The organism is Massilia eburnea, assembly GCF_050709955.1.
GTDB classification, from domain to species: domain Bacteria; phylum Pseudomonadota; class Gammaproteobacteria; order Burkholderiales; family Burkholderiaceae_D; genus Rugamonas; species Rugamonas eburnea_A.
This window is the reverse complement of the sequence record NZ_JBNZFX010000029.1, coordinates 1-110,264: the sequence shown is the minus strand read 5'-3', so window position 1 is coordinate 110,264 and position 110,264 is coordinate 1. Positions and strand designations below refer to the sequence as shown.

Sequence of the window (110,264 nt, the reverse complement as noted above, 5' to 3'; positions counted from 1 at the left end):
GAAGCCGGCGGCGTAGAGGAAGGATTGATCTACATTGCGGCAGCCGACAACGCCGCATGGCTGGGCGATGCACCGGTTGCAGAAATCGCCCGCCACATCGCTTCCGCCTCGGGGCCAAGCGGCCCCAACATCGAATACCTGCTGAACCTGGCCGCCGCCTTGCGCGAGATGGGCCATCATGATGAGCACGTTCACGCGATCGAAAGCCACCTGGCGCTACTCTGCTCCGCGCCCCCTCGGTGACTACTACTGAAAGCTACTGAAATTTTCCCCATTGGAGCGCTACCAGAGCCTAAAAGGCCGATTTTCAGTAGTTTTCAGTAGTTGTTTCAGTAGCTTTCAGTAGTAGTCCGCGACAGCGTCGCACCGGTCACCCGCTGCGCGCGCTGAAAGGCGGGCTGGTCTTAAAACAGATCCAGCTGCCCGGCTTGGGCAGCGGCGCGGGCGCGGGCGCCCGAGGGTGGAATGTAGTCCGGGCGCTTGAACTGGCTGCAGTCGAGGGAGCGGAATTTGCTGTGGCGGCCATGAAAGCCGAAGCGGGTGATGCCTTTTTCGATGCGCTGCTGGATCAGGTCAGCCCATACGCCTTCGCCGCGCATGCGTGAGCCGAACTCAGCTTCATAGTCTTTGCCGCCGCGCATGTCGCGGACCCGGTTCATCACGCGCTCGGCGCGATCGGGGAAATGCGCTTCCAGCCATTCCTTGAACAGCGGGCTGACTTCCCACGGCAGGCGCAGCACGACGTAAGTCGCCATCACGGCGCCGGCGTCGCGCGCGGCGCACATGATCTTTTCGATATCGGGCTCGGTGACGAAGGGAATAATCGGTGCGATGCTGACGCCAACCGGAATGCCGGCCTTGGCCAGCGTTTCAATCGTGCGCAGCCGGCGAGCAGGTGCGGCAGCGCGCGGCTCCAGCGTGCGCGCGATCTTGCTGTCCAGCGTGGTGATGGTAATCGATGCGGCGGCCAGGTTGCGCGCAGCCATTGGCGCAAGGATGTCGATGTCGCGCTCGATCAGTGAGGACTTGGTGATCAGGCCCACCGGGTGGTTGCACTCGGCCAGCACCTGCAGCACGCGCCGCGTCAGCTGGTATTCGCGTTCGCAGGGCTGGTAGGCGTCGGTATTCACGCCCAGCGCGAGCGACTCCACTGCATAACCCGGCTTGGACAATTCCGCGCGCAGCAATTCCGGCGCATTCACCTTGGCGAACAGCCTGGTTTCGAAATCCAGGCCTGGCGACAAGCCGAGATAGCTGTGCGATGGGCGGGCAAAACAATAGATGCAGCCATGCTCGCAGCCGCGATATGGATTCAGCGAGACATTGAACGGGATATCGGGCGACTGGTTGCGCGTGAGGATGGTCTTGGCGGTTTCCGCAGTGACGATGGTGCGCGGCGGAAGCAGTTCGGCCTCGGCATCGTCCGGTTCTGGCGCCCAGCCATCATCGAACGCCTCGCGCGCCTGCAATTCGTACCTTCCTTGCATATTTGATACCGCACCGCGCCCTTTTTTGGCTTTGAGCGATTGCGGCGGCAGCATCACCTGCCCTTCGAATTCATGGTCGTGCATGGCGCACCTCGATACACTACTGTATGTTTGTACAGTATTCTAAACCGCCCGCGCCGCGCCCGCAAGCCAAGCTGGTATCATGCGCACTTCTCCGGGATACCCCCACATTCAAAGAGCAATAACATGAGCAAATCGAACAATCTGCCCTCCTTTGGCAGCCGGATTTCCCTCGCCATTGGCGCCTTTTTCAAAACCCTCGGCGATGCCGAATTTGCCGCGCGCTGTGCGCGACGACGGCGTCGGCCCCCGCGGCGGCTGCGGCCCCGGCACCAGTTTCAACCCCTGCCCCGGCTCCAGCCGCCGCGCCCCTGCGCGAAGCCACGCCTGACGCCGCACTGCAACTGCTGTCGCTGTTCCAGCGCGAAGCACGCCTGATCGACTTCACGCAGGAAAACCTGTCCGGCTATTCCGACGCCGACATTGGCGCTGCCGCCCGCGTGGTGCATGAAGGCTGCTCCAAGGTGCTGCGCGAACACTTCACCATCGACGCCGTCCGCAGCGAAGCGGAAGGCAGCCGGGTGACCCTGCCGGAAGGCTTCGATGCCGCCGCCGTGCGGCTGACCGGCAATGTGGTCGGCAAGGCGCCGTTCACCGGCACCCTGAGCCATCGCGGCTGGCGTGCCTCCAGCGTGCGCCTGCCGAAACTGGCGGAAGCGCATGACGCCAAGGTGTTGGCACCGGCCGAGGTGGAACTGTGAGCGACCCGCGTTTTGCCATCGGCATCGACCTTGGCACCACCCACAGCGCGCTGTCGTATGTTGAACTGGCCGGCAGCGAGGGCGAACAGACCAGGCACGGCGTGCTGGGCGTGCCCCCAGCTCACCGCACCGGGCACGGTGGAAGAACTGCCGCTGCTGCCAAGTTTTCTCTACCTGCCGCATCCGGACGAACTGGCCGCCGGCGAGCTGGCCCTGCCCTGGGCTGATGCCGCGTCACAGCCGGCAGTGACCGGCGAGATGGCCCGCAGCCGCGGCGCCACCACGCCGATCCGCCTGGTATCGAGCGCCAAGAGCTGGCTGTGCCACCCTGGCGTGGATCGCCGTGCCGCCATCCTGCCGCATGACGCGCCGGAAGAAGTGTCGCGCGTGTCGCCGCTGGAAGCCTCGACGCGCTACCTGAAACACCTGCGCGCCGCCTGGGATCACGCCCATCCCGACGCGCCTTTCACGCAGCAGGCGGTCACGGTCACCATCCCCGCCTCGTTCGACCCGGCCGCGCGCGAACTCACCGCCGAAGCGGCGCGTGCTGCCGGTTACGAGAACGTCACCTTGCTGGAAGAGCCGCAAGCGGCACTGTACAGCTGGATCCAGAACAGCGACGGCCGCTGGCGCAAGGAAGTCAAGCCGGGCGACATCATCCTGGTAGTGGACGTGGGCGGCGGCACCAGCGACTTTTCGCTGATTGCCATCCTCGAGCGCGATGGCAAGCTGGAACCGCACCGTGTGGCCGTGGGCGACCATATCCTGCTGGGCGGCGACAATATGGGACCTGGCGCTGGCCCACCTGGTGGCGCGCAAACTGGCGGCAAACGGCAGCCAGCTCGACGCCTGGCAGATGCGCGCGCTGACCTACGGCTGCCGCGCTGCCAAGGAGAACCTGCTGGCCAATGCGCAAGCGGAAACCTGGCCGATCGTGGTGCCAAGCCGCGGCTCGAAACTGATCGGCGGCTCGATCCGCACCGAATTGACGCGCGCCGAAGTCACGACCTTCATCACCGACGGCTTCTTCCCGAAAGTGGAAGCGGCCGCGCGCCCGGCCGTGCGTGCCCGCGCCGGCCTGACCCAGCTTGGCCTGCCTTACGCGCAGGACGCCGCGATCACCCGGCACCTGGCAGCCTTCCTGGCGCGCCAGGCTGGCGCTACGGCGGAACTGGAAGGCTTCGGCGCTCAACCCGGCGCATAGCTTCCTGCATCCAAGCGCGGTGCTGTTCAACGGCGGCGTATTCAAGTCCGAACTGCTGGCCAATCGCGTGATGGAAACCATCAACGACTGGCTGTATATGGAAGGCGCCCGAAGCGGCTCGCATGCTGGGCGGCGCTGACCTGGACCTGGCTGTCGCGCGCGGCGCGGCTTACTACAGCTACGTGCGGCGCGGCGCCGGCGTGCGGATTCGCGGCGGCACCGCGCGTTCCTATTACGTTGCGGTGGAATCGTCGATGCCGGCCATTCCCGGCATCGAGCCGCCGATCCAGGCGCTGTGCGTGGCACCGTTCGGCATGGAAGAAGGCAGCGAGCTGGAATTGCCTGGGCAGGAATTCGGCCTGGTGGTCGGCGAGCCGGTGCACTTCCGCTTCTTCGGCTCCTCGGTGCGCCGCCACGACCAGATTGGCAGCGTGCTCGATTTCTGGGGGACCGGACGAACTGCTTGAGCTGAACGAAATCCAGGCCACCTTGTCGCCGGAAGGCCGCTCGGTTGGCGAGGTGGTGCAGGTGCGCCTGCATGCTTACGCCAGCGAGTCCGGCACGCTGGAACTGCTGGCCGTGGCGCAGGATGGCCAGCGTTGGAAAGTCGAATTCGACGTGCGCGGCAGCGGCGAAGGCCAATGACGCAATACCTGGTCAGCATCGACCTGGGCACCACCAACTCGGTACTGGCTTATGCCGCGCCGGGCGGCGACGTGCAGTTGTTCGACATTGAGCAGCTCACCGCGCCGGGCGAAGTTGGCAGCGCAGTGCTGCTGCCCTCTTCCCGCTATCATCCTGCTGCCGGCGAATTTGCCGCGGGGCGAGCTGCAGTTGCCGTGGCCGGAACCGGCCGTGGCGGATGCAGCGCCTGGCGCTGTGCTCGGCCGCCTGGCGCGCAAGCTCGGTGGCCAGGTGCCGGGGGCGACTGGTGGCCAGCGCCAAGAGCTGGCTGTCGCATACCGGCGTCGACCGCATGGCGCCGATCCTGCCGTGGGGCGCATCGGACGATGTGGCGCGCGTGTCGCCGCTTGCGGCCAGCGCGAGCTATCTTGCGCATTTGCGGGCAGCCTGGGATACGCGCTTCCCCTCCGCGCCCCTGCAGCAACAGCAAGTCGTGCTGACTGTTCCCGCATCCTTCGACGAAGGCGCGCGTGCGCTCACGCTGCAAGCTGCGCGCATGGCCGGCCTGCCTGCTTTGCGGCTGCTGGAGGAGCCGCAAGCGGCTTTGTATGACTGGCTGTATCGCCATCGTGCTTCGCTGGCGCAGGAACTGGCCGAGGCGCGGCTGGTGCTGGTGGCCGACGTCGGCGGCGGCACTACCGACTTCACACTGGTCAAGGGTGGAGATGGCCGGCGGCGAGCCGCAACTGACGCGCATCGGCGTCGGCAACCACCTGATCCTCGGCGGCGACAATATGGACCTGGCGCTGGCGCACCTGGCCGAGCAGCGCCTGGCCGCCGACACCGGCCACGCCGGCGACGCCATGGGCGCGGCCGCGCCGCAGCGCTTGTCCGCAGCCCGCCTCGCGCAATTGACGGAGCGCTGCCGGGCCGCCAAGGAGACCTTGCTGGCAGCCGACGCGCCCGCGCAGGTCGGCGTAACCTTGCTCGGCTCAGGCTCGAAACTGATTGGCGGCAGCCGTTCCATCACACTGCAGCGCGAAGACGTCGAACGCATTGTGCTGGACGGCTTCTTCCCCCTCAACGAAGCGCAGCAACCGGCGCAGGCCAAACGTGGCGGTATCGTGGAATTCGGCCTGCCCTATGCCAGCGATCCGGCCGTTACGCGCCACCTGGCCAGCTTCCTGCGCCAGCACGCGGCTGCTCTTCGCGCCAGGCGTTGGGACTGCCGGACGACGGCAAGCTGCCAATCCCCGACACGCTGCTGCTGAACGGCGGCGTGTTCCGTGCAGCCAAGCTGGCCGAGCGTTTGACCAGCACCCTGAGGGCATGGCGCGGCCAGCCGGTGCGCGTGCTGCATAACGACGATCCAGATGTCGCGGTCGCAAGGGGCGGCGTGGCTTATGCGCTTAGCCGGCAAGGCCTGGCGCCCGCGATTGCAGGCGGTTCCCCCGCGCAGTTACTGGCTGCTGCTCGATAACGTGCGCGCACCTGGCGTCACGCGGCGCGCTGTTTGCCTGCTGCCGCGCGGCACGGCAAGCGGCCCTCGAAGTGCGCCTGGACGAACGCAGCTTGTGCCTTGCGGCTCGGGCGCCCGGTGCGCTTCCACATCGCCACCACGCTGGCCGATGCGGTGGCGCCGCAAAGCGGGCGACGTCGCCGACCTCGCGCCCGACGAATTGACCGCGCTGCCTGCCATCGCCACCGTCCTGCGCGACAGCAAGGATGCCAACGCGCGCAAGGAAATCACCGTGCAGTTGGCCGCCTCGCTGACCGAAGTCGGGCACCCTGGAAGTGCATTGCGAAGGCCATGGCCAACGCTGGCAGCTCGAATTCCAGCTGCGCGAACATGCTGCGGACGATGCGAGCGATGCCGACGGCGGGAGTGCCGGCTCCGATGCGGCAACCGAGCCCGCCCTGCCGGCGCGCCTGCCTGATGCGCTGGAAAAAATCGACCGCATCTTCGGCAGCCGCGCCCTGCAAGTGGACGCCAAGGAAGTACGCCAGCTACGCGGCCAGCTCGAGCACCTGCTCGGAAGCCGCGAGCGCTGGGCCACGCCGGTATTGCGCCGCCTGTTCGACGCCTTGATGGAGCGCGCCAAGGGCCGCCGCCGCTCGGCGGAACATGAGCGAACCTGGATGAATCTGGCCGGCTACTGCCTGCGCCCGGGTTTCGGCCACACCCTGGACGAATGGCGCATCGAACAGCTCTGGGCGATTTTCGAAACCGGCGTGCAGCACCACAAGGACAATCAGGTTTGCGCCGAATGGTGGACGCTGTGGCGACGCGTATCGGGGCGACCTGCCGCCAACTGCACAACTGCGCCTCCTGGACGATTTCGCCTTCAACCTGCAGGCCGACGCCCGGCGAACGCGGACGCCGTCCCGTCACCCTGGTCAACGGCAGCGAAGAGGGACATGCTGCGCCTGGGCGCCTCGCTGGAACGAATTCCTTCGGCCTACAAGGCCGAAATCGGCAACTGGATGGTGGGCGAGATGCCGAAGGCGAAAAGCCTGGCCGTCCAGACCCGCTACCTGTGGGCGCTGGGCAGGGTCGGCTGCGCGCAGGCCATTCCACGGCAGCGCGCATGACGTGGCGCCGGTCGAAACGGTGGAGCACTGGCTGCAGGCAGTGATGCTGCTGGACTGGCGCAAGGGTCGAACCGGCAGGCTTCGCCGCCGCGCACCTGGCGCGCATGACCGGCGACCGCTCACGCGATATCAATGATGCCTTGCGCGCCGAAGTAGTGCAACGGCTACAGGCCGCCGGCGCACCGCCAAGCTGGCCCGAGATGGTGCGCGACGTCGTCCAGCTCGACCAGGCCAGCGAGCAGCGCATGCTGGGCGAAGCGCTGCCGCCGGGCCTGAAGCTTCTCAGCTAGCAGCGCTGCCGCGCGCGGCCTGCGCTTGCTGCTGCGCGACGAAACCGTCGAAAGCCGCGATGACGCGGTCGTAGCGATGCTCGTCACGCTCCAGCTGCGCCAGCGCGTAGCAGGCCGCTTCCAGCGTCGAAAAGCTGGTCGGGGTGCGTGGGCCTTGCGGATCAGGTAATGCGATGGCGGCGTATCGCGCAGCGGCAGTCGCGGCAAGGCTTGCAGGGCCGGATTCAGGTACAGCATCTTGCGGCTCTTGCGCCAGGTGGCGTCCAGCACCACCAGTTGAAAATGCTCGGGCGCCAGCGTGGCGCTGAATGGCGGCGGCGCGGCGATGCCGAGTGAGCGGTCGCCGGGCGTGTCGGGGTATAGCAGGACCGGATGGCGGCCACCTGCGCCCAGCATGGCGCGCAACGCCGCTTCATCAAACTGCTCGCCGACTTCGATGCGGCTGCCGGGCAGGCAAAGGTGCAGCAAGCGCGCGCTGCCCTTGGCGTTTTCCACTTCCATCGGGTGCTGCAGGAGCAGGACTTCGACCGCGCTCGCCACCGGCGCCGCCCAGTGGCAGATGCAGGTGGCGACCGGGCGCAGGCAGGTGGCGCACTTGGGTCGCCGCGGCAGGGTATTCATGCCGCGGATCATACACTAGGCTTGCGGGGGCAGCCCCAAGCAACTCGTCCAGTTGCGCGATCTGCGCTGGGTCCTTGATTACGGCACGCAGCCACTCGTGCAGCGCCAGTTCGCCCCAATCGGCGGCCTTGTCGGCCAGGTAGGCATCGGTCAGCGCCTTTTTGCACCTGCTCGGGGCTGCCCTCCAGCGTCAGGTCGGTACGCTCCGCCGTTTTCAGCACCCAGTCGCTCGATTGGCAGCGCATTGTGGGCTGCCTCGCGGATCGCGGCGCGGACATATCCTTCCCACGCTTCGCGCGTGAAAGCGCCGGATACGGCATGGCTGCCCTGCACCAGCTCGCGATCCTGTTCGCCGACAACGCGCGCCACCGAGATGGCTGGATAGCGCGTGCTGGCGCGCGCCTTGATGTCGGCATAGATGCGCTCGCGCGCTGTCATGCCGCGCACTACTTGCCGCAACTGGTCGCGCGCCGCATCGACCATCGCAAGCTTGGGTTCAAGGCGTTGGCCAGGCCGAATCATTCAGCTGCGAAAGGTAGAACGCCAGCAGGCCTTCCGCGCTGCGCAGCAGCTGCTCGCGCGGCATGGCGCCGCGATTGGTCTCCAGCCAACTGCGCCAGTGGCGCGTGAGCTGGTCGCCCAGGTGGCCGGTCTCGGCATGCGACTTATCGGCCAGCATCAGGTAGGTTTTCAGCGCGTTATAGGAGTCCTCGACATTGCCGCCTTCGCGCTGGCCAAGAGCGAACAATTGCGTTTCCAGACTGGCCGCAACAGGCTTGAGCAGGATTTCGCCCATGCCCTTGAAGTATTCGCTGCGCAGCTTGCGGCCCAGCGCATCGCCCTGGTACAGGCCCATGCCCAGCAACCAGGGCGACTCGCGATCCAGCTTATCCAGTTGTTCAATGCGCTCTTGCAGCAGCTGCAGCGCCTCAAGGCGTGATTGCAGGTCGGGGCGTTGCGCCTGCAGCTTGAGCGCCTTGTCCAAGTCCCCCGCCGCGTTGGCAAGCAGTTGCGCATTGCCCGAATACGACCAGGTCCAGGCACCCAATGCCGCACCCAGAAGCAGGATCGCGCACGCGAAGCCGCCGTTGCGCAGCAACAGTTGCTTGCGTGTCGCGTATTGGGAGACCAGGTCCTTGTCGGCGAAGATCACTTCACGAAATAGCCGAGGCAGGAAATACCCCGTTTGCCGAACCGTACGTGGGCGGGGCATCGGCTGGCCGCGTCAGCCCGAAGCGCTGGGCGACCCGCAGCGACTGCGCGCACAGTGGCTGCCCCTCCTGCAGCGCACTGGTGAAGTAGTAGCCCCGGAACAATGGACGAAACTGGAAGGGATTGTCTTCGAACAGCGTGGCGAGGAAGGCCTTCAACGGTGCCCTCAAAGCTGCGAACTCCAGGGGGGAAGGTATGCACGCCGGCAGGCACCAGTTCGCGGCGGCGCTGCGACATGGTAGCGATGCCCATCTCACGCAGTCCTTCGCACAATTCGTCGAAGCTCTGCTCGAAGAATGACAGCATGTCGCGGCAGCCAGCCTTCAGCTTGAACGGCATGGTCGCGCCCCAAGGCCGCTCGCGCTCCGTCGTCTCCGCATCCATGAAGAAGTCGGCAAAGCCGGCTACCAGGTCGACCTTGGTGAACATGACGTACACCGGCGCGAAGACTTCCAATTTTTCGATCAGGTCCTGCACGCGCTGGCGCAGGCTGCGTGCGAGCTGCATCACCGACTCCGTGTCGTCGCCGCGCAACTCGGCGATGCTGACCGCAATGACGATGCCATTGATAGGCGCGCGTGGCCGGTGCTTCTTCAGCAGTCCAAGGAAACCGTGCCATTCCTCACGGTCCACCGCCTGCACCGCATAGCGGCCGGCGGTATCGAGCAGGATGCCTTCCGCCGTAAAGAACCAGTCGCACTGGCGCGTTCCGCCGACGCCCTGGATCGCCTTCGGGTCGGCGAACGGGAACTGCAGTCCGGACTGCGTGATCGCGCTGCTTTTCCCTGCAGCCGGATTGCCGATCACCATATACCACGGCAGTTCATACAAGGCGCGCGCTCCGCTTGCCCGTCCAAGGCGCGAGTTCCTGATCGTGCCGACCGCCTCCAGCATCGCGCCGCGCACCGCATCCAGATCGGCTTCGGCGCGTGTGTCGGCCGGCGCTTCCGGCCCGGCTTCACGCCGATGCGCAAGGTAGCGGCGTCTGCCCCATACCGCCAGCGCCAGCACGGCGGCGGCCGCGATGCCGGCGACCGCCCACACCAGCGCAATTTGCAGGAATTCGGCGCCGAGCAAGAACAGCCCGGCCAGCAATGCACAGGCTAGTAGGTTCAGGGTGCGCCTGTCGGTGAGCAGGGTACCAGGTTCGTTGCAGCATGATGTGCTGGAAAAGGGAGGCAGGTTGGCCGATGTTGCCACCAAGCCGCAGTGAACCTCTTGAGCCGCCTCAAGCCCGTGTTGCCGTGTGTGCGCAATTCAGCGTGGCCAAAGTCCATCATGGTCCAGCGCCCTCCCCACACCATGCCCACCGCTTCCGCAGCCTCGCCATACAACTGGTAGCCGCGCATCGCCCATGGATCGCGTTCGCTGATCACCAGCCTGCCTTCTCGAACAAAGGCACAATCCGCGGCCAGCCCGAATTGGTGGAAGCTCTGGAAGGCGCGTGCGTTGCTGACATGACTTCCGGTCGCGGCCAGCCTGTCCTGGCGTTCCGGGCTGCGGTAGCCCTCCAGCAAAGCCATCTCGTAGCCGTGCCGCTCGCGCATCACATTGAACACCGCCAGCAAGGCGGCGCGCGAAGTCCTGGTCCAGCCGCTGCCAATCGCGATCGGCCTGCGACAGCATGGGCCGCAGCAGCTCCACTTCCGCAGTGGAAAACGCCAATGGCGGCAATGGCGGTGGCGGCACCAGTTGTTCGCCTTGCAGCAAAGCCGCAATTTGCTGGTCGACCGGGCGGCTGCTGTCATCAAATGCCGGCAACATCTGCTGCGGGCGCAGCAAGCGTACCAGCAACGGCGGCATGCCGGCCAGCAGCGCAGTGCCCGCGCCGATCAGCAGCATGCGCCGCTGGCGTCGGCTGGGCCGTCGCTTGGGTGGAAATAACAACAGCCAGCCCGCGGCACTGGCCACCACGAAGACGCCCGCAACGATAAATGGCAACATGGTGCGATCCATCAATACGAAAGCGCATACGGCACGCGACACTTGAATCCTATGCCGGCCCGCAATCGGACGGGTCGAGCGAAATCAAGCTTTGGGAGGACTTATGCGGCCGGATTTGTTTGCTGGCCCCGCGCTGCGGGATGACCGCCATCGCATCCTGGCGCGGTTGGCGAATGGCGGCAGCGTACCGGCCCCGGCGCCCCAATGGACCTGGTGGGATCCGCCACAGCGTGCACGCCTTGCGGCAGTGGCCACGCTGCTGGCTACCGCCGCCGCAGCATGGGTGTGGCTGCAAAATGGTGGGCACGCCCCTTCGCCTGGACAGCTCCCAGGAGCGCCAACGCACCCCGCGCTTGCGACGATGCCGGCATCAATCAGCGCAAGCCGGGAGGACGCGCAATCCCAGGCAGCAACGATTGTCACTGTGGCGCCCACGCCGGCACCGGCTGCCGTAACGACCGCAGCTGCGCCAAGCCAGGTGGCTGCCAAACCCTCGGATTCAAAGCCGGCACACCCACGACACGCCAAAGTGGCGGGCGCACCACGCAGGCAGCAGGCCGCTGCAGACGTACCGGAGAGCGACGAAGACGTGACCCTGCTCGCCGCAATGCTCAAGCATGGCAAGCCGCAGGGCCCTTCGCCTACCCCGCCAAAGGATTGATGAACGCCGCCATGGCCTGCAACGTTGCGTCGGGCTGTTCAATATGGGGACTATGGCCGCAACCGGGCAGCAGCAACTGGCGGGCGCCGGGCGTGCCACCTTCGATGGCATCCAGCTGTGCGCCGGAGCCGTAATGGTCGTCGCTACCCTGCAGCGCCAGCAAAGGACATGCGATCGCCGGCAGCAGGTATTCGATATTCCACTGCCTGAACCACGGCGCCAGCCAGGTATCGGCCCAGGAGGAAAACACCTGCTCCGCCTTGCTGCCGTGATAGCGCGCCAGCGCGCGCATCTTGCCTGCGCTATGCGCCGCCAGCACAGTGTGGATGCCTTCGATCGTCATGTCTTCCACAAATACGTGTGCGGCGGCAGTGATTATGCCGCGCAAGCCCTGCGGCCTTGCCGCCGCATAGATCAACGCAATACTGCCGCCATCCGAGTGGCCCACAACGATATGCTCGCGGCCCGGCGCCAGCCGCCCCATCACTTCCGGCAATTCAAGCAGCGCAAACTGATGCAGGTAATGGATGCTGCGCGGCGCAGGCTGCGGCGAAGACCGGCCGTAACCCTGGCGGTCATAGACCAGTCCCGCACAACCGGTGCCAGCGCACAGCCGCTCAGGAAATTCCTTCCACATGCCGATGCAACCCAGGCCTTCATGAAGAAACACCAGCAAGGGTTTGCGTGGATCGCCTTCTATCAGCTCATAGTGCAGTTGCGCGCTACCCAATTCCAGCATCGGCATGCATGGCTCCTAGTGCAAGGCGAATTCGGCGCGTCCCGCAGCACCGGCTTTAGGTGCAACCAGGAAGATGCGCTCCGGCGGCACCTGTCCGTGCGCCACCAGCCAATCCTTGGCCACTTGCGCGCGGCGATTGCCCAGGGTGATGAAATCGTCCTGGTCAAGCGTGATATTCGCCAGCATCAGCTTTTCCATTTCTTGCGCTGGTAGAGCTTTGGCGAAGCCCAGGGCATTGCGCGGTTTGACGAACTTTTCGTCCTTGTATGCGCGCTCAAGCAGCGCCGCGTATTCTTCCTTCGCCACCACGACACCACCTGCCGGCAGTTCGCTGCTGCGCGACTGCAGGTCACGCGTTTTGATCTGGCGCAGCTTGCGCTCCAGTGCCACGTGCTTGAGCGCATCCGCTTCCGCCGCATCGTCGAAGCGGCCGGTGATGTCCAGTTTCAAGCCAGGACGTTCGGTCAACGCCTTGGCCAGCGATTTCAGTTTGCCTTCCGATGCCGGCAGCAACGCCGAACGACCCTGGTCGAACTCCAGCATCGACAGCTCCTCGCCTCCGCCGAACAGGGAACCAATCAGGGCGAATGGCGAAGTGACGGTCTTCATGATGGCGTTGCCAATCACCTTCAGGATGATGCCGCCCAGCGAGAACTGCGGGTCGTCCAGCGATCCGCCAATCGGTACATTGATGTCGATCACGCCATTGCGGTCGCTAAGCAAGGCCACGGCCAGGTTAACCGGCAGCTTGGTGGCATCCGGATTGGTGCTCTCCTTGCCGAAGGTGAGCTGATCGAGCACCAGGCGATTCTCTGCCTTCAACTGGCGATTTTCCAGCGCATAGGCTACCTCGAACGTCATCTTGCCTTTCTCAATGCCGTAGCCGACATATTTGTCCGCATAGGCTGAGAGCTGCGACAGTTCCATGCCGCGCACCTCGGCACGCAAGTCAAGCGAAAGCTCCTGCTTCAGCGGATGTACGCGGCCGGCAATCAGCAGTGGCGCGCCGCTGACGTTGCCGCGCAGGTCCACGTTTGCGTTATGTGCAGGGTCGGACGACAGGCCGGTTATGGTACCGCCCAGCTCTTTCAGGTTGGCCGTGTAGTTTGGCTTGATGAAGTTGTCGGTAAAGCGCACCCCGCCCGCCCGACAACAGAACCTTACCGATGCGAATCGGCGGCAGCGCTTCGGCAGGTTTTGCCGGAGCCGCCTTCGGCGCCGCTGAGGTGGCCGCCGACGTGGCCGCTGGCGATGGCGCCACCTGCGCCACATCCTTGGCTTTGGCATCCTTGACGGCCTGCGCACGCGCCCCGGCTTCGGTCAGGCTCTTGCCCTCTTCGCCCTCCTTGCGCGTCACGTCCTGCACGTTCAGGCGGCCATTCGGGTCGATGATGACGCGGGCAAAGAAGTCGTCCAGCGCAACGCGGTCAACATTCAGGGAGAACGGCTTGAAGTTCACATCCATTCCGCCGAAGGCCAGCGACTTCCAGCTCAGGAAGTCGTTCGAGCTCGATTTGTCGACGGTCGAAAGCCGGTTCACGCTGACGTCGCCCTTGAAACCGCCACCCACGGCGCCGTCCTTGCCGGTTTCCAGGCGCAGCTGCGCCTTGCTGGAAACGGCTGCCTGCAGCAGGCGCAGGTTGACGTAATCGGTGACATAGGGCTGCAAGGGCAGCAGGTCGAAATTCTTCAGGTCCAGGGCCAGGTCGGCCTTCAGCGGCGATGGCGCCAGCTGGCCCTTGACTTCCAGTTCGCCTTTATTGACGGCGGTTTTCAGCGCCACCTCGGCAGACGCCCCGGGCGCGTTGGAATAGCCTTCAACGGTCAGCGCCAGCGGCGACAACTTGAAGATGGTCGGCTGGGCACGGAAGTCTTCCCGCAGCTTCGCCTCGCAGTCGCTGATCTCCAGCTTGCCGACCTTGATTTGCATCGGCTCTTCGCCGTCTGGCTTGGCGGCTGGCTTGGCGCTGACAGGCTTGTCCGCCAACTTGCCCTGATGGACATCGATTTCCGCACTATCGGATGTGACGGAAGCAATATCCAGCGTACGCTTGCCGCCATCGAAAGCGATGTCCTGCACAAGCACCCCGAATTTCGCCAGGTCGGCACGCAGGTTGCCCTGCGGCGTTTCATCGGCATAGCGCAGGGCTGCGCCGTTGATGGCCAGTTCCTTCAACAGCACGACCGGGCCGACGCCTGCAGGCTTGGCTGCAGGCGTCGCTGCCGCCGCAGGCGAAGGCGCAGCGTCAGGAACCAACTGGTCCAGGTTCAATACCCCGTCCTTGCTGCGTTTGACATCCAGCTCCAGCCCATCGATGCCGACTTTCGCAATCTCGAACCGCTGCGCCAGCAGATCCAGCTTGCCCAGCTTGACCTTCAAGGCATCCAGCTTGGCAATCTGTGTGCCATCCAGCTGCTGCAACTGCGCGCCGGACAAGGTCGCCTCCCCGCCCAGCACCAGCGATGCCGGTTTCTCCTTAGGCTGCACCACAGTCAGGTTGAGCCGCGCTTCCAGATGGGCCGACGGCAGCTTGAAGCCCGGCTTGAACGGCAGGTAGCCGAGGTAATTGGTCAGGTCGACTTTATCCAGCTTGAGGTCCAGCGCATAATCCTTCGGGTCCGCAAACGGACGTGCCTTGCCCTTCAAGAGCAGCGGCGCGCCATTGATATCGGCGCTGAACAGCGGCTCAACGAAGATCGTCACGTCCGCCGGCAGCGAGGATACAAACGGCAGGCCCAGTTTCAGGTCCTTCACCTTATGCGTCACGCCGGCAGGTTTGTCCTCAAAGGACAGGCTGCCGTCTTCAAGCTGGATATTGTTGACCGAGAAGCGCGCCGGTTCAGGCGATGGCGGCTGGCTGGCGATCAGTTTCAGGATGTCGTCGATGTTGTAACGGTTGTCGGCATTGCGCGCCAGGTGCACATAAGGCTTGGTCAGGCGAACTTCCTGCACCACGGGCGCCATGCGCGTCACCGACTGCCACGACAAGTCCGCGCCCAGCCGGTCAAAGCTGGCGAACACGGTGCTGCCATCCTGCTCCATCATCTTCAGGCCGCGCACCGAGGCGGCCAGCGTGAATGGGTTGAACGAGACTTCCTCAATGCTGAGCTGACGATGCAGTTTTTCCGAGGCTTGTTTGGCCGCCTGCGACTTGACGATGGCCGGTACGGCAAGAAAGCCGATGCCGGTGTAGGCCAGCAGCAGCCCGGCCAGGGTGCCGGGAACAAGATATTTCAATGGTGGGATCTTCATAACCCGCTATTGTAATCGCACACGCCTTGCGGGAAAATCCGCGACAACCATGCTTTTTGTGCATCATTGAAGCTCACCGCAGGCCCGTAAGTCCCGTCAGTATAGGCCTTCTCGAGGGGCTTCAGCTTGCATTTGAAGGTGTCGCCACGGATCGATTCGCCCGCCACCATGCGCGGGCTGCTGTGGATCGGAAACGCCCGCGTGCATGCGCCAGGCTTGCCGCCATCCAGGATGCCGGCCCAGGCGTCTGAGCCCGACGCGAGCACGTTGCCGGCGCTGTCCACGCAGCGGTCGGAAAAGTCCGTCGGCGCGCTGCCGGTGGCCAGATATTCGTCCAGCACCGACAACGCCTTCATCACTTGCACCGACAAGTCGGCATCCGCTTTTGCAAACCAGACAACCTGCCGCTTTGCCTCGCCTGGATTGGCCTGCAGCAGCCTCGCGCGAACCGAGAAGGCCTGCCGCGCATTATGCATGTCCAGCTCCGCCTCACGATAGGGGCGCAGGTCGATCATCGGAATGCCAAGCTGCTTGCCGGTGAAAACATGCCCGGAGTCGAAAGCCGCGCGAATCGCCTTCTGATCGCCCTCGCGCCGCGGCGCCGGAGTGCCGGCCGGCTCGCGGCAAGTCGCGCTGCGATGCATATTCACCGAATCGAAAGGATCGCTATCGAGTTTGTACTGCACGAAGTCGCGTTGCTCCTTCCAGCTTCCGACGCAGGCATTCAGCCGCAGGAATTCATTTGCATCGAGCTTGCCCGACGCCAGCGCCGCAAGCCCGTACTGCACGCCCACGTTGTCGAGCGGGATCGGCGCGAAGCCTTCGGCATCCGTGCCATAAATTTCTTCCAGGTCGTTCCAGTGCGTCCACTTTACCTTGGTGAAAGCCGCCGGCGCATAGCCGTAGTAGGTGATGGCCTTGTCGAATTTACTGTCGCGAAAAAGCGGGTTCAGCACCGACGGCATCGCAAAGCGCCAGCCGTTGATGCATTCGGTCGTACCGGCCCTGCCAGTGAACGGATTTTTCGCGGTATCGCTGGCATTCATGCCCTGCACCAGCGACTGGCGGCTCCAAGTCGCCCACGGCGATTTCGGATCGCGCGCCACCTCGTCACGGAAGTACTGCCCAAGCAAGGGACAGTCGGAGATCGGGATCGACTGCGTCACCATGTCAGGAAACGACTGCACCGGAATTCCCGCATCGAGCAGCCCCGGATGGTTTTGCGCGAACATATACTGCTGTACCGCCCCGCCCGAGCCCCCGATGCCGATCGTATAAAGCGGTTTGCCATACTTCCCGGTGAAATAAGCCTTGGTCTGTTCCGCCGTCTCCTCGGCCAGCCGCATATTGTAGTGAACCCCGCTCTCATTGCCGGACGAGCTGGCAACCGCATAGCCCTCCGCCAGCAGCTTGGGCATCAGCTGTTTCTCCGAGCTATTCAGTTTGTCGTTGAACCACAGGGCAGTACCCTGTTGGTGGCCGATGCCGACACCACCGCGCATCCAGTAGACCAGCTTGCGGTTCCACGGTGCCCGCTCCAGCATCGCAATCGTGTAGATGAAACGGTTGATGGTTCCAGCCTCCACACGCACCACGAACGGTATCGTCGCTCCATTGACGACGAGCGTCTTCATGTCGGCCGGCGGCGTCTTATAGCCATGCTCGATATCGAACTGCTTGAAACCCGCACCGGTGAAGTAGAAATGCTGGATGCGCGCCTTGATGGCGCATTGGCTGCTATAGCCGACCACTTTGCCGTTGTCATCGCGCACCGGATGCCCGATGCCTTGATGGTTATCGACCAAAGGCTGGCCGAGACCCGATTCCATGGTCCGGCAGACAAAGGGCTGCTGCTGGTGCTGTAGTTGATGGTCGCGCGGGTGCAGGGTCAGGTCCTGCTGCGGTTGCACCTGCTGTTGCGGGGTGCTGCATCCTGCCAGGGTGATAGCCGCTAGAACGGCCAGTATCCAAGCTCTCATGGCGCCTCCTCCTTGGCAAGCAGTGTAACGCGACTGCCTCGGTCGTGCCTATCGCTTGCCCGCCAACTCCTGCGGCCGATACCACAGTTCACTGCGCGCCAACGGTGTTTGCGGCGGCAGGTCGGGGTTGGGAATGCGGAACAGGCGGCGGCGCGCCAGGCCGGAACGCTTGATCAGGGCCCCTTTGTAAGTCATGAATAGCGCCTGCAACGAACCATCCTGCACCATGGCCTCCAGGCCCGCCTCCAGCCGCTTCGCCAACACCTCCCCTGCCGCGTCGCGGCGCGTAAAGAAGTAGCGCGCCAGCGGGTAATAGAGTGCGATCCCCGGCTCCACCTCAAAACCGAAGCTCTGGTGCCGTTCATCGTATTCGCTGTAGGCTTCATCGACGGAGCGCGACAGGGCATCGAAGCGCTTTACCTCCAGCATGGAGAACAAGCCGTCGTAATTATTACCCTCCACCACCTTGAAACCGCCGGCCTGCAGGATGTCGACATCGACCCAGCCCTTGCCCTGCCCAATGCTAAAGCCGCGCAACTGGTCGAGCGATTTGACTTTGGCAAACTTGGGTAAGTCTTCATGGCGCACCAGCAGCAACCGATAGCCGATCAGGCCACGGTCCACCGGGATTCGCACTGGACGGAATTGCTGCTCAAGTTGCGCCGACGTGGCGCGTACAAAGACGTTGATGTCGCCCGCCCCCGCTGCTTCGGCAGTCACCCGCGCCGGCGACATATATTGCCTGGCCTGGCGCAACTCATAGGGACCGAAACTGGCACGCGTCTTCTCGAGCGCCGTGCGCAACACCTCCCAGTCATACAGGTAGCGGCTGTCATGCTCGGACTCGGGGCGAGGGTATACAACCTCCCGCGGCGCCTTTGCAGGATTTGCAGCCACCGCCTGCATCATCAACAGGCCCAGGAACAGCAGGCTGAAAAACATGGTGCAACCCTTAACGTGGCGCACTTAAGGTGCGCGCAATCCAGGTGGCGGGAACCACCTCTTTACCATCGCCGCGGCCCTGGTTCATGATAAGCGGGTTGACTGCGCGATTATGCGTATCGACACCCGGTTCAAAAGAATTGAACAGCGCAGCTCCCGAGGACATGCGCAGCAGGTCTTCGACCGTGTCATCGGCAAATGCACTGTCCTTGAAATCAGGAAAAACTGCCGAAATGCGTTCGTCCAGCGCCAGCTTGCCCTCCTTGATGGCGACGCCCACCAGCAAGGCCAGTATTGTTTTCGACATCGAGGCAGACAGCAGGCCATCGCCTGGCTTGCGTCCCTGCAGATAGCGCTCGAAGACTATCTGGTCGTCTTTGAGGACTGGAAAACCTGTGGTGCAAAACTTCGTCAAATACTGTTCGAGCGAATAAGTGTTCGGATCGTCGCGCAGCTTGTAACTAACCTCGCCTAGCGCCACGCCATGCCTCAGCGGAAATGGCGCCGGGGCTGCATTAGCCGTGTTGTGAGGATTACGGTTCTGCGGATTGAGGAAACCCTCGGAACAATCATCCCTTGCCCACGCCTGGGAACTGCAGGCGAAGCCGATCATCATGGCCAGCATGCCAAGGACGTGGTTTCTAGTCTCTTTCATGTCGCTGAGCTTAACCCGAAACAAAGAAACTTGACTAGAATAGCATTCTAGAACAGTATTCTAGTCATGACACAAGTCGACCGAAAATCCGCCATCCTGTCCGCCGCCCTCGCCGTATTCTGCGAAAAAGGGATCGAGGCGACCTCGATCGAAGACATCCGCCAGCGTAGCCAGGCGTCGGTGGGAAGCATCTATCACCATTTCGGTAATAAGGAAGGCATCGCCGCCGCCCTGTTCGCGCAGGGGCTGGACAGCTACTGGCAGCAGATCAAGGAAAACGTGGCCCAAGCCGGCAACGCCGAATTCGCCATCCACGCGATTGTCAGCACCCACCTGAATTGGGTCGTGGAGCAGCCCGACATGGCGCGCTTCCTGTTCGCGCGCCGCCAGGCCGTCAGCGCCGAGCATGACGACGCCATCCGCCAGCGCACTGCGGCGCATTTCAAGGAAGTCTTCGAAAAACTGAAGCCCTGGTTCAAGCAAGGCATATTGCGCCGGCTGCCGCTCGAACTTTATGGCCCCCCTGCTGCTCGGCCCCTCGCAGGAACTGGCGCGCAACTGGCTGGGTGGACGCATCGCTTTCAACCCGCTTAGCGCCATCGATGAATTGAGCAGCGCCGCCTGGCGCACACTCGCCACCAATCCGGCCCACACCGGCATCTCATACGGAGGGTCAAAACCATGAGCGCCACCCGCTTCACACTGCAAATCCAGGACAGCCAGCAACTTGTAGCCTATCGCCACGAGCCTTCGCACCCGCCACGAGCCCAGGTAGTGATAGCGCCCGGGATGGCAATTCCCCAAGGCTTCTACGCTACTTTCGCCGCATTCCTGGCAAGCCTGGGCTACCGCGTGTGGACTTTCGATTATCGCGGCATGGGCGAATCGCGCGAGGGTCCGCTGCGCCGCTGCAAAGCCGACATCACCACCTGGATTGCCGTCGATCTCGAATCAATGGTGCAGCACGCCACGCTGCAGGATGCCGCGCTGCCGCTGTTCTTGCTCGGCCACAGCCTGGGCGGCCAAACCGCGCCGCTGCTGCCATCCATTCACAAGGTGGCGGGCTTGATCATTATTGCCGTTGGCAGCGGCGCCACACGCCACAACCATCCGCGCGTCCAGCGTACCGCACCGCTGTTGTGGTACGTTCTGACGCCTCTGCTATGCAGGCTGCTCGGCTACTTCCCCGGCAAGCGTCTTGGCATCCTTGGCGACATTCCACGCGGCGCAATGATGCAGTGGCGCCGCTGGTGCCTCACGCCGGACTACCTGCTCACCGGAGAACCGGGTGCGCGCGAAGCGTATGCCAGCGCCAGCTTCCCGGTGCTCGGCCTCACCTTCAGCGACGACGAACTGCTGCGCGAATCAGGCTCGCGCATGCTGCATCAGGCCTACACCAACGCCAAGGTCGACTACCGGGTCCTCAACCCCGGCACCTTCAACCAGGAACGCATCGGCCACTTCGGCTTCTTCCGCTCGCACCAGGAAAGAGTACTGTGGCCGCTGGTCGGCGAGTGGCTCGACCAGCATTGCTGATTACCGCGCCAGCACGCCCGCCAAGATCGCTTCCATGGCGCATTCAAGCGCCGTGCGGACATGCTTGATCTTGTCCGCACCAGTCATCTTGTTGAAGGTGTCCATGCCCGAAGAATCGGCCGATGGGTGCGCAATGACAAAGGACTGCTTTGCGGTCCCTTCGCCAACCACTTTCAAGGATTCCGCCTCCACCAGGCGTACTCGCACATAAGCGAACGGCGCAACCATGCCACGCGACCGGGTGTCGTCGCGGCGATTGAGGGTCTCGATCATGTCGTCGACATAGAAGCCGAGCCCCTCAAGCGCGCCGCTTCCTACCGTCGCGTCGACCAGCTTGATCGCAGCGACGCCACGGAATTTGCTGATGACGATGGCATGGCTCACGCCCTGCTCTTTCAACAGGGTCTTCAGGTACTCGCGGTCGTCCACATGCTGCTCGGGATGTTCGAACAAGTCGTTCTGGGCGCTGTACAGGCCCTTGTCCTGCGTCGTCATCAGGTTCAGCTTCGCATCCGGCAGCAGTTTAAGCAGCGACGAGCGCGCCGCAATGATCGCCACCTGATCAAACACAGGGTCGTCAATCGGACGCACTTCGACCGGTGCACTGTCGGTCCGGCTTCCAACCTGATGCCGCTGCACATGCAGCGCTAAGCTGTTGCCGGCCAAGGAAAGTACGGCAACGCTGCGAATTGAGGTATCTGCCTGCGCGTTCAGGCTCGCAAACACTAACAGGACAGAGAGGACAGCTTTGGCAACGGACATTCCTGGAACCCCATCTTAATTTCTAATATTGCAACATTATATTCGCTACCATGAAGCATCAGGTTGCAATGAACCCACAACATAAAGACGCCAGCGTCCGCACTCTTACTGCGGACTGATGCGAGTTGCCAATTTGGTAAAATCCGACGCATGAATCCCTCTCCCATCAGCTACTCTGTTGAAGCAGTCGTCGGCGTCGACGAATTCCGCCATCTTTTGATGGCATCTGGATTGGGGCGCCGCCGCCCGGTGGACGACACCGCGCGCCTGGGTGCGATGCTGGCCAACGCTAACCTGATCCTGACAGCGCGCATGAATGGGAAACTGGTCGGTATCGCGCGTGCCATGACGGACTTTTCGTTTGCCTGCTACCTGTCCGACCTTGCGGTCAGCGACGAGGTGCAAGGACAAGGTATCGGTATGCGCCTGATCGAAGAAATGCGCGCGCACCTCGGTCCGACCGTCAGTCTCATACTCAGTTCAGTGCCTGAAGCGGTGCCCTTCTACCAGCGCATCGGCATGGCAGCACTGCCCGACTGTTTTTGGTATCGGCGCGAGTTCTAGGCAAGTGAGGACTCGATCAGCAAACAAAAGGAAAATCACATGATTGAGAAAAAATTCGCCGCCGACGGCGTCTCATCCCCACCTGCCGACGGCCTCACCACGGCCCACTATGCGCAAATAAGCTGCCCCTGAAACGCAAAAGGCCCAACCGGTTAGGGCTGGACTTTTCTATAATCTGGCTCCCCGACTTGGATTCGAACCAGGGACCTGCGGATTTACAGTTCGGCGTTCCAAGCGGGCATTCGGCGAGGCCACCATGGCACTCTAAATTGGTCCCTTTGGGGACATCGCAGCAGCAGAGGCAGGCGGACTATAGTCGCGTGAGATTCCTTGTATTTTCCAACTTAGCAAGAACGATATCCTCTTGGCCACAGGCTGACGTCGCCAAAAGCGTCCGTTTTCTTATCGCACGATGACATGCTATATTGCCAAAATTCGTCGTGTAGAGTCCATCGTGGTCACAGCTGCCTCATCGTTTCTCGCCGAAATCATAGTCCCGCTGGTTTCGTTCGCTTTGGAGATGTGCATATACATTCTTCTTGCGAGCGCTCGACCCTGGCGATATCTTTTTTCATCAACCTTTCGCGCCAAAGTAAATGCGGAGCATGCCAGCAAAATTCCCGTAATCAAATGGTGGCATTTGCTATGGGGTAGTGCTCTGCTCATTGCTAGCGCCTCACTGATCGTCGGCTTTGTTTTGCTCTGGTCCCATACAAGATCAGATTCAAAACCACCATCTACTCTCCGCCAGCAAGCCATTGAAAAAGCCGAGCAGGCCGCGCTTAAGAAAATTAAAGAACGTTATGACAAGTCCAATTAGTCTCTTGCTTGGCAATGACCCTGCACGGCCAGTTGCAGCCATTCGTTAAATAGATGTGCACATTTTCTTGAGGACGTTAAATGTTTGAATCTTCTGATAATGCAGGCTGGACACTTGCCGAGGGGCATACTGGAGAGTATCCGTTCTTCGTTCGGCGCAGACAGTTCCCTCAGCCCACCGCCCGCAATGAGTACCCGACGCGGCTCAATGTTTTCTGGTCCTTGAGCTCGCCGGACGACAATGGCTTTCCAAGTTCGGATGAAGCCGCCTGTCTTGAAACATTCGAGAATCGACTTGTTGCGGCCGTAGAAAAAGACGAATCCGCCTGGCTTGTTGCAGTTATTACCGGAAGATCCGAGCGAGAGTTCGTTTTCTATCTTCAGCAGCCAAAGCTGTTTTTGCAGCGGTTGACAGATATGCCGCAGGAGCAGGAGCGCTATCCATTGGAGATTCACTCCCAGGACGATCCTGATTGGTCATACTACGATGACTTGGCTCCCGCTGAGCATTAATCTTAGCAGGGGAGGCGGTCGGAATCGGCTGCCAAGAGCGGCCGCTTTTCAAAATCATCTGTTAGCCTTGCAATGAACGACATTCTCGCTGCACATAAAAATAGCTCGCGGCATCGCGCTGAAATAATCGGTAGTAGCCGATGCGGGTGCTTTCATTGCCTCGCGAACTTTAGTCCGAGTGAAATTCGAGACTGGGTTGATTGGCCGGAAGGCACGCCGCCTGAGCTGGATCTTGATGCCGGGACGACAGCATTGTGCCCAAACTGCGGGATCGACTCGGTGATTGGGTCCAGTTCTGGATTTCCTGTGACGACCGAGTTCCTTAGTCAAATGCGAAAACATTGGTTTGAAGATTGATCAGGCTCTGGTCAAATTGGGCCACTAGCGGACGCCTATCAGGATAGACGTTGATCCGTGCGAGATCCATGGAGAGGCCGAACATATGGCGCTATTGGAGTTTATTGCAGGGGCATCGAATGCTGTTGGTGTCAGCGCGACCACTACCCCAGAAGGCTCCCAAGGCTCGCCATTTTTGACGTTTGACATACAGGAGCAGATCTGGAAAAACACAGGTTAGTGCCGGCCTTTAGCACCGACCCATACGAATCGATATAAGTTTCTTTGAAGTCCCCCACCATGAAAATATTGTCGCGTGTCTCCGACGCGCAAGCTCAAGCCATTCATCGGCAATTTCCGCTCTTGGAAAAAGTATTGGGAAGAGATTCCGATGGCGGAATGAAAAAGGTCGCAATTTCCATCTTTGATCATTGGCTCCGTGATGAATCAGAGTGGCATTTGATGGATTGCTTTAATGGCCCGGAGCGAGTCAATCGCGACCGAAAGTTGGAGAATCATTGGGCAGCAGTTTTTGATACTACTCCGGCTTTCACGGTTCGGTATCGAGGACGCTGGCCAAACAAAGCTAAATTGGTTCTGAAGCGCTACACGTCTCGAGATGGCTTGATCAAACATTCAAAGTTCAATGCGAGAAAGTCTCCCTCGCAGTTCCTGATTCTACCGGAACTTGGTTGTATATACGCTGCAGGTTGGGATGACACAAACATCTTGTATTTCATAACCAGGGAAGGTGCCCAGCCCGTCTTTGATGCGGCGACTAGATCTGGGCTGTTTTTACTGAATTACGAATCTTAGAAATCTTCGAGCTTCAGCAAAGGGGCGGATGCGTCGGCGAGGTGAGCGCGTACAATCGGCCAGACGCTACCGATCCAAAGGAAGTCAACGATGCGTTACATCGACGTAATGTGGTTGCACCACGACCCGAAATACCCGATCCGCCTTGTATCAGAAATTGATTCTGATGACTATGAGATACGGAAGCTGGAGTTTTTCCAAGATGGCAGTGTAGGCTTTGCGTGTGCGACCGCATCTCAACTTGGCGTCGAGCTAGGCATTGTTCCTGTTCCGTCGATTAGTGAAATAGTCGGTTTGGAAGACTTCGAGGGCAAGGAAATATCTCAGGCCGACTTCGATGCACTATGGACTGCCATTGTTGAGTAGTCACTCTATAGCGCGCCGTTACCGGCCATTAGCAGCCGCCCTGTTATATTGCCAACTTGCGATATATAACACGTTAGATTCTCATGTCACTGTCTGTTGATGCATTCTACGTTGACGTCACGGGCAACGAACATAGCTTGGAACTGGAATCGAATCTCGCTGGCTTTGAATCGGCGCGTCGTGATTTTTACGGAGCGACGCGAAATGAATTTGGTCTAGAGTTGTTACCTCAATTGGATGGTTGCGCCATGCTGGATGTGCGCGGATCCGACCTCTGCATGTTGTTGATTGAGATCGAGAAGTTGTTGTCGACTCTTTCTAGCAATGAATTTGGCGAGTTCTGGCGCTTCAGGCTGAACAACATCAGGACAGCCGTTTTACTTGCGCAGTCCTTTGGCGATGCCGGCGGTGTATGTATTGGCTAAAACAAATCTTCCGCTCCAGCGGACGCGCTACGGCCGCCGATGCCCCGTTCCTCACGCCGCTGAGCAATAACAGCCTCTTGCTAAAAACCACTCCAAGAGTCCGATAGTCCCGATGTCTGGCTCAAGGGCTGAATCTGCAAAGCTGTCCCGCTGCGCCCACGAGGCCCCGCCCCATGGCTTCCCCATTCCCCACCACCAAGCCACCTCGTTATACACAAGTCCAACCTCACTGGCCAGTCGTCAAAAAATCCCGTTTACATTCAATAAGTTAGCGCAGCCCTTGTAAACGGCGCAGATATCGCGTTTACTCTCGTCTTTTGCATGGCGCACTCGGCAAGCAGATCGACCGCATGGACGGAAACGGAATTCAAGCAACTTGATCTGGGCGATGCGCGCCGGAATAAGCGAGCGAGGATATTAATGGAGCGATTGGCGGCTGAGCCGACAGCAAGTGTACCGAAAGCCTGCAACGGCTGGGGTGAAACGGTGGCGGCATACCGTTTTTTCGACAATGAGGGCGTAGACTGGCGCGCGATCCTCGCGCCACATTGGCAGCAAACCCAGGAGCGCATGGGCCAGCAGCAAACCGTGCTGTGCTTGCAAGATACGACGGAGCTCGATTTCAACGGACAACAGGCAAGCGGCCTGGGGCCGCTCTCCTACGAAGCCCAGCGCGGCATGTATCTGCATCCGACTTATGCCGTGACTCCCCAGCGCGAACCACTGGGCATACTCGATTGCTGGATGTGGGCCCGCGAGAAAAAAGATGCATCGGGGTTGCGCGGCGGCCCCAAGGAAAGCCTGCGCTGGATCGAAGGCTATGACCGGCTGGCCGAACTGGCGCCGCAACTGCCGAACACACGCTTGGTGTATGTGGCCGACCGTGAAGCGGACATGCTGCCGCTGATGATGCGCGCCCAGGCACTGCACACCCCTGTCGATTGGCTGGTGCGTGCAGCCCACAATCGCTGCCTGCCTGATGGGGATAAATTGTGGCAGCAAACCTGTACTGGCGAACCGATCGGGCAAATCGAGTTTGCCATGCCCGCCCGGCATGGCGTGAAGGCGCGCACGGTGCGGCAGCACTTATGGGTACGGCATATCGAACTGCCAGCAGGCAAAGGAAACCAGGTCAGCGCCACATGCCTCATCGCCCGCGAATACGACGCACCGAGCGGCGCCAAGCCAATCGAATGGCGGCTGCTGACTAACCGCAACGCCGAAACGGCCGCGGCCGTGGTCGAACTGATTGATTGGTACCGTGCACGTTGGGAGATTGAGATCCTGTTCAATGTGCTGAAGAATGCCTGCCGGGTCGAGGCGCTGCAATTGGGTGCCATCGAGCGCATCGAACGCGCCCTGGCGCTGTATCTGGTGGTGGCCTGGCGGATCGCGCATTTGATGCGCCTGGGGCGCACTTGTCCTGATCTCGATGCCACCCTGTTCTTTGATCCGGACGAAATCGAGGCCGCCTATTTGCTACGCGAGAAAACGCCACCGCCTGCGCCTCGCCTGAACGAGGTCTTGCGCCAGATTGCTTGCCTCGGCGGCTTCCTGGCGCGCAAAGGCGATGGGGAGCCGGGTGTTAAAACCATCTGGCTGGGACTGCAGGATGTTTATGTCGCCGTCAAAACAATACGCCTACTGCGCCGACGTGAGCAGGCGAGTTGTGTATAACGAGGTGCCACCAAGCGCCTCACCACGGCCCACTATGCGTAAATAAACAGGCCCTGAAAAGCAAAAACCCAACCGGGTTAGGGCTGGGTTCTTGGCATGCTGCTGAATTCTGGCTCCCCGACCTGGACTCGAACCAGGGACCTGCGGATTAACAGTCCGTCGCTCTACCGACTGAGCTATCAGGGAAAAGAGGCCGAATTATATCGGCTCATTTTCCATTTGCCTAGTCCCGGCCATCATTTTTCTCCATGCGTCGGTCGCAGACCTCGACTTTCCACGAATCGGCCCACAGCGAATCCAGAATCTGATCGCCCAATTCGCGCCGCAGCTTGTGGTAAGTGTCCCGGTCATTGGCACGGCAAGCGAATGAAGCGAACTTGTTGCGGTTATGGACCTGGTCCGGATAGCGCCGCAGCATATCCTCAAAACCTGCCTTCATCAGCTTCCAATCCGGATCACCAGGCCGCCCGAAGCCAACTGCATCCTCGCAATTGCAGTCCCTGATCCAGAACAGGCGAGCATACAAGGCGCTGCCCTCGTCCCGCTGCGACAGGCTGACCGCCCGGCGCGAAAAGCGTTCGTATTCACCCGGCTCCCCTCCCCATTTGGGCTCTTTGGAGCGAGACATCGCAAAGTGAACTTGCTGTGAGGCCGGGAAGGCTTTGACCGCCTCCTCATAAGCGCCATTCAGCCGGGCTCGTGGCGCACTTGAATCGATCATGACCTCGATATTCAAGCTATGCCATAAAGGGCAATTGCCTGCGACCGCCTTGATTTCCGCCAATCGCGCCGAAGCCTTGGCCAGGCGTTCACGGAACAGGTCCCAGGCTTCCGGCGGCACGCTCTGGGCATACCCGCCGCCACGGCCGTGCCATGCGTAGGCATGCCAGTACATGGTTTCAATCAGGGCCTGCGCTGGCGAGTCAGGCGCTTTGGAGCGCCACTCGCGCAGCAAAGCGCCCAGGCCATTCCAGTCCTTCAAAGTGCCAATCAGGGTCACAAAGGTCCGTGAGAACACCATCAACTCAGGCTGCCCGTCCGGCAAGCGAGTGTCCTCCGCGCATAAGGCCAGAAGGACCTGGTCGAGTCGCTGGTAATCGCGCTGATGCCACATCGCCTTCAGCGGCATGCCCCGTAGCCAGATGATGGTATCCATCTCGCAGTTTTTGGCAACCACGTCGTCCCTGCATGGCGCGTTCATTGGGATGCCCGGCAAATCCGGTTTCGGCAATAGTGATTTTTGTTGTGCGGGGGCGGCGCTACAGGCCAGGTTGACGGCACACAGTGCTGCAATCGAAAAAAGGCTGGCGAACAGATTCATCTGGCGGCTCCTTGCGATGGCGTTCGGCCAGATTAAACTATCTCATCCTTTTCGAAAACAAAAAAAGCGGCCCGCAGGCCGCTTTCAAGGCGAGAGCCGCACGCTTGCGCGGCGCCCTCACCCCAGGATCAGAACGAACCTTTGAACTGCACGCCAAACTGACGTGGCTCGTTGACGAAGCCGGTCAGGTTGTTGAAGTCGATGGCGCCGGTGATGCGGCGCTGGTCGGTGATGTTGCGTGCGAAGGCTGCGACTTCGTACTTGCCGCCGGCCCAGTTGTAGCCTACGCGCAGGCCGCCTTCGGTCAGCGGAGCGCCGGTGAATTCAACTGCTTCGTACAGGAAGAAGTTCACCTTCGAACGGTAGGACCAGTCGGTCACGACGAACAGGTTGCCTTCTGCCAGCGGGTAGTTGTAGCGGGCGTTCAGGTTGATGATCCACTTCGGAGCCTGTGGCAGCGCGTTGCCGTCGATGACCACGCGGCCGGACGAGTTGACCGGGTCCAGGATGGTGCACTGCGCGCACTTGTTCACGGACAGCGATGGGTCGCGGATCTCGGTGAAGTTGTACGAAGCGCTGGCGGACATCTTGAAGTCGTTGGTGATGAAGCCTTCGATCTCGCCTTCGATGCCGCGGCCCTTGGTCTTGGCAGCGTTAATCAGCTTGGTGACGTTGGTGTTACCGCCCACCACGGTCAGCTGCTGGTTCTTCACGTCGTAGTCGTACACGCTCAGGGAAGCGCGTGCGCGGCGGTTCCACAGGTCGGCCTTCACGCCGGCTTCGATCGAAGTGATGGTTTCGGCGTCAGCCACGGTGATCGGCACCGAGGTCGAAGCAGCAGCGATCGATGGCGCGCGGAAGCCGGTGGCGTAGCGGGCGTACACGCTGACGTCGTTGTTCAGCTTATAGGTGCCGCTCAGGTCCCAGTTGAACTTGTCCTTGGACTCGGAAACCGACTTGGGACCAACCAGCACGGTGCCGCTGGTTTCCAGGGTGTCGAAGTCCTTCTTGTCTTCGGTGTAGCGCAGGCCGCCGCGTACGGTGAACGCGTCGGTCACGGCGTAGTTCACGGAACCGAACATCGCCCAGGCTTCGTTCTTCTGCTGCGACTTCACGCGCGAGGTGCGGTCGCCGGCAACGTTGAAGTTATCCTGGCCTGCCACTGCCTTCTCGTCGAAGTAGTACACGCCTGCCTGCCAGTTCATCGGGCCGGTGTACTTGGACTCTACGCGGAACTCTTGCGAGTACTGCTTGATGTCCGGTACGAAGGCGCCGGTCGCAACCTGGAACGGCACGGCTGGTGCGTTGGTCGGGTTGCCGCCGTCGATGTCGCCGCGCGAGTTGTAGCGGGCCACGGTCTCGTAACCGGTGATCGAGTACAGCTTGTGCGCGCCCAGGTCCCAGCTCATGCGCACATTGGCGCCCTGGGTCTTCAGTTCCTGGTCTTCACGGCCGTTGATGGCGATCTTTTCCGGATCGAAGCCGTCGGCGAAGGTGTTGGAACCCTTCTTGATGATGTTGGCGCGGAACAGGCGCGAGCTGCCGGTGGTCTGGCGCTGGTGCACGTTGAACAGGGCGTTGAACACGCTGTTCGGCTGGTACAGCACCTGCACGCGTTCTGCGTGTTCGTTGTAGCCTTCCAGCGCGTCTTTCTCGCCGGTGAAGGTGTTGTCGACGAAGTCGTCGCGGTGCTGGCGCAGGGTCGATACGCGCAGGGCCCACTCTTTCGACAGCGGCACGTTGGCGGCTGCTTCCACGTTGACGGTGGCGTCGCTTGCGTAGGAAACGTTGTAGAAGCCGTCCACGCCGCGCAGGTTTGGCTTGGCCGATTCGAACTTGACCACGCCGGCCGGGGTGTTACGGCCGAACAGGGTGCCTTGTGGGCCACGCAGCACTTCCACGTTGGCCAGGTCGAACATCGGGAAACCCTTCAGGATCGGGTTTTCCTGCACCACGTCGTCATAAATCAGCGAAACCGGCTGCGAGGCGAACACGGCGAAGTCGGCGTTACCGTAGCCGCGGATGTAGAAGCGCGGGAATACACGGCCGGTCGACGATTCAACGTTCAGCGATGGAGTCTTGCCTGCCAGGACGCGGATATCCTGGCCACTGGACAACAGGATGTCCAGCTTCTCGGCCTTGAACGCGGACACGGACACCGGCACGTCGCGGATATTCTCGGCGCGGCGCTGCGCGGTAACGGTCACTACTTCCATTTGGCCGGATGGGGCCTGGGTTGCTTCCTGGGCCATGGCGGCCATCTGCACGGTAGCGAGGCTTACCAGCACGTGCATCTTGGACAACTTCATCATGTTCTTTCCTTGTGGGCGGTTTGATGGATGTCCCCTATTCTCCCCACAGGTTGCGGTCTGCTGCCGCAAAATAGCGCGCATTATATACCCACTATAAGATTCAAGCACTATTCCTTGATCGTCAGTGTGCTACCAGTGACGCCCGCATAAAACACCACCAGCCTGACCGGCCCATTGCCCACGTTGCGGCCGTTATGCAGGGTATTCACGACTTCGGCTAGCGCCTGCCCGGCCACCACACGCTTGACAGTACCGTCTTTCAGGCTCACTTCCAGCTCGCCCTCCAGGACGTAACCGAACGACGGCAGCGGATGCAGGTGCCATCCGGTTTCGCCGCCAGGTGCAATTTCGACCAGCAACGCTGTGACCTCCGCCTGCCCGTTCGGGTAGGCCAGCGCAGCGCCATTCCAGCTGGACGGCGACTGCAACAGCTTGGTGACTTTGACGGAAGCGGACTGCTCCAGCGCAAAGGCAGGCTGGGCAGCGAAGATGGCGAGCACGGCAACGACGGCTGCGAAGTTTTTCATGGCTGTCTCCGGTTGGTATATGCCACATGATAGATGCAGGTCAAAGCCCGATCAAATGGGCCTCCTAGACTGGCTTGATCCCCGCAACAAAAGGGGCTTTCCGAAATTGCCAGGAGACTTCATGATGAAGAACTTTCCGCAAGAAATGAGCCATGCTTCGGGCGCTTCGCTGGCGCTCGATACCACCCGTCTTCTCATCGCGCTCAAACAGCCGAAAGAACGCAGCGCGGTCGAACAATTCCTGCACAGCGTGGACCTGTTCCTGGAAGATGAGGCGGACGAAGGCATGGTGCCGGGTGAACGCGTCAACCACACCAAGACCCGCTACTTCGTGCAAGCGCGCCGGCCGCTCGATGACGGCCGCCTCGCCAAGATCGAAGAAGCCGGCGCCCAGTTGGGGATCGACTGGATCGGCCCCGTCTACCGCCAGGCCGGCCAGCGCGGCCGGCGCGCCCTGATGTCGCCCCTGCCCCATGTGGCCCTGGTCAAGCTGCGCCAGCGCGATACCGGCTTCAAGCTGCCCGAAGGCCCGGGCGCCAAGGGCGCAGCCGAACCGGCGATCCAGGAAATCACGGAGAAAACGCGTTACCTGAACGGCCACCATTACCTCCAGATCAGCAACGTCAAAGAGATCAACGCCTACCAGTTGCGCGAGCGCCTGCGGCAGATCCCCAACGCGCCCATCTCCGACTTCCAGTTCGAGACCATGCCGCTGCTGACACCGACCTCGATCGCTCCCAACGACACCCTGTTCCCGCAGCAGTGGGACATGACGCGCATCGAAGCGGGCGGCCCCGGCACCACCGGCTGGGACATCACCACCGGCGCAGCCACCACCGTGGTCTGCGTGCTCGATGAAGGCTGCGACCTGACCCACCCCGACCTGCGCTTCGCCGCACCCGGCATCAACCTCGGCACCATGAGCGGCGACGGTTCGCCCACCGGCAACCACGGCACTGCCTGCGCCGGCATCGTGGCCGCCACCTATAACAACGGCACCGGCGTCACGGGCGTGGCGGGCGATGCGCGCATCCTGCCGGTCGCATTTGACGCCTGGACCGACGTCGAAGTAGCGGCCGGCATCAATTACGCCTCCGCCAACGGCGCCAGCATCATCAGGATGAGCTTCGGCTGGAACGGCTGGAGCCCGGCCATCATCGACCCCGCCATCCAGAGCGCTTTCAACAACGACCTGGTGATGTGCGTCGCCACCCACAACTACAACGGCCCGATCACCTACCCCGCCACCAACCCGCTGGTGATTGCCGTCGGCGCCTCGGATGAAGTCGACAACCGCAAGACGCCGGCCAGCCCGGACGGCGAGCCATGGGGCTCCAACTTCGGCCCGCAGATCTCGGTGGTATCGCCCGGCGTCCACATCCCCACCACCGACCGCCAGGGCGCGCCAGGCTACAACGCCACCGACTATGACCTGGTGTTCAACGGCACCTCCTCCGCCACGCCGCACGTGGCCGGCTTGGCAGCCCTGATCCGCAGCGTCTACCCGATGCTGGACAACGCACAGGTACGCGCCCATATCGAACGCACCGCGCAGAAAGTGGGCGCGGTGGCCTATGCCGACACGGCCGGCAAGTCGAACGGCAGCTGGAACCAGGAAATGGGCTATGGCCGCATCAACGTCTTCCGCGCCCTCGACGAAGCCGACGTGATGATCAAGGACGCCCCGGCCGACACAGCGGCAGTGAGCCTTTCACCGGCGGGAACTTCTGGGACTTTTCAGACATTGTGGTGCGCATCAACGACGACAATGTCTTCGTGCCCAGCGACCCGCTGCAGTCAAAGAATGTCGAGCGTGGACAGGCCAACTACATCTATGTACGCGTTACCAACAACGGCGCACGCGATGCGCGCAACGTCTCTGTCAGCACCCGCATCACGCCCTTTGTCGGGCTGCAATTCGTTTACCCGCCCGACTGGACCCAGGTCGACGGCATGCACGTCAGTCCCACCGGCATCACCACCAGCTTTGCCAGCGTGCCGGCCGGCAGCACCGTCATGGCCAAGTTCCGCATCGAAGCGGCGCAAACGGAAGACCTGTACGGCTGGCAGGAAAACCACCCATGGCATCCTTGCCTGCTGGCCGTCGTCAACTCCGACAACGACTACGCCTTCGCCACGGCGCCACTGACCGGCGACCCGATCAGCGCCCGCCGCAACAACCTCGCGCAGCGCAACCTGTCGGTGATCGACGTGCTGGCCGGCGCCCGCGCCGCCTTCCCCTTCGTGGCCGGCAGCCGCTACAACCGCGAAGCGCGCATGACTCTCGTGATCGACCGCAGCCACCTGCCGGAAACCATGCCGCTGACCTTGTCGCTGGATGAAGATGGTTCAGCCTTCCCCGCCATCGATTTCGACAACCAGGTCGATCCGGTTCCCGGCCAGACCCCTTGCGATGAAGGCATGCAGAAGGATTGCGGCCTGGTCTTCCTGCAGGACACCCGCGTCAAGACCCGCTTCGCCTGCTGCTGCGGCATCCTGACGCTGGCGAAAGGCTCGCATTTCGATTGCCTGCTGCATCGCACGCTCGGCAATGTGACGGTGGAAGGTGGGGATGTGGTGCTGCGCAACGGCAAACGCTACGTCGAAATCCGGCAGCCGGTGGTCAAGGTCACCATGGACAAAGACCCGGCCATGATGTATCCGCTGGCGCTGCAGACCAGCATTCCTTCAGCGTCCGCCGAAGGAAGCCAGTACCAGGTCAATGTGGCCCAACTGAATGAACAGGGCACGCCGGTGGGCGGCGCATCCATGGTCTACCACGTGGGCTAGGCAGCCCGGCGGCAGGGGAAGCGTGGAATCAGGCCAGCGCTTCCTTTGCCGCTTCTTCAGGCGTCATGCCGTCATAGAACAGGTCCGTGAACCATTCGACCTGCTCTTCGATATGGTCCTGGGCCTGCTCTACCGTCGCACCGCCCTTGACCAGGAAACCTTCTACCTCGATGCACCAATGGATCAGTTCCAGGGTTTCCGGATCGAGTTCTTCTTTCTTTTTTGCCATGTCATTCTCCCGCGCAAAGCAAAAAAGCCCAACCGAATGGCTGGGCTTTTCAGTACGCAATATTCTACTGCTTTTCCGCCTCGCCGTTGTAACTCGGCCAGCGGACGCCTACTGCCCGACGCAGATGATCTTGGTCGCGTACTCGTTGGCTCCCGACTTTTTCTTGGCAGCCCATGCCATCGCCTCCTGCGCCTGGGCCAGGGTCAAAACCGAAGCCTTTTCCTTGTTCTTGATGAAGGAGACGCCTTCAAAGACGCCCTCTTTGCTGCGCATGACACGCGCGAAGACCGGCGGCTTGCCCGGTTCACTGATTTTATTTTGTTGAACCAGATATCGTTGATCGTTGTTTTCCATTGCGCACCTCGCAAAGCAAAAAGCCCAACCGGTTAAGGCTGGGCTTTTCAGTCATTCTGGCTCCCCGACCTGGACTCGAACCAGGGACCTGCGGATTAACAGTCCGTCGCTCTACCGACTGAGCTATCAGGGAAAAGAGGCAATATTATAACTGCCGTTTCGGCTTTTGCAAAGCCTATTTTAGATCACATGCCAAGTGACTTCAAAAGTTCGTCGGCATCGTCCGAGGAGATTGCCGGAGCCGGTGCCGTAGCGGCCTTATGGGCGGCCTGCTCGCGCTCCAGCAGCGCATCCGGGTCTTCGACTTCGGTCTTCTCGAAATCATGCAATTTAATAAACTCGGTGCGGTCGATCGCCAGCTCGAGGTAGAAGATGTTGTTACGCTCGGTGAAGAAGGACACGCGGCGCATCTCCGGACGGTCGAGCGGGGTGTCCACGCTCAGCGTTACCTGCTTGTTCAGCACCAGCATTTTCGGCTGGTTCTGGGTGATATTGGTATGCAGCTCGCCGCGCACCTTACCGGTGAAATCGCCGACGATCTGGTTCATCAGTTCGCCCATGATGTTCGCCACCTCGTCGGAGGTGAAGGAGCTGGCCAGCTCGGACTTCGGCATGCCCATGCTGAGCATGTAGCGCTCGTAGATCTCCATCGCCGCCTCGGCCGAGAAGTTCAGCACGACCAGGCCGGTAAAGCCGCCATCGAACAGCACGAAGCAGCCGATATCAGGTTTCAGGCCAACCTTGGTAATACGCTGCACCATGGCCGAGTAGGTAATCCGGCTTTGCGACGCCACGTTCAGCACGCGGGTGACCGACGAGCACAGCGTGGTCAGCAGGTCTTCGGTGCCATACACCACCCGCTCTTCTTTTGTAATCATTCTTCAAATGCTCCGGATTAAATCTGATGGATAACTTGAAGAATAACTGATTCCACCCCAAAAGCAAAAAAGGTTATATGCAGCATGTCAACATTTGGACTCATCTTTGCAATAAACGCCGCCGCGATGCGCGGCGGCGCCCCGATTACTGGGCCAGGTTGGTACGCGCGCCCGCCGTGGCGATCGCCTTGGCCTTTGCATTGGCGCCCGCAATTGGCGTGTAGGAATAGCCGGTCGGGCCGTAAGACTGGGTACTGCCCACCTCGTTATACACAAGTCCAACCTCACTGGCCAGTCGTCAAAAAATCCCGTTTACATTCAATAAGTTAGCGCAGCCCTTGTAAACGGCGCAGATATCGCGTTTACTCTCGTCTTTTGCATGGCGCACTCGGCAAGCAGATCGACCGCATGGACGGAAACGGAATTCAAGCAACTTGATCTGGGCGATGCGCGCCGGAATAAGCGAGCGAGGATATTAATGGAGCGATTGGCGGCTGAGCCGACAGCAAGTGTACCGAAAGCCTGCAACGGCTGGGGTGAAACGGTGGCGGCATACCGTTTTTTCGACAATGAGGGCGTAGACTGGCGCGCGATCCTCGCGCCACATTGGCAGCAAACCCAGGAGCGCATGGGCCAGCAGCAAACCGTGCTGTGCTTGCAAGATACGACGGAGCTCGATTTCAACGGACAACAGGCAAGCGGCCTGGGGCCGCTCTCCTACGAAGCCCAGCGCGGCATGTATCTGCATCCGACTTATGCCGTGACTCCCCAGCGCGAACCACTGGGCATACTCGATTGCTGGATGTGGGCCCGCGAGAAAAAAGATGCATCGGGGTTGCGCGGCGGCCCCAAGGAAAGCCTGCGCTGGATCGAAGGCTATGACCGGCTGGCCGAACTGGCGCCGCAACTGCCGAACACACGCTTGGTGTATGTGGCCGACCGTGAAGCGGACATGCTGCCGCTGATGATGCGCGCCCAGGCACTGCACACCCCTGTCGATTGGCTGGTGCGTGCAGCCCACAATCGCTGCCTGCCTGATGGGGATAAATTGTGGCAGCAAACCTGTACTGGCGAACCGATCGGGCAAATCGAGTTTGCCATGCCCGCCCGGCATGGCGTGAAGGCGCGCACGGTGCGGCAGCACTTATGGGTACGGCATATCGAACTGCCAGCAGGCAAAGGAAACCAGGTCAGCGCCACATGCCTCATCGCCCGCGAATACGACGCACCGAGCGGCGCCAAGCCAATCGAATGGCGGCTGCTGACTAACCGCAACGCCGAAACGGCCGCGGCCGTGGTCGAACTGATTGATTGGTACCGTGCACGTTGGGAGATTGAGATCCTGTTCAATGTGCTGAAGAATGCCTGCCGGGTCGAGGCGCTGCAATTGGGTGCCATCGAGCGCATCGAACGCGCCCTGGCGCTGTATCTGGTGGTGGCCTGGCGGATCGCGCATTTGATGCGCCTGGGGCGCACTTGTCCTGATCTCGATGCCACCCTGTTCTTTGATCCGGACGAAATCGAGGCCGCCTATTTGCTACGCGAGAAAACGCCACCGCCTGCGCCTCGCCTGAACGAGGTCTTGCGCCAGATTGCTTGCCTCGGCGGCTTCCTGGCGCGCAAAGGCGATGGGGAGCCGGGTGTTAAAACCATCTGGCTGGGACTGCAGGATGTTTATGTCGCCGTCAAAACAATACGCCTACTGCGCCGACGTGAGCAGGCGAGTTGTGTATAACGAGGTGGGTACTGCCCCAGTTGCTGGCATTGACTGCGCCGCTCGGGGTATCCCAGGTAATGCCGCTGCCCACATAGTTATCGCGCAGCTCCCAGTAGCCGATACGGCTGCTGTCGCGCGAGGTGACCGGGTTCTTCACGTTCTCGAAATAATTCCCCTCGATCAGCGAAATGCCATCCATGCGCACATTGATGCCGGACGTTTGTACATCATTGAAATAATTATTGAAGATGTGCGTCATGCCGAAACGCTGCAAAGGCAGGCGCGATTTGACGTGCTCGAAGCGGTTGTTGTGGTAGGTGGTGCGGGCATTGGCGTTCGCCGTATCGCTGTCGCTATAGCCGTTCAGCGCCACCTTCTGGTAGTTGTAGACGTGGTTGTACGACACCGTGATGTGGTGAGCGCCCTTCTTCATGTCGATGCCGCCATCGAACGAGGCGTCGCCCGCACCGGGACACGAAGTCAGCGAAGCGAAGATGGTGTTGTGGTCGATCCAGACATTGCTTGGCTGGCCCGACGACATGCCCTCGATCGAGATCGAATCGGCCGCCTCCCCGCCCTGCAGCAGGCCGATCATCATATTCTGCACGATGACGTTGTGCGCATTGCCGGCAATATGGATGCCGAAATTGGCACTCGAATCGCTGGCGCCGATCAGGGTGATATTGCTCTTGTTCTTGATTTCCAGCGTCTGCGCTGGCTTTTGCCACTGCGCGCACACATCGGTAATGGTGTTGTAGTCGAACTTGCCGGTGTACCTCAAAACCAGGCCGGAATTATCGGTATAGGCGTTGATCTTCGCCTGGGCATCGGCCAGCGTGGCCACATTGACCGGCGTCTTGCTCCCGCCTCCCGTCGTGGCGGCGCCATATCCAATCGGTCCAGCAACTGCAGACGTGGCTGCCGCGACGGCGGCCACCAGGAAGAGCACCTTCAGCTTTGTAACTTTCATGCGCTTGTCTCCTTTACTTTCTGGTTTGAGGAGCGCACAGGATGCAATCAATTCAATTGAGCGTCAATTGGCCAGACCGAAATACAACAATCGGACTTACCGCATATAGCTTTGGACTGACCAATATTCGAAAGCAATTAAGGTTAACAGTATGCTATCGTTGCCCAATGAGAAAAATCTTGATCGCCCTATTCCTGCTGGCCGCCATGCCAGCCAAAGCCGACCGTGCCGTCGAACTTGACCGCCTCGCCACGCGCTATCACGCCCTAGGCCAACTGGACGGATCGGTGCTGGTGGCCGACCGTGGCAGCGTGATTTACCACCGTGCCTTTGGCCTCGCCAACCGCGAATGGCAAATCCCGCACACCACGGACACAGCCTTCCGCGTGGCCTCGTTGACCAAGCAATTCACCGCCACCCTGGTCATGCAACTGGCCGAGCAGGGCAAGCTGCGACTGGACGACCGGATTGGAAAATTCGTTCCCGAACTGAGCCCCGAGATTGGTAATCGCGTCACCTTGCACCATTTGCTGAACCATACTTCCGGCATTGTCGACTACGCGAACTACCCGGGCTTCTGGTCCAACCGCCTTGGCGAAAAAGTACCCAAAGCCGACTTCCTTGCCATCATGAACCGCCCACTGGAATTCGAACCGGGAAGCCAGGGCCACTACAGCAGTTCCAACTACACTCTGCTCGGATGGGTCATCGAGAAGCAAACCGGCAAGACTTACAGCGAAGCCCTGGACAGCATGATCCTGCGCCCGGCAGGCATGCGGCGCACCGCGTACGACGCACCCGACCGCATCATGCCGCGCAAGGCTTCCGGCTATGTACGTGCGCTTGGCCAGTACCGCCCCGCCGATCCGCTATGGATTCCCAACATCGGCGCCGGCGGGGGCGTAGTGAGCACCACTGGCGACTTCCTCAAACTCGATCGCGCGCTGGCCGGCAATGCGCTGCTCACGCCGGAATCGAAACGCCAGATGTTCACCGCCTACGTCAAAGACGATGTCTGGGGCGACCTCGGATATGGCTACGGATGGCTGGTTGGCTCGCGCACGATTGCCGGCAAATCTCGCCTGGTGCACGAACATGGCGGCAACGGCAACGGCTTCCGCACGCTGGTCACACGCTATCCGGAAGACGGCAAGCTGGTCGTCATTTTCCTCAACGAAGGAAATGGCAACAAGGGGCCGGAGATCTACAAAATGCGCCGCGATTTCACCGACGTGCTGTATGGACAGGCCGTCACGCTCCCAAAGCCCAGCTTGCATGATTTGCTGGCGGCAGAGATTCACCGCGCCGGCGACGAGGCCGCGCTGGCCCATTTCGACGCCCTGCTTGCCCAAAGCAGCCAGCCGGAGAATGGCGACGGACTGAATCGGCTCGCTTACCAATATGCCGAAATGGGCCGCGCTTCCACCGGCATCGCGATCCTGCAACGCGCAACCGCCCTATTCCCGCGGGACGGCAACTTACATGATTCAATGGGAGAACTTTACCTGCTGCTTGGCAGCAATGGGAACGCCCGCGCCGCCTACCAGCGTGCCCTGGAACTAGACCCGGACAATGGCAACGCGAAAGAAATGCTGAAGAAGCTTGGACAATAATTTGTACTATGCACGCTATATTGGCGCTCGACGAAGGCGGCAACACGGCGCGCGTAACCGGCCAGCGGCTCCTGGTTGTGCTGCGCGTTGCAGGTAACCAGCTCCACGGTGGTTTGTTGGCAGGAGGGACAGCAACGGTCAGGAATTAATACTTTGCCTTGCAGGTGCGGAACTGGTTGTTCACCACATAGGAATTGGTCAGCGTCTTGTTGGTCTTGTTAACCGCCAGATTGATGAATTCATCGCCGCAGCGCGGCGCCAGCGGCACAAACTTGTTCTCTTTTGGCGAGTAGGCGTAGACAAGTGAAATCTCATACGTTCCCATGCCGTCATCGGCATGGGCAATGGCGAAGTCCGTGTACCCATCGAAGTTATAGTCATCGACCTTGATGCGCAACTTCTTCTCGGTTTCGACCGTAAAAGTTTCGGTCGCCTGCACACCCTGACCATCGAGGTTGAGCCCCACCGTCTGGCGCTTCACCGTCAATACGGCCCGCACTCCCTCGGCGGGAGAGAACTCGGTTCGGCCATCGGCCGCTTGAGCGCAGACATTTGCCGCACCAGCGGCGACAGTGATCGCCATCATGGCGGCAATTGTCTTCATCATTCCTGACCGGACTAGAGCTGTATCTTCAACGCACCGGTAGGCCGTGGCACGAGGTGAACCTCATTGCCTTTGACCTGCCAGTCAAGCATGAAGCGCCCAGCCGGCGGGAAGCGCAGGAAAATCATTCCGCCACGTTCCAGCATTTCCCTGACTTTGTCGGGTAAAGGTTGTGCAAGGCTGGCACAGCCGCCGGCATCTACCCGGCCATCGATCGTGATGTATTCGACGAAATCCACGCCCACTCCGCCCATGCTCCAATAGGAGCCCGGGAAAAACACTTTGGTCCCATCAGGCTTGAACTTCTCATTGAGATTGCAGGCCTTCAAATACACGGGAAGTTTCGGCAGGGTCCGGCCCAGCGCCTTTTCCTGCGCAAGGAATTTACGCCAGTTGTACTCGTCAACAAGTCCCTCAAGATCCCCGCTATCGTCCTCTTCTCGATGCAGCTCCTTGAGCCGTTTGATCCCCCGCCCGAGTACTTCGGTGTCTTGCTCATGCTGGAGCGATCCAAGCAGCACGCGGTACAACGCATCGCGCGCACCGGGATGCTCCAATGCGAGCGCACGTTCGTAATGCGCAATTGCAGCCTGCGGCGCGTCGGGATTCTCACGCTCCTCCAGTTTCCCGAGGTACTGATACGCCTGAGGAACATCGCCCTTTGCAGCTTGCTCGAAGGCTTTGCGGGCCTGCACGTAGTCCTCCTCGACATACAGTAATCCACCCCAGTTTGACCAAGCGCGCGCAGACCCCAACTTCATGGCCTTGTTCAGCCACGTTACTGTGCGCTCGCGCAATGCCGGCAAGTCCTTTTCCTTAAGCATGCCTTTCGTTTGCCCGACCCGCGTCCAGTCGTAGACCCGCAAGAACTGCGCTGCAGCGCTCTCGGCATGCTCGACGTCTTGCGAACGTTCAAAGGCCTGCCCGTAGTAGTCGCCAGACTTTTCTACCGCCTCTATTTTTTTCGCGAGTGGCCAGTCGTTACCGGACTCGGAAGGGTCGTAGGCACGGCCAAGGTTCCACAGCGTAGGCATGGCCAGGCCCTTCTCGAGCGCCTTCTGGAACTGCCTGATCGCCTCTTCCCGCTGTCCAGCGTCCAGGGCAATAACGCCCAGGTTGTGAACGGCACGGACCGACCCCAACCCTTCCGCTTTCTTGTAGTGGCTACGCGCAAGCTCACGGTTTTTCTCGACACCCCAGCCGAGGTCATACGATTTCCCGAGCAAAAACAGTGCGTCGGCATCGCCACGCTCGGCAGCCAGCTTGGCGTTCTTCTGGAACTCGCCGTATTTCTTCGCGAGGAGCGATTGCTCAAGTGCGGAAATGGGCACCTGTGCCAACGCCGAAGAAAAAGCGCAGCCCGAGAAAACTGCGCAAGCGATCAAACGACTAATGAGCCTCAACGCCATTCCAGTGCATATGGTCAAAAATGCATTTTATGCTATTTGGCAACGAATTAAGTTTTTCATCTAATAAATAAATTGCCATTTAGAAATTCTGACGGTTAGACTCCAGCCTCCTTAAGCCAACACCCTTTGTAAGCATGAAAAAGTTTGTATTCGCTATCACCACTATCCTCGCAACCATGGGCGCTGCCCAAGCCCAGACCCAGGCCGTTGAACATCCGCTGCGCTTCCTGGTTGGCTCCGGCCTTAGCTACGGTGGTGACACCCTGGTCACCGCCGAATACGAAAGCGGCTGGTCGCGTAACGTCAAAGCCGGCGGCCTGTTCTACTTCACTTTCGGCGCGAACTACCGCCTGGACCAAGATTTCTCGATCCAGGGCACGCTCAACTACCACGTTGACGACGCCAGCGCCAAAGACGGCAAACTCAAATTCGAGCGTTACCCGGTTGAAGTGCTGGGCTACTATCACATGAACGAAAACTGGCGCGTCGGTGCCGGCCTGCGCTACATCAAGAGCGCCAAGCTGAGCAGCGACGGCAATGCTCCGGACGTTGGCGGCAAATCCGACAGCACTGTGAGCGGCCTGGTGGAACTCGAGTACTTCTTCATCCCGCAAGTCGGCATGAAAATGCGCTACGTGAAGGAAACCTTCAAAGCTCCTGGCGCGCGTAGCGTGAATGCCGACCACTTCGGTATCTCCGGCAACTACTACTTCTGATAACCAGAAGCTGAGCTTTCCTCCAAATGAAAACGCCGACCCTAATGGTCGGCGTTTTTTGATATCCACCACCGCCGGCCGACTGACTCCGTGTGAACTCATGAAAATTCGTTCGGGCCTTGTGTCCGTACCGTTTAACGGTCAAGTGATCGATGTTTCGCTGAATGTTCGAGACCTCGGTGATGAACGCCACATCGGTGTCCTGGCTCAGAGGAATCTGGTCATTGGCCATCGAAAATTTTCGCGTGAAATTCGTATCGAGCTTGAGTTGAAAGGCATGACATCGGAAGAGACCGGAAGCCTTTATGACTAATCGGATTTTCTTGCCCAACCATTCCGTCAACCGGACGGCTTACGTCCAACGTAGAGCGCACCAGAACTCCTCCTGCGCCATTAGGAAGGCCACATGACTGCCAAGCACGAATCACTTCCGGCTAATGTTCTCCATGCCCTGCATCAGGGCAATACACTTGAGGCGGTCAAGCTCTTATGCGAGTCCACTGGCCTTGGGCTGAGGGAGTCCAAAGACGTCATTTGCGAGTATCGCCAAAGGCACCCGACGACACCTGTCGGAGCCGCCTCCTTCAACCAACTTCCCGCCTCGGTAGTCTCCGCATTGCAGCGCGGGGACAAGATGGAGGCAATTAGGCTTCTGCGAGAACAGACTGGTCTTGGGCTAAAGGAAGCTAAAGATGCGGTGGAGGGCGAATCTCAGGATACGTTCCAAGCAAATCACCACCTCCCAACAGCCGACACGCCAACTAGCAACCTTATTTGGTGGCTACCGGGCTTACTATTTGCTGGCTATATCACTTACTACTTTCTGCAAAGCCTTGGTTAAGCGACTCACCCGCATGCGCTCTAACAATTCATTCAGCCCGAAGCCGCTTCACGGCTCGGCTTAATTCAGGCGTTGAACGACCGGTTGAATCCGCAGGCGGAAACAGCCGGTTGCGCCAAAGCTAGGTTAAGCACAAGACTTTCACCATGGAGGGCTCCGTGGAGCGTGCCACCAGTTGAGCCTGCAACCTCCGTTTGCCATCGAAGCCCATCCGTCGGGCAACCTCATCCCTACTGCCCAAACGCCTCACCACGAGTCGCTATGCGCAAATAAACGGACCCGGAAAAGCAAAAAGCCCAACCGGTTAAGGCTGGGCTTTTCTATGTTCTGGCTCCCCGACCTGGACTCGAACCAGGGGACCTGCGGATTAACAGTCCGTCGCTCTACCGACTGAGCTATCAGGGATCATTCTCCGACCGCATTGCGATCAGAGAGCAGCATATTAAAGGACCTTGGCGATGGCGTCAACTACCACATCAATATTCTTCGAATTCAGCGCAGCCACGCAGATACGACCGGTGTCCACAGCGTAGATCGACTGTTCGCGCAGCTTGCCCACCTGCTCTTTGGTCAGGCCGGAGTACGAGAACATGCCAATCTGCTCACGCACGAAGTCGAAATCGTGGCCAGGCGCCTTGGCTTTCAGCTTCTGCACGAAGGTTTCGCGCATTTCCTTGATGCGCACGCGCATGCCGGCCAGTTCGTCTTCCCACATCTGGCGCAGTTCTGGGGTTGCCAGGGCGGTTGCCACCACCTTGCCGCCGTGGACCGGTGGGTTGGAGTAGTTGGTGCGCACCACGCGCTTCAGTTGCGACAGCAGGCGCGAAGCCTCTTCCGCGGAAGCCGCCACCACGCTCAGGGCGCCCACGCGCTCGCCGTACAGCGAGAAGGACTTGGAGAAGGAGTTCGACACCAGCAGGGCCACGCCGGTAGCGGCGAAGCGGCGCACCACGGCGCCATCTTCCGCGATGCCAGCACCAAAGCCTTGGTAAGCCATGTCCAGGAACGGTACCAGGCCGCCGGCGACCACAGCCGCGATCACCTCATCCCACTGGGACTGGGTCAGGTCGGCGCCGGTCGGGTTGTGGCAGCAAGCGTGCAGCACGACGATGGAACCGCGTGGCATGGCCTTCAGGGCAGCCAGCATGGCGGCGAAATTCACGCCATGGGTGGTCTCGTCGTAGTAGGCGTAGTTGTTGACTTTGAAGCCGGCGCTTTCGAACAGCGCACGGTGGTTTTCCCAGCTAGGGTTGCTGATGTAAACCTCGGAATCCGGGGAGAAGCGCTTCAGGAAGTCGGCGCCGATTTTCAGCGCGCCGGTGCCGCCCAGTGCCTGCACGGTCACGGCACGTTTCTCTTGAATTACGGCGCTGTCGGCACCAAATACCAGCTCTTGCACCGCCTTGTCGTAAGCTGCCAGGCCTTCGATTGGCAGGTAGGTACGCGGGGCGTGCTGTTCGATCAGGATCGATTCCGCCTTTTCCACGCACTTCAGCAGCGGCACTTTGCCATTGTCGTCATAATAGACACCTACGCCCAGGTTGATTTTCGCTGGGTTAGTGTCTGCATTAAAGGCTTCGGTGATGCCGAGGATCGGGTCGCGCGGGGCCATCTCGATGGCGCTGAAAACGGAAGAGTTCGTCATGGTCAGATTGGTAACGTTTTGGGGCGGGTCGATACAAGAACAAGCCGGCACCCGAAGAAAATCCGGTCAGGGCCACCGACAATCGCATATTCTATCAAAGGTCTGCATTAATGTCTGATTCCCAAAATACGGCTGCTCCGGCACCGGAAGTTATCACTTTCCCAGATTCGCCTTACCGGCTGCATCAGCCCTTCCCTCCTGCCGGCGACCAGCCGACTGCTATTGATGCATTATGCGAGGGGATTGACGACGGTTTGTCGTTCCAGACGCTGCTCGGCGTGACCGGTTCCGGCAAGACCTACACCATGGCCAACGTGATTGCGCGCAAGGGGCGCCCTGCCATTGTGTTCGCACCGAATAAGACCCTGGCGGCGCAACTGTATTCCGAATTCCGTGAGTTCTTCCCCGAGAATGCGGTCGAGTACTTTGTGTCGTACTACGATTACTACCAGCCGGAAGCCTATGTGCCGCAGCGCGACCTGTTCATTGAAAAGGACTCGTCGATCAATGAGCACATCGAGCAGATGCGCCTGTCCTGCACCAAGTCGCTGATGGAACGGCGCGACGTGGTGATCGTGGCCACGGTGTCGGCCATCTACGGTATCGGTAATCCGAACGAATACCACCAGATGATCCTGACACTGCGCGCCAAGGACCGTGTATCGCAGCGCGACATCATCGCGCGCCTGATCCAGATGCAGTACACGCGCAACGAGGTGGACTTCGGCCGCGGCACCTTCCGCGTGCGCGGCGACACTATCGACATCTTCCCGGCCGAACACGCCGACCTGGCGGTGCGGCTGGAGATGTTCGATGACGAGCTGGAATCGATCCAGCTGTTCGATCCGCTGACCGGCAAGGTCAAACAGAAGATCCCGCGCTTCACCGTCTATCCCGGCTCGCACTACGTGACGCCGCGCGCCACCGTGCTGCGTGCGATCGAGACCATCAAGGATGAACTGCGTGAGCGGTTGGATTTCTTCCGCCGCGAGAACAAGCTGCTGGAAGAACAGCGCCTGGAACAGCGCACCCGTTTCGATCTGGAGATGATGGCGGAAGTCGGCTTCACCAAGGGCATCGAGAACTACTCGCGCCACCTGTCCGGAGCCAAGCCGGGCGAGCCGCCGCCAACCCTGGTCGACTACCTGCCGCGCGATGCGCTGATGTTCCTGGACGAATCCCACGTGCTGATCGGCCAGTTTTCGGCCATGTACAACGGCGACCGTTCGCGCAAGACCAACCTGGTTGATTACGGCTTCCGCCTGCCTTCGGCGCTGGATAACCGGCCGCTGAAATTCGAGGAGTTCGAGTCGAAGATGCGGCAGACGGTATTCGTCTCCGCCACGCCGGCCGAGTACGAGAAGAAGACCACCGGCGCCGTGGTCGAACAGGTGGTGCGCCCGACCGGCCTGGTTGACCCGCAAGTGATCGTGCGCCCTGCCCGCACCCAGGTCGACGACCTGCTGGGTGAGATCAACGATCGCATCGCGAAGAACGAGCGCGTACTGGTCACCACGCTGACCAAGCGCATGTCGGAACAGCTGACCGAATACCTGAGCGACCACGGCATCAAGGTGCGCTACCTGCACAGCGATGTCGATACCGTGGAGCGCGTGGAAATCCTGCGCGACCTGCGCATCGGCACGTTCGATGTGCTGGTGGGGATTAACCTGCTGCGCGAGGGCCTGGACTTGCCCGAGGTGTCGCTGGTGGCGATCCTCGACGCGGACAAGGAAGGCTTCCTGCGTTCGGAGCGTTCACTGATCCAGACCATCGGCCGTGCGGCACGTAACCTGAACGGTGTTGCCCTGCTCTATGCGGACAATATGACCGACTCGATGAAGCGCGCGATCGATGAGACCGAGCGCCGCCGGGCCAAGCAGATCGCCTACAACGAGAAGATGGGCATTGTGCCGCGCGGTGTGAAGAAGATCATCAAGGACATGATCGATGGCGTCTACAGCTCTGCGGCGCGCGAGCAAATGGTGGTGGCCGAGGAGGCGGCGAAGTACGAGGCGATGAGCGAGAAGCAGATCAGCAAGGAGATCAAGCGGCTCGAGAAGCTCATGCTCGACCACGCCAAGAACCTGGAGTTCGAGAAGGCGGCGCAGGTGCGGGATCAGTTGCACCATCTCAAGGAGCAGCTGTTTGGGGCGCCGGGGGCGGATGCGCTTTGAAACCGGTAAACCAGTGTCTGCACAGCGGCCACGGGTTGCGGTTGCGCGCCGTTGATCTTCTTCGAACGTCACAAGCCTCGAACCAGAACCCTCGGCCCTGAAACCGCACGGGGTCAGACCCTTGGGTCTGACCCAGGTTTACCGGTTTTAAGAAGGCTGCTTAACAATCCGCAAATAAGGCTTAGGCGCCTTCCACCCACCAGGGAACAGGTTCTTGGCGTCATCATCGCTGACCGAACCAGCAATAATCACATCCTCCCCATCCTTCCAGTTCACCGGCGTGGCCACCTTGTGCTTGGCGGTCAACTGCATCGAATCCAGCACGCGCAGGATCTCGTCGAAATTGCGGCCGGTGGTCATTGGATAAGTCAGCATCAGCTTGATCTTTTTGTCCGGGCCAACGATGAACACCGAACGCACGGTGGCGTTGGTGGCGGCAGTGCGGCCATCCGAAGTGCCCGCCTCCTCGGCCGGCAGCATGTTGTACAGCTTTGCAACTTGCAGGTCCGTGTCGCCAATCATCGGGTAATTCACTTTGGCGCCCTGGGTTTCTTCAATGTCGCTGGCCCACTTGCTGTGGTTCTCGACCGGGTCGATCGACAGGCCGATGATCTTGGTATTCCGCTTGGTGAATTCCGGCTCGATCTTGGCCATGTAGCCCAGCTCCGTGGTGCAGACCGGCGTGAAATCCTTCGGGTGCGAGAACAGGACGGCCCACTGATCGCCAATCCATTCATGGAAATCGATCTGGCCCTTGGTGGTCTGGGCCTTGAAATTTGGTGCAGTATCGTTGATGCGCAGGGACATGACAGCTCCTTTGATGATTGGCATGGCGGGATCGTTATCGTGCCACGCCGTCATTATCAAAGCAATATGTTTTAGTCCAGCAGCTTCCCTACCATGGAGAGGCCATCGCCGATCAGATCAATGACGTCCATTCCCGTCGACATGCCATCGATGACATCGGCAGCGCCGCCTCCGTCCTTTTGCGGACGCGGTGGCGCCGGCTGTGCAAGGCGCTTACGGGCCTCCTCCATGCGCGCATGCTCCGCGTCGCGCTGGGCAATCTGCTCAGGCGCCAGCCTCGCCTCAGCCGGCAAGTCAGCGCCGCAGTACAGACACCGCACAACACTTCGATTCAACACTCCACGGTTGCATCCGGTGCAGCGGAATTTCGGTTCGACATCCCTCATGCGATCGCCCTGTCCTGTACCAATACCGCTCCCACCAGGTCACCCTGCGAGACCAGCGACGAGCGTCCCTGCGCATCCAGCGCAAACCGGCCGCGGCCATTACTGTAGACAATGGTGCCATTCGGCGTGATATCAAACGAGCTTACATTGCTCGCCACCACGGACTCGCCGCCGCTGCGTGTTCGGCGTACCAACTGCCACGAAGATGGCACCAGCGAAGGAATGCCGCCAATGCTGGCCTCCTTGCGCAGCGCGCGTTCTGCATCGATGCGCTTACCCTGCAAGACGATGTCCTTCATATCCGCCTGGGTCGGTATGCCGCTGGCGCCAGTCAGCGGCTTACGCGAGTACATGAGCGAGAAGAAATTCAGGTAATGGAACACTGCGCGCAGCAGTCGGAATGGGAAGAACAGCGTATCGAGCACCACGTTCCCGGCGTTGTACTGCGGCGGTTCATATGGACGGCGAATGAAGAACAGCGCACCATCCGGCGCCACGCGCGGCGACAGGAAATCGTAGCGCGGATCTTCCAGCACCGGTGTTACGCGGCCGGTCGCGGTATTCAATTCCTGCAGCGTCACGTGGCCCGTTGCAGCCCAGCCACCGTGCTGGTCACGTCCAATCGCTGCGGACTGGTAGATCACCGTGGACTCGTCTCCCGGCACCGGCGTCGGAGCCGAATCGATCGTGTCGCCGCCGGTCAGTTCGCGCAATCCATCGCCATTGCTGCGCAAGGTCGCGATATGGCTAACGCCACCGCGTCCACGCAGCGAACAAACGATCGTCTCGCCGCTTGGCGACAGGCACAGGTCATCGAGCTGCAATTGCTGGCGATGCAGCAAACGCTCTTCGTGCCCACTGGCGATATCGTAGGAGAACAGCCCGCCCATGCCATGGTCGGCTTGGAAGTAAAGCAGCTTGCCTTCACCGGTGAAGAGCGCCGACGAGATCAGGAAAGGATCCGTATTGCGCTCGAAATCACGATAGTTGCCTTGCGCGGCGACGCCAAAGGCGGTGTCCTTTTTCCACGCATTCTTTTCGCGGCTGCGCTCCGCGCGGTCCATCGCCTGTTGCGCGTAAGGGCTGGTGATCTCCTGTACCGCGCCATAACCGCCCTGCACGAACAGCTTGCCATTGGAGACCCAGCCGATTTGCACCGGCGGCGCGTTGCCGCCCATGGCTTGCGCCGGCGCCGGATTTTGCACGCCGGCTGGCTGAACGTACTGGTTAGTCGACTTATAGAACAGCACGACCAACAGCACAACGATTCCCAATATGATCAGGACATGCATGAATCACCCTCATTTTGAGCCGCAGTGCGGCAAGTTCGGATGATTATATTGCCATTGCCCACCAGAAAAAGTCACGAAAACTCACTTTGACCAAGCAGTGATTTCACGCGTTGAATTCAAATGTGGCGGTTTTAATCTTTCCGCCACCAATGAGCTCCAGGTTCAGTTTCCTTCGCTTGGTTTGCGCCAGTTCTTGCAATTCTCGAACCAAAACCTTCGGCCGTGAAACCGTTGGGGGTCTGACCCTGCGGGTCAGACCCCGCCTTACCGGTCTTAAGATGGCTGCTTAACAATCCGCAAATACGGCTTAGGCGCCTTCCACCCACCAGGGAAGTGGGCCAAGGTGAACTAGCCGATGATCGGCGACACGGACCTCTCAAGCTTCAGGCAAACGGTACAGGTTTTCGGCCACTCGGCGCCAGTCGCCGCCGAGCGCGTCGGCAAATTGACGATGGTTCTTGAATTGCGCCGCCTGCTCCAGGCCGGGCGCAAGCAGTTCGAGCAGCTTGCCGTTCTCAAAGCTGACGAAATCCTCGATAGTGAAGCGCGCAGCCTTGCCATCGACCAGGACTTCGAACGGCAACATCGGGTAATACGAACCCTTCCACCGCTTATCGGCTTGCCAGACTGCGCGCGTCCATGGGAAACAGGCCAGGCTGACGTAGGTGCCAAATTGGTCGAGCAAGGCGCTCACCCCGTCGATCATATTCCCACGCGCGCGCACGGCGATAACATCAGGTTGCGTTGAGAGCTTGAATCCCGCTTCCGCCAACGCGGCTTGCAGCTTTTCGCGTGCAGCAGCCGTAGCATATCCCAACGACCGCGCGCCTCCCGCCACCGGATAGTTTGGCGCTGGCAGTTCCGCCATCGCTGGAATTGGCGGAGCATCGACCGTCAGCCGACTCTCAAAATATGGATACACAAACTGCTCCGCTAACGCGTTCCGAACATCGGCCGGCGTGGCAAAACACCCCAGGAACCGGGCGATGGTTTTCGCCACCAGATCTTCATCAATGGAGCCCTTGTGCCAAGCATAGGTGCCTACGACACCACGCGGCGAAATATCGCCTGCCAAGGGAGATTGAAGAGTCTCAACGCTCAGGGCTGCATCGGCGTCAAAGAACGAGGGGATGGAAACGAGCACACTGACAATGTCACCTCCATAGCGATCCTTGCTGATCATCACAGTGTGGACCAGATCCCCATGCCGGCACGCATACACTGACTTTGAGAGCGCCTTGAAGCCCAATGCTGCAATCTTCGCTTTAAGAGTTTTCATACGAGCGAAGCGGGTGGCGTCAGGAGATTGGTCTGGTAAGCATGCAAAGGCTTGGGAGCCGCCAGGTCTGCTGGCGGATCGAACTCGATCCTGATGCCCGGTCTTCTGGCCTTCGGGAACCGGGTCACCTTGAGCACCCGCTTGCCGTGAGCCTGCAATACGGAGAGCAGCGCTTCATCGTCTGGCAGTTCAAAGCCTGCATGCGCGAAGAACACAATATCGTACAAGCGCGGATGCCTGGCCAGGACAGACCAATCCACCTCCGTAGTCTCCAGCCACAAACCAGCACATTCCAGGTGCGGCAAATTGGCAAGCCATGCCAGGCCGGCCTGCGAAGACTCTTCCGCCTCCACGAACAGATAGCGCAACTTACCGAGTGAATGAATTGCACTCATATCGCGCAGGCTCTTCGCGCCTGCAATCTCCAGAATCTCGATCTCGCTCGCCGCGCCGACGCCAGATATATCCTCCAGCTTTTTTGCGCCGAGCAGGCGCAGCTCTCTCAAGCCACCAAGCGCCTCGCAACCTTTCAGGCTGGTGAGCGCACAACGGCGTAGGCTCATTGCTCCCAGCTCCTTTGCCTCTGCGAGAAACGCCAGGTTCGCCGCTTTCAAGTCTTCCACTTCCAGATAGCGGAGACGAGGATGATTCAGATGGCGCGCGTCAGGGACCGCGCCCCTGAACTCAAGCACCCTTAGCTGCGGCAACTTCCGCAAGTCGAATTCGGGCTGCGGCAGTTCATCGCCGAACGTGATCCGGCGCACTGCTATCAGCGTTTCCAGTCCAGCGGAAGATTCAACGTCCGGGTAGTACAGCCAATGCACATGACCCGAAAAATCGGCTAGCGGCTCAAAGCTGCCCAATGCACTCTTCGGCTCAATCGCGTCATACGCCGATTGCTTCAGCGCCTCGCGGCACGCGTCGTCCCATTCGAACAATCGCAGGATGACGGATGCTTCTTTCCCACTCAAAGTAAATGTATCGACACTCATCATCCGATACCTGCAATGGCTATTAAGGAATCCCACACGTGTTGCGCCGACCCCGTGCCGGGAAATATGGCCACGTTGCTGCGCATTGACTCCATTGTGATCGAAAGGACGCAACCATCTGGATTCGCCTTCAGGAACTTTTTTAATTCCAACGACGCTTGCCGGTCCATGCCTTTGGTCGGCTTGGCGTAGTACAGCAAAGTCGCACCTCTCTTACACCACGCGAAAGGTATGCTCTCCTTGCGTGAAAAGAAGCACAGCAAATTGCCATATTCGGGCATAACTTTCTGATGACCTGCCAATTGCGCAAGCATGCGCCTACGGTCCGCCAGGAATTCGAGCAAGCTTGGTGCCTCAGAAAAATCGAGGTCATATGCGCCGCCAGACTCGGAGAAAAACCGCGCAACGTCATATGGCAGCGGTCGCTCGCCGGTCACGTCCAGCCCATACAAACGAATGCGGTCGGCGCCCTGCATGGCAGCGGACAAGCTCCCCAGGCACGCCGTCTGCGCACGCAACCGGACTTCGTCAGCAAGGACGGTCTCCATCAGCTGGGCAAACATGGAGCCAGTCTGCAAATAACCAGCGCGCAGGTTCTCAAGGTAATTCGAATTTTCCATTTACTTGAACGAGACCGGATAGCGCCGGCGCCCCTCCGTTACATTCCTGGCATGCTCTCACAGGCGATGCACTAGCTTAGCAGAAGCGTACAAGAAGGAAATGTTTTCGAATTGACATTAAATGGAAAGCGTTGTTGCGCTGCCCTTGCCGGCAATGCAGGCGCCAGCCTGCCTAAAGCGTCTTGACGAAGTCGCGGATGCCGGCCAACAGCATCTCGATCGACATCGCGGCCAGGATCAGGCCCATCAAGCGCTCGAAGGCCGTCATCACCTGCGTGCCGAGGACTTTTTGCAAGCGCTCAGCGCCAAGGAACACCACCAGCCACACCACCACCACGGCAGCCAGCGCAGCTACGTGCGTGAGCACTTCCCCGGTGCTCTCGCGCGAGAACAGCAGCACCGTCGCCAGCGCGGACGGGCCTGCCAGCGCGGGAATCGCCAACGGCACGATGAACGGCTCGCCGCCCTCTTGCTTGCCCAGCACCCCGTCCGGATGCGGGAATACCATGCGGATCGCGATCAGCAGCAGGATCACGCTGCCGGCAATGCGCAGCGACGCTTCCGACAGGCTCAAGGCCTTCAGGAAGTGGCTGCCGAAGAACATGAATACCAGCAGCACGACAAAGGCGATCAGGCATTCGCGCACGACGATTTTCGGACGGCGCTTGGGCGGCACCGTTGCCAGCGCCGATGCAAAAATGGGAACATTGCCGAACGGGTCGGTCACCAGCATCAGCAGGATGAAGGTCTGGAAGAAGTCTTGGGTCATGAGTGGGAGTTTACACTACCGGCTTGCGTTGGCGAAGCTGCGGCTGAACCTGCCTTGCCCAGTTTGCGGTCGCAAACCTCGACACTTGCCACGTCCGGCCACAACTCCGGCACGATGCGCTCGCCCAGTTCCTGACGCAGTTTGAGGTAAGTTTCGCGGTCATTGGCGCGGCAGGCGAAGGAGGCAAACTTGTTGCGGCCGCGCAGGTCTTGCGGATGGCGCTGCAACAGGTCTTCAAAACCGCTCTTCACCATGCGCCATTCCGGCAGGCCGCGCTGCTCGCGGAACTGGATCGCATCGCTGCCGTTGCCGTCCTCGCGCCAGTACAGCAGCGCATACAGGGCGCCCCCCTCCACTGCCTTGGTGAAGAACACTGCGCGCCGCGCAAACTGGTCGAACTGCACCGCACTGCCGCCAGAACGCGGACTGTAGGCACGCGACATGGCGAAGTGGATCTGCTGGTCGTTCGGGAAGGCCTGCACCGCATCGAGATAGGCTCTGGCGGCGCTGCGGCGCGATCCTGCGCCCTCGAGCTGCAGGCTGATGTTCAGGCTATGCCACAGCGGGCAGGTATTGGCCTGCGCCTTCACGTGCTGCAGGCGCGCGATACCGCGCCCCAATTGCTCCTGGTAGAACTGCATGGCTTCTTTCGGCAGGTGGCCAATCGCGCCAAGACGCAGTTGCGAGGCATAAGCGCGCCAGTAGATGGCTTCCACCAGGGCCTGCGCCAGTCCATCGGCCGCTTGCTGGCGCCATTGTTCCAGTGCGTTGCGGTCGGCTTCCCAGGTTTGCGCGATACGGAAATAGCTGTCGAATTGCGCTTCGAAGCTGGCCGGGTCGGCCGTGCAGGCGTCGCGCAGGCCGCGCTCGATGGCGTCGAATTTGCGCTCGCTCCATTGCTTTTGCAGCACGGCCGGTTTGGCCGCTGGCGCGCCGCCCGGTTCCGGAAGGGAAACCGCCAGCATCAAAGACAACAACATCGAAGGAAACATCGACCATCCCGGCAACAGCGAAAAGATGCCAGGAATTGTATAGTCATTTCTTTTTGGAAATATCTCGAATTGCCACTAGTTGCTATTTTTTTCGCGTTTTGTGGCGGATTCAGTACACTCGCTTCTTTCCCGTTTATTTCGAAAGAAGATGATGAAGCGACTGTTTTCCTCCTGCCTGATCGGTGTCAGCCTTACCCTGGCAATCGCAGGCTGCGACCGCAGCAAGGCACCGGCTCACACTGAAGCTGCCGCCATTCCCCTGCAAAAAATCGATACCGTGGTCGGGACCGGCAAGGAAGCGGTCGCCGGCTCCAACGTCGCCGTCAACTACACCGGCTGGATTTACGAACCGAATTCGCCGCAACAGCATGGCGCGCAGTTCGACTCCTCCATCGGCCGCAGCCCATTCAATTTCCCGCTCGGCGCGGGGCAGGTCATTCCCGGCTGGGACCAGGGCGTGCAGGGCATGAAAGTCGGCGGCAAGCGCACCCTGATCGTACCTGCCAGCCTGGGCTATGGCAGCAACGGCGTCGGCCCGATCCCGCCGAACTCCAACCTGATCTTCGACGTCGAACTGCTGGAAGTACGTTGAAAAAAAAGGGGAAGGACTTTCGCCCTTCCCCCTTTTATCCGAAACCATCCGCTATCAGGCGGCGGTTTCGCCTTTCTTGATCCAGGCCGCCAGCTGGTGCGGGCGCAGGCCGTCGTAGTCTTCGAACGGCTGGTGAATCCATGGATTGTGCGGCAGTTCTTCCATCTGGTAGTCAGGCTTGAACGCGGAGCAGCCCTTGGTCCAGATCACCGCCGATTTCACCTCGGTGACGCCTTCGAAATTCTCCTTCAGGTGCTTCATCACCTTGGTCAGGGTCACGCCGGAATCTGCCAGGTCGTCGACCAGCAGGATCTTGCCGGACAGCGGACCCTTGGTCATGGTCATGTACTTGGCGATATCCAGGTCGCCGCGCACGGTGCCGGCTTCTTCGCGGTAGGAGCTGGTCGACAGGATCGCCAGCGGCACGTCGAAGATGCGCGAGAACACGTCACCAGGACGCACGCCGCCGCGCGCCAGGCACAGCACCATGTCGAACTTCCAGCCCGATTCGTGGACCTTGAGCGCCAGGCGCTCGATCAGGCGGTGGTACTCGTCCCAGCTAACCCACAGGTGCTTTTGGTCGGATACAGGAGTGGTCATGCTGTTAGTCTTTCTTATTCAAATGGGTGACGCAGGACGATGGTCTCTTCACGGTCAGGACCGGTCGATACCATGTCGATCGGCACGCCGACCACTTCTTCGATACGTTTGACGTAGGCGCGTGCGGCTGCCGGCAGCGCGTCCATCGACTTGGCGCCGACGGTGCTTTCGGTCCAGCCTGGCATCTCTTCGTAGATCGGCTGGCACAGTGCCGCATCTTCAGCGCCGACCGGGAAGATGTCGACCTGCTTGCCGTTGATGGTGTAGCCGGTGCAGATCTTCAGGGTTTCCAGGCCGTCCAGCACGTCCAGCTTGGTCAGGCACATGCCCGACACGCCGTTGATCTGTACCGAGCGGCGCAGCAGCGCAGCGTCGAACCAGCCGCAACGACGGGCACGGCCGGTCACGGTGCCGAATTCGTGGCCCACGGAGGACAGGTGGTGGCCAACGCCTGCATCGGTCGGCAGTTCGGATGGGAACGGGCCGGAACCAACGCGGGTGGTGTAGGCCTTGGTGATGCCCAGGATGTAGTGCAGCATGCCAGGACCAACGCCGGCGCCGGCAGCGGCGTTACCTGCCACGCAGTTCGACGAGGTGACGAACGGATAGGTGCCGTGGTCGACGTCCAGCAGCGAACCTTGCGCGCCTTCGAACAGCAGCGCGCCGCCGGCTTTGTGGGTTGCGTACAGCGCGGACGACACGTCGGTCACCATTGGGCGCAGGCGCGGCACGTAGGCCAGCGCGTCGTCCAGGGTCTTCTGGTAATCGATCTTCGGCGCCTTGAGATAGTTTTCCAGGACGAAGTTGTGGTAGTCCAGGTTTTCTTTCAGCTTCTCTGCGAAGCGCTCTGCGTTCAGCAGGTCGGCCACGCGGATGGCGCGGCGCGCCACTTTGTCTTCGTATGCAGGGCCAATGCCTTTGCCGGTGGTGCCGATCTTGGCGGCGCCACGGGCGGCTTCACGGGCTGCGTCCAGCGCAGTGTGGTAAGGCAGGATGACCGGGCAAGCCTCGGAGATCTTCAGGCGGGAAGCCACTTCCACGCCGGCTGCTTCCAGCTTGTCGATTTCGCGCAGCACGTCAGGCACCGACAGCACCACACCGTTGCCGATGTAGCAGGCCACGCCTGGGCGCATGATGCCCGAAGGGATCAGCTGCAGGGCGGTCTTGACGCCGCCGATCACGAGGGTGTGGCCCGCGTTGTGGCCGCCCTGGAAGCGCACCACGCCCTGGGCGTGTTCAGTCAGCCAGTCGACGATCTTGCCTTTGCCTTCATCGCCCCACTGGGTGCCGATAACAACAACGTTCTTTGCAGTTTTGTTTGACATCACAATTAGCCTAAGTTTTTGAGAATCCAGTTACTACCACTTTCGTCGAGCACCAGCGCGCGATCGCACTCGAACTCGTCCTGTTCATCGTTGTGACCCGGCAGGGACTGGATCACAACTTCGCCGGACTTGCGCAGCTCGGCGATTTTTTCCTTCAATTCAGGCGCATTGCCCCACGGCGCGCGGATCGAATGCTTGCGCTCCGCGGTCGGCAGCAGGCGTGCCAGTTCGCGCAGGTCCAGCGAGAAGCCGGTGGCCGGACGCGCGCGGCCGAATGCTTCGCCTACGTGGTCGTAGCGGCCGCCGCGTGCTACCGCGTTCGGCAACCCCGGCAGGTACAGCGCGAACATGGCGCCGCTCTCGTACTGGTAGCCGCGCAGGTCGGCCAGGTCGATCGCCACTTCGGCGCGGCCGATGGCCGATGCCGCCAGCGCCGCCAATTCGGCCAGCGCATGGGTGATGCCCGGCAGCGCAGGCAGCACTTCGCGGGCACGCTTCAGCACGTCGACGTCGCCGTACAGGTTCGGCAATGCCAGCAAGGCGGCGCGCGTCGTTTCGTTGTAATTGGCGGTCTGCTGCTGCAGGCCCGGCACGTCCTTGCCGCGCAACAGGGCGACGATGGCGTCGTAATCCCTGGTTGCCGCAGCGTCCTGTGCCAGGATTGCGCGCAGCACGCCGACGTGGGTCAGGTCCAGGCGCAGATCGGTGAAGCCGGCCAGGGTCAGCGAACCGAGCGCCAGTTCCTGGATTTCGGCGTCCGCTTCCAGGCCGGCATGGCCGTAGATCTCGGCGCCGATCTGGTATGGCTCGCGCGTCGAATGCAGGCCGGACGGACGGGTATGCAGCACGGAGCCGGCATAGCACAGGCGGGTCACGGTGGCGCGGTTCAGCAGGTGGGCGTCGATGCGCGCCACTTGCGTCGTCATGTCGGCGCGCAGGCCCAGCATGCGGCCGGAGATCTGGTCCACCAGTTTGAACGTGCGCAGGTCCGTGTCGGCGCCCGGCGCCGGTCATCAGGGACTCGACGTACTCCAGCATCGGCGGCATGACAAGCTCGTAACCGTACAGCCGGAAGTTATCCAGCATCAGGCGACGCAACTCCTCGATCTTGCGTGCCTCGGAAGGCAAGACGTCGGCAATATATTCAGGCAGAAGCCAATTCGGCATGGTTGGTGCTATTGAATTAAGAACAATGCAGGCGCAACGACGCCACCCACAAAAGCGGATGACCAAACCGCGTATTTTACGCGAAATTGTTGCGGTGCAGGTAAAAAAATGGCGCCGCAGAGCGGCGCCACAGGTGCTGAACAGCTTACTTGCCTGAGCCTGCGCTCTTGAAGTATTTGAAGAAGTCGGACTGCGGATCGACCAGCATCACGTCAGCCTTGCTCTTGAACGAAGCGCGGTAGGCTTCCAGCGAGCGGTAGAAACTTGTAGAACTCCGGATTGCGGCCAAACGCTTCGGCATAGATCTGCGACGCCTTGGCATCGCCCTCGCCCTTGATCTTCTCCGCCTCGCGGTAAGCCTCGGCCAGAATCACGGTGCGCTGCTTGTCGGCATCGGCACGCACCTGCTCCGATTCGGCGGCGCCGGTGGAGCGCGCCTCATTGGCGACGCGGGCACGTTCGGCTTTCATGCGCTCGTACACGGAGTTGTTGATCTGCTCAACGTAATCCACGCGTTTCAGGCGCACGTCGACGATTTCCACGCCGATCTGCTTGGCCTCGTCCACCACCTTGCTGCGGATCGATTCCATCACCTTGCCGCGCTGGCCGGAAATGACTTCGCGCACGGTGCGCTTGGTGATCTCGTCGTTCAGCGCCGCTTTCACGATCTGCTGCATGCGGTCACCGGACCTGCCCTCATCGCCGCCAAAGGAGACGAAGTACAGGCGCGGATCGGTGACCTTCCATTTGACGAAGGCATCCACCAGGATGTTCATCTTTTCGGCGGTGATGAAGCGGTCAGCCTCTTTCGGGTCCAGGGTCTGGATGCGCTTGTCCAGGTACACCACGTTCTGGAACGGTGGCGGCAGCTTGAAGTGCAGGCCTGGTTCGGCAATCACCTGCTTCACCTCACCCAGCGCGAACACGATGGCGTACTTGCGCTGGTCCACCACGAACACGGTGGACGACAGCAGCATCAGGGCGATGAAGCCCGTAATCAGGATAGTTGCAAAGCGATTCATTAACGGCCCTCCCTGTCACGGGACGATTCACGCGAACGGCTATCACGGCGGTTCGGGTCAGGTGTCGGTTCCGGCGGCAGCAGCACGGCCGTTGGCGGCGGCGGCGTCACGCTGGCGGCGCGCCCTTCGGTGGCAGCCACCTGGGCGATCAGCTTGTCCAGCGGCAGGTACAGCAGGTTGCTGCCGGCCTTGGAGTCGACCATCACCTTGCTGGTGTTGGAGAAGATCTGCTGCATGGTGTCCAGGTACATGCGGTCGCGCGTCACGCCCGGCGCCTTCTGGTACTCGGTCAGCACGGACTTGAAGCGGTCGGCATTACCGGTCGCGTTCTGCACCGTCATGGCGCGGTACGCCTCGGCTTCCTGGATCAGGCGGAATGCCGCACCGCGCGCTTTCGGCACGATGTCGTTGGCATAGGCCTGGCCTTCGTTCTTCTGGCGCTCGCGGTCCTGGCCGGCTTTCACGGCGTCGTCGAACGAGGCTTGCACCTGCTCCGGCGGCTGCACGCCCTGCATCGTCACATTGGTCACTTGCGCGCCCGAGTTGTAGCGGTCCAGGATGGCCTGCATCAGTTGCTGGGTATCGGTGGCGACCTTTTCACGCCCTTCATACAGCACGAAGTCCATCTTGCTGCGGCCGACGATTTCGCGGATAGCCGTTTCGGCCACCTGGCGCACCGTGTCTTCCGCGTCGCGGTTGGCGTACAGCCACTTGACCGGGTCGCTCAGCTTGTACTGCACGGCGAACTGGATGTCGATGATGTTTTCATCTTCGGTCAGCATCAACGCTTCGGAAGCCATCTTCGACTTCGCGCTGCCGCGGTAGCCCACTTCCACAGTGCGCACCTGGGATACGTTGACGATTTCATTGCCCTGGAACGGGTACGGCCAGCGCCAGTTGAAACCGGCCGGCGTGGTATGGCTGAATTTACCGAACGTGGTGACCACGCCGGTCTGGCCTTCCTGCACGATGAACGCGCCGGAAGCAAGCCACACCAGGGCCGCCACCGAAGCGACTGCGCCAAAGGTGAAGCTGGCGCCCTTCATGTCGCCGCCGCCATTGCCGCCACCACCGCCCGAATTGCTGCCGCGGTTTTTGCCGCCGCCAAACAGGCCGTTCAGGCGCTGGTTGAAATCACGCCAGAGTTGATCGAGGTCCGGCGGTCCTTCGCCGGGCTTTTTGCCTTCCTGGGCAATATAGTTGCCGAGTCTTTTCTTGAGTGAGGAAAAAGGCATATTTTTCTTTTAGTGAGATCCTACTTGGGTAAAGGTGAGAATACTATCTGGCGCCACCTCTTCTTTGGGGTTGGCGAGCGCCTCCTGCTCATCCCGTGCTGCCTCACAGATTGCATCGCGCAGCAGGTTCAGGCCTTGGCCCGTGCGTGCACTGATGAATACGCGGGAAATCTTATCATACTCATTACGTTCTACCGTCGGCTCCAGGCCCGCCGCATCGATCTTGTTCCACACCAGGATCTGCGGAATATGGTCGGCGCCGATTTCGCGCAGCACCAGGTTGACCTGTTCGATCTGCTCCATGCGGCTTGGCGAAGCGCCATCCACCACATGCAGCAGGAGGTCGGCGTGGATGGTCTCTTCCAGCGTGGCGCGGAACGCCGCCACCAGTTGGTGCGGCAGTTCGCGCACGAAGCCGACCGTATCGGACAGCACCACGTTGCCGATTTCCTCGCCCATGTAGACGCGGCGCGAGGTGGTGTCCAGCGTCGCGAACAGCTGGTCCGCCACGTAGACGCCAGCCTTGGTCAGCGTATTGAACAGGGTCGATTTGCCGGCGTTGGTATAGCCGACCAGGGACACCGAGAAGGTATGGTTGCGGCCCCGCGCACGGCGCTGGGTCTCATGCTGCTTGCGCAGCTTGGCCAGCTTGGCGCGCAGCATCTTGACGCGCTCGCCGAGCAGGCGGCGGTCGGTTTCGAGCTGGGTTTCACCCGGGCCGCGCAGGCCGATACCGCCCTTCTGGCGTTCCAGGTGGGTCCAGCCGCGCACCAGGCGCGTGGCCAGGTGCTGCAACTGGGCCAGCTCGACCTGCACCTTGCCCTCGTGGCTTTGCGCACGCTGCGCAAAGATATCGAGGATCAGGCTGGTGCGGTCGAGCACCCGGACTTGAAGGCGTTTTTCCAGATTGCGCTGCTGGGCTGGGGACAGCGCATGATTGAAGATGACGATCTCGAGCTTGTGATCCTGCACCGCATGACCGATTTCATCGGCCTTGCCGCTGCCGACGAAATACGCGGCATCCGGCGCGGAGCGCTTACCGGTAATGGTGGTGACCGGCTCTGCGCCCGCGGAGCGGGCCAGCAGCATCAACTCCTCGATACTGGCAGCAAAGTCGCCCTGACCGAAATCTACCCCGACTAAAGCTGCACGCATACGAAGTGTCTTACTCCGCTGCCTCGGAGGAGTTATCCATGTTCAGGTTGACGGCGCGGGCAGGCACCACGGTGGAAATGGCGTGCTTGTAAACCATCTGGGTCACGGTGTTACGCAGCAGGACCACGTACTGGTCGAAAGACTCGATATGGCCCTGCAGCTTGATGCCGTTGACCAGGTAGATCGAGACTGGAACGTGCTCTTTGCGCAGCGCGTTCAGGAATGGGTCTTGTAACAATTGCCCTTTATTGCTCATAACAGCTCCGTTTTATGTTGTTGTGTACGAATTGGAGACGCTGCGCCTGTTTTTCAAGTGCTGGGGATGCTGCTCCAAAGACACTGTACCTTGTTTTTTTAAATCTTGCAGCGGGATAAACCTTAAGATCGACTTATCCGGGGTCAGGATCGGCATTTGCTCTGCAAATATCGGACCTGAACCCGCCTGACTTTACTTGCCTTCGCGTTTATCGAAAGGGTTTTTGCCGTTGCGCAACTCAATGCGCAGCGGGGTACCGACCAGTTTGAAGGTATCGCGGAAATGCTTCTCCAGATAGCGCTTATAGGGCTCGGACACCGCATCCAGCGAATTGCCGTGGATAACGATGATCGGCGGGTTCTGCCCGCCCTGGTGCGCATAGCGCATTTTCGGACGCACGCCGGCCTTGCGCTTCGGTTCCTGCTTCTCCAGTGCTTCCTGCAAGGCGCGGGTCAGCTTCGGCGTCGGCAGGTCGGCCGTGGCGGCGGCGTAGGCGCCGTTCACGGACTTCATCAGCGGGCCGATGCCGGTGCCGCGCAGGGCCGAGATGAAATGGGTGTTGGCGAAGGACAGGAAGTCCAGCTTGCGGTCCATGTCCATCTTCACCTGGTCGCGGTCGTCCGACTGCAGGCCGTCCCACTTGTTGACCGCCACCACCAGGGCGCGGCCGGTTTCCAGGATGAAGCCGGCGATGTGGGCGTCCTGCTCGGAGATGTCCTGCTGCGCATCGAGCATCAGGATCACCACATTGGCTTCCGAGATCGACTGCAGCGTCTTCACCACCGAGAACTTCTCGATCGCTTCGAACACCTTGCCGCGGCGGCGGATACCCGCCGTGTCGATCAGGGTGTACTGCTTGCCCTCGCGCTCGAACGGGATCTCGATCGAATCGCGGGTGGTGCCCGGCATGTCGAAGGCGATCACGCGCTCTTCGCCCACCAGGGTGTTGATCAGGGTCGACTTGCCCACGTTCGGACGGCCCACCAGGGCGATCTTCACGCCGCGCTCTTGCGGCAGCAGCTCTTCCTCGTCGGCCGGACGCGAAGCGAACGCCTTGTCCAGCGCTTCGGCCACCAGGTCGTGCACGCCGTCGCCGTGGGCGCCGGAAATCGCATACGGATCGCCCAGGCCCAGCTCATAGAAGTCCGATACGGCAGCGGTATAGCGCATGCCTTCGGCCTTGTTCACCACCAGCAGCACAGGACGGCCGGATTTGCGCAGGAAATCGGTAATTGTCTTGTCGTGCGGGGTCATGCCCTGGCGGCCATCCACCAGGAACACCACCACGTCGGCCTCCGCCACGGCCTGCTTGGTCTGCAGCGCCATCTGGAACATGATGCCTTCCTTGGCGACCGGCTCGAAACCGCCGGTATCGATGACCAGGAACGGGCGATTGCCCACCCGGCCCTCGCCGTAGTGACGATCGCGCGTCAGGCCAGGGAGGTCCGCCACCAGCGCATCGCGCGAGCGGGTCAGTCGATTGAATAAGGTCGATTTCCCGACGTTCGGGCGACCTACAAGTGCAATTACCGGCTTCATATTGTTTTTATTCGACCGCGATAGCGGCCACAGTCCCATTCTGGGTTTGGAAAATCACATTCGGACCCGACAACAGCGGCGCCGACTTGATGGCGCTGCCGTCGGTACTGATCCGACCTAATACCGTGCCATCTTCCCGCGACAGGAAGTGCACATAACCTTCAAGGTCGCCCACGGCCACGAAACGGCCATAGGAAACCGGAGCCGACAAGCGGCGGTAAGCCAGCTTCTCGTTCTTCCATGCCGATGCGCCGCCTTCGCGGGCAAAGGCTTGCACGGCGCCCTTCTCGTCCGACACGAACACGAAGCGCTGGTCCACGCCCAGGCCCACGTCCGACGACGCCGGCTTGGTCCAGCGGGCCACGCCGGTGTTCAGGTCCAGGCAGCCTACCTTGCCCTGGTAGCTCACGGCGCACAGGTCCTGTTCGAACACGGACGGCGTGCCGCTGATGTCGGACACGCGTTCCAGCTCGGTGGCGCCGCGCGGTTCGGACAGCGGCGCTTCAAAGCGCGGCACGCCGTTCGACAGCGCCAGCGCCAGGATGCGGCCCGCAGGCTGCGCCGCGTACACGTTGCTATTGGCGATCACCAGGCCTGGCATATTGCGCAGGGTCAGCGGCGGCGTCACGCGCTGGATGAACCAGCGCTTCTTGCCGTCTGCCGCGTCATATGCGGTGACCTTGTTGTCCACGGTGCGCACGATCACCACGTCGTTGCCGACCGCCGGCGCCGACAGGATCTCACTCGAAGCCTGGATCTTCCACAGCGCCTTGCCGCTGCCGTCGAAAGCCATCAACTGGCCCTTGACGGCGCCCACGGCCAGCAGCTTGCCGTCCGGGCTGACGCCGACACCGGCGGTCAGGTCGATGCCGGTCTTGCTGCGCCACTGCACCTTGCCGCTGGCGGCATCCAGGCGCTCGATCACGCCGTCGGAATCGGCCACGAACACGCTGTTGTCAGCCAGTGCTGGCGTGAAGACGTTGGCGCCGGCCTTGCTGGTGCTGTGCTTCCAGACCATGCGGGCCGGAACGCCGGACTTGATTTCTTCCAGCTTGGCCGGCGCGAACTTGTCTTCCTTCTTGAAAGGATTGAGGCTGCCGCAACCGCTAGCCAGTGCCAGTACGCCCAGTGCAATTACAGTACGGGTCGTCAGCATGGCTTAAGCCTTCACTTCCGGCACGCTGCCGCCGATCGATTCCAGCTTGAGCTGGATCAGCTGGCGGCCGGGATTGTTCTTGTCGGCGGCTTCCAGCGCGGCCTTGTAAGCGCTGCGCGCCTCTTCCAGCTTGTTCTGCGCGGCCAGGATATCGCCCTTGCGGTCTTCCACCGAAGCCTTGAACTGCGGCAGTGCGGCCACGGCCAGCGCCTTCAGCGCAGCGTCGTAGGCTTTCTCGTCCAGCAGCACGCCGGCCAGGCGGATCGACGCGATATTCTTGTGTTCGTCGTTGCCATGCGCAACCACCCACTCCAGCTGCGCCTTGGCAGACTTCAGGTCATTGGCGTCGAAGAAGGACTTGGCGGCGCTCAATGCGGCCAGCGAAGCGTAGGTCGAGCGGCCGAACTTGTTCTCGATATCGCCGGCCACGCGCGCCACCTTGGCGTTGTCCTTGGCGGTGACGGCGGTCTGCAGTTCATCGAACAGCACGGAAGCCTGCGCCGCCTGGTTGCGCTGGTAATAGTTCCAGCCGTTCCAGCCCGAATAGGCGGCCAGGCCTGCGATCACCACCCAGGTGCTCACGTTGCCGTACTTCGCCCACCAAGCTTTGAGGTTAGCAAGCTGTTCTTGTTCGTCGAGATCGTATGCCATGTTTCAGTCTGCCTGTTTCTTTAATTAATGGTGGTGGTGATGGTCGTGGTCACAATCGTCTCCGCATGTGATCTGGTCCACGACGTAATCGACAACGCCTTCAAACGCGACGGTCTGTTGCTGGCCCTCGCCTTCTGCAGCGCGCATTGCCTTGACGACGGCAGTGCTGTTGGCCACTTCGTCTTCGCCGATGATGACCGCGAAGGTTGCGCCGGAGCCATCGGCTTTTTTCATTTGCGACTTGAAGCTGCCGGCGCCGCTGACGCCGCCGCAGTGCAGGACCACGTCCAGGCCGGCATCGCGCAGGCGCTCGCCGATGATGAAGGCTTGCATGCGCGCCGCTTCGCCCTGGTGCACCAGGTAGACGTCGCACTGGCGCGGCGCAGCAGTGTCGCCGGCGCCTTTCATCAGTTCGATCAGGCGTTCGATACCCATGGCGAATCCGACCGCCGGGGTTGGCTTGCCGCCGAACATTTCGATCAGCGGGTCATAGCGGCCGCCGGCGCAGACCGTGCCTTGCGCGCCCAGTTCGTCGGTGACCCATTCGAACACGGTGCGGTTGTAGTAGTCGATGCCGCGCACCAGGCGGGTGTTGACGGTGTACTGGATCGCGTTGGCGTCCAGGATCTTCTTCACGCCTTCAAAGTGGGCCAGAGATTCGCCGCCCAGGTAGTCCAGCAGCTTCGGTGCGCTGTTGACGATGCCTTGCAGGTCCGGGTTCTTGGTGTCCAGGATACGCAGCGGGTTGGTATGCAGGCGGCGCTTGGCGTCGGCATCCAGGTGCTCTTCGTGCTGCTCCAGGTAGGCGATCAGGTCGACCCGGTGGCGCGCCCGCTCCTCGGCGTCGCCGATGGAGTTGATTTCGAGGCGGATGTTCTCCAGGCCCAGGTCATCCCACAGGCGGCGGCACATCGCGATCATCTCGGCGTCCACGTCGGGGCCGGTGAAGCCCACGGCTTCCGCGCCGAACTGGTGGAACTGGCGGTAGCGGCCGCGCTGCGGACGCTCGTGGCGGAACATCGGGCCCTTGTACCACAGGCGCTTCGGGCCTTCGTACACCAGGTTGTGTTCCAGCACGGCGCGCACCACGCCTGCGGTGCCTTCCGGGCGCAGGGTCAGCTTGTCGCCGTTCATGGAGTCTTCAAAGGAATACATTTCCTTCTCGACGATGTCGGTCACGGCGCCGATGGCGCGCGAGAACAGGCGGGTTTCTTCCACGATCGGGGTGCGGATCTGCTGGAAGCCGTAGCTCTGCACCACGGACTGCGCGGTGTTCTCGAAGATTTCCCACAAGTGGGCGTCAGCCGGCAGGAGATCGTTCATCCCCTTGATGGCTGTGATTTTGTCTGCTTTATTGGACATGTTCTTTAAGCTGCTTTGCTGTAGTTTTTCTGTACATAGTCGAGCACGATCGCCTGGAACTCCTGGACGATATGATCGCCGCGCAGGGTTGCCACTTTCTGGCCGTCGACAAACACCGGGGCTGCCGGCGATTCGCCGGTGCCCGGCAGGCTGATGCCGATGTTGGCGTGCTTCGATTCGCCCGGGCCGTTGACGATGCAGCCCATCACGGCCACGTTCATCGCCTCAACGCCTGGGAAGGTCTTCTTCCATTCCGGCATCTGCTCGCGCAGGTAGCTCTGGATATCGTCCGCCAGTTCCTGGAACACGGTGGACGTGGTGCGGCCGCAGCCCGGGCAGGCAATCACCATCGGGGTGAACTTGCGCAGGCCCATGGTCTGCAGGATTTCCTGGCCCACCACCACTTCCCTGGTGCGGTCGCCGCCCGGTTCCGGGGTCAGCGAAATGCGGATGGTGTCGCCGATGCCTTCCTGCAGCAGCACCGACAGCGCGGCGGTCGAAGCCACGATGCCCTTGCTGCCCATGCCGGCCTCGGTCAGGCCCAGGTGCAGCGGATAGTCGCAGCGCTTGGACAGTTCGCGGTACACGGCGATCAGGTCCTGCACGCCGGACACCTTGCACGACAGGATGATCTTGTCGCGTGCCAGGCCCAGTTCTTCCGCACGCACCGCGTTTTCAATCGCGGAGGTGATCAGCGCTTCGTACATCACCGCTTGCGCGGTCCACGGATTTTCGCGCGCCGCATTTTCGTCCATGATGCGCGCAAGCAGCGCCTGGTCCAGCGAGCCCCAGTTGACGCCGATGCGTACCGGCTTGTCGTACTTGGCCGCCACTTCGATCATCTGCGCGAACTGCGTATCGCGCTTGGCGCCCTTGCCCACATTGCCCGGGTTGATGCGGTACTTCGACAGCGCAGCAGCGCATTCCGGATACTCGGTCAGCAGGGTGTGGCCGTTGTAGTGGAAGTCGCCCACCAGCGGCACGTCGATGCCCATCTTGTCCAGCTGGTCGCGGATGTACGGCACAGCGGCAGCTGCCTCCGGACGATCGACCGTCAGGCGCACCAGCTCGGAGCCGGCGCGTGCCAGGTCCTTGATCTGGATTGCCGTCGCCACCGCATCGGCGGTATCAGTATTGGTCATCGACTGCACCACCACCGGCGCGTCGCCGCCGACCCAGATCTTGCGCTCGCCGTGCTGCACCAGCACGCGGCGGCTGATGCGTCGCGCCAGCGGGCCGGAAGGGATCGGATTGTTCGAAGAAGACATGCTTGGCTACTCTTATTACTTGATATTCACGAGGGCATACGACTTGCCCGCACCTTGCGGCAGGTCCAGCTTGCCGCCGGCCAGGCTGGCGCTTACCGCGCCTGGCTTGCCGACGATCAGCACGTCATCCGCGCGCACATTGAAAGTTTGCGTGCTGCCGGCCCGCACTACGCCACGGGTCACGTTGGGCTGGCCGGCACGGCGGATCTCGACCCACGAATCTTCCTTCACTGCCAGCACCAGCTTGCCGCCTGCTGCGCCTACCGCCGGAGCCGCACCGGCAACGGTCGCAGGCACTGCCGGCGCGGTCGCAACTGGCGCGGCGCCCTGGCCAGGCGTTGCCGCCGGGAGCGCGGCAACAGCGCTCGGCTTGACCGGAATCAGGCCCGGCGAGGCCGCAGCCGCCGCCGCAGTGCCGGCGGCCGGCGCTGCGCCAACAGTCGGCGCAGCGCGGTTGACAGGCGCGGTGGCCGGCGCAGTTCCCGGCGCAGCGACGCCGCCGGTGGTCGTGCTCATGCCGGCAGCCGCCGCTGGAACGGTACCGGCCGCTGGCGCAGGCGTGTCCACGCCAGCTACCGCATCCGGTGCAGTATTGCTGCCAGGTTGCGGCGGCACAGAAATCAGCGGCACGCTCTGCGTCTGCATGGGCGCCTCAGCAGGCGGCACGCCAGGCTGGATCGCCACCACAGGTACTGGCGCTTCGGCCGGAGCGGCAGGCGCTGCAAGGCCGCCACGGGTCGCCAGCGTCAGCGGCGCCAGGATCCCCATTTGCCAGGCCGCGGCCAGGCCGATCAATGCCAGCACGCCAACGCCGGCCACAATCGCGCCCAGCGGCTTGCCGTTATTACGTTCGTTCAGCGAAGGGAAGCGCGACGCCTGGAACGACGCCTGCACCCTGGTCGGACGCACGGTCGCATCGGCATGGCCGGCAGCGCCCTCCACTTCCACCATTGCCACCAGCGGCGCCGGATCGAGCCGCACCGCCTTCGCGTAAGCGCGGATGAAGCCACGCGTCACCGCGCGGTTTGGCAATGCATCGAAATCACCCTGCTCGATCGCCGCTACCTGGCGCGGCGCCAGTTTCAATTGGTCTGCCACCTGCTCCACTGACAGTCCCATGGCCTCGCGTGCTGCTGCCAGTGCCGCCCCGGGCGCGGAAGCATGCTGCTGGCTGGTCGGCTTGTCCTGCTCAGAATCCATTGGTTCCCCGTTCTCACTCATCAAACGCCCCACGTTGATACGCTGCATACTCCGGCGACTGGGCGTGATGGCGCCGCAGTTGGGTCGCAAAGCTCTGCTCCAGGCCCTCATCGCCCATTTTGTGCTGCACCTTGACCGCCAGCCACAGCACGTCGGCCGACAGGCCGTCCAGTTTCGCTACCTTGTGCAATTGCGCGATAAAGAAGCCGGCGCGCGGATAATCGCGCCGCGCATAGTACACCTTGGCCAGGCCGATATTCGTTTCCGGCACATCAGGCGCCAGCTTCAGGGCCGGCAACAGGTATTTTTCCGCCTGGTCGATGTCCTTGACCTTCAGCGCACAACTGCCCGCATTGTTCATGGCACTGGCCGGCGAACGATAATTGCGGCTTGCCAGCGCCGTATCGAAATGCTTGAACGATTCCTTGATGCGATCGTTCTGGCACAGAAAAGACCCGTAATTATTGTTCAGGTCAGGATCGTTCGGCGCCATTTTCAGGGCCTGCAGGAAGTTGTCGTTGGCCAGTTCCTTCTCGCCCATGCGCATATAGATGATGGCGCGCAAGCTGTAGCCATTGGCTCCCTGCGGATCGGCGGAAATCGCCTTCTTCACCTCATCGAGCGCGATCGGGTAATTACCCTGCTCGAAATAACCGATCGCGAGCTGCATGCGGATCTCCGCGCGTTTTTGCGCGGCGGTCTGGTCGGAAACGGTTTTCAGGTCTTCTTTACCACTGGGGCCATACACCGAGGTCACGCAGCCCGCCAATACACTGGCCAGCGCGACCGCGGCCAGGCACTTGAAGCGGCGCTGGGCGAAATCGGTCATCAGGAACGGATCTCCACAATCTTGCCAAAATCGGCGCCGTACTTCTTCTGGTATTCGGTCATCTTCTCCATCCTTTCAGCCACGCGGGTGCGATCTTTCACTTCCCCCGCCAACTGCCCGCAAGCTGCGTCGATATCATCGCCGCGCGTCTTACGGATGGTGGTTACGATGCCCGCATTCATCAGAATTTCAGCGAAGGCCTTGATGCGCGGGTTCTTGGAGCGCAGCAGGCCCGATTCCGGGAAGGGGTTGAAAGGAATCAGGTTGAACTTGCAATTAACACCGAACTGAGGATGGTTCACCAGCGCGATCAGCTCGCGCGCATGTTCATCCGTGTCGTTGTAATTATCGAGCATGCAGTACTCGAATGTGATGAAGTCGCGCGGCGCGAACTCCAGGTAGCGCTTGCACGCCGCCAGCAGCTCCTTCAGCGGGTACTTCTTGTTCAGCGGGACCAGCTCGTCGCGCAGCTTGTCGTTGGAGGCGTGCAGCGATACCGCCAGCGCCACCGGCACGTCTTGCGACAGCTTGTCGATCATCGGCACCACGCCCGAGGTGGACAGCGTCACGCGGCGGCGCGACAGGCCGTAGGCGTTATCGTCCAGCATCAGCTTGAGCGCGGTGGCGGTCGGTCCGTAATTCAGCAGCGGCTCGCCCATGCCCATCATCACCACGTTGGTGATCTGGCGTTCGCCTTTCGGGCCGGGTTCGATGCCTTTGGTTTGGCGCAGCGCGAATTCGGCCATCCACAACTGGCCGATGATTTCGCTCACGGTCAGGTTGCGGTTGAAGCCCTGTTTGCCGGTCGAGCAGAAACGGCAATTCACGGCGCAGCCGGCCTGGGTGGAAATGCACAGCGTGCCGCGGTTTTCTTCCGGGATGAACACGGTTTCCACGGCATTGCCATTGCCCACGTCCACCAGCCATTTGCGGGTGCCGTCGGTCGAAGTATGGTCGCTGATGGCAGTCGGCGCCACGATGTGGGCGCGCGTCTTCAGCTTCTCGCGCAAGGATTTGGCGAGGTCGGTCATGCTGTCAAAGTCGGACGCACCGAACTGGTGGATCCAGCGCTGCAGCTGTTTGGCACGGAAAGGCTTCTCCCCCAGCTCGGCGCAGTAGGCGACTAGTTGCTCCGGATCGAAATCCAGCAGATTGGTGAGGGATGTTTCCATGCTTTTTTACTCAATTTCAAAAACGGCTTTGCCCCGGACCAAAGATCCGGGGCAAGGCGCAATACTACTTTACTACATTACAACCGCTAAAAATTAACGGGAGTAGACGTTCAGTGCTGGGAAGTAGTAGGCGATTTCCACAGCAGCGGTTTCAGCGGCGTCGGAGCCGTGCACAGCGTTCGCGTCGATGGAGTCAGCGAAATCAGCACGGATGGTGCCTTTTTCTGCCTTCTTCGGGTCGGTAGCGCCCATCAGGTCGCGGTTTTTCAGGATCGCGCCTTCGCCTTCCAGAACCTGGATCATCACCGGGCCGGAAATCATGAAGTCAACCAGGTCCTTGAAGAAAGGACGCTCGCGGTGCACTGCGTAGAAGCCTTCGGCTTCAGCGCGCGACAGCTGGGTCATGCGGGCAGCGATCACTTTCAGGCCTGCGCCTTCGAAACGGCTGTAGATCTGGCCGATCACGTTCTTGGCTACTGCGTCAGGTTTGATGATCGACAGGGTGCGTTCGATTGCCATTATGAAAAACTCCAATAAAAAGAAAGGTTTAAAACAAGAAATTAGATTCTCGATCAACCCTAGATTTTAACATAGTTCATTCTCTATGCCCAAGGAAACACTCCCAAGGTGCTTGTAAGGGCTTCCCGTAAGCGTTTTTAAGTCTTTCCTAAGCCAGAAAGCCCCCATCCGGTCGACGACATGCTATGCTTTTTGGTAAAGGAGGCATTTAACTATGCAAAACGTACATCATTTTGGTAGCAGCGTCGCAACCGACAACGCACAGCTGCGCAATCGCGTCCTGCGCAACACTTACTGGCTGCTGTCGCTGTCGATGATCCCGACCGTGCTGGGCGCAATCATTGGCGTCATGTTCGCGATCCCGATCCCGCGCGGCTTCATGGGCTTCCTGCTGTTCATGGCAGTGGCTTTCGGCTTCATCTGGGGCATCCAGAAGAACAAGGATTCCGGCCTCGGCGTCGCGCTGCTGCTGGGCTTCACCTTCTTCATGGGCTTGCTGCTCACACCGCTGCTGACCCGCACCCTGGGCTTCGCCAACGGCGGCACGCTGATCATGACCGCTTTCGGCGGCACCGCAGCCATCTTCATGGCGCTGGCCAGCTACGCGACCGTGACCAAGCGCGACTTCTCGATGATGGGCAAATGGCTGTTCGCCGGCGTCATCGTGCTGCTGCTGGCATCGGTGGCTAACATCTTCCTGGGCATGGGTGCGCTGGCGATCGCCATCTCGGTGCTGGTCATCGCCATTTTCTCCGCTTACATCCTGTACGACGTGCAGCAGATCGTCAACGGCGGCGAGACCAACTACGTGTCCGCCACCCTGGCGCTGTACCTGGACGTCTACAACATCTTCAGCAGCCTGCTGAGCCTGCTGGGCCTGGCCGGCGACCGCGAATAAGCGATCCGCCACCCACAAAAAAGCCGGCTTGCGCCGGCTTTTTTTTCGCCCTGGAATCAGGCCAGGTCGAACACCGCCATCGACTCCACATGGGAGGTGTGCGGGAACATATTCATCACACCGGCTTGCGACAGGCGGTAGCCGGCCTGGTGCACCAGCACGCCGGCGTCGCGTGCCAGGGTCGATGGCGAGCAGGAGACGTAAACCAGCCGCTTTGGCAGCATCTCCGGATTGCTCTCCTTCAGCTCGGCCAGCGCCGCAGCCAGGGCCGCGGCACCGTCGCGCGGCGGGTCGATCAGCATGCGGTCGAACTTGCCGAGGGCGACCAAGTCGTCCTTGGTGATCTCGAACAGGTTGCGGCACTGGAAAGTGGTGTGGCCGTCGACGCCATTCACCTTGGCGTTGGACAGCGCGCGCTCGGTCAATGCGGTCGAACCTTCGATACCCACCACTTCGCGCGCCTGGGTTGCCAGCGGCAGCGTGAAGTTGCCGAGACCACAGAACAGGTCGGCCACGCGCTCGTCCTTCTGCACGTCCAGCAGGCGCAGCGCCTTGTGCACCAGCACGCGGTTGATGTGGTGGTTCACCTGGGTGAAGTCGGTCGGCTTGAACGGCATCTTGATGCCAAATTCCGGCAGCGTGTAATACAGCTCCTTGCCGGCCGGGTAGAACGGATAGGCGGTGTCCGGGCCCTTGGGCTGCAGCCACCACTGGATCTGGTACTGGTCGGCGAAGGCCTTCAGCTTTTCTTCGTCGCCCTCGCCCAGCGGCACCATATTGCGCATCACCAGCACGGTGTTGTCTTCGCCGACGGCCAGCTCGAGCTGCGGCACCTTGTCGAAGATGGCGAGCGAATGAATCAGGGCGCGCAGCGGCATCAGCATGTCCGACACGTGCTTCGGCAGGATCTGGCAGCTCTGGATATCGGCCACGAACACCGATTTCTTTTCATGGAAGCCGACCAGCACCGTGCCTTTCTTGGCCACGTAGCGCGCGGACAGGCGCGCGCGGTAGCGGTAGCCCCAGGTCGGGCCGTACATCGGGCGCATCATGGTGTCGGACTTGACCCGCGGCCCCAGGTGCCACAGGTTGTCTTCCAGCACGCGCTGCTTGATCGCCACCTGCGCCGACGCTTCCAGGTGCTGCATGGAGCAGCCGCCGCAGATCTCGAAGTGCTCGCACTTCGGCTTGACGCGCATTGACGATTCCTTGTGCAGCACCGTCATGCGGCCCTGCTCCCAGTTCTTCTTCTTGCGCTGCAGTTCGAAGCTGACCTTTTCACCCGGCAGCGCGCCCTCGATGAAAATGACCTTGCCCGGCGAGCCGTCTTCGTTCTCGATGTGGCCAACGCCACGGGCATCCATGTCCAGGGATTTGATTTCGACGATGTTGTCTTGCATAGCGGTTAAGGTTGCAGCCGGCGCGGGGAGCGCCCAAAGCCCGCTATGATAGCAGAGAAGCTGCCTCTTAAAGCAGCGAATCGCGGACCACGCCGCGCGCCGCCATCGCACGTTTCAGCTTGACCAGCGCCTCTTGCTGGATCTGTCGCACCCGTTCGCGCGTCACGCCCATTTCCTCGGCCAGCGTCTCAAGCGTGGCAGGATCGTCGTTGTCCAGACCGAAGCGGCGCATGATGACGATGCGCTGCTTGTCCGGCAGCTTGGTCAGCCAGTCGCGCACCAGCACCGTCATCTCGTGATGCTCGGCCCGCGCATCGGGCGCATCCTCGGAGTCGCCCGGCAGCATGTCCATCAGCGAGGACTGGGGGTCGTTGTCCAGCGGCGCATCGAGCGAGGTGGCATGCTCGGACAGGGCCAGGATATCCTGCACTTCCTCCACCGGCCGCCCCACCAGGTCGGCGATATCCTCCGCCGTGGCATCCTTGCCATTGTGGTGCTGCGCCTCCAGGTGGTATTTCCCGCGCAGGATCTGGTTCAGTTCACGCACCATGTGCACCGGCAGGCGCACCGTGCGCGCCTGGTTCATGATGGCGCGTTCGATGCTCTGGCGGATCCACCAGGTGGCGTAAGTGGAGAAGCGGAAGCCGCGCTCCGGCTCGAACTTGTCGATGGCGCGCATCAGGCCGATATTGCCCTCCTCGATCATATCGAGCAGGACCACGCCGCGGTTGATGTAATGCTTGGCGATCGAGACCACAAGGCGCAGGTTATGCTCGATCATGGTCTGGCGGGCGGAAAAATCGCCCTGCTTGGCCAGTGTCGCGAAATGCACCTCCTGCGGCGCCGTCAGCAAGGGACGGGTGCCGATCTGGTTCAGGTAGTGCTGCGTAGTGTCGGTCGAGAGTTCCGCCGCCAGCACTTTTTTCAGCTCGTCAACGGTCTCGATGACAGCGCTGCTACCCTCAACCGCAACCTCGCCGTCCGACTCCATGGAATCGATGGCTACTTCATCGACCGGCTCGTCCGGGAATTCCTCAGGAATCGAGTCGTCTTCCAGTTGGTCATTCGGCGAGCGTGTCATGGGTGCTTATCTAGCGATTAGGCAGGAATTTCGATGGATCCACCGGCTTGCCCTGCTGCCTTATTTCAAAGTGCAGCTTGACCGTGTCGGTATCGGAGTCCCCCATTTCAGCAATTGCCTGGCCCCTGCGCACTTCCTGCCCCTCCTTGACCAGGATCGAGCGATTATGGGCATAAGCCGACAACAGGCTGTTACTGTGCTTCACAATGACGAGATTACCATATCCGCGGATGCCGCTACCGGCATACATCACTTTTCCGCGTTCGGCAGCCAACACTTGTTGCCCGGCGCGGCCGGCGATGTCGATACCCTTGTTCTTGCCCTCGTCGAACTGGGCCACCACGCGGCCGTCGGACGGCCAGGTCCAGGACAGGTCGCGGTCTTCGGCGCTGACCACCGCTGCCGGCGGCACGGCCGGTAGCGCTGCCGGCGCCACGCTGGCAACCATGGCCGGCTTGTCGCCACGCTCATCGGATTTCTGCAGATCCGCCACGGCGGAATCGGAATAGGCACGCTTTTCACCCTTCGGCGCCGACTTGCGCGGCGGCGGCGGGGTTTTCTCGATCTGCGGCGGGGTCGGCACGGCTGCCAGCTGCACCCCTTCCGGCTGCGTCAGGCGCAGCACCTGGTCGACCTTGATGTCGTCCGGGTTGGCCAGGTTGTTCCAGGCCGCCAGGTCGCGGTAATTCAGGCCGCGGTCAAAGGCGATGCGAATCAGGGTGTCGCCCTTGTGGACGGTGTAGTAGCCTTCCTTGTCTTTCGGCTCCTCCGGCGTGGGCTTGGCCGGCGGGGCAACCAGCGGAATCGAGCGATCCTCGACCGGGGCCGGCTGCTTCACGGTTTCACATGCGGTCAGCACGACCAGCGAGGCGGCCATCAGGAAAAGGGAATATTTCTTCGTCATTCTATTAATCTGTGTGTTAAACGGTGCCAGGGCGCAGCGGCACAAAATGGCAGTCTTCCAGCGTCTGGCGCACCCATTCATTCTTGCTGACACGGGTCACCAGTTCGAGATGCTGGGTGCGAGCCCCGACCGGGGCGACCAGGCGGCCGCCGATATTCAGTTGATCCAGCAAGGCCTGCGGCACTTCCAGGCCAGCGGCGGCAAGGATGATGCCATCGAAAGGCGCCGCCTGCGGCAAGCCTAGCATACCATCTCCGTAGTGCAAACGCAGGTTCGGCACCCGCATCGGGCGCAAGTTGGACTTGGCCAGTTCGTGAAGCGGCTTGATGCGCTCGATCGAATACACCTCTTTCGCCACGCAGGCCAGCACCGCCGCCTGGTAGCCGCAGCCGGTGCCGATTTCCAGCACGCGGTGCAAATCCTGGCCGGCGCGCATCACCTCGATCATGCGCGCCACGATATAAGGCTGGGAAATGGTCTGGTGGTGGCCGATCGGCAGCGAGGCGTCGATATAGGCTTGCGGCGCCAGGCCTTCGTCCATGAACATATGGCGCGGCACGGTGTCGAGCGCCCCCAGCACCACCGGGTCGCTGACGCCCTGTTTGGCTACCCGCTGCACCATGGCGCGCCGCACGCCGTCCGACACCAGGGCGTTCTGGCGCGGCGCAGCCGCGGGGCCAAGCTGCACCTGGGCGCGCTCCTGGGCATAGGAATGGGCGCGCGAAGGCGATGCCACCGGCTGCGGCGGGCGCCAGCCGCTGGGACTGGCCGCGGCGCTGCGGGCGGCATTCTGGGTTGCGGTTTGTGGCGTTGCCACGGTGTTGTAGACCGGCTTTTTCGCCGGGCTCTTGTCGGTAACGGATGACAGGGGCAGCGGGAAAGTGCGGGTCTTTTCGCTCATGCGATGGCCTTTGCCAGGGAATCGAGTTGTTGACGATGTGTCAGGTCGATCTGCAAAGGCGTCAGCGACACGCGGCCATTGGCGACGGCATGGAAGTCGGTGCCCTCGCCGGCATCCTTGCAAGCGCCCGGCGGGCCAATCCAGTAGATTTCGCGCCCGCGCGGATCGAGCGCCTTGACCACGGGTTCGGCCTGGTGGCGGCGGCCCAGGCGGGTCGGGGTCAGCGCGCCCAGTTGCTCATACGGCAGGTTCGGGATATTCACGTTCAGCAGGTAAGGCCGCTCCAGCAGCTCCAGGTAGCGCTGCACCAGGTCGCGCGCCACGCGCGCGGCGGCATCGACATTGGCCCAGCCGTAGGAACCCTGCGAGAAGGCCATGGCTGGCACGCCAAACAGGTAGCCTTCGGTGGCGGCGGCCACGGTGCCCGAGTACAGGGTGTCGTCGCCCATATTGGGGCCGTTGTTAATGCCCGACACCACCAGGTCCGGCACATGGTCCAGCAGCCCGGTCAGCGCCACGTGGACGCAATCGGTCGGCGTTCCATTGACAAAATAGAAACCATTGGCCGCCTGGTGCACCGACAAGGGGCGGTCCAGCGTGAGGGAATTGGAGGCGCCGGAGCGGTTGCTGTCTGGCGCCACAACCACGATATCGGCGATTGGCTGCAGGGCTTCCGCCAGCGCATTGATGCCAGGCGCCAGGTAGCCGTCGTCGTTACTGATAAGGATTCTCATACAGGGAATTTTACCTGAAGCAACGACTGGCGCAGCGGGCCGGCGGACACAAATTTACATGGCGGCGGGCACCGGCCAGTATCCGGCGCGCGCCTGCTCCAGCGGCAGGGCATGGTGATGGTTCAGGGTGGCTGGCCCAGCAGACGGCCGCCGTTGCCAGGGACAGAGTCCGGCGCCAAACCATTGCATGAACCCGCAATACGCTTGCTGCAAGGCCAAAGCAGGCAGCGGCTCGCCGCTTGCCAGGCTGGCGCAATGCGGCAGTTGCACCGCATCGAAATAGTCTTCCAGCGACAGCCATGGCAAGCCGTAGGCCTGGCCCAGCATGGCTTCGAATAGCGGCTGGTAGCCGCCCGCCACGCCCTCGCCGCGCCGCCAGAACGTGCATTGCCCAGCGTCCGACGTATCGATGCGCGACGGCAGCGGATACACCAGCAACTGGCGCTGCTCGTCTTCATGGCAGCTGCGGTAAGCGGTGGCCCGCGCCACCAGGTCCTGCAAGCCATCCAGGTTCTGCCGGTTCGGCGCAAACACCAGCACCAGCCGCGTCGGCAGCAGCGTGGTGCAGATCGCAGAGCAATCGGCGCGCCCGCTGCGCGCATCGACCAGCACGTGGCCGAAATGGCGCGCCAGGCGCGCGGCAAAGGTGCGGAACAGCGCGGGGCAGGCGTCGAACAAGCTTTGCCAGTCCAGCATTGCCGCGCGTTCCGCATGGCTGCCGTCGCACCGCCCAGCGCGCAGCAGCCAGAGTGGCCGGTCATCGCATGCCCTGACCAGGTATTGCTCCCAGCGCACCGCGTCAAGCACCGCTTCGGCCAGCGCCTGGTCGCAGGCGTAGCGGCCGGCGCGTTCCTGGAGCTGCTCGCGGCACTCTTCGAACAGCTCCAGTACGCCCGGTGCCTGCGCTGCGCCGGGAAAGTAGTAATGCAGGCCCGGCGCCTCCAGGTCCAAGTCGACCAGCAGCACCGGCGCTGTGCGGCGGCAGGCCAGCATGTGCCCAAGATTGGCCAGCGCCATGGTGCGGCCTACGCCGCCCTTATAGGAATAGAAAGTGGTGACTTCGCCGGATGCGGGCAGCTCTGGCAGGTGCAGGCGTAGGTGTTCCATGGCGCTCTTTCGGTGGTTTTTCTAGCGTGGGAAGTGCGGCGCTGCCGGCGGACGCCATTCCGGCGGCACCGGCGGCAGCACGAAATGCCTGCAATCGTGGTCGGGCGGAATGCTCGCCTTCAGGCAGTGGTAGTGCATCGTGATGCGGTCCACGATGCGCCGGATATCGGGCAGGAAATCGGGATTGGTCTTCAAGTCCCCGGTTGCCAGCGAATAGCGCGAAAAATCGACATACATGCCAGGTTCGCTGATCTGGCGCGGCAGGTTCAGCGGATGGCGGGTCATGATGACGGGGATGATCAGGTGGCTGGGAAGCTCGTACCAGCCGCTGCGCTCGGCCTCGATCATCTGCATGGCGGCGAATTCGCGCCTGGTGTAGGGGTGGGCCTCGTACTTGGGCGTATAGATCACGATCATGGTGGCGCTCTGGCACATGGCCAGGGCCAGGCGGCGGTCGATATCGTCGCCGCCACCCAGTTGCTCGCTATCGACAAAGAGTTCGGTCTCATTGTCGAAATGGGGCTCTAGATAGCACTTCAGGGCATCGACCAGGTCGTCCTTGAAATGGCTCATATATGCGTGCTGGCCATGCGCGTAACTGAAAAAGCAGCCGTACCGGATACTCATGGCAATCGCCTCCCCTGCCAGCTCAATGTAGCCCCATCCTGCGCGCCGAACTTTGTGCCGGCGCAAAGTGATCTCGGGCATAATCGTACGATCGTTCCAATCGCGCTATTCGACCACCATGGAGACCAAATGAAGGCTATCGTTTGCAAGGAATGGGGCTTGCCCGACACGCTGGTGCTGGAAGATGTGCCCGACCCGCAGCCTGGCCCGGGCCAGGTAGTGCTGCAGGTGAAGGCGGCAGCCGTGAACTTCCCCGATGTGCTGATCATCCAGGGCAAGTACCAGTACAAGCCGGCCCTGCCCTTCACGCCCGGCAACGAAGTCTCGGGCGTGGTGCTGTCGGTGGGCCAAGGCGTGCAGGGCTTCAAGGCGGGCGACAAGGTAATCGCCTTCTCCGCGCACGGCGGCTTCGCCGAACAGCTGCTGGTGCCCGCGGCTGCGCTGATGCCGATGCCACCGGGGATGGATTTCGATACCGCCGCCGCGATTACCCTGACGTACGGGACCTCGCACCACGCGGTGGTCGACCGCGCCCAGCTCAAAGCCGGCGAGACCATGCTGGTGCTGGGCGCCGCCGGCGGCGTTGGACTGGCCGCCATCGAGATCGGCAAGGCGCTCGGCGCGCGCGTGATTGCCGCCGCCTCCAGTGAAGAAAAGCTGGCCGTCTGCAAGGAGCACGGCGCCGACGTCCTGATCAACTACGGCAGCGCCGACCTGCGCGAGGCAATCAAGGCTGCCACCGACGGCAAGGGCCCGGACGTGATCTACGACCCGGTTGGCGGCGAATACGCCGAGCCGGCCTTCCGCTCGATCGGCTGGCGCGGGCGCTACCTGGTGGTGGGTTTTGCCAACGGCGAAATTCCGAAGCTGCCGCTGAACCTCACGCTGCTCAAAGGCGCTTCGCTGATGGGCGTGTTCTGGGGCGAATTCGTCAAACGCGAACCGAAGGCCAACCTGGCCGGCATGATGCAGCTACTGGGCTGGCTGGCCGAAGGCAAGATCCGCCCTCACATTTCGGCGCGCTACGCGCTGCCCGACACGCCCCGTGCGCTGGAAGCCATGGCCGCACGCAAGGTCACCGGCAAGGTGATCGTCAAGCCTTGAGCCATCGCACCAAGCGGGCGGCAAGGTAAAAAACCGCACCGTTCGCAGCAAGCATTGCCGCCAGGTGCAGGCCCAGCGCGGCCAGGACCTGCAACAGCGGCCCCGTGGCGCCGGCGCCGCAGACCGTCATCAAGGCCGGCATCAGCACGAAGCCGGCGCCGTGCGCAGTCGATGTGATGAAAGTCCACAGCGCCATTCCCGCCTGCCCCGCCAGCGCGTGCCCCTTGCCAAGGCGCCAGGCCAGCGCGGCAGCCAGCAACACTCCCGCCCCCCATTGCAGCGCCGAGCGGTCCAGTGGCAGCCTGAAGGCCAGCGCTGCGGCCACCACCGCCATCGACGCCATGTGGCCACAGGCGATCGCCGTCACGGCCCGCCAGGGCCGGAAGCTTGGCATGGCATCCCCGCATCAGGCGTGCGACGAGCTGCAGCACGACGCGGCCGGCTGCGCGTAGCGGTCGTGGTGCCTGACCCAAGCCATGGTGTAGGGCAAGCCCTCTTCGTGCCGCCCCAGTGGCGTGATATCGAGGAAGCGATAGGTGTGCATCATCACTTCCACGCCGCGGCCAAAGGTCGAATAGGTGTGGTAGACCACGCCCGCCTCATCCTTGTAGAACACGCTGACGCCAGGCGCGTCTTCGTGCGGAAAGCCTTGCCCGGTGTAGTTGTAATAGACCTCGCCGCCGGCCATTTCTTCCGGCGCGAAGCTGACGTGGAAATCGTAATTGAAATCGCTTTCGCCCGACGACACCCACCTGAACTGCCAGCCCATCTCCTTGCGCATGCGCTCCAGGCTGGCCAGCGGTGCACGCGACACCACCACCAGGCTTACATCGCGCTGGGCCAGGTGCGACAACGCGCCGTCCGTATGGTCGGCCATGTAGGAACAGTGCGCGCAGCCGCGCTCCTGGCCGGGCGCGAACATGAAGTGCTGCAGCACCAGCTGGCTGCGTCCTTCAAACAGGTCGGACAGCGAGCGTTTCCCCTGCGGTGTGTCGAACACATACTGCTTGTCCACGCGCACCCACGGCAAGGCACGCCGGTCGCTGGCCAACTGGTCCTGCTGGCGCATCAATTCTTTCTCGCGCACCAGCAATTGCTTGCGCTGCGCTACCCATTGCTCTTGATTGACGATGGTATTCATGGTCATTCTCCCTGCGGGCGACGCACCGCACGCACTTTGCCGCTGTTTTCGCCGCCGGCATAGAACAAGCCGGCGCCATCGGATTCCAGGCCGCTGACGAATACGCCGGGCGGCATTTCCAGCAGCTCCAGCACGGCGCCGCTGTGCGGGTCGACGTGGCGGATATCGCTCTGGTCACCCTCCCAGGTGCCGTGCCACAGCTCACCGTCCACCCACGTTACGCCGGTGACGAAGCGGTTCGATTCGACGGTACGCAATACTGCCCCCGTCTCGGGATTGATCTGGTGGATCTTGCGCTCGCGGTACTGCCCTACCCAGAGGCTGCCTTCCGCCCAGGCCAGGCCCGAGTCGCCGCCCTTGCCGGGCGCGGGGATCGACGACACCACCGTACCGCTGGCCGGATCGATCTTGTTGATCCGCTCAGCGGCGATCTGGTACAGGAACTTGCCGTCGAACGCCGTGCCGGCATCGGCGGCAAGTTCCAGCGTGCGTTCCGCTTTACCGTTTTTCGGATCGAAGCCGACCAGGCGGGCGCCGGTAGCAGCCCACACCAGATGGCCGTCGTAAGTAACGCCGCCGACTTTGGTAACGCCGTCGAACGGGCCGTATTCGCGCAGGATTTCCGCCTTGCGCACCTTGTTTGAATTTCGGGTCATTGCCATGCTCCTTATGAGGCGCGCCTTGATCGGCGCCGCAAGTGAACTTTATTCCAACGGCAGTGCAGCAGGGAGTAACAAGATTGTCGTGAATCCGGCCAGCGGCGGCGCCAGCCAGCGCCGCGTGCGCGCGTTGCCGATCGCGCGCACCTGCCCGGCCGCCTCCAGCTCAGCCAGCGCGCGCTGGACAGTGCGCTGGCTGGCATCGAGCGCCAGCGCCAGCGCGGAAGTCGACCAGGCGGCGCCATCGGACAACAGCGCCAACAGCGACGCCTGCTCGCCGTCGATGGGCGGCTCCAGCACCGCCACCGCGCGGCCAGCCAAAGGCCGGATCGTAAAGCCGAGCGGCGTAGCCTCAATGCTGGCAAGGCCTTTGAACAGCGCGCGCAGGCGGCCGATCTCGACCCGCAGGCGCGCGCGGTGGGTCTCGTCGGGACGGCGGGTATTGAAAGCTTGTTCGATCAGCAGCTCGCGCCCGGCGTCGCCCGGCCAAGCCTCAACCAGCGCGCGGGCCAGCGCGAACAACACCGGCCTGCGCGCCAATGGGCGCCAAATGGCGCCGCTGCCCAAGCCGCGCCGACAGGCATCCAGCACCAGCGTGTCGGATGCCAGCAGCGCAGCCACTTCATCGAGCGACATTTCGCCGCCGCCGTGGCGCCGCGCAACCGGGCGCTGTAGCGCGGCGTTGGCTTCCATCACCTCGGCCAATAGCTCCGGCACGCCCGAACGCGCGGCTGCCGCACGTGCATGCGCGAGCGCCGCCCGTGCCGCCGCCGGGCGCAGCGAACGCGTTGCCAATTCGGCTGTGGCCAACTGCGCCACCGCCGCCAATGCCGGCGTCAGGGCGCGCATATCGAGGCGCGACAGTTCTGCAGCGGCAGCTTCCAGTCGGCCCAACAACAGTGATTTCCGGGCGGCGATCAGGCGCGCCTGCAGCGCATTGCCGTAGTCGCCGTGGGTTTCCAGCACCGCCAGCGCAGTCGCCAGCACGCGCGGCGGGCCGGCGAAATCGCGCATGGCCAGCGCCACTTCGGCCTCGGCGACCACGCAGCGGGCCCGCGCCAGTTCTTCGTGCGAACCGAAGCCACGGGCGGCACGGCGCAGCAGTTCGCGCGCCTTGGGGAAGTCGCCCAAGCGCGCCATGGCAATGCCGCGCAGGGCCAGCGCAGGTGGATCGCCGCGCAGGGCAACATGCTTCAGGGCGCCCAGCACATCACCGCTGGCAAGGGAGCGGGCCGACGCGGTGATCAGCGAGTCCATCGCGGCTCAGCCGGCCTTGAGTACGCGCGACACCGCGGCGCGCAACAGGATCCGCGAGTAGAGTTGATGGAAGCCGAGCAGCGCGCGAAACGCGCCGCCTTGCCGCGAGCGCACCACGGCCGAACCAAAGTACAGGCGCGTACCCTGCCCGGCCGGCGATGCCATCAGCCAGGAGCGCGTGCTACCGGCGAAATCGCACATCAGCAATTGGCCGGGCGCGCGTCCTTCCACCGACCACGCCGCAAACTGTTCGCGCTGGCCGCTCGCCAGCTCGCGCGCTTCCGCATCGCGCGAAGGGCGCGCAACGAATAGCGCCAGCAACAGGCGCTCCAGCTTGAATACCCCAGTGGTATAGAACGCCTCGACAAAAGCCGCGTGCGCCACCTGGCGCGGCACGTCGATGGCGAAGCAATCGGTGTATGCGCCCTGCTCACGGTAACGCTGCAACAAGGCATCTTGCGGCAGGTCGGCGATCATAGATAGGTCCAGGTATCGGCGCCATCAAACTTGCGCCGCTCCAGCGGGGCCACCGCTTGCGGCGCGAAGTTGGCCATGTTGACGCCCATGCGGCCATCGCCATTGGGCTGCAGCGACTTCCAGTGCGTGACGCAGCCGCAAGAGCGGCAGCGCACCGTGCGCAGCGATTTGTCGCCCCAGACGTAATCCTCGGTACCTGCCGGATCGCCCTCGATGCGCACGGCGTCATCAGGGTAGAGGGCCCACAGCGCCCGCGTGCGGCGGCAGATTGAGCAGTTGCAGTCGATCAGGTAGGCCGGCGCAGCCGCCACCTCGATCGTGATGGCGCCGCAGTGGCAGGAACCGTTAAGGATGGTCATTTGACAAGCATAACACCTCGCTCATCGATCTGCAGGCGCTCGGGATCGGTCCCCAAAACCAGCTTCAGGTTCTCGCGTGCGCTGTTGCGCAGGTTGGCCGCCACCTGCTCCGGTTGTGCCTTTTGCTGCTGCGACTTGTACGCCAGCGCCATGAAGGCGCCCACCATCGCACTTTTTTCGTACAGGTTGCGGATCGTTCCTGCGCTTTGTTTCTCGGCCAGCCGGCGCGTGCCACCGCCCTGGCGCAGTTGCTCGGCCACTGCAGCGAACTCTTCGTCCGGCACATCGCGATTGGCAAATACCATGTAATTGCCGACGATGAAAGCCGCCATTGCACCATCCAGGTCGTCGCGCTGCCAGCCCATTTTGGCGGCGATCTGCTGGTAGATATCCATGCTATGCTGAAAAGCCTGGGTCATCGCGGCCTGGCTCGATGCTGGAAATACCCTGGCCAGTTCCTGCGCATTGCGCTGCACCGCCGGCGGCGCATCCAGGCGCGCAGGCTTGCTGCGCGAACGGGCGCCGGTATTCATCGCATTGTTGTTCATCACCGCCATATTGGCGAAGTTGATCATCGGCGCCGTCGTCATCGAATAATCCAGCCCCAGGCCTACATAACCTTGTGCCCGGGCCGCCGATGCCGCAAGCAACGCGGCGCACAGCGCGGCCTGCCGCAGGCGCCTCATGCGCTCATCACCTGGCTAGGCAGCAGGTCGGACATATTCTCCGCCACGCTGCGCGCATTGAAGCAGCGGAAGCGGAATTCGCCGCCCTCCTCCAGTTCGACCACCACGATGCCGGTCAGGATGCCGAACTCACGCCGCACCGAACGCACTTCGCGCAAGAGGATATGCACCGGCTGCAAATCGTCATGCACCGCCTTGTTCATGAGGTTCGGAACCCAGTCCAGCGCGTCGGCCGATACGGTGACGATACCGCCCACCCACAATCCACCAATGGCGGCGCCGATCGCTTCCACACTGCGCCCAGCTGCCCCGCCGAGGCGGCGATTGACGACTGCATCCGTGATGAATGCATTGCACAACTTCTTGATAAAGATCGTCATTGGAACCTCATGCCGTTTTTGTCGATGAGAAGCTTGGCCGGATCGCCCTTCAGCACCAGTTGCAGGTTTTCGCGCGCGGCGTTGCGCATGTTTTCATAGACGGCCGGAGGCTGCGGTTGCTGCTGGTGCGATTTGTGGGCCAGGGCCATGAAGGCGCCGATCATGGCGCTTTGTTCGAAGACATCGCGCACCTTGTCCGCCTCGTTGCGGTCATTGATGTTCTGGAGCTTGTTCTGGGCGCGGATTTGCCTGGCGACGGCGTTGAAATCCTCGTCCGGGACTTCGGTATTTTTCAAGACCATGTAGTTACCAACCAGGAACGCCGCCAGGCCGCCTGCCATGTCGCGCGGCGTCCAGCCCATTTTTTTCTCAACCTGGAGGTACACGTCCATGCTTTGCAAATAGACCCTTTCCATCTCCACGCGCTTTTCAGCCGGGAAGTGCTGGGCAAGCTTATGCGCGTTGGCCTGCACGGCCGGCCTGGATTTCGGCAGGATCGGTGCAGCCTTCTTCGCATTGGCTGGCGAAGGAACCGGAATGCGCAGGTCCGGCTGCGGCCAGACCACAACGTTATCGTAGCTCATGCCAAAGCCGCAGCACTGGCTGTGCGCGGCGGGCGCCAGCGCAATTGCGAGCAGGCCCAAGATCAACTTGCACTTCATCGTGTCACCTCGACTTTTGCACAAAACGTTGTCGGAGAATATACAATTTTGCATAACGCGCCAATTGAATCAGGGTGCGTGAAAGTCACTCGGCACAGGAGATGGCAAATGTGGATGCACACGCTGGCATGGCTGGCCCTCGCGCTGCACGGCGTGGCGCAGGCCGGCGAAGTCCTGCTGGATATTCCGACGCGGCCCGGCGCCACCGTGCGTGTGCTGGAGATGACTGGCGAACACGCAGCCGGCCACGTTGTGCTCTACCTGGCCGGCGGCTCGGGCCAGCGCGGCTTGCAGGGGGTCTGGCCGGGCAGCCTGCCGACCGATCCGGATACCTTGTTCGGCGCACAGCGCCAGATGGCGGAACAGATCGGCGCCATGGTGGCGCTGGACACCGCCAGCGACCATGAAGTGCTGGATATCGGCAGCCGCCAAGGCGCCGCGCACCGGCAGGATGTGGCCGCCGTGGTCGATTTCATGCGCAAGCGTCATCCGCAGGCGCGCATCGTCCTGATGGGCAGCAGCGACGGCGCCTTTTCGGCCGCGTATGTCGCCAACCGCTTGCCATCAGTTGATGCGGTGGTGCTGATCAACGGCAGCGGCGATGCCTGGGCCGAAGTCCCGCACCTGAAACGGCCGGTGCTTGGCGTGCATCACCGGCGCGACGCCTGCCTGCCCTTCCGCGAAAGTTATCGGAAAGCGCGCTTCTTTCCCCTGATCGCGGTTGACAGCCTGGCTTTCCCGCAGGTCTACGCCGGCACCCTGCGCGACTGCAGCCGTGAAAGCGCCCACGGCCTGCACGGCCAGCGCTCGCAAGTCTATCGGGCAATCGGCAACTGGCTTGTTAGCGGCGAAGCGCCGCAGGAACTGCGCTAGCCTGCCACCGCTTCGAGCGTATCGAGGAAGCGCAATAGCCTGACCCGGTACTCGGCTGGATTGAAGGCGTAGAGGTCCTCGTGGATCGCCCCCTCCACCAGCCAAAGGGTTTTGGCGCCGCCGGCCGCTTCGAACAGCCGGCGGGTTTCTTCTGACGGCGTCTGGGTGTCTCGCGTCCCGCCTGCGACCAGCACAGGGACCTGGACCTGGCGAATCGCCTGCACTGGCCGAAGGTCCTCGCGCGCCACGCCGGTGCGCAAGGGCAACTGCCAATAAAGCAGGGGCGCGGCAAGCCGCCCCACTCCGCCAAAGCGCATTGCCAGCCGGTTCGCCACCGCATCTTCAATGGTCGGATAGACCGACTCCAGGACGAAGCCGTCGACCGCCACAGGTCCGCTGCCCAGCAAAGCCGCCGCCCCGCCTAATGACTGACCGATTGCGACCACGGTCCCGCATCCATGGGTACGCAGGTAGGCGACGCCATTGCCGGCATCGTTGGCCTCTCGATGGCCAAACGTAATCATTTCGCCCGCCGTTTCGCCATGTGCCTGCAAGTCGATGGCGAGCGAGGTCCAGCCTGCATCGCGCAGGAATGCGGCGCGACCGGCCATCGCGCGGCGGTCGCCACGGATACCGTGCATCAGCAGTACACAACGCTTCGCACCGGGCACTCGCAGCAAGGAGCCGTGCGTGCTGCCGGCCAGCACCGGCTCAAAGCCAAGGTCCGCAGGCATGGCGACGGGATGATTGACGGGCTTGGATAGCGCCCACCCGACCGACCACAGGCCGGCCAGCGCGCCAGCGGTCACAAGGAGCGCAAGCGCGTTGCGTAGCCTCATGCTGCGCGGCGTTCGACCAACAGGCGCACGGGACCGGGCAGCCATTGGCGCAAGCCGGCCCCGATCGCTGCTTCGCGACGCTGCCAGAACACGCCGGCGGCGATGATGGCGATGCCGATTGCGGTCAGGGCGACCGGGAACAGCAGGCTGTCGCGGAAAACGGTGTACGACAAGTGGCCAAGGTAGCCGGCCAGGCCAAAGCCGCCGAATACGGCGAAAACGCGGCGCGACAAGGCTGCTCCGATGCCGATCATCAGGACGTTGATCAGGCAATAGACCAGCTTCCCGAACTCGCTGCCGGAGTCCATCGAAGACAAGGCGCCCCAGAACGTCAGTACGCCCCAGATATACAGCCAGAACGCGTAGTCCTTGCTGCTTCGGTTGCGCAGGTCGATCCACAGGGCGAGCAGCGTCATGGCGACGCCGAATACCGCCGAGATGATTTTGCCTTCGCGGGAGAACAGGCTGTAATGGCCAAGCAGCATTTCGGTCACATCCATGCTCATGTACCACAGGGTCACCGCCAGCGGCATCACCGTGAACGGCATGCGGTAGCGCCACAGCACCACGGCGCCGGCAGCCAGCGTGGCCAGCTCCATGAAGATCCAGCGCCAGTCGATGTAGTAGTGGTAGTTACGGTACGAACTGCCGGCGCCACCGCCCGCCCATAGGCCCAGCATATGCTGCAAGCCATAAACTGCGAGCGGCACCAGCACCACGGCGAAGGCCGCCAGCACCCCGGCCGGCAGCACCAGGCCGCGCACGCGCAGCCATTCGACCGCGCCTAGCGCCGCTACCATATAGCAAATGGAAATGAACAGCAGGCCGGTGCCGCCGAACGACTCCCAGCCCAGCGTCATGAACAGCGACATGGCGCCGATGGCGATCAAGCCCCCCAGGTAGTACAGGATATGCGCCGGCTTGAAGCCGGGCGTATGCTGTTCACGCTCGACCAGGAACTGCCACAAGCGCCCAGCCTGGCCCGCATCCAGCAGGCCCTGGCCTGCCGCCTCATCCAACATCGCTCGCGTCAGTTTCATTGCGTATCCCTGGGCTCAGTGATCTTTGAAGAATTCCATGACGTCGGCAGCCTCGCGCGTACGCTTGAATGGCGGCAGGCTTTGCCAGATGCGGCGGCCGTATGGCTTGGAGATCACTCGCGGATCGCACAGCATCAGCACCCCACGGTCGCCCTCGTCGCGGATCAGGCGCCCGGCGCCCTGCTTCAGGTTGATGATCGCTTCCGGCAGGGTGTGGCCCATGAAGCCGTTCAGGCCCTGGCGCTCCATCACTTCGATGCGCGCGGCCAGCACCGGGTCGTCAGGCGGCGCGAACGGGAGCTTGTCGATGATCACCAGCGACAGCGCTTCGCCGCGCACGTCCACGCCTTCCCAGAAGCTCTGGGAGCCGATCAGCACGCCGTTGCCGGCCTTGCGGAACTGGTCCAGCAGTTCGGTGCGGCCACGGTCGCCTTGCACGAACAGCGGGAACTTCAGGCCGCGCTTGTCGAATTCGTCGCGCAGGCGCTCGGCCGCCCGCTTGACCGCACGTAGCGTGGTGCACAACAGGAAAGTGCGGCCGCCGGCGGCTTCGATGATGGGCAGCGCCGCATCGAGCACGGCGTCGGTATAACCCATCGAATTCGGGTCCGGCAAGCCCTGCGGCACGTACAGGATGCCCTGCTCTTCGTAATTGAACGGGCTGGGCCAGTTGCGCGCGACTTCGTTCTCCAGGCCCATTTGCTGGGCGAAATGGGTGAAGTCGTTTTTCACCGCCAGCGTGGCGGAGGTGAAGATCCAGCTGCGCGGCACGCCTTCGCGCTGACCATTGAAGATCGGTGCGATCGACAGCGGGGTTTTATGCAACTGCAGCGAGCTTTGGAAGGCCTCTACCCAGAACACCGCCTCCTCGCCCGCGGCCACTTTCGCCTTCGGGTCGAACTTCCACGCTTCCAGGCGGGCCGACAGCTCATTGCCGCGCACGCGGCATTGCTCGATGGTCTCGGCGCGCTCGGCGTTCTTGTCCAGCACGGCCACCATATCGACCAGTTCATCCTTCAGCGTCTGCAGCGCGGGGAAGAAATCGCTGGATGGTGCGATCTGCGGCAGCGACATGCGCACGATGTCCTGCGTGAAGGTCAGGCGCAGGTCGCGCGCCGCCTTTTCCACCGGCGTGACGACCTTGGCCCATTCGGCGCCGTCGCGCGCATGGGCCAGGCCCTCGGCCAGCACGTCGCGGCACAGCTCCAGGATCTGCGAGGTGGAGATGGTGTCGCCGAAGAACAAGGTGGCGGTATCGGGCAACTGGTGTGCCTCGTCGAAGATCACGGTATTGGCGGAGGGCAGCAGTTCGGCCACGCCGGTATCTTTCAGCGCCACGTCGGCGAAGAACAGGTGGTGGTTGACCACCACCACGTCGGCCTGCTGCGCCTCGCGGCGCGCCTTCATCACGAAACAGTCCTGGTAGTACTGGCACTCCTGCCCCATGCAATTCTCGCGGGTCGACGTCACCAGGTTCCACACCAGGGCATTTTCCGGCACGCGCGCCAGTTCGGCCTTGTCGCCGGTGCTGGTCATCTTCAGAAAGCGCGAAATCTCGCGCAGGTAGCCGACGTCTTCGCGCGACGTCATGCGGCCGTTCTGCAGCGTGCGCTCCAGGTGGTAGTGGCACAGGTAGTTGGAGCGCCCTTTCAGCAGCGCCACCGAGACCGGCGCCTGCAGCGCGGCGCGGATGGTCGGGATGTCGCGCAGGAACAACTGGTCTTGCAAATTCTTGGTACCGGTGGAGACGATAGTCTTGCCGCCCCACAGCAGGGCCGGCACCAGGTAGGCGAAGGTCTTGCCGGTGCCGGTACCTGCCTCGGCGATCAGCGTCTGCTGCTTGGCGATAGCATCGGCAATCGCCTTGGCCATCTCGGTCTGCGATTTGCGTGGACGAAAACCGCCCACGGCGGGACCCAAGGGGCCGCCGGGCCCAAACAGGCGCTCAATATCGGCGTCATGCGCCCCCGGAGCCAAAACCGGATCGTTCGGCGCGCCGGGAACGGCGGTCGGCTGTTGTGGATCTGTCAAGTTCGTAGATGGATGAGTGGCCCTGCTCAGGCCGGTACGTCGGGCACCAATTGCATTTTCAGCAGGGTGATATAGTCTTTCAATTGCAACTTGCGCTTCTTGAGGCGCCGCAACTGAAGTTGATCGTGGTGACCATCCAGGGTCAACATTTCAATGACTGCATCCAGGTCGCGGTGCTCGACATCGAGCTCAACGATGCGACGCTGAATTTCTTCTTTGTTGATCATAAATGGAAAGTCGGCACGATTTCGATTAACGTTTGCTTACAGTTTCGTACGGACAACAGGCTATACTTGCAACGAAACTGCATACTGTGCATAGTTTAACTCAGGTAGTCATTGGAAAGAAGCTGTCAAGTCCCTATGAGCACGTACAAAATCGAGGCCGGAACCGCGCAACATATCGGTAGCCGGCCCCAACAAAATGACCGTGTCGCGTTGTTTACTGCGCAGAAAGCGCCCGGCTATGTGCTGGCCGTCCTGGCCGATGGCATCAGCGGCGGCGCCACTGGTGCTGAACAAGTGCTGCATACGGCCAAACAATTGTTTGATGAATACCGGGCCGCAGAGTCGGTCCACTTGCCGCGACTGCAAGAATTGCTGCGCGAAATCGCGAACGACGTCCACCAGATCCTGGTCATGGACCCGCGCACCGGTGCCAGCGAGCCGCAATCGAGCATCGTGCTGATGGTGCTGACGCCCGAACGCCAGGCCGCCTGGGCCATCGTTGGCGATTCACGTTTGTATCGTTTTGACAACAAGGAATGCCTGGCCCGCAGCAGCGATGCCGAGTACGTCGCGCACCTGATGGAAAAGGAAAACCTGCCCGAAGAAGCGGCGCGCAAGCACCGTCAGGCCAAGTTGCTCAGCAACGCGCTGGGAAATAAGCACCGCGAGCCCTTCATCACTTTCGGCGTTCAGGAAAACCTGAAGGCGGGCAACGCATTCCTGCTTTGCTCGGACGGTTTGTGGTCTTATTTCGCGGACGTGGAGCTGGCGAGCGCCATCGCCAAGAAATCGCCGCGCGAAGCAGCCGAACTGCTGATCAACAAGGCCCGCGAGCGAGCGCAGGGCAAGGGCGACAACTGCTCGATGGCGATCATCAAGCTGGTCGCCCCGCCGAAGGAGCCGGTCAACTACACTGTGCAGAAGCTGCGCAAAGCCGTTTAAGGCTTTTTCGCAGCTTCGGCCTTGGCCGCAGCCTCGGCTTTCGCCGCTGCGGCCTTCTGTGCTTCTGCGGCGCTGCGCTTCTTCTCTTCCTTCTCGGCCAGCTTGGCCTTGACTTGCGCCTGCCGCTTTTCCGATTCCGCTTTCTTGCGCTCGAATGCAGCGGCATTGGCAGCGCGTTCCGGTGCGGCGGCGGCTTCCTGGGCGGCGCGGGCGCGTTCACGGGCATCGTGCTGCGCCTGGCGCTGCTGTACCGACACTGCGGCCGGCTTGGGCGCCGCCTTCAGTTCAGGATTCGGCTTCACCGGCCTTGGGTGGTCGGCGTTATAAGCCGCTTCCGCGGCATCCTTCTGGGCGCGGTCCGCCAGTTCACGGTCGCGCACTTCCACTGCATTGCGGCGCTTGAAGTAGTTCGCTTCCACTTCCACCGAGCGCAGTTCAGCCAGGCGCAGGCGGCGCTGTTCCTTGGCCTTGTCGATGCAGGCATTAACGAAGAACTTTTCGTAGCAAAGCTGTTCGCTGGCGCTGAACTCCGCCTCCACCTCTGCCCGGTCCTTGCCCAATTGCGCCAGGCGCGCGTCAGCCTGCTCGACCGAGTGGGTTTCGGGGATGCGCGGGGCTCCCGTCGTTGCCGGACGGCCGATGTCCTGCGCCAGCACCGCGCTTGGCAGCATCAAGGCCAGCCAGATCCAGTTCTTCAAATTTTTCTCCTTGTCAGGACAGCTTTTCGGCGGCGCCGCGCTGTTCCTTTTCCATATACTCGCGCGATTGCATCTCGACGATGCGCGACACGGTGCGGTGGAATTCGTTGGACAGCACACCGGAGGTGTACAGCTCTTCCGGCTCCACCTCGGCCGACATGATCAACTTGACCTTCTGGTCGTAGAACACGTCAATCAGCCAGGTGAAACGGCGCGCTTCGGACGATTGTCCGGCCGACATCATCGGAATACCGGACAATATCACGGTATGGAAGCGGCTGGCGATTTCCAGGTAGTCGTTCTGCGAGCGGGGCCCGCCGCACAGCGTGGCGAAATCGAACCAGATGATGGTACCTGCGCGGCGCAGCGCTCTGAGCTCGCGGCCTTCGACATGAATGTGCGGGTCTTCATCGGAGGTTTCGGCCACGCGCGCGAAAGCTTCGCGCAACTGGTGGTCGGTATTGGCGTTAAGCGGCGTGTAGTAGGCATCCACCTGCTCCAGCGCGCGGCCGCGGTAATCGACACCGGCATCCACGTTCAGCACGTCCATCTTTTCCTTCAGCAGGGCGATGGTGGGCAGGATGCGGTCGCGGTGCAGGCCGTCCGGGTACAAGGTGGACGGCTCGTAGTTCGAGGTCATGATGAAGGACACGCCATTGTCGTACAGCGCCTTCATCAGGTTATACAGGATCATGGCGTCGGCCACGTCCGATACGTGGAATTCATCGAAGCAGATCAGGCGGTACTTCTTGGCGATCCGTCTTGCAACTTCGTCCAGCGGGTCTTCCACGCCGCGCAGCTCGTCGAGCTGCATGTGGACGTCGCGCATGAATTCGTGAAAGTGCAGGCGCGTCTTGCGCACCAGCGGGATCACCGAATAGAACGAATCCATCAGAAACGACTTGCCGCGCCCTACCCCGCCCCACATGTACACGCCACGCGGAGGCGTCGGGCGGTTGATCAGGCGTTTGAAGGAATTCGAGCGCTGGGACTTGTACTCGACCCAATCGTCGTAGCACTGCTGCAGGCGGTCGACGGCACGCTGTTGGGCGGCGTCGGCTTTGAAGTCGCGCTGTGTGAGCGCGTGCTGGTAAAACTCTTGGACGTTCATAAGAACCATGGGGTCAGGCAGCCAACATGCAACACGCTGCGCGTGTCACATGTCGGAGCCAGACCCCTTAGATTAGAAGTTCAGCGTACGCTTATCAACAGCCAGCGCAGCTTCCTTGGTCGCTTCGGACAGCGATGGGTGTGCATGGCAGATGCGCGCGATGTCTTCTGCCGAAGCCTTGAACTCCATCGCCACAACCGCTTCGGAGATCAGCTCGGAAGCCATTGGGCCCACGATGTGCACGCCCAGGATCTCGTCGGTGGTTGCATCGGCCAGGAACTTCACCATGCCGTTGGTATCGCCCAGCGCGCGTGCGCGGCCGTTCGCCAGGAATGGGAAGGTGCCGGCTTTGTACGCCACGCCTTCGGCCTTCAGTTGCTGCTCGGTCTTGCCCACGGAAGCGATTTCCGGATGGGTGTAGATGACGGACGGCAGGGTGTTGAAGTTGGTGTGGCCATGCTGGCCGGCGATACGCTCGGCCACGGCAACTCCTTCTTCTTCCGCCTTGTGCGCCAGCATCGGGCCACGTACCACGTCGCCGATTGCCCATACGTTTGGCAGGTTGGTCTTGCAGTCTTCATCCACGCTGATCATGCCGCGCTCGTCGACAGCCAGGCCCACTTTGTCGGCGCCCAGGCCGATGGTGTTGGCGGTACGGCCGATCGACACGATCAGCTTGTCGAACACGGACTTCTGGGCTTCGCCCTTGGCGTCGGTGTATTCAACGGTGACGTTGTTCTTGCCGGCTTCGACCTTGGTGATCTTGCAGGACAGGTTGATCGACAGGCCTTGCTTGGTCAGCAGCTTGTGCGCTTCCTTGGCGATCTGCTCGTCGACTGCGCCCAGGAAGGTCGGCAGGCCTTCCAGCACGGTCACCTCGGAGCCCAGGCGGCGCCATACGGAGCCCAGTTCCAGGCCGATCACGCCGGCGCCGATCACGCCCAGCTTGGCCGGTACGGTTTCGATGTTGAGGGCGCCGGTGTTCGACAGAATCAGTTTCTCGTCGAACGGTGCGCCAGGCAGTGCACGCGGGTTGGAGCCGGTAGCAACAATGATCTGCTTGCCGGTGATGGTGTCGGTGGTAGTACCGGAGATGGCGATCGGGTAGCCTTCCGCACCAGCGGCGCCGGCGAATGCGCCGCGGCCGTGGAAGAAGGTGACCTTGTTCTTCTTGAACAGGAACAGGATGCCGTCGTTGTTTTGCTTAACAACGGTGTTCTTACGCTTCAGCATCTGGGCGACGTCGAAGGACAGGCCTTCTACGTTGATGCCGTGCTCTTTGAAGCCGTGCGATGCGTGATCGAAGTGTTCGGACGATTGCAGCAGCGCTTTCGATGGGATGCAGCCTACGTTGGTGCAGGTGCCGCCTGGGGCTGGCTTGCCGGCGTCGTTGCTCCATTCGTCGATACAGGCCACGGAGAAGCCCAGTTGCGCTGCGCGGATCGCGGCGATGTAACCGCCAGGACCGGCGCCGATAACTACTACGTCAAATTGTTTGTTGCTCATGTCTTTTCCCAATCATTGGTCGTCCGTGGGGACGAAAATCCACATAAGGATGTAAATCAGCCCGCCGAAGCCGAGGCATGATGCGACCAGAACGAAGATCAGGCGCCAGATCCAGGACTCGATGCCGGATTGCTTGGCGATGCCGCCGCACACGCCGCCTAGCCAGCGGTCGGTGTTGGAACGGCGCAGCTTGCCGACTTCGGCGACGAAATCGTCGCCAGCCTGTTGGCTGCTGCCGCCTTGCAGCAGCTTTTCCTTGGCACGGGCGAATTCTTCATCGCTCAGGGCACCGGCCTGGTGCAGTTCGTGCAGGCGCTTCAGTTCTTCGGAGACGCTCATGTGACTCCCTTCAGGCATGCAAAGGCCGCCCTCACGGGCGGCCGGCTTCGATTACAGGTCCAGCAGCAGGCGTGCTGGATCTTCCAGGGCTTCCTTCATTGCTACCAGGCCCAGGACGGCTTCGCGGCCGTCGATGATACGGTGGTCGTAGGACATCGCCAGGTAGTTCATTGGGCGAATCACGATCTGGCCGTCAACGACAACAGCGCGGTCCTTGGTGGCGTGCACGCCCAGGATTGCCGATTGTGGTGGGTTGATGATCGGGGTCGACAGCATGGAGCCGAAGGTACCGCCGTTCGAGATGGAGAAGGTACCGCCGGTCAGGTCTTCCAGGGTCAGCTTGCCTTCCTTGGCTTTCTGGCCGAATTCGCCGATCTTCTTCTCGATCTCGGCGATGCTCATCTGGTCTGCGTTACGCAGGATTGGCACCACCAGGCCGCGTGGGGAACCCACCGCGATACCGATGTCGAAGTAGCCGTGGTAGACGATGTCGTTGCCGTCAACCGAAGCGTTCAGGATCGGGTACTTCTTCAGCGCGTGCACAGCGGCCTTCACGAAGAAGGACATGAAGCCCAGCTTCACGCCGTGTTCTTTCTCGAACTTGTCCTTGTACTTGTTACGCAGGTCCATGACTGGCTTCATGTCGACTTCATTGAAGGTGGTCAGGATCGCGTTGGTGGACTGGGACTCAACCAGGCGCTCGGCGATACGTGCGCGCAAGCGGCTCATCGGCACGCGCTCTTCCGGACGGTCGCCCAGGTTGGCGGCGGCTGGCGCAGCAACCTTCTGCAGTTGTGCCTTAGGCGCGGCTGGCGCCAGCGGTGCCGGAGCGGCTGGTTTTGGTGCAGCGGCAGCAGCCAGGGCGTCGCCCTTGGTCACGCGGCCGTCTTTGCCGGAACCGGCAACGTCGGAAGCGGCGATGCCGGCTTCGGACAGGATCTTGGCAGCGGCTGGCATGGCAACGCCGGACTTGTCGGCGGATGCGGCTGGGGCAGCGGCAGCTGGTGCAGCGGCAGCGGCTGGAGCCGAAGGGGCTGCGCCTGCAGCAGCGTCGGTATCGATGATGGCGATCACTTCGCCGGCAACCACGGTGGCGCCGTCGGCCTTGATCACTTGCACAACCACGCCTGCGGCCGGTGCTGGCAGTTCCAGGACAACCTTGTCGGTCTCGATGTCGATCATGTTTTCGTCGCGCGCCACTGCCTCGCCGACTTTCTTGTGCCAGGCCAGCAGGGTCGCTTCAGCGACGGATTCCGACAGTTGAGGAACTTTAACTTCGATTTGTGCCATGTGTATTACTCCGAATTTTGTGTTTTTTAGCGCCGCCTGCTCGTGGCAGGCGGCTCACCCGCTAATGCGATGCGATTACTTGGTCAGGATGAAGCCTTTCAGCTTCGAGAACGCGGTTTCCAGCAGGTCTTTCTGCTGCGCGTAGTGCTTGTCGTAGTAACCCACGGCAGGCGAAGCGGAAGCTGGGCGGCCGGCGTATGCCAGCTTCTGGCCCGATTCCATTGCCTCGAAGATGTTGTGCTGGATCTGGAACCAAGGACCCTGGTTCTGCGGCTCGTCCTGTGCCCATACCACTTCGGTCAGGTTCGGGAACTTCTTCAGTTCAGCGGCGAACGCCTTGTGCGGGAACGGATACAGCTGCTCGATACGCACGATGGCGGTATCGGTCACGCCGCGGGTCTTGCGGGTGTTCACGATGTCGTAGTACACCTTGCCGGAGCAGGCGACCACGCGCTTGACCTTCTTGGCGTCGATCGACTCGTCCACCTCGCCGATCACGGTCTGGAACGCGCCCTTGGCCAGTTGCTCCAGCGCGGAGCCAGCGTCCTTGTTACGCAGCAGCGACTTAGGAGTCAGGATCACCAGCGGCTTACGGAACTGGCGCACCATCTGGCGGCGCAGTACGTGGAAGATCTGCGATGCGGTGGTCGGCTGCACAACTTGCATATTGTTGTCAGCACACAGCTGCAGGAAACGCTCCGGGCGGCACGACGAGTGCTCCGGGCCCTGGCCTTCGTAACCGTGCGGCAGCATCATGACCAGGCCGGAAGCACGGCCCCATTTCACTTCGCCGGAGCTGATGAACTGGTCGATCACAACCTGGGCGCCGTTGACGAAGTCGCCGAACTGGGCTTCCCAGATGGTCAGGGTGTTAGGCTCGGCGGTCGAGTAGCCGTATTCGAAGGCCAGCACTGCCTCTTCGGACAGCACGGAGTCGATCACGGTGAACGGCGCCTGGCCTTCCGCGATGTTCTGCAGAGGGATATAGGTGCCAGCGTCCCAACGTTCACGGTTCTGGTCGTGCAGCACGGCGTGGCGGTGGGTAAAGGTGCCGCGGCCGGCATCCTGGCCGGTCAGGCGCACTGCGTAGCCGGAAGAAACCAGGGACGCGAAGGCCAGGTGTTCGCCCATGCCCCAGTCCAGGTTCATCTCGCCCTTGCCCATGTTGGAACGGTCAGCCAGGACCTTCTCCACCAGCGAGTGCACCTTGAAGCTCTCAGGCACGGTGGTGATGGCGGTTGCCAGGCGTTTCAGTTCGGTCATCGGCACGGCGGTGTCGGCCGCGTCGGTCCACTTGCGATTCAGGAACGGCAGCCAATCAACGGCGTACTTGTTCTTGAAGTTGGAGATCACTGGATCGACGGTGTGCTTGCCCTGGTCCATCGCAGCGCGGTAAGCGGCCACCATGGCGTCGCCGCCGTCGGCCGCGATCACGCCCTGGGTTGCCAGCTTGTCCGCGTACAGCTTGCGGGTGCCTGGGTGCTTGGCGATCTTCTTGTACATCAGCGGCTGGGTCAGCGCCGGGGTGTCCTGCTCGTTGTGGCCCAGTTTGCGGAAGCAGATGATGTCGACAACGATGTCTTTCTTGAACTGCAGGCGGTAGTCCAGGGCGATCTGGGAAGCCAGTACCACGGCTTCAGGATCGTCGGCGTTCACGTGCAGCACAGGTGCTTCGATCATCTTCACGACGTCGGAGCAGTAAATGGTGGAACGTGCATCGCGCGGATCGGAGGTGGTGAAGCCGATCTGGTTGTTGATCACGATGTGCACGGTGCCGCCGGTGCCGTAGCCGCGGGTCTGCGCCAGGTTCAGGGTTTCCATCACAACGCCCTGGCCAGCGAATGCAGCATCGCCGTGCACCAGGATCGGCAGCACTTGCGCGCCGTGCGCGTCGCCGCGGCGGTCCATGCGGGCCTTGACCGAACCTTCAACCACAGGGTTGACGATTTCCAGGTGGGACGGGTTGAACGCCAGCGACAGGTGGACCGGGCCGCCTGCGGTGGAGATGTCGGACGAGAAGCCCTGGTGGTATTTCACGTCGCCGGCCGGCAGGTCGTCGGCGTGCTTGCCTTCGAATTCTTCGAACAGGTCCTTAGGCGCCTTGCCCAGGGTGTTCACCAGCACGTTCAGGCGGCCGCGGTGGGCCATGCCGATCACGATTTCCTGCACGCCCTTTTCACCGGCGCGCTGGATCACTTCGTCCAGGGAAGCGATGAAAGTCTCGCCGCCTTCCAGCGAGAAACGCTTCTGGCCGACGTACTTGGTGTGGAGGTAGCGCTCCAGGCCTTCAGCAGCGGTCAGGCGCTCCAGGATGTGCTTTTTCTTTTCGGCGGTGAATGCCGGGGTCGAACGGATCGACTCCAGGCGCTCCTGCAGCCAGCGCTTTTCGGCTGGGTCGGAGATGTACATGTACTCCGCGCCAACGGAGCGGGTGTAGGTGTCCTTCAGCAGGTTGGTCAGGTCGCGCAGGGTCGCGGTCTCTGGGCCGAAGTAGGTGTTGCTGATGTTGAATACGGTGTCCTGGTCGGCGTCGGTGAAGCCATAGAACGACGGTTCCAGTTCAGGAATGCTCGGACGTTCCTGGCGCTGCAGCGGATCCAGGTTGGCCCAGCGAGAGCCCAGGTAGCGGTAGGCTGCGATCAGCTGGGTGGCGGCCACGCGCTTGCGGCCCATTTCGGCGTCGGACGAAGCGACGATGGTGCGGATTGGACCCGCTTTCGCGCGTTCGGCGAAGGAGGCGATGACGGACGAATGAACGACGTCTGGCTTGGCGCTGCCGTCAACTGCCGGCACGTTCTGCATGGCGTCGAAATACTGGCGCCAGTTGTCTGGCACGGAGCCAGGATTTTCAAGATACGCCTCGTACAGTTCTTCTACGTACGGCGCGTTCCCACCAAACAGGTAGGAATTGGACGTCTGTTGTTGCATCATTTCTTTGCTCACCTTTCTTCGCGCTTCGCGAGGAATTAGCGGGTTGTTCAAACCTTCCGCGACACGGCCTGACCGGTTAGCGGATTGCACATCAAGTTGTGGGGAAGGGCTCTGTTGTTTCCAGATTTTCCAAAAACGGTCGCCTAGCATAGCACTGTCATTGAACTGAAACAACTAAAACTCGGCCCCGCGGCGGGCGAACCAGTCGGCCAGGTAATCCAGCAAAGCCCGCAGTGCAGGCGGCATGTGCTGGCGCGATGTATAAATGGCATGAATTCCCAGCGCCTGCGGCTGCCATTCCGGCAAAACCTGCACCAGCGCCCCGCCCGCCACCAGCGGCTGCACTACGAAGCGCGGCTGCATGGCGATGCCGGCGCCCTGCCCGGCCGCCGCCAGCAAGGCCATCGACTCGTTCGAGGACAGGCTGCCGCCGACCGGCACCTCCTGCGGCGGCTCGCCATCACGCGCCAGCGACCAGACACTCTTGCCGAAATAGCTATACGCCAGGCAGTTATGGCGCGCCAGGTCCTGCGGCTCGGCGGGCACGCCATGTTCAGCCAGGTAGGACGGCGCCGCCGCCAGCATCGAGCGGCATTCGCCCAGCTTGCGCGCGATCTGGTTCGGCTCCAGCGCATTCGTAATACGGATCGCCAGGTCGATGCGCTGCTCGACCAGGTTCACGGCGCGGTTATCGACCTGCAGGTCCAGCGTCACCTGCGGATACCGGCGCAGGAAGTTCGCCAAGGCATCGGCCAGCGCCGTCTGCGCCAGGAACTGCGCGCAGGCCACCCGCAGCAAGCCGCTCGGCTCACCCGCCCCCGCATCGCCCGCCGCCGGAATCGCCCCGGCCAGCGCCAGCAACTCGCGGCAACGCGCCAGCGTCACCTCCCCCGCCGCAGTCAGGCCCAGACGGCGCGTGGTCCGGTGCAGCAGCCGCGCCCCCGCCCACTGCTCCATCTCGGCCAGGTAGCGCGTCACCATGGCACGCGACATATCGAGCGCCTCGGCAGCTCCAGCCAGGCTACCCCGTTCAGCGATGGCGACAAAGACGTTGGCGGAAGCGATGCGGTCCATTTGATCGATATATGCAATAAACAGTTTCAATATACCCCATTTTTCGATCATGACTAAAGGCCTACACTGGCGTCATCCACTCACCAAAAGGAATACAGACATGATCAAGCACACCCTCGCCGCAGCCGCCTTCGCCGCAACCACGGTTGGCGCATCCGCCGCCCCGCTCACCCTCGAAGTATTCAACCCGGGCGAAGCCGCCATCTTCCCGGTCGCCTCCGTGCTGGTCAAAGGCGAGAAAGACGCCGTGCTGGTGGATGCCCAGTTCTCGCGCGCCGAAGCTGAAAAGCTGGCGGCCAAGATCAAAGCCAGCGGCAAGCGCCTGACCACTATTTATGTCAGCCACGGCGACCCGGACTTCTACTTCGGCCTGGACGTGCTGAAAGCCGCCTTCCCGCAAGCCCGCATCGTGGCACGCGGCACCACCATCGCCGCCATGGAAAAGAAAGCCCAGGCCAAAGTCGCCTACTGGGGGCCGATCCTCGGCGCCAACGCCCCACAAGGCGTGGTGATGCCGGAACTGCTGCAAGGCGACATCGAACTGGAAGGCCAAAAGTTGCAAGTCAAAGGCCAGGGCGACCGCAGCTACGTATGGATTCCATCGATCAAAGCCGTAGTCGGCGGCGTGGTGCTGTTCAAAGGCCTGCACGTATGGATGGCCGACACCCAGACGCCAGAATCGCGCGCCCAATGGCTGTCCGTGTTGGATGAAATGGCCAGCCTGAAGCCAGTCACCGTCGTCCCCGGCCACTTCGCCCCCGGCTCCGCCCTGACGCCAGACGCCATCAGCTACACTGCCGGCTACGTGCGCCGCTTCGAAGCCGCCACCCCAGCCGCCGCCAACAGTGCCGCCCTGGTTGCCGCCATGAAATCCGCCTACCCGCAAGCCGGCCTCGAAAGCGCCCTGCAACTGAGCGCCAAAGTCGCCAAAGGCGAGCTGGCCTGGTAACAGCGCCACAGCCCAGCCCGTGTCACACCTTGGGGTCACACCCCAGGTGTGACACGGGCCCATCCATTGGGCAGGTCTAGACTTTTCTGTCTAGATCATTTATTCTAGATCCATCGTTGCTCTCACTGGATCTATCATGGCCTTGCCGAAACCTACCCCTAGCGAACTGGAAATGCTGCGCCTTTTGTTTGCGCTGGGGCCCGCGACGGCGCGGCAGGTGCACGAGGCGGCTGTGGACACGCGGCCGGATATGCAATACGCCACCGTGCTGCGTCTTCTTCAAGTCATGCATACCAAGGGTCTGCTGCACCGTGACGAAAGCCAGCGCGCCCACGTCTACTCGCCTGCCGAGCAGCAAGACTCGATCCAGACCTCTCTATTAAAAGACTTGATCCACAAGGCATTTTCCGGCTCCGGCAAGGCCCTGGTGATGGCGGCGCTGCGTGGCGGCCACGTTTCGGCCAAGGAACGTGCTGAAATCCAGAAAATGCTGGACGAGGAAAGCTAGGCGCAAGCTATACTGCGGCCACACAAACTTTTCATTCTTCGAGCATGCCAGTCCTGATCGAGTTAGAGAGCCACCACACCGTCGGCCAGCAGGTCCATTTCGCATCCCATTCACCTGACGGCAAATGCGCTGTTGTCTTCAAGGACGACACGGAAGTCGGCTACTTCTTCGCCATGGATCCATCGGCCGAAGGCGACAAAGTCCGGGACGGCGTTCAAATCTACGACGTGGCCGGTGTAGCCGATAACGAAAAGCTCGTCCACATCCACATCGGCTGGTCGAAAGATTCGCGCAAGTCAGTCCTGTTGATCAATGGCGTGCCGCAAGCAGTGTTCGACTTTGACGCGAAGCGCGGTTACTGCCAGTCCGGCTTCCCTGAGCCGCTCGGCGACGGCGACTGGGCCAAACATAGCCACGAGTGGACCGAAGACACCGCCAAACTGTTCGTCTAATTTGATGCAAACGCTTCAACAACTGCGCCACGGTGAACTGGCCGGCGCAGTGCGGCTGCAATTGCGCGGCGGCCTGACTGAATTCCCGCACGAAATCTTCGACCTCGCCGATACGCTCGAGATCCTGGACCTGACCGGCAACGCCTTGTCTTCCCTGCCGGACGACCTGCCACGCCTGCACCGCCTGCGCATCATCTTCTGTTCCGAAAACCAATTCACCGAACTGCCAGCAGTGCTGGGCCGCTGCCCTTCGTTGACGATGATCGGCTTCAAGGCGAACCAGATCGCGAGCGTGCCTGCCGCCGCTTTGCCGCCGCACCTGCGCTGGCTGATCCTGACGGACAATTGCATCGAGCAGTTGCCCGCCGAAATCGGCCGCTGCATCGACATGCAAAAACTGATGTTGTCCGGGAATCGCTTGCGCACTTTGCCGCCAGAACTGGCGAACTGCAGCAATCTGGAACTGCTGCGCATTTCAGCCAACTGCCTGCCAGAGCTGCCAAGCTGGCTGACATCGATGCCACGCCTTGCCTGGCTGGCTTTCGCCGGCAACCCTTTCAGCGATGGCGCAATTCCCCCGGCCGCCAACATTTCCTGGAACGCGCTGCAAATCCAGCACAAGTTGGGCGAAGGCGCCTCCGGCGTGATTCACCAGGCAATATTCAATGGAGAGCCTGTCGCAGTAAAGGTGTACAAAGGCGCCATGACCAGCGATGGTTTGCCGGCACAAGAAATGGCCGCCTGCATTGGCGCAGGCACCCACCCCAACCTGATTCCCGTCCTTGGAACAGTGCCGGACCATCCTGCGCGCGTGCCGGCGCTGGTCATGCCGCTGGTCGATCCCGATTTGCGCAACCTGGCCGGCCCACCAAGCTTTGCAAGCTGCACACGCGACGTCTATGCCGACGACCAGCGCTTCAGCGCAGCGGCCGTGCTTGGCATCGCATGCGGCATCGGCGCCGCCGCCGCGCACCTGCATGCACGAGGCATCGTGCACGGCGACCTGTACGCGCACAACATCCTCAACTGCGGTAAAGGCAAGGCAGTGCTCGGCGACTTTGGCGGGGCTTCGAGGTTCGCACCGGGCACCGGCCTCGCCTCTGAATTGGAGCGTCTGGAAGTGCGGGCCTTCGGCTACTTGCTGGAAGAATTGCTGGAACGCTGCGAAGATGAATTGCCGAAGGTGCGGGCACTGGCAAATGATTGCCTGCACCCGGCACCTGAGGCACGCCCTGCGTTTGCCGAAGCAGTCGCAAGGCTGGCCGCGGCTTGAATCAACGGCTCTTGTCCGGATAGGCGGGACGCGCCGGCCGGCTTGGCGGCGACTTCGCCAATTCGGCCTTGATCACCTCAATCGCCTTCTCAAGCTGCGGATCGCGCCCCGCAATCACATCCGCCGGATTCTGGTCCACTTCAATATCCGGCGCCACGCCCTCATTCTCAACGCCCCAACCGCCTTCACGCGTCCAGAACGCCAGGTTCGGTGCCGTGATGGTGCCGCCATCCAGCAGCATCGGGAAGCCGAGAATGCCGACCAAGCCGCCCCAGGTACGCTTGCCAATCAGCGGGCCAAGCTTATTCTTGCGGAACATCCAAGGCAACAGGTCTCCGCCCGATCCGGCCGTTTCATCGATCAGCATTGCACGCGGCCCCTGGATCGAAGCGGACGGCGTCTTCATGTCCGCGCCATAGCGCATGGCCCACCATGCAATCTCCTGCTTCTGCAGTAATTCGATGTAATAGTCGGCCAGGCTGCCGCCGCCATTGAAGCGTTCATCGATGATGATCGCGTCCTTGTAAGCTTGCGGATAGAAGTAGCGCTTGAAATAGGTGTGGCCGAGGCCCGCCGTATTCGGCACGTAAACATACGCAACGCGCCCGCCAGTTGCGGCATCGACCTTGCGGATATTCCCTTCCACCCAATCGCGGTTACGCAGCGCATCTTCGCTCGCCACCGGCACGACTGTGATATGACGCGCGCCCTTGCCGTCCGCGTTCGGCCCCACCGTGATTTCAATCGAACGGTTTGCCGTATTTTCAAAGGCGCTATACAGGTTGGTCGGCGGCGCCAGTGGACGGCCGTCAACCGCCAGCAGGTACTCGCCCACTTTCACGTTCAGGCCAGGCTCGGTCAATGGCGCACGCAGCGTCGGGTTCCAATTCAGGCCCCCGTAGACTTTCTTGAAGCGGTAACGGCCATTGGCGATCTCATAGTCCGCGCCCAGCAGGCCACCCGGCACCGGCTTGGCGTCGATGAAGTTATCGCCGCCACCGCCACGATGGTGACCGACCGCCAATTCGCTGCACAGCCACTGGATGACGCGGTTCAAGTCACTGCGCGTGGCAACGTCGGGCAGAAACTGGGCATATTTTTCACGCATGGCTTTCCAGTTCACGCCGTGCATATGCGGATCGTAGAAATAGTCGCGGTTGATACGCCAGGCCTCGTCGTAAATCTGCTTCCATTCGGCCCGCGGGTCGGCCTTGGTTTCGATGGACTCCACACGCAGCTTGCCTTCCGACGGCGACAGCAACTTGCCGGTGGTGGAGCCCATGTTCCACTGCTCCTTCAGGCGCCAGGCGATCTTCTTGCCGTCCGAGCTGATTTCAAAGTCGTCCGCCTCGGCGACGATGGTCTCGGTCTTGCGATCCTTCAGGTCGAAGCGCTGGACCTGGCGCTTGCCGTCCACCTCGCGCAGGAAGAAGATCTGCCCTTCCGCGCCCGCCTCCAGGTCGAAGTACTGCGAGACGGGTGGCGGCATATCGATCACGCGAGTCGAGATGCCATCCCAGTCGATGCGTATCGGCGCCGGCGGCTTGGCCGTCGCGGCAGAGGCCTTCGCCTTGGCGTCGGCACCGCGGCTGTTGCTGGTGTCGGTCACAACACGTTCGTCGCCCTTGTCGCCTGCAGTATTGTCCTTTGGCGGCTCCTTCGGTGCCGGTGGCGCGGCAACGCCCTTCTCTTCATCACTCTCGCGCACCAACGGCGACGGTACGTCATTACGCAACACCATCAGCCAGAGTGAGCGCGTCGGGCGGTTGTCCTGATTCTGCAGCGAGAACCAGTTGTTGCTCGGCCCCGCATCGGTGGATGCGAAGAAGTACAGGTATTTGCCGTTGCGGTCGAAAACCGGATTGGCAACGTCGGACAGGCCATCCGTTACCGCGTGCGACTTATCCTCGTCCAGCGCGTAGATATACGCCGTGCGCGTGTAGCTCAGCGAGTTGAGGGTGTAAGCGATGAAGCGCGAATCTGGTGACCAGGTGCCGCGCAGCGACTTGTCGACGCCATACATCGGCTCAGTGGCGACTTTCTTTTGCACGCCCGTGGCCAGGTCGATGTAGTACAGCGTCCAGGAATTATCAATGAACGCGATCTTCTTGCTGTCCGGCGACCAGGCGGCGCGCTCAAAGAATCCGGAACCGTTCAGCTTGAACTTGCGCAGTTCGCCCTTGCCGTCCTGTTGCCTGACATGCAAGGCATACTCACCGCTTTCATCGGAAAAGTAGGCCACCTGCCGCCCGTCCGGCGACCATGCTGGGCTGCGCTCGTGGGCACCCGGCGTTTGCGTGAGGTGGCGGATATCGCCCTTCTCAGCCGGAAGCGTCACGATATCGCCCCTGAATTCAAACGCCACCCGCGCGCCGGACGGCGAAATCGATGAATTGCGGATGTATTTCGCCCCGCGCACCCAGCGCTCACGCGAGAGCCCCAGGTCGGCACTGACGCCAATCGCCAGCCTGCGCCCCACAGTCGCCCCGGAATCAAGGTCGAGCATGTGCAAATACCCGGCCTGCTCATACAGAATCCGGTTACCGGATAGTGAGGCGTTCAATACCGGAAAATCGGTGTGACGGGTCAGTTGATTAATCGCTTTGCTGCGCGTGTCATAGACATAGAGATTAAACTCGCCGTCCCGGTCCGAACGGAAATAGACTTTCTCCCCTGCCCACATCGGATCAACGTCATTGACACGGCTGGCCGGTTGCGGGATGCGCTCCACCATCTGGGTATCTCGATTAAATAACCAGATAATCGAATTCAAGCCGCCGCGATAGCGCTTCCACTGCAGGAATGCCGGTGAAGTCGGGTTATATGCAATGCCTCGCCCATTCGGGGAAAATGTCGCGCGTGCCGCGTTGGGAATTTCCAGCTTTGTTTCTACGCCGCCACCCACAGGTACGGTAAACAGGTTGCGGTATCGGTTATTAAATGCCACGCGCGGCGAAGTGAATAACACCTGAGCGCCATCCGCCGTAAATCCCTGCACCAGATCCTGGCCCGGATGCCAGGTCAAGCGGCGGGGGATGCCACCCGAAATCGGGACGATGAATACGTCAGTATTGCCGTCAATATTCGCGCTGTAGGCGATCGACTTGCAGTCCGGAGAAAAGTAGGGATTGGATTTTTCGCCAACGTCGGAAGTCAAGCGACGCACATCGTGGCCATTCTGATCCGCCAGCCAGACATCGCCGGCATAAATAAACCCAATGTGGTCTTTTGAAATTGCCGGATCGGATAGCAGGCGGGTATCGGAAGTATTCGGAACGGCTTGAGCCGCAAGTGGGAGTGCCAACGCTGTGGCGAATATGAGGGTACGACTGGTGAACAAGCAAGCCTCCATGATGGGAAAGTACTTGGACTGCAGCGGCGGACGGACTCAACGATAACAGAACCCAGCCCCCACACGGAAAACCACAACACTTTCGAACCAAATTTGAGCCTGAACATGCCAATTATCGGCATGAACCAGCGAGAATGGAGCCGCAGCGCGCATCCTGCTGGTTCAATTCACCGTTGAATCGTTATTTAATTGGTGGACGCGTCTTGAATTGGTCCGCACTATCAGGGCAAGTCTTCAGTGTCATCTGCAAGGAGACGCCAAAGGTTTCGCCACCTTTGGCATATCTATCGATCGAAGCGTAAGCACCCGGCCCTTCCCAATAACTAAAACGGGCGCCGCCCTGATCGGTCACCGCCGTTTTCGAGAATCCTATCGCGGCCGAACAACCGCGCCCGCTATCAAAGCCACGCATATATCCACGCACCGGAAATCCCAGCTCTTTCTTATCTTTTGGCGCAGGAGAATACATATACCAATTGTTTTGGCCTGCCGCTTGCGGCCGCACTTTGACGAACTCCGCATAAGGAATTGACAGCCGCATGTCATCCAGTTGCAGCTCTTGAATATCGGCGGCCCAGGACGGAGTCACCCACATTGAAGTCACCAAAACAATCCATTTCAACATGCGTTATTTCCTTGCTAAATATAAGGATTAGCATCATGGCATGCTTGGACGTCCCTATTCTAGGGGATCCGCAGTTCGATTTTCAGTGCTAGCATGGCGCTCCCATGAGTAGCAATTAACGATACCGAGCCTGGCGAATTCGTTGCCACAATTCGGTGCCCAATTCGGTGCCAGGTCTGTCATTCGGACAGCCAACACGCACTTTTGATAATTCTCAATACTCTCCAATACGGGCGTTCACACATCACCCGCGACGTCGCGGAAAATGACTTTTCGAGCTAAATCAATAGTGCTTCATGCTTGTCCGAATGACAGACCTGGCACCGAATTTGGCGCCGAATTTTCCCCAAAAAAAAGCGAGCCGAAGCTCGCTTTTTTTATTGCCAGGAAAGCTGCAAGATTACTTGCGGTCTTTCAGCGGAGGCACGTCGCGCACTGCCGAGCCGACGAACAGCTGGCGTGGGCGGCCGATCTTCTGCTCTGGGTCGGCGATCATTTCGTTCCACTGGGCGATCCAGCCGATGGTACGGGCCATGGCGAAGATGCCGGTGAACAGGGACACCGGGATGCCCAGTGCCGACTGCACGATGCCGGAGTAGAAGTCCACGTTCGGGTACAGCTTGCGGGACACGAAGTATTCGTCGTTCAGCGCAATCTTTTCCAGTTCCATGGCCAGCTTGAACAGTGGGTCGTCTTGCAGGCCCAGCTCTTGCAGCACTTCGTGGCAGGTTTCGCGCATCAGCTTCGCACGCGGGTCGAAGTTTTTGTACACGCGGTGACCGAAGCCCATCAGCTTGACGCCGGAGTTCTTGTCTTTCACCTGAGCGATGAAGGCTGGGATCTTGTCGACGGTGCCGATTTCTTTCAACATGTTCAGCGCAGCTTCGTTCGCGCCGCCGTGGGCAGGGCCCCACAGGCAAGCGATACCGGCAGCGATACAGGCGAACGGGTTGGCGCCCGACGAACCGGCCAGACGGACGGTCGAGGTCGAAGCGTTCTGCTCGTGGTCTGCGTGCAGGATCAGGATGCGGTCCAGGGCGCGCACCAGCACGTCGTTGACCTTGTACTCTTCACATGGATTGCCGAACATCATGCGCATGAAGTTGGCGGAGTACGACAGGTCGTTGCGTGGGTACACGAACGGCTGGCCAACCGAGTACTTGTATGCCATGGCGACCAGGGTCGGCAGCTTGGCGATCAGGCGGATGGCGGAAATTTCACGCTGCTTGGCATCGTTGATGTCCAGCGAGTCGTGGTAGAACGATGCCAGCGCGCCGACGGTGCCAACCAGCACGGACATCGGGTGCGCGTCGCGGCGGAAGCCGCGGAAGAAGAATTGCATCTGCTCGTGCACCATGGTGTGCTTGGTCACGGTGTCGACGAACTGCTTCTTCTGCACTGCGTTCGGCAGGTCGCCGTTCAGCAGCAGGTAGCACGATTCCATGAAGTCGGCGTTCACGGCCAGTTGCTCGATCGGGTAGCCGCGGTACTGCAGCTCACCCTTGTCACCGTCGATGTAGGTGATCGAGGAGTTGCACGACGCGGTCGACATGAAGCCTGGGTCGTAGGTGAACTTGCCGGTGGTGCCGTACAGCTTGCGGATGTCGATGACGTCCGGGCCCACGGTGCCCTTGTAGATCGGCATTTCGACCGATGGGCTGCCGTCGGAGAACGATAGCGTTGCTTTGGTATCAGAGATGTTCATGGACTCTTCCTTTGGGAGAGATGCAGCAAATAAAAAAACTTAACTCAGGCTTGGCGCAGGCGAGCCAGTAACGCATGTACATGCGGCAGGTCTATTTCGCCTTCCGGCTCCTTACGGGCCAAGACCAGATCCATCAGTGCATTGTCCGACAAATCGAGGAGTCGCGTGAACGCGTCCACTTCCTCGTCGGTCAATCCTGCTTCGTGCGCATCGAGGAAACGAGTCAGGATAAGGTCGTTTTCCAGCAGGCCCCGTCGTGCGCGCCAGCGTAGGCGCGCACGGTTGGTCGGATCGGCCTGATGCGCTCGTTTTTCGAGTTCGGCCATATTTATTAAATGGCGCGACGCACCATCAGTTCCTTGATCTTGCCGATCGCCTTGTTAGGGTTCAGGCCTTTCGGGCACACGTCGACGCAGTTCATGATCGAGTGGCAACGGAACAGACGGTACGGGTCTTCCAGGTTATCCAGGCGCTCGCCGGTGGCTTCGTCGCGCGAGTCGGCGATGAAGCGGTAGGCTTGCAGCAGGCCGGCCGGGCCGACGAACTTGTCCGGGTTCCACCAGAACGATGGGCAGGAAGTCGAGCAGCAGGCGCACAGGATGCACTCGTACAGGCCGTCCAGCTCTTCGCGCTCCGCAGGCGACTGCAGGCGCTCTTTCTCCGGAGGGATCGAGTCGTTGATCAGGAACGGCTTGATCGAGTGGTATTGCTTGAAGAACTGGGTCATGTCGACGATCAGGTCGCGCACCACCGGCAGGCCTGGCAGCGGGCGCAGCACGATCGGCTCGCTCAGCTCGTTCAGGTTGGTGGTGCAGGCCAGGCCGTTCTTGCCGTTGATGTTCATCGCGTCGGAACCGCACACGCCTTCGCGGCAGGAGCGGCGCAGCGACAGCGAGTCGTCAACGTCGGACTTGATGCGCTGCAGTGCGTCCAGCAGCATCTTGTCGGTGTCTTTCAGCTCGACCGTCAGGTCTTGCATGTACGGCTTGGCGTCCTTGTCCGGATCGTAACGGTAAATCTTGAATTTGAGAGTGC

General features: G+C 61.5%; 109 protein-coding genes, 3 tRNA genes and 7 pseudogenes (1 of these 119 running past the window's edge). 35 read left to right on the top strand and 84 right to left on the bottom strand.

Annotation, left to right across the window (positions count from 1 at the left end; all coding sequences use genetic code 11):
* Window positions 1–243, top strand: the end of a protein-coding gene (locus ACQ4MM_RS15450; protein WP_431478168.1) for a gamma-glutamylcyclotransferase. It extends 336 nt beyond the left edge of the window; the window shows 243 of its 579 coding nt (coding positions 337–579); its start codon lies beyond the left edge, outside the window; the stop codon is at window positions 241–243.
* 161 nt (window positions 244–404) lie between these two features.
* Here ACQ4MM_RS15450 and ACQ4MM_RS15445 read toward each other — a convergent pair whose 3' ends face one another.
* Window positions 405–1,571 carry a PA0069 family radical SAM protein gene (locus ACQ4MM_RS15445; protein WP_431478167.1) on the bottom strand — a complete coding sequence of 389 codons (1,167 nt, stop codon included), beginning with the start codon at window positions 1,569–1,571 and terminating at the stop codon, window positions 405–407.
* Between the two features lie 123 nt (window positions 1,572–1,694).
* Between ACQ4MM_RS15445 and ACQ4MM_RS15440 the strand changes: the two are divergent.
* From ACQ4MM_RS15440 to ACQ4MM_RS15420, 5 genes and pseudogenes are all read left to right on the top strand, one after another.
* A pseudogene (locus tag ACQ4MM_RS15440) lies at window positions 1,695–2,269 on the top strand (DUF2760 domain-containing protein).
* Window positions 2,266–4,118, top strand: a pseudogene (locus ACQ4MM_RS15435) (Hsp70 family protein). Before ACQ4MM_RS15440 ends, ACQ4MM_RS15435 begins: the two co-directional pseudogenes overlap by 4 nt.
* Before the next feature lie 217 nt (window positions 4,119–4,335).
* A pseudogene (locus ACQ4MM_RS15430) lies at window positions 4,336–4,770 on the top strand (Hsp70 family protein); the annotation flags it as partial.
* Window positions 4,706–5,368, top strand: a complete 663-nt coding sequence (locus ACQ4MM_RS15425; RefSeq protein WP_431478215.1) for a hypothetical protein — start codon at window positions 4,706–4,708, stop codon at window positions 5,366–5,368. The pseudogene ACQ4MM_RS15430 and the gene ACQ4MM_RS15425, both read left to right, overlap by 65 nt.
* Entirely contained in the window at window positions 5,317–5,577 is a 261-nt protein-coding gene (locus ACQ4MM_RS15420; protein WP_431478214.1) for a hypothetical protein, read from the top strand. The genes ACQ4MM_RS15425 and ACQ4MM_RS15420 overlap by 52 nt, the downstream gene beginning before the upstream one ends.
* Here ACQ4MM_RS15420 and ACQ4MM_RS15415 read toward each other — a convergent pair.
* The gene (locus ACQ4MM_RS15415; RefSeq protein ID WP_431478166.1) at window positions 5,557–5,838 is read right to left on the bottom strand and encodes a hypothetical protein; all 282 of its coding nucleotides are present in this window, start codon (window positions 5,836–5,838) and stop codon (window positions 5,557–5,559) included. The two genes, ACQ4MM_RS15420 and ACQ4MM_RS15415, sit on opposite strands and share 21 nt — an antisense overlap.
* A 53-nt stretch (window positions 5,839–5,891) precedes the next feature.
* Between ACQ4MM_RS15415 and ACQ4MM_RS15410 the strand changes: the two genes are divergently transcribed.
* From ACQ4MM_RS15410 to ACQ4MM_RS15400, 3 genes are read left to right on the top strand one after another with little or no spacing between them, the layout of a single operon-like run.
* On the top strand, window positions 5,892–6,689 hold the full coding sequence (locus ACQ4MM_RS15410; protein WP_431478165.1) for a hypothetical protein: 798 nt from the start codon (window positions 5,892–5,894) through the stop codon (window positions 6,687–6,689).
* A gap of 1 nt (window position 6,690) precedes the next feature.
* Window positions 6,691–6,825, top strand: coding sequence for a hypothetical protein (locus tag ACQ4MM_RS15405; protein ID WP_431478164.1), 135 nt, complete (start codon window positions 6,691–6,693; stop codon window positions 6,823–6,825).
* Window positions 6,794–6,979: a hypothetical protein gene (locus tag ACQ4MM_RS15400; RefSeq protein WP_431478163.1), complete on the top strand. Its 186-nt coding sequence runs from the start codon at window positions 6,794–6,796 to the stop codon at window positions 6,977–6,979. The genes ACQ4MM_RS15405 and ACQ4MM_RS15400 overlap by 32 nt, the downstream gene beginning before the upstream one ends.
* Here the strand turns inward: ACQ4MM_RS15400 and ACQ4MM_RS15395 are convergent.
* The 5 genes and pseudogenes from ACQ4MM_RS15395 to ACQ4MM_RS15375 all read right to left on the bottom strand — a co-directional run.
* Window positions 6,972–7,600: pseudogene (locus tag ACQ4MM_RS15395) on the bottom strand (tRNA-uridine aminocarboxypropyltransferase). The gene ACQ4MM_RS15400 and the pseudogene ACQ4MM_RS15395 overlap by 8 nt on opposite strands.
* 150 nt (window positions 7,601–7,750) lie before the next feature.
* The gene (locus tag ACQ4MM_RS15390; RefSeq protein WP_431478162.1) at window positions 7,751–8,122 is read right to left on the bottom strand and encodes an ImcF-related family protein; all 372 of its coding nucleotides are present in this window, start codon (window positions 8,120–8,122) and stop codon (window positions 7,751–7,753) included.
* Window positions 8,097–8,753: an ImcF-related family protein gene (locus tag ACQ4MM_RS15385; RefSeq protein ID WP_431478161.1), complete on the bottom strand. Its 657-nt coding sequence runs from the start codon at window positions 8,751–8,753 to the stop codon at window positions 8,097–8,099. Before ACQ4MM_RS15385 ends, ACQ4MM_RS15390 begins: the two co-directional genes overlap by 26 nt.
* On the bottom strand, window positions 8,750–9,907 hold the full coding sequence (locus tag ACQ4MM_RS15380; protein WP_431478160.1) for a type VI secretion protein IcmF/TssM N-terminal domain-containing protein: 1,158 nt from the start codon (window positions 9,905–9,907) through the stop codon (window positions 8,750–8,752). The genes ACQ4MM_RS15385 and ACQ4MM_RS15380 overlap by 4 nt, the downstream gene beginning before the upstream one ends.
* A gap of 146 nt (window positions 9,908–10,053) precedes the next feature.
* Window positions 10,054–10,756: pseudogene (locus tag ACQ4MM_RS15375) on the bottom strand (M15 family metallopeptidase); the annotation flags it as partial.
* A gap of 103 nt (window positions 10,757–10,859) precedes the next feature.
* Here ACQ4MM_RS15375 and ACQ4MM_RS15370 point away from each other — a divergent pair.
* Window positions 10,860–11,417: a hypothetical protein gene (locus tag ACQ4MM_RS15370; protein WP_431478159.1), complete on the top strand. Its 558-nt coding sequence runs from the start codon at window positions 10,860–10,862 to the stop codon at window positions 11,415–11,417.
* Here the strand turns inward: ACQ4MM_RS15370 and ACQ4MM_RS15365 are convergent.
* The 6 genes from ACQ4MM_RS15365 to ACQ4MM_RS15340 form a co-directional block, all read right to left on the bottom strand.
* Window positions 11,398–12,162: an alpha/beta fold hydrolase gene (locus tag ACQ4MM_RS15365; RefSeq protein WP_431478158.1), complete on the bottom strand. Its 765-nt coding sequence runs from the start codon at window positions 12,160–12,162 to the stop codon at window positions 11,398–11,400. The two genes, ACQ4MM_RS15370 and ACQ4MM_RS15365, sit on opposite strands and share 20 nt — an antisense overlap.
* Window positions 12,163–12,171: 9 nt before the next feature.
* Window positions 12,172–13,293, bottom strand: a complete 1,122-nt coding sequence (locus ACQ4MM_RS15360; protein WP_431478157.1) for a DUF748 domain-containing protein — start codon at window positions 13,291–13,293, stop codon at window positions 12,172–12,174.
* Window positions 13,196–15,409: a DUF748 domain-containing protein gene (locus ACQ4MM_RS15355; protein WP_431478156.1), complete on the bottom strand. Its 2,214-nt coding sequence runs from the start codon at window positions 15,407–15,409 to the stop codon at window positions 13,196–13,198. Before ACQ4MM_RS15355 ends, ACQ4MM_RS15360 begins: the two co-directional genes overlap by 98 nt.
* On the bottom strand, window positions 15,406–17,238 hold the full coding sequence (locus tag ACQ4MM_RS15350) for a DUF6351 family protein (protein ID WP_431478209.1): 1,833 nt from the start codon (window positions 17,236–17,238) through the stop codon (window positions 15,406–15,408). The genes ACQ4MM_RS15355 and ACQ4MM_RS15350 overlap by 4 nt, the downstream gene beginning before the upstream one ends.
* A 198-nt stretch (window positions 17,239–17,436) precedes the next feature.
* Window positions 17,437–18,330 (bottom strand): hypothetical protein, encoded by an 894-nt coding sequence (locus ACQ4MM_RS15345; protein ID WP_431478155.1) that lies wholly within the window; start codon window positions 18,328–18,330, stop codon window positions 17,437–17,439.
* 10 nt (window positions 18,331–18,340) lie between these two features.
* A complete protein-coding gene (locus tag ACQ4MM_RS15340) occupies window positions 18,341–18,955 on the bottom strand; it encodes a serine hydrolase (protein WP_431478154.1) in 615 nt (204 codons plus the stop codon).
* Window positions 18,956–19,051: 96 nt separating this feature from the next.
* Between ACQ4MM_RS15340 and ACQ4MM_RS15335 the strand changes: the two genes are divergently transcribed.
* A complete protein-coding gene (locus ACQ4MM_RS15335) occupies window positions 19,052–19,579 on the top strand; it encodes a TetR/AcrR family transcriptional regulator (protein WP_431478153.1) in 528 nt (175 codons plus the stop codon).
* Window positions 19,580–19,666: 87 nt separating this feature from the next.
* Entirely contained in the window at window positions 19,667–20,521 is an 855-nt protein-coding gene (locus ACQ4MM_RS15330; protein ID WP_431478152.1) for an alpha/beta hydrolase family protein, read from the top strand.
* Here ACQ4MM_RS15330 and ACQ4MM_RS15325 read toward each other — a convergent pair whose 3' ends face one another.
* On the bottom strand, window positions 20,522–21,283 hold the full coding sequence (locus ACQ4MM_RS15325) for a hypothetical protein (protein ID WP_431478151.1): 762 nt from the start codon (window positions 21,281–21,283) through the stop codon (window positions 20,522–20,524).
* Between the two features lie 150 nt (window positions 21,284–21,433).
* Between ACQ4MM_RS15325 and ACQ4MM_RS15320 the strand changes: the two genes are divergently transcribed.
* The 7 genes from ACQ4MM_RS15320 (at window position 21,434) to ACQ4MM_RS15290 (ending at window position 26,799) form a co-directional block, all read left to right on the top strand.
* Entirely contained in the window at window positions 21,434–21,847 is a 414-nt protein-coding gene (locus tag ACQ4MM_RS15320) for a GNAT family N-acetyltransferase (protein ID WP_431478150.1), read from the top strand.
* 454 nt (window positions 21,848–22,301) lie between these two features.
* Window positions 22,302–22,667 (top strand): hypothetical protein, encoded by a 366-nt coding sequence (locus ACQ4MM_RS15315; protein WP_431478149.1) that lies wholly within the window; start codon window positions 22,302–22,304, stop codon window positions 22,665–22,667.
* A gap of 80 nt (window positions 22,668–22,747) precedes the next feature.
* Window positions 22,748–23,179: a DUF695 domain-containing protein gene (locus ACQ4MM_RS15310; protein ID WP_431478148.1), complete on the top strand. Its 432-nt coding sequence runs from the start codon at window positions 22,748–22,750 to the stop codon at window positions 23,177–23,179.
* Between the two features lie 636 nt (window positions 23,180–23,815).
* Window positions 23,816–24,331 carry a hypothetical protein gene (locus ACQ4MM_RS15305; RefSeq protein WP_431478147.1) on the top strand — a complete coding sequence of 172 codons (516 nt, stop codon included), beginning with the start codon at window positions 23,816–23,818 and terminating at the stop codon, window positions 24,329–24,331.
* A 90-nt stretch (window positions 24,332–24,421) separates the two neighbouring features.
* Entirely contained in the window at window positions 24,422–24,697 is a 276-nt protein-coding gene (locus tag ACQ4MM_RS15300; protein WP_431478146.1) for a DUF6881 domain-containing protein, read from the top strand.
* A 137-nt stretch (window positions 24,698–24,834) separates the two neighbouring features.
* Window positions 24,835–25,122: a hypothetical protein gene (locus ACQ4MM_RS15295; RefSeq protein WP_431478145.1), complete on the top strand. Its 288-nt coding sequence runs from the start codon at window positions 24,835–24,837 to the stop codon at window positions 25,120–25,122.
* 321 nt (window positions 25,123–25,443) lie between these two features.
* Complete coding sequence (locus ACQ4MM_RS15290) at window positions 25,444–26,799, top strand: IS4 family transposase (protein WP_431478136.1); 1,356 nt, start codon at window positions 25,444–25,446, stop codon at window positions 26,797–26,799.
* 110 nt (window positions 26,800–26,909) lie between these two features.
* Here the strand turns inward: ACQ4MM_RS15290 and ACQ4MM_RS15285 are convergent.
* The 4 genes from ACQ4MM_RS15285 to ACQ4MM_RS15270 all read right to left on the bottom strand — a co-directional run bounded on the left by ACQ4MM_RS15285 (window position 26,910) and on the right by ACQ4MM_RS15270 (window position 30,959).
* Window positions 26,910–26,985: transfer RNA gene (locus tag ACQ4MM_RS15285), tRNA-Asn, on the bottom strand.
* A 37-nt stretch (window positions 26,986–27,022) separates the two neighbouring features.
* Window positions 27,023–28,120 (bottom strand): DUF4034 domain-containing protein, encoded by a 1,098-nt coding sequence (locus tag ACQ4MM_RS15280; RefSeq protein ID WP_431478144.1) that lies wholly within the window; start codon window positions 28,118–28,120, stop codon window positions 27,023–27,025.
* Window positions 28,121–28,248: 128 nt separating this feature from the next.
* Window positions 28,249–30,432: a TonB-dependent receptor gene (locus ACQ4MM_RS15275; RefSeq protein WP_431478143.1), complete on the bottom strand. Its 2,184-nt coding sequence runs from the start codon at window positions 30,430–30,432 to the stop codon at window positions 28,249–28,251.
* A 107-nt stretch (window positions 30,433–30,539) separates the two neighbouring features.
* The gene (locus tag ACQ4MM_RS15270) at window positions 30,540–30,959 is read right to left on the bottom strand and encodes a cupin domain-containing protein (protein ID WP_431478142.1); all 420 of its coding nucleotides are present in this window, start codon (window positions 30,957–30,959) and stop codon (window positions 30,540–30,542) included.
* 121 nt (window positions 30,960–31,080) lie between these two features.
* Here ACQ4MM_RS15270 and ACQ4MM_RS15265 point away from each other — a divergent pair, with 121 nt between their 5' ends.
* The gene (locus tag ACQ4MM_RS15265; protein ID WP_431478141.1) at window positions 31,081–33,108 is read left to right on the top strand and encodes a S8 family serine peptidase; all 2,028 of its coding nucleotides are present in this window, start codon (window positions 31,081–31,083) and stop codon (window positions 33,106–33,108) included.
* A gap of 669 nt (window positions 33,109–33,777) precedes the next feature.
* Here the strand turns inward: ACQ4MM_RS15265 and ACQ4MM_RS15260 are convergent.
* The 5 genes from ACQ4MM_RS15260 to ACQ4MM_RS15240 all read right to left on the bottom strand — a co-directional run bounded on the left by ACQ4MM_RS15260 (window position 33,778) and on the right by ACQ4MM_RS15240 (window position 35,484).
* Window positions 33,778–33,978 (bottom strand): hypothetical protein, encoded by a 201-nt coding sequence (locus tag ACQ4MM_RS15260; protein ID WP_431478140.1) that lies wholly within the window; start codon window positions 33,976–33,978, stop codon window positions 33,778–33,780.
* A 108-nt stretch (window positions 33,979–34,086) separates the two neighbouring features.
* Complete coding sequence (locus ACQ4MM_RS15255; protein WP_431478139.1) at window positions 34,087–34,332, bottom strand: hypothetical protein; 246 nt, start codon at window positions 34,330–34,332, stop codon at window positions 34,087–34,089.
* A gap of 57 nt (window positions 34,333–34,389) precedes the next feature.
* A tRNA-Asn gene (locus ACQ4MM_RS15250) sits at window positions 34,390–34,465 on the bottom strand.
* A 52-nt stretch (window positions 34,466–34,517) separates the two neighbouring features.
* Complete coding sequence (locus ACQ4MM_RS15245) at window positions 34,518–35,210, bottom strand: DUF3334 family protein (protein ID WP_431478138.1); 693 nt, start codon at window positions 35,208–35,210, stop codon at window positions 34,518–34,520.
* Between the two features lie 145 nt (window positions 35,211–35,355).
* Window positions 35,356–35,484: a hypothetical protein gene (locus tag ACQ4MM_RS15240; RefSeq protein WP_431478137.1), complete on the bottom strand. Its 129-nt coding sequence runs from the start codon at window positions 35,482–35,484 to the stop codon at window positions 35,356–35,358.
* A gap of 105 nt (window positions 35,485–35,589) precedes the next feature.
* Between ACQ4MM_RS15240 and ACQ4MM_RS15235 the strand changes: the two genes are divergently transcribed.
* Complete coding sequence (locus tag ACQ4MM_RS15235) at window positions 35,590–36,945, top strand: IS4 family transposase (RefSeq protein ID WP_431478136.1); 1,356 nt, start codon at window positions 35,590–35,592, stop codon at window positions 36,943–36,945.
* Here the strand turns inward: ACQ4MM_RS15235 and ACQ4MM_RS15230 are convergent.
* Entirely contained in the window at window positions 36,896–37,897 is a 1,002-nt protein-coding gene (locus ACQ4MM_RS15230) for a pectate lyase family protein (protein WP_431478135.1), read from the bottom strand. The two genes, ACQ4MM_RS15235 and ACQ4MM_RS15230, sit on opposite strands and share 50 nt — an antisense overlap.
* A 179-nt stretch (window positions 37,898–38,076) precedes the next feature.
* Between ACQ4MM_RS15230 and ACQ4MM_RS15225 the strand changes: the two genes are divergently transcribed.
* Entirely contained in the window at window positions 38,077–39,510 is a 1,434-nt protein-coding gene (locus ACQ4MM_RS15225) for a serine hydrolase (protein WP_431478134.1), read from the top strand.
* Window positions 39,511–39,655: 145 nt separating this feature from the next.
* Here the strand turns inward: ACQ4MM_RS15225 and ACQ4MM_RS15220 are convergent, their stop codons facing one another.
* Both ACQ4MM_RS15220 and ACQ4MM_RS15215 read right to left on the bottom strand, forming a co-directional pair.
* Window positions 39,656–40,117, bottom strand: a complete 462-nt coding sequence (locus ACQ4MM_RS15220; RefSeq protein ID WP_431478133.1) for an XAC2610-related protein — start codon at window positions 40,115–40,117, stop codon at window positions 39,656–39,658.
* An 11-nt stretch (window positions 40,118–40,128) separates the two neighbouring features.
* Window positions 40,129–41,523, bottom strand: a complete 1,395-nt coding sequence (locus tag ACQ4MM_RS15215; RefSeq protein WP_431478132.1) for a tetratricopeptide repeat protein — start codon at window positions 41,521–41,523, stop codon at window positions 40,129–40,131.
* A gap of 134 nt (window positions 41,524–41,657) precedes the next feature.
* On the opposite strand from ACQ4MM_RS15215, the gene ACQ4MM_RS15210 reads away from it, so the two are divergent.
* From ACQ4MM_RS15210 to ACQ4MM_RS15200, 3 genes are all read left to right on the top strand, one after another.
* Entirely contained in the window at window positions 41,658–42,239 is a 582-nt protein-coding gene (locus ACQ4MM_RS15210) for an outer membrane beta-barrel protein (protein ID WP_431478131.1), read from the top strand.
* Window positions 42,199–42,552, top strand: a complete 354-nt coding sequence (locus ACQ4MM_RS15205) for a hypothetical protein (RefSeq protein ID WP_431478213.1) — start codon at window positions 42,199–42,201, stop codon at window positions 42,550–42,552. The genes ACQ4MM_RS15210 and ACQ4MM_RS15205 overlap by 41 nt, the downstream gene beginning before the upstream one ends.
* Window positions 42,553–42,645: 93 nt before the next feature.
* Window positions 42,646–43,080, top strand: coding sequence for a ribosomal protein L7/L12 (locus ACQ4MM_RS15200; RefSeq protein WP_431478130.1), 435 nt, complete (start codon window positions 42,646–42,648; stop codon window positions 43,078–43,080).
* A 328-nt stretch (window positions 43,081–43,408) separates the two neighbouring features.
* Here the strand turns inward: ACQ4MM_RS15200 and ACQ4MM_RS15195 are convergent.
* Window positions 43,409–43,485, bottom strand: a tRNA-Asn gene (locus tag ACQ4MM_RS15195).
* A 37-nt stretch (window positions 43,486–43,522) separates the two neighbouring features.
* Window positions 43,523–44,725, bottom strand: coding sequence for an amino acid aminotransferase (locus ACQ4MM_RS15190; RefSeq protein WP_431478129.1), 1,203 nt, complete (start codon window positions 44,723–44,725; stop codon window positions 43,523–43,525).
* 110 nt (window positions 44,726–44,835) lie between these two features.
* Between ACQ4MM_RS15190 and uvrB the strand changes: the two genes are divergently transcribed.
* Complete coding sequence (uvrB, locus tag ACQ4MM_RS15185) at window positions 44,836–46,902, top strand: excinuclease ABC subunit UvrB (protein ID WP_431478128.1); 2,067 nt, start codon at window positions 44,836–44,838, stop codon at window positions 46,900–46,902.
* Window positions 46,903–47,049: 147 nt separating this feature from the next.
* Here uvrB and ACQ4MM_RS15180 read toward each other — a convergent pair whose 3' ends face one another.
* The 8 genes from ACQ4MM_RS15180 to ACQ4MM_RS15145 all read right to left on the bottom strand — a co-directional run bounded on the left by ACQ4MM_RS15180 (window position 47,050) and on the right by ACQ4MM_RS15145 (window position 54,039).
* Complete coding sequence (locus tag ACQ4MM_RS15180) at window positions 47,050–47,709, bottom strand: peroxiredoxin (protein ID WP_431478127.1); 660 nt, start codon at window positions 47,707–47,709, stop codon at window positions 47,050–47,052.
* 71 nt (window positions 47,710–47,780) lie between these two features.
* The gene (locus ACQ4MM_RS15175; protein ID WP_431478126.1) at window positions 47,781–48,029 is read right to left on the bottom strand and encodes a hypothetical protein; all 249 of its coding nucleotides are present in this window, start codon (window positions 48,027–48,029) and stop codon (window positions 47,781–47,783) included.
* Between the two features lie 62 nt (window positions 48,030–48,091).
* Window positions 48,092–49,387, bottom strand: a complete 1,296-nt coding sequence (locus tag ACQ4MM_RS15170) for a hypothetical protein (protein WP_431478125.1) — start codon at window positions 49,385–49,387, stop codon at window positions 48,092–48,094.
* Window positions 49,388–49,763: 376 nt separating this feature from the next.
* Entirely contained in the window at window positions 49,764–50,666 is a 903-nt protein-coding gene (locus ACQ4MM_RS15165; RefSeq protein ID WP_431478124.1) for a hypothetical protein, read from the bottom strand.
* Window positions 50,663–51,661 (bottom strand): hypothetical protein, encoded by a 999-nt coding sequence (locus tag ACQ4MM_RS15160; RefSeq protein WP_431478123.1) that lies wholly within the window; start codon window positions 51,659–51,661, stop codon window positions 50,663–50,665. Before ACQ4MM_RS15160 ends, ACQ4MM_RS15165 begins: the two co-directional genes overlap by 4 nt.
* Entirely contained in the window at window positions 51,658–52,278 is a 621-nt protein-coding gene (locus ACQ4MM_RS15155) for a hypothetical protein (protein ID WP_431478122.1), read from the bottom strand. Before ACQ4MM_RS15155 ends, ACQ4MM_RS15160 begins: the two co-directional genes overlap by 4 nt.
* A gap of 172 nt (window positions 52,279–52,450) precedes the next feature.
* Window positions 52,451–53,047, bottom strand: coding sequence for a MarC family protein (locus ACQ4MM_RS15150; protein ID WP_090444612.1), 597 nt, complete (start codon window positions 53,045–53,047; stop codon window positions 52,451–52,453).
* Window positions 53,044–54,039: a hypothetical protein gene (locus tag ACQ4MM_RS15145; RefSeq protein WP_431478121.1), complete on the bottom strand. Its 996-nt coding sequence runs from the start codon at window positions 54,037–54,039 to the stop codon at window positions 53,044–53,046. Before ACQ4MM_RS15145 ends, ACQ4MM_RS15150 begins: the two co-directional genes overlap by 4 nt.
* Window positions 54,040–54,190: 151 nt before the next feature.
* On the opposite strand from ACQ4MM_RS15145, the gene ACQ4MM_RS15140 reads away from it, so the two are divergent.
* Window positions 54,191–54,631, top strand: coding sequence for an FKBP-type peptidyl-prolyl cis-trans isomerase (locus tag ACQ4MM_RS15140; protein ID WP_431478208.1), 441 nt, complete (start codon window positions 54,191–54,193; stop codon window positions 54,629–54,631).
* Window positions 54,632–54,685: 54 nt separating this feature from the next.
* Here ACQ4MM_RS15140 and ACQ4MM_RS15135 read toward each other — a convergent pair whose 3' ends face one another.
* From ACQ4MM_RS15135 to ndk, 16 genes and pseudogenes are all read right to left on the bottom strand, one after another.
* Window positions 54,686–55,231, bottom strand: coding sequence for a phosphoribosyltransferase (locus ACQ4MM_RS15135; protein ID WP_431478120.1), 546 nt, complete (start codon window positions 55,229–55,231; stop codon window positions 54,686–54,688).
* A gap of 14 nt (window positions 55,232–55,245) precedes the next feature.
* Window positions 55,246–56,556 carry an adenylosuccinate synthase gene (locus ACQ4MM_RS15130; RefSeq protein ID WP_431478119.1) on the bottom strand — a complete coding sequence of 437 codons (1,311 nt, stop codon included), beginning with the start codon at window positions 56,554–56,556 and terminating at the stop codon, window positions 55,246–55,248.
* Between the two features lie 5 nt (window positions 56,557–56,561).
* Window positions 56,562–57,723, bottom strand: a pseudogene (locus ACQ4MM_RS15125) (ATP phosphoribosyltransferase regulatory subunit).
* Between the two features lie 145 nt (window positions 57,724–57,868).
* Window positions 57,869–58,745 (bottom strand): annotated as a pseudogene (gene hflC / locus ACQ4MM_RS15120) (protease modulator HflC).
* On the bottom strand, window positions 58,745–59,980 hold the full coding sequence (gene hflK / locus ACQ4MM_RS15115; RefSeq protein WP_431478118.1) for an FtsH protease activity modulator HflK: 1,236 nt from the start codon (window positions 59,978–59,980) through the stop codon (window positions 58,745–58,747). Before hflK ends, hflC begins: the two are co-directional and overlap by 1 nt.
* 9 nt (window positions 59,981–59,989) lie before the next feature.
* Complete coding sequence (hflX, locus tag ACQ4MM_RS15110; protein WP_431478117.1) at window positions 59,990–61,135, bottom strand: GTPase HflX; 1,146 nt, start codon at window positions 61,133–61,135, stop codon at window positions 59,990–59,992.
* Between the two features lie 10 nt (window positions 61,136–61,145).
* Complete coding sequence (gene hfq / locus ACQ4MM_RS15105) at window positions 61,146–61,391, bottom strand: RNA chaperone Hfq (RefSeq protein WP_055931606.1); 246 nt, start codon at window positions 61,389–61,391, stop codon at window positions 61,146–61,148.
* Between the two features lie 192 nt (window positions 61,392–61,583).
* The gene (gene der, locus ACQ4MM_RS15100) at window positions 61,584–62,930 is read right to left on the bottom strand and encodes a ribosome biogenesis GTPase Der (RefSeq protein WP_431478116.1); all 1,347 of its coding nucleotides are present in this window, start codon (window positions 62,928–62,930) and stop codon (window positions 61,584–61,586) included.
* 7 nt (window positions 62,931–62,937) lie between these two features.
* A complete protein-coding gene (gene bamB / locus ACQ4MM_RS15095) occupies window positions 62,938–64,086 on the bottom strand; it encodes an outer membrane protein assembly factor BamB (protein ID WP_431478115.1) in 1,149 nt (382 codons plus the stop codon).
* A gap of 3 nt (window positions 64,087–64,089) precedes the next feature.
* Window positions 64,090–64,737, bottom strand: a complete 648-nt coding sequence (locus ACQ4MM_RS15090; RefSeq protein ID WP_431478114.1) for a YfgM family protein — start codon at window positions 64,735–64,737, stop codon at window positions 64,090–64,092.
* Between the two features lie 24 nt (window positions 64,738–64,761).
* Complete coding sequence (hisS, locus tag ACQ4MM_RS15085) at window positions 64,762–66,099, bottom strand: histidine--tRNA ligase (RefSeq protein WP_431478113.1); 1,338 nt, start codon at window positions 66,097–66,099, stop codon at window positions 64,762–64,764.
* Window positions 66,100–66,104: 5 nt separating this feature from the next.
* Window positions 66,105–67,367 (bottom strand): flavodoxin-dependent (E)-4-hydroxy-3-methylbut-2-enyl-diphosphate synthase, encoded by a 1,263-nt coding sequence (gene ispG, locus ACQ4MM_RS15080; protein ID WP_431478112.1) that lies wholly within the window; start codon window positions 67,365–67,367, stop codon window positions 66,105–66,107.
* Window positions 67,368–67,382: 15 nt separating this feature from the next.
* The gene (locus ACQ4MM_RS15075; protein WP_431478111.1) at window positions 67,383–68,567 is read right to left on the bottom strand and encodes a helix-turn-helix domain-containing protein; all 1,185 of its coding nucleotides are present in this window, start codon (window positions 68,565–68,567) and stop codon (window positions 67,383–67,385) included.
* Window positions 68,568–68,580: 13 nt separating this feature from the next.
* A complete protein-coding gene (pilW, locus tag ACQ4MM_RS15070) occupies window positions 68,581–69,396 on the bottom strand; it encodes a type IV pilus biogenesis/stability protein PilW (protein ID WP_431478110.1) in 816 nt (271 codons plus the stop codon).
* Window positions 69,396–70,568, bottom strand: a complete 1,173-nt coding sequence (gene rlmN, locus ACQ4MM_RS15065; protein WP_090444574.1) for a 23S rRNA (adenine(2503)-C(2))-methyltransferase RlmN — start codon at window positions 70,566–70,568, stop codon at window positions 69,396–69,398. Before rlmN ends, pilW begins: the two co-directional genes overlap by 1 nt.
* 93 nt (window positions 70,569–70,661) lie before the next feature.
* Window positions 70,662–71,087, bottom strand: a complete 426-nt coding sequence (ndk, locus tag ACQ4MM_RS15060) for a nucleoside-diphosphate kinase (RefSeq protein WP_090444571.1) — start codon at window positions 71,085–71,087, stop codon at window positions 70,662–70,664.
* 214 nt (window positions 71,088–71,301) lie between these two features.
* Here ndk and ACQ4MM_RS15055 point away from each other — a divergent pair, with 214 nt between their 5' ends.
* Window positions 71,302–71,985: a Bax inhibitor-1/YccA family protein gene (locus ACQ4MM_RS15055; protein WP_431478109.1), complete on the top strand. Its 684-nt coding sequence runs from the start codon at window positions 71,302–71,304 to the stop codon at window positions 71,983–71,985.
* Between the two features lie 56 nt (window positions 71,986–72,041).
* Here ACQ4MM_RS15055 and rlmD read toward each other — a convergent pair whose 3' ends face one another.
* The 7 genes from rlmD to ACQ4MM_RS15020 all read right to left on the bottom strand — a co-directional run bounded on the left by rlmD (window position 72,042) and on the right by ACQ4MM_RS15020 (window position 78,739).
* Window positions 72,042–73,385: a 23S rRNA (uracil(1939)-C(5))-methyltransferase RlmD gene (rlmD, locus tag ACQ4MM_RS15050; protein ID WP_431478108.1), complete on the bottom strand. Its 1,344-nt coding sequence runs from the start codon at window positions 73,383–73,385 to the stop codon at window positions 72,042–72,044.
* A 67-nt stretch (window positions 73,386–73,452) separates the two neighbouring features.
* On the bottom strand, window positions 73,453–74,466 hold the full coding sequence (rpoS, locus tag ACQ4MM_RS15045; RefSeq protein ID WP_055931568.1) for an RNA polymerase sigma factor RpoS: 1,014 nt from the start codon (window positions 74,464–74,466) through the stop codon (window positions 73,453–73,455).
* Between the two features lie 10 nt (window positions 74,467–74,476).
* A complete protein-coding gene (locus ACQ4MM_RS15040; protein WP_431478107.1) occupies window positions 74,477–75,370 on the bottom strand; it encodes a peptidoglycan DD-metalloendopeptidase family protein in 894 nt (297 codons plus the stop codon).
* Window positions 75,371–75,386: 16 nt separating this feature from the next.
* Window positions 75,387–76,271 (bottom strand): protein-L-isoaspartate(D-aspartate) O-methyltransferase, encoded by an 885-nt coding sequence (locus ACQ4MM_RS15035; protein ID WP_431478106.1) that lies wholly within the window; start codon window positions 76,269–76,271, stop codon window positions 75,387–75,389.
* The gene (gene surE / locus ACQ4MM_RS15030; RefSeq protein WP_055931561.1) at window positions 76,268–77,005 is read right to left on the bottom strand and encodes a 5'/3'-nucleotidase SurE; all 738 of its coding nucleotides are present in this window, start codon (window positions 77,003–77,005) and stop codon (window positions 76,268–76,270) included. Before surE ends, ACQ4MM_RS15035 begins: the two co-directional genes overlap by 4 nt.
* A 54-nt stretch (window positions 77,006–77,059) precedes the next feature.
* A complete protein-coding gene (locus ACQ4MM_RS15025; RefSeq protein WP_431478105.1) occupies window positions 77,060–78,112 on the bottom strand; it encodes a KGGVGR-motif variant AAA ATPase in 1,053 nt (350 codons plus the stop codon).
* A gap of 21 nt (window positions 78,113–78,133) precedes the next feature.
* Window positions 78,134–78,739, bottom strand: a complete 606-nt coding sequence (locus ACQ4MM_RS15020) for a toll/interleukin-1 receptor domain-containing protein (RefSeq protein WP_431478104.1) — start codon at window positions 78,737–78,739, stop codon at window positions 78,134–78,136.
* Window positions 78,740–78,868: 129 nt separating this feature from the next.
* Between ACQ4MM_RS15020 and ACQ4MM_RS15015 the strand changes: the two genes are divergently transcribed.
* A complete protein-coding gene (locus tag ACQ4MM_RS15015; RefSeq protein ID WP_431478103.1) occupies window positions 78,869–79,843 on the top strand; it encodes an NADPH:quinone oxidoreductase family protein in 975 nt (324 codons plus the stop codon).
* Here ACQ4MM_RS15015 and ACQ4MM_RS15010 read toward each other — a convergent pair.
* Genes ACQ4MM_RS15010 through ACQ4MM_RS14970 form a run of 9 tightly spaced genes read right to left on the bottom strand, consistent with a single transcriptional unit; the run spans window position 79,833 to window position 85,464 of the window.
* Window positions 79,833–80,237 (bottom strand): hypothetical protein, encoded by a 405-nt coding sequence (locus tag ACQ4MM_RS15010; RefSeq protein ID WP_431478102.1) that lies wholly within the window; start codon window positions 80,235–80,237, stop codon window positions 79,833–79,835. The two genes, ACQ4MM_RS15015 and ACQ4MM_RS15010, sit on opposite strands and share 11 nt — an antisense overlap.
* Window positions 80,238–80,249: 12 nt before the next feature.
* Window positions 80,250–80,984, bottom strand: coding sequence for a DUF899 domain-containing protein (locus tag ACQ4MM_RS15005; RefSeq protein ID WP_431478101.1), 735 nt, complete (start codon window positions 80,982–80,984; stop codon window positions 80,250–80,252).
* 2 nt (window positions 80,985–80,986) lie between these two features.
* Window positions 80,987–81,640 carry a Vgb family protein gene (locus ACQ4MM_RS15000; RefSeq protein WP_431478100.1) on the bottom strand — a complete coding sequence of 218 codons (654 nt, stop codon included), beginning with the start codon at window positions 81,638–81,640 and terminating at the stop codon, window positions 80,987–80,989.
* Between the two features lie 48 nt (window positions 81,641–81,688).
* Entirely contained in the window at window positions 81,689–82,900 is a 1,212-nt protein-coding gene (locus ACQ4MM_RS14995) for a helix-turn-helix domain-containing protein (RefSeq protein WP_431478099.1), read from the bottom strand.
* Between the two features lie 6 nt (window positions 82,901–82,906).
* A complete protein-coding gene (locus ACQ4MM_RS14990) occupies window positions 82,907–83,377 on the bottom strand; it encodes a hypothetical protein (RefSeq protein ID WP_431478098.1) in 471 nt (156 codons plus the stop codon).
* Entirely contained in the window at window positions 83,374–83,736 is a 363-nt protein-coding gene (locus ACQ4MM_RS14985; RefSeq protein ID WP_431478097.1) for a GFA family protein, read from the bottom strand. Before ACQ4MM_RS14985 ends, ACQ4MM_RS14990 begins: the two co-directional genes overlap by 4 nt.
* Entirely contained in the window at window positions 83,733–84,422 is a 690-nt protein-coding gene (locus tag ACQ4MM_RS14980; protein WP_431478096.1) for a DUF6683 family protein, read from the bottom strand. The genes ACQ4MM_RS14985 and ACQ4MM_RS14980 overlap by 4 nt, the downstream gene beginning before the upstream one ends.
* Complete coding sequence (locus ACQ4MM_RS14975) at window positions 84,419–84,802, bottom strand: hypothetical protein (protein WP_431478095.1); 384 nt, start codon at window positions 84,800–84,802, stop codon at window positions 84,419–84,421. Before ACQ4MM_RS14975 ends, ACQ4MM_RS14980 begins: the two co-directional genes overlap by 4 nt.
* Window positions 84,799–85,464 carry a DUF6683 family protein gene (locus ACQ4MM_RS14970; RefSeq protein ID WP_431478094.1) on the bottom strand — a complete coding sequence of 222 codons (666 nt, stop codon included), beginning with the start codon at window positions 85,462–85,464 and terminating at the stop codon, window positions 84,799–84,801. The genes ACQ4MM_RS14975 and ACQ4MM_RS14970 overlap by 4 nt, the downstream gene beginning before the upstream one ends.
* Before the next feature lie 108 nt (window positions 85,465–85,572).
* Between ACQ4MM_RS14970 and ACQ4MM_RS14965 the strand changes: the two genes are divergently transcribed.
* Window positions 85,573–86,337 carry a hypothetical protein gene (locus ACQ4MM_RS14965; protein ID WP_431478093.1) on the top strand — a complete coding sequence of 255 codons (765 nt, stop codon included), beginning with the start codon at window positions 85,573–85,575 and terminating at the stop codon, window positions 86,335–86,337.
* Here ACQ4MM_RS14965 and ACQ4MM_RS14960 read toward each other — a convergent pair.
* From ACQ4MM_RS14960 to ACQ4MM_RS14945, 4 genes are read right to left on the bottom strand one after another with little or no spacing between them, the layout of a single operon-like run.
* Entirely contained in the window at window positions 86,334–87,176 is an 843-nt protein-coding gene (locus ACQ4MM_RS14960; RefSeq protein ID WP_431478092.1) for an alpha/beta hydrolase, read from the bottom strand. The two genes, ACQ4MM_RS14965 and ACQ4MM_RS14960, sit on opposite strands and share 4 nt — an antisense overlap.
* The gene (locus tag ACQ4MM_RS14955; RefSeq protein WP_431478091.1) at window positions 87,173–88,216 is read right to left on the bottom strand and encodes a DUF2157 domain-containing protein; all 1,044 of its coding nucleotides are present in this window, start codon (window positions 88,214–88,216) and stop codon (window positions 87,173–87,175) included. Before ACQ4MM_RS14955 ends, ACQ4MM_RS14960 begins: the two co-directional genes overlap by 4 nt.
* 15 nt (window positions 88,217–88,231) lie before the next feature.
* Window positions 88,232–90,247: an ATP-dependent DNA helicase gene (locus tag ACQ4MM_RS14950; RefSeq protein WP_431478090.1), complete on the bottom strand. Its 2,016-nt coding sequence runs from the start codon at window positions 90,245–90,247 to the stop codon at window positions 88,232–88,234.
* 26 nt (window positions 90,248–90,273) lie between these two features.
* Window positions 90,274–90,474, bottom strand: a complete 201-nt coding sequence (locus tag ACQ4MM_RS14945; RefSeq protein ID WP_055931517.1) for a YdcH family protein — start codon at window positions 90,472–90,474, stop codon at window positions 90,274–90,276.
* Between the two features lie 135 nt (window positions 90,475–90,609).
* Between ACQ4MM_RS14945 and ACQ4MM_RS14940 the strand changes: the two genes are divergently transcribed.
* Window positions 90,610–91,416 carry a PP2C family protein-serine/threonine phosphatase gene (locus tag ACQ4MM_RS14940; RefSeq protein WP_431478089.1) on the top strand — a complete coding sequence of 269 codons (807 nt, stop codon included), beginning with the start codon at window positions 90,610–90,612 and terminating at the stop codon, window positions 91,414–91,416.
* Here the strand turns inward: ACQ4MM_RS14940 and ACQ4MM_RS14935 are convergent.
* The 7 genes from ACQ4MM_RS14935 to ACQ4MM_RS14905 form a co-directional block, all read right to left on the bottom strand.
* Entirely contained in the window at window positions 91,413–92,114 is a 702-nt protein-coding gene (locus ACQ4MM_RS14935; protein ID WP_431478088.1) for a hypothetical protein, read from the bottom strand. The two genes, ACQ4MM_RS14940 and ACQ4MM_RS14935, sit on opposite strands and share 4 nt — an antisense overlap.
* Window positions 92,115–92,127: 13 nt before the next feature.
* On the bottom strand, window positions 92,128–93,225 hold the full coding sequence (gene zapE, locus ACQ4MM_RS14930; RefSeq protein WP_431478087.1) for a cell division protein ZapE: 1,098 nt from the start codon (window positions 93,223–93,225) through the stop codon (window positions 92,128–92,130).
* A gap of 72 nt (window positions 93,226–93,297) precedes the next feature.
* The gene (gene lpdA / locus ACQ4MM_RS14925) at window positions 93,298–94,731 is read right to left on the bottom strand and encodes a dihydrolipoyl dehydrogenase (RefSeq protein ID WP_431478086.1); all 1,434 of its coding nucleotides are present in this window, start codon (window positions 94,729–94,731) and stop codon (window positions 93,298–93,300) included.
* A 12-nt stretch (window positions 94,732–94,743) separates the two neighbouring features.
* The gene (locus ACQ4MM_RS14920; RefSeq protein WP_431478085.1) at window positions 94,744–95,070 is read right to left on the bottom strand and encodes a PspC domain-containing protein; all 327 of its coding nucleotides are present in this window, start codon (window positions 95,068–95,070) and stop codon (window positions 94,744–94,746) included.
* Window positions 95,071–95,121: 51 nt separating this feature from the next.
* Window positions 95,122–96,360, bottom strand: coding sequence for a 2-oxoglutarate dehydrogenase complex dihydrolipoyllysine-residue succinyltransferase (gene odhB / locus ACQ4MM_RS14915; protein ID WP_055931498.1), 1,239 nt, complete (start codon window positions 96,358–96,360; stop codon window positions 95,122–95,124).
* A gap of 75 nt (window positions 96,361–96,435) precedes the next feature.
* On the bottom strand, window positions 96,436–99,291 hold the full coding sequence (locus tag ACQ4MM_RS14910; protein WP_431478084.1) for a 2-oxoglutarate dehydrogenase E1 component: 2,856 nt from the start codon (window positions 99,289–99,291) through the stop codon (window positions 96,436–96,438).
* 174 nt (window positions 99,292–99,465) lie between these two features.
* Window positions 99,466–100,365: a LysR family transcriptional regulator gene (locus ACQ4MM_RS14905; protein WP_431478207.1), complete on the bottom strand. Its 900-nt coding sequence runs from the start codon at window positions 100,363–100,365 to the stop codon at window positions 99,466–99,468.
* Between the two features lie 100 nt (window positions 100,366–100,465).
* Between ACQ4MM_RS14905 and ACQ4MM_RS14900 the strand changes: the two genes are divergently transcribed.
* The 4 genes from ACQ4MM_RS14900 (at window position 100,466) to ACQ4MM_RS14885 (ending at window position 103,547) form a co-directional block, all read left to right on the top strand.
* Complete coding sequence (locus ACQ4MM_RS14900) at window positions 100,466–101,314, top strand: MBL fold metallo-hydrolase (protein WP_431478083.1); 849 nt, start codon at window positions 100,466–100,468, stop codon at window positions 101,312–101,314.
* 136 nt (window positions 101,315–101,450) lie between these two features.
* Window positions 101,451–101,822, top strand: coding sequence for a BlaI/MecI/CopY family transcriptional regulator (locus tag ACQ4MM_RS14895; RefSeq protein WP_431478082.1), 372 nt, complete (start codon window positions 101,451–101,453; stop codon window positions 101,820–101,822).
* A gap of 44 nt (window positions 101,823–101,866) precedes the next feature.
* Window positions 101,867–102,274, top strand: coding sequence for a DUF2251 domain-containing protein (locus ACQ4MM_RS14890; RefSeq protein ID WP_431478081.1), 408 nt, complete (start codon window positions 101,867–101,869; stop codon window positions 102,272–102,274).
* 1 nt (window position 102,275) lies between these two features.
* Window positions 102,276–103,547 carry a leucine-rich repeat-containing protein kinase family protein gene (locus ACQ4MM_RS14885; protein WP_431478080.1) on the top strand — a complete coding sequence of 424 codons (1,272 nt, stop codon included), beginning with the start codon at window positions 102,276–102,278 and terminating at the stop codon, window positions 103,545–103,547.
* A 1-nt stretch (window position 103,548) separates the two neighbouring features.
* Here ACQ4MM_RS14885 and ACQ4MM_RS14880 read toward each other — a convergent pair whose 3' ends face one another.
* The 5 genes from ACQ4MM_RS14880 to ACQ4MM_RS14860 form a co-directional block, all read right to left on the bottom strand.
* Window positions 103,549–106,713: a S41 family peptidase gene (locus ACQ4MM_RS14880; RefSeq protein WP_431478079.1), complete on the bottom strand. Its 3,165-nt coding sequence runs from the start codon at window positions 106,711–106,713 to the stop codon at window positions 103,549–103,551.
* Window positions 106,714–107,080: 367 nt separating this feature from the next.
* On the bottom strand, window positions 107,081–107,524 hold the full coding sequence (locus tag ACQ4MM_RS14875; protein ID WP_431478078.1) for a hypothetical protein: 444 nt from the start codon (window positions 107,522–107,524) through the stop codon (window positions 107,081–107,083).
* A 400-nt stretch (window positions 107,525–107,924) separates the two neighbouring features.
* Window positions 107,925–109,229 (bottom strand): citrate synthase, encoded by a 1,305-nt coding sequence (gltA, locus tag ACQ4MM_RS14870; RefSeq protein WP_431478077.1) that lies wholly within the window; start codon window positions 109,227–109,229, stop codon window positions 107,925–107,927.
* 44 nt (window positions 109,230–109,273) lie between these two features.
* A complete protein-coding gene (locus ACQ4MM_RS14865; protein WP_055931468.1) occupies window positions 109,274–109,555 on the bottom strand; it encodes a succinate dehydrogenase assembly factor 2 in 282 nt (93 codons plus the stop codon).
* Between the two features lie 5 nt (window positions 109,556–109,560).
* The coding region (locus tag ACQ4MM_RS14860) for a succinate dehydrogenase iron-sulfur subunit (RefSeq protein WP_431478076.1) at window positions 109,561–110,264 on the bottom strand (704 nt) is incomplete at its 5' end.

What these genes read in the sequence shown, in the direction of transcription:
- ACQ4MM_RS15335 (WP_431478153.1), top strand. Translation starts at nt 19,052, where the DNA reads ATGACACAAGTCGACCGAAAATCCGCCATCCTGTCCGCCGCCCTCGCC.
- ACQ4MM_RS14990 (WP_431478098.1), bottom strand. Translation starts at nt 83,377, where the DNA reads ATGATCGCCGACCTGCCGCAAGATGCCTTGTTGCAGCGTTACCGTGAG.
- ACQ4MM_RS15355 (WP_431478156.1), bottom strand. Translation starts at nt 15,409, where the DNA reads ATGAAGATCCCACCATTGAAATATCTTGTTCCCGGCACCCTGGCCGGG.
- ACQ4MM_RS14945 (WP_055931517.1), bottom strand. Translation starts at nt 90,474, where the DNA reads ATGATCAACAAAGAAGAAATTCAGCGTCGCATCGTTGAGCTCGATGTC.
- surE (WP_055931561.1), bottom strand. Translation starts at nt 77,005, where the DNA reads ATGAGAATCCTTATCAGTAACGACGACGGCTACCTGGCGCCTGGCATC.
- ACQ4MM_RS15130 (WP_431478119.1), bottom strand. Translation starts at nt 56,556, where the DNA reads ATGTCAAACAAAACTGCAAAGAACGTTGTTGTTATCGGCACCCAGTGG.
- ACQ4MM_RS15290 (WP_431478136.1), top strand. Translation starts at nt 25,444, where the DNA reads ATGGCGCACTCGGCAAGCAGATCGACCGCATGGACGGAAACGGAATTC.
- ACQ4MM_RS14955 (WP_431478091.1), bottom strand. Translation starts at nt 88,216, where the DNA reads ATGAAACTGACGCGAGCGATGTTGGATGAGGCGGCAGGCCAGGGCCTG.
- ACQ4MM_RS15245 (WP_431478138.1), bottom strand. Translation starts at nt 35,210, where the DNA reads ATGATTACAAAAGAAGAGCGGGTGGTGTATGGCACCGAAGACCTGCTG.
- der (WP_431478116.1), bottom strand. Translation starts at nt 62,930, where the DNA reads ATGAAGCCGGTAATTGCACTTGTAGGTCGCCCGAACGTCGGGAAATCG.
- ACQ4MM_RS14965 (WP_431478093.1), top strand. Translation starts at nt 85,573, where the DNA reads ATGTGGATGCACACGCTGGCATGGCTGGCCCTCGCGCTGCACGGCGTG.
- ACQ4MM_RS15390 (WP_431478162.1), bottom strand. Translation starts at nt 8,122, where the DNA reads ATGATTCGGCCTGGCCAACGCCTTGAACCCAAGCTTGCGATGGTCGAT.
- bamB (WP_431478115.1), bottom strand. Translation starts at nt 64,086, where the DNA reads ATGCTGACGACCCGTACTGTAATTGCACTGGGCGTACTGGCACTGGCT.
- ACQ4MM_RS15000 (WP_431478100.1), bottom strand. Translation starts at nt 81,640, where the DNA reads ATGACCCGAAATTCAAACAAGGTGCGCAAGGCGGAAATCCTGCGCGAA.
- ACQ4MM_RS15325 (WP_431478151.1), bottom strand. Translation starts at nt 21,283, where the DNA reads ATGTCCGTTGCCAAAGCTGTCCTCTCTGTCCTGTTAGTGTTTGCGAGC.
- hflK (WP_431478118.1), bottom strand. Translation starts at nt 59,980, where the DNA reads ATGCCTTTTTCCTCACTCAAGAAAAGACTCGGCAACTATATTGCCCAG.
- ACQ4MM_RS15150 (WP_090444612.1), bottom strand. Translation starts at nt 53,047, where the DNA reads ATGACCCAAGACTTCTTCCAGACCTTCATCCTGCTGATGCTGGTGACC.
- ACQ4MM_RS14960 (WP_431478092.1), bottom strand. Translation starts at nt 87,176, where the DNA reads ATGAGGCTACGCAACGCGCTTGCGCTCCTTGTGACCGCTGGCGCGCTG.
- ACQ4MM_RS15005 (WP_431478101.1), bottom strand. Translation starts at nt 80,984, where the DNA reads ATGAATACCATCGTCAATCAAGAGCAATGGGTAGCGCAGCGCAAGCAA.
- ACQ4MM_RS15350 (WP_431478209.1), bottom strand. Translation starts at nt 17,238, where the DNA reads ATGGAATCGGGTCTCGGCCAGCCTTTGGTCGATAACCATCAAGGCATC.
- ACQ4MM_RS15170 (WP_431478125.1), bottom strand. Translation starts at nt 49,387, where the DNA reads ATGCATGTCCTGATCATATTGGGAATCGTTGTGCTGTTGGTCGTGCTG.
- ACQ4MM_RS15140 (WP_431478208.1), top strand. Translation starts at nt 54,191, where the DNA reads ATGAAGCGACTGTTTTCCTCCTGCCTGATCGGTGTCAGCCTTACCCTG.
- rlmN (WP_090444574.1), bottom strand. Translation starts at nt 70,568, where the DNA reads ATGGAAACATCCCTCACCAATCTGCTGGATTTCGATCCGGAGCAACTA.
- ACQ4MM_RS15190 (WP_431478129.1), bottom strand. Translation starts at nt 44,725, where the DNA reads ATGACGAACTCTTCCGTTTTCAGCGCCATCGAGATGGCCCCGCGCGAC.
- ACQ4MM_RS15025 (WP_431478105.1), bottom strand. Translation starts at nt 78,112, where the DNA reads ATGGAACACCTACGCCTGCACCTGCCAGAGCTGCCCGCATCCGGCGAA.
- ACQ4MM_RS15235 (WP_431478136.1), top strand. Translation starts at nt 35,590, where the DNA reads ATGGCGCACTCGGCAAGCAGATCGACCGCATGGACGGAAACGGAATTC.
- ACQ4MM_RS15300 (WP_431478146.1), top strand. Translation starts at nt 24,422, where the DNA reads ATGCGTTACATCGACGTAATGTGGTTGCACCACGACCCGAAATACCCG.
- ACQ4MM_RS15445 (WP_431478167.1), bottom strand. Translation starts at nt 1,571, where the DNA reads ATGCACGACCATGAATTCGAAGGGCAGGTGATGCTGCCGCCGCAATCG.
- ACQ4MM_RS15205 (WP_431478213.1), top strand. Translation starts at nt 42,199, where the DNA reads ATGCCGACCACTTCGGTATCTCCGGCAACTACTACTTCTGATAACCAG.
- ACQ4MM_RS15035 (WP_431478106.1), bottom strand. Translation starts at nt 76,271, where the DNA reads ATGAGCGAAAAGACCCGCACTTTCCCGCTGCCCCTGTCATCCGTTACC.
- ACQ4MM_RS14865 (WP_055931468.1), bottom strand. Translation starts at nt 109,555, where the DNA reads ATGGCCGAACTCGAAAAACGAGCGCATCAGGCCGATCCGACCAACCGT.
- hisS (WP_431478113.1), bottom strand. Translation starts at nt 66,099, where the DNA reads ATGTCCAATAAAGCAGACAAAATCACAGCCATCAAGGGGATGAACGAT.
- ACQ4MM_RS15180 (WP_431478127.1), bottom strand. Translation starts at nt 47,709, where the DNA reads ATGTCCCTGCGCATCAACGATACTGCACCAAATTTCAAGGCCCAGACC.
- ACQ4MM_RS14970 (WP_431478094.1), bottom strand. Translation starts at nt 85,464, where the DNA reads ATGAAGTGCAAGTTGATCTTGGGCCTGCTCGCAATTGCGCTGGCGCCC.
- ispG (WP_431478112.1), bottom strand. Translation starts at nt 67,367, where the DNA reads ATGTCTTCTTCGAACAATCCGATCCCTTCCGGCCCGCTGGCGCGACGC.
- ACQ4MM_RS15340 (WP_431478154.1), bottom strand. Translation starts at nt 18,955, where the DNA reads ATGCTGGCCATGATGATCGGCTTCGCCTGCAGTTCCCAGGCGTGGGCA.
- rpoS (WP_055931568.1), bottom strand. Translation starts at nt 74,466, where the DNA reads ATGACACGCTCGCCGAATGACCAACTGGAAGACGACTCGATTCCTGAG.
- ACQ4MM_RS15165 (WP_431478124.1), bottom strand. Translation starts at nt 50,666, where the DNA reads ATGAAAACTCTTAAAGCGAAGATTGCAGCATTGGGCTTCAAGGCGCTC.
- ACQ4MM_RS15305 (WP_431478147.1), top strand. Translation starts at nt 23,816, where the DNA reads ATGAAAATATTGTCGCGTGTCTCCGACGCGCAAGCTCAAGCCATTCAT.
- ACQ4MM_RS15210 (WP_431478131.1), top strand. Translation starts at nt 41,658, where the DNA reads ATGAAAAAGTTTGTATTCGCTATCACCACTATCCTCGCAACCATGGGC.
- odhB (WP_055931498.1), bottom strand. Translation starts at nt 96,360, where the DNA reads ATGGCACAAATCGAAGTTAAAGTTCCTCAACTGTCGGAATCCGTCGCT.
- ACQ4MM_RS15040 (WP_431478107.1), bottom strand. Translation starts at nt 75,370, where the DNA reads ATGACGAAGAAATATTCCCTTTTCCTGATGGCCGCCTCGCTGGTCGTG.
- ACQ4MM_RS15230 (WP_431478135.1), bottom strand. Translation starts at nt 37,897, where the DNA reads ATGAAAGTTACAAAGCTGAAGGTGCTCTTCCTGGTGGCCGCCGTCGCG.
- ACQ4MM_RS15215 (WP_431478132.1), bottom strand. Translation starts at nt 41,523, where the DNA reads ATGGCGTTGAGGCTCATTAGTCGTTTGATCGCTTGCGCAGTTTTCTCG.
- ndk (WP_090444571.1), bottom strand. Translation starts at nt 71,087, where the DNA reads ATGGCAATCGAACGCACCCTGTCGATCATCAAACCTGACGCAGTAGCC.
- hfq (WP_055931606.1), bottom strand. Translation starts at nt 61,391, where the DNA reads ATGAGCAATAAAGGGCAATTGTTACAAGACCCATTCCTGAACGCGCTG.
- ACQ4MM_RS15345 (WP_431478155.1), bottom strand. Translation starts at nt 18,330, where the DNA reads ATGTTTTTCAGCCTGCTGTTCCTGGGCCTGTTGATGATGCAGGCGGTG.
- ACQ4MM_RS14940 (WP_431478089.1), top strand. Translation starts at nt 90,610, where the DNA reads ATGAGCACGTACAAAATCGAGGCCGGAACCGCGCAACATATCGGTAGC.
- ACQ4MM_RS14920 (WP_431478085.1), bottom strand. Translation starts at nt 95,070, where the DNA reads ATGAGCGTCTCCGAAGAACTGAAGCGCCTGCACGAACTGCACCAGGCC.
- ACQ4MM_RS15135 (WP_431478120.1), bottom strand. Translation starts at nt 55,231, where the DNA reads ATGACCACTCCTGTATCCGACCAAAAGCACCTGTGGGTTAGCTGGGAC.
- ACQ4MM_RS15015 (WP_431478103.1), top strand. Translation starts at nt 78,869, where the DNA reads ATGAAGGCTATCGTTTGCAAGGAATGGGGCTTGCCCGACACGCTGGTG.
- pilW (WP_431478110.1), bottom strand. Translation starts at nt 69,396, where the DNA reads ATGACCGATTTCGCCCAGCGCCGCTTCAAGTGCCTGGCCGCGGTCGCG.
- ACQ4MM_RS15280 (WP_431478144.1), bottom strand. Translation starts at nt 28,120, where the DNA reads ATGAATCTGTTCGCCAGCCTTTTTTCGATTGCAGCACTGTGTGCCGTC.
- ACQ4MM_RS14985 (WP_431478097.1), bottom strand. Translation starts at nt 83,736, where the DNA reads ATGACCATCCTTAACGGTTCCTGCCACTGCGGCGCCATCACGATCGAG.
- ACQ4MM_RS15155 (WP_431478122.1), bottom strand. Translation starts at nt 52,278, where the DNA reads ATGGAAAATTCGAATTACCTTGAGAACCTGCGCGCTGGTTATTTGCAG.
- ACQ4MM_RS14900 (WP_431478083.1), top strand. Translation starts at nt 100,466, where the DNA reads ATGATCAAGCACACCCTCGCCGCAGCCGCCTTCGCCGCAACCACGGTT.
- uvrB (WP_431478128.1), top strand. Translation starts at nt 44,836, where the DNA reads ATGTCTGATTCCCAAAATACGGCTGCTCCGGCACCGGAAGTTATCACT.
- rlmD (WP_431478108.1), bottom strand. Translation starts at nt 73,385, where the DNA reads ATGCAAGACAACATCGTCGAAATCAAATCCCTGGACATGGATGCCCGT.
- ACQ4MM_RS15220 (WP_431478133.1), bottom strand. Translation starts at nt 40,117, where the DNA reads ATGATGAAGACAATTGCCGCCATGATGGCGATCACTGTCGCCGCTGGT.
- ACQ4MM_RS14895 (WP_431478082.1), top strand. Translation starts at nt 101,451, where the DNA reads ATGGCCTTGCCGAAACCTACCCCTAGCGAACTGGAAATGCTGCGCCTT.
- ACQ4MM_RS14905 (WP_431478207.1), bottom strand. Translation starts at nt 100,365, where the DNA reads ATGGACCGCATCGCTTCCGCCAACGTCTTTGTCGCCATCGCTGAACGG.
- ACQ4MM_RS15265 (WP_431478141.1), top strand. Translation starts at nt 31,081, where the DNA reads ATGATGAAGAACTTTCCGCAAGAAATGAGCCATGCTTCGGGCGCTTCG.
- ACQ4MM_RS15310 (WP_431478148.1), top strand. Translation starts at nt 22,748, where the DNA reads ATGTTTGAATCTTCTGATAATGCAGGCTGGACACTTGCCGAGGGGCAT.
- ACQ4MM_RS14995 (WP_431478099.1), bottom strand. Translation starts at nt 82,900, where the DNA reads ATGGACTCGCTGATCACCGCGTCGGCCCGCTCCCTTGCCAGCGGTGAT.
- lpdA (WP_431478086.1), bottom strand. Translation starts at nt 94,731, where the DNA reads ATGAGCAACAAACAATTTGACGTAGTAGTTATCGGCGCCGGTCCTGGC.
- ACQ4MM_RS15320 (WP_431478150.1), top strand. Translation starts at nt 21,434, where the DNA reads ATGAATCCCTCTCCCATCAGCTACTCTGTTGAAGCAGTCGTCGGCGTC.
- ACQ4MM_RS14910 (WP_431478084.1), bottom strand. Translation starts at nt 99,291, where the DNA reads ATGATGCAACAACAGACGTCCAATTCCTACCTGTTTGGTGGGAACGCG.
- gltA (WP_431478077.1), bottom strand. Translation starts at nt 109,229, where the DNA reads ATGAACATCTCTGATACCAAAGCAACGCTATCGTTCTCCGACGGCAGC.
- ACQ4MM_RS15330 (WP_431478152.1), top strand. Translation starts at nt 19,667, where the DNA reads ATGAGCGCCACCCGCTTCACACTGCAAATCCAGGACAGCCAGCAACTT.
- ACQ4MM_RS15425 (WP_431478215.1), top strand. Translation starts at nt 4,706, where the DNA reads ATGACTGGCTGTATCGCCATCGTGCTTCGCTGGCGCAGGAACTGGCCG.
- ACQ4MM_RS14875 (WP_431478078.1), bottom strand. Translation starts at nt 107,524, where the DNA reads ATGTTGAAATGGATTGTTTTGGTGACTTCAATGTGGGTGACTCCGTCC.
- ACQ4MM_RS14975 (WP_431478095.1), bottom strand. Translation starts at nt 84,802, where the DNA reads ATGACGATCTTTATCAAGAAGTTGTGCAATGCATTCATCACGGATGCA.
- ACQ4MM_RS15075 (WP_431478111.1), bottom strand. Translation starts at nt 68,567, where the DNA reads ATGGATTCTGAGCAGGACAAGCCGACCAGCCAGCAGCATGCTTCCGCG.
- ACQ4MM_RS15010 (WP_431478102.1), bottom strand. Translation starts at nt 80,237, where the DNA reads ATGCCAAGCTTCCGGCCCTGGCGGGCCGTGACGGCGATCGCCTGTGGC.
- ACQ4MM_RS15260 (WP_431478140.1), bottom strand. Translation starts at nt 33,978, where the DNA reads ATGGCAAAAAAGAAAGAAGAACTCGATCCGGAAACCCTGGAACTGATC.
- ACQ4MM_RS14980 (WP_431478096.1), bottom strand. Translation starts at nt 84,422, where the DNA reads ATGAGGCGCCTGCGGCAGGCCGCGCTGTGCGCCGCGTTGCTTGCGGCA.
- hflX (WP_431478117.1), bottom strand. Translation starts at nt 61,135, where the DNA reads ATGCGTGCAGCTTTAGTCGGGGTAGATTTCGGTCAGGGCGACTTTGCT.
- ACQ4MM_RS15090 (WP_431478114.1), bottom strand. Translation starts at nt 64,737, where the DNA reads ATGGCATACGATCTCGACGAACAAGAACAGCTTGCTAACCTCAAAGCT.
- ACQ4MM_RS15160 (WP_431478123.1), bottom strand. Translation starts at nt 51,661, where the DNA reads ATGATGAGTGTCGATACATTTACTTTGAGTGGGAAAGAAGCATCCGTC.
- ACQ4MM_RS15145 (WP_431478121.1), bottom strand. Translation starts at nt 54,039, where the DNA reads ATGTTTCCTTCGATGTTGTTGTCTTTGATGCTGGCGGTTTCCCTTCCG.
- ACQ4MM_RS15365 (WP_431478158.1), bottom strand. Translation starts at nt 12,162, where the DNA reads ATGCCGATGCTGGAATTGGGTAGCGCGCAACTGCACTATGAGCTGATA.
- ACQ4MM_RS15055 (WP_431478109.1), top strand. Translation starts at nt 71,302, where the DNA reads ATGCAAAACGTACATCATTTTGGTAGCAGCGTCGCAACCGACAACGCA.
- ACQ4MM_RS14890 (WP_431478081.1), top strand. Translation starts at nt 101,867, where the DNA reads ATGCCAGTCCTGATCGAGTTAGAGAGCCACCACACCGTCGGCCAGCAG.
- ACQ4MM_RS15020 (WP_431478104.1), bottom strand. Translation starts at nt 78,739, where the DNA reads ATGAGTATCCGGTACGGCTGCTTTTTCAGTTACGCGCATGGCCAGCAC.
- ACQ4MM_RS15200 (WP_431478130.1), top strand. Translation starts at nt 42,646, where the DNA reads ATGACTGCCAAGCACGAATCACTTCCGGCTAATGTTCTCCATGCCCTG.
- ACQ4MM_RS15255 (WP_431478139.1), bottom strand. Translation starts at nt 34,332, where the DNA reads ATGGAAAACAACGATCAACGATATCTGGTTCAACAAAATAAAATCAGT.
- zapE (WP_431478087.1), bottom strand. Translation starts at nt 93,225, where the DNA reads ATGAACGTCCAAGAGTTTTACCAGCACGCGCTCACACAGCGCGACTTC.
- ACQ4MM_RS15275 (WP_431478143.1), bottom strand. Translation starts at nt 30,432, where the DNA reads ATGATGAAGTTGTCCAAGATGCACGTGCTGGTAAGCCTCGCTACCGTG.
- ACQ4MM_RS15370 (WP_431478159.1), top strand. Translation starts at nt 10,860, where the DNA reads ATGCGGCCGGATTTGTTTGCTGGCCCCGCGCTGCGGGATGACCGCCAT.
- ACQ4MM_RS15270 (WP_431478142.1), bottom strand. Translation starts at nt 30,959, where the DNA reads ATGAAAAACTTCGCAGCCGTCGTTGCCGTGCTCGCCATCTTCGCTGCC.
- ACQ4MM_RS15400 (WP_431478163.1), top strand. Translation starts at nt 6,794, where the DNA reads ATGACCGGCGACCGCTCACGCGATATCAATGATGCCTTGCGCGCCGAA.